Origin of the sequence: Rhizobium sp. L9, from assembly GCF_002531885.1 — a bacterium.
GTDB lineage: Bacteria > Pseudomonadota > Alphaproteobacteria > Rhizobiales > Rhizobiaceae > Rhizobium.
This window is the reverse complement of the sequence record NZ_NWSZ01000018.1, coordinates 1-110,609: the sequence shown is the minus strand read 5'-3', so window position 1 is coordinate 110,609 and position 110,609 is coordinate 1. Positions and strand designations below refer to the sequence as shown.

Sequence of the window (110,609 nt, the reverse complement as noted above, 5' to 3'; positions counted from 1 at the left end):
CGGAGCTGATCCTCTCCGGGCCGAACAATGTCGACGTCTGGGCATCGGATTCCAACCTGGCGCCGGCGCGTGACGAGATGCAGTTCCTTGCGCGGCTCTATGCCGGCGATCCGCCCTTCGCGGCTGCACTTGCCGAGGCGACGCGGGCCGACAGCGCCGCGATGATGGTCGAGCCGGACGGTGAGCGCGGCGAGAAGATCGGCGACGTCGCGGCGCTCGCGGCCAACATGCTGAAGGGCGATTACCGCATCGCCAGCTTCTCAATCACCGGATGGGACACCCATATCGGCCAGGCCAGCCAGTTCAAGCGGCCGGCAGGGGATCTCGCCCAGGCGATCAACACGCTGAAGGCGGCGCTGGGCTCGGAGATCTGGGCAAAGACGGTGGTGCTCGCCGTGACGGAATTCGGCCGCACCGTCCGCCAGAACGGCTCCGCCGGCACCGACCACGGCACCGGCGGCTGCGCTGTCCTTGCCGGCGGCGCGATCAACGGCGGGCGCATCCTCGGCCGCTGGCCGGGGATCGGCGATGGTCAGCTGCTCGACAACCGCGACCTGATGCCGACGGCTGACGTGCGCGAGGTGGCGGCGGCGATGCTCTACCGGCAGTTCGATGTCGGCGTGGATGATCTGACAGGGAAGATATTTTCCGGGCTGGCGTTTGATAAGGGGTCGCAGTTTTTGAAGGTGTGAGGCGCTGCCCGGCCCTTCGCTTGGGCTCAGGGCGTTCGTCGCTGCAATCGATTCACTGGATCGATTGCTCGGGCTTCGCCCGACCGCTCCTCACCCCAACACATCATAAAGCCGGAAGATGAAACTGACCTGATAGACCAGGTTGACGATGACGAAGGTCGTGTGGAAGCGGCGGTTCGCGGTCCAGGCGGCGAGGGCGCAGAGGAGGATGTAGACGAGATTGCGGGCGGGATATTCCCAGCCGAGCGATAGGATGCGCTCCGGACCTTTGATCGCAGTATCGAGGATATCGACGGCATAGATCAGGCCGAGGACGCCGAAGAACCATTTGCGTCGCGAAATGAAATATTCCTCGTAGCCGCCATATTCGTCGAGGCTTGCCGGAAAGAGCAGGGCGCAGAGCAGGAAGAACAGGCTGCAGAAGCAGACGAGGAAGAGATAGATGCCGAAGCCGATGGCGGGCACGGCCTGCAGCCGGTATTCCCACCACCAGATATGGATGATGAAGAGGAACAGGGACAGGGCCCAGCCAAGGTGAACGGGATAAACCTTCGCCTTGGCCGGATGCTGGACGATGCCGGCGATGCCAGTGAGCAGCCTCGCGAGTGAAAGGCTGATGACCATGCCCATCACCACCTTGATGTGAAGGAAGACCTCCGGCGAGCTGACCGTTTCCATGCCTTATCCCCTCGGGTTCAAGCTTGTCACTCCGCGGGGACGGCCTTGGGTTTGCCCTCCTCGTCGAGCGCCACCATGATGAAGGTGCCGGCGGTTACCTTTTCCATCTTGGCGTAGCGCGAGCGATGCGCCCAGGCTTCGACGATCAGCGTGATCGAGGTACGCCCGACACGCTCGACATCGGTATAAACCGACAGCGTATCGCCGATCTTGACCGGCAGCTCAAAGGCCATTTCCTTAACCGCTGCGGTGACGACGCGGCCCTTGGCGCGCTCGGCGGCGCGGATGCCGGATGCAAGGTCCATCTGCGCCATGACCCAGCCGCCGAAGATATCGCCGGCCGGATTGGCATCGCCCGGCATGGCGAGCGTGCGCAGCGTCAGTTCGCCTCTGGGCTTGGCGGTGTCGGTCATGGAAAATCCCTCACTGTCTGGATCGATTCTGTCGTGACGTTAGGCGAACTCCGTGTCCGTACCAATGCCTTTCAGTGGGACGGCCGGCTGCGGGACTAATATTCGCAGCTCGCAGCGATTTAAATTCCCTTCAAATTCAGGTGGTTCAATTTTGCAACCGTCGCCTCACCTTACGTTATGTGAGAATCCACTAATCCAACTTTACCGTCCGGTAATTCAGCTGTTCCAGTATGTGACGAACTACAAATGTAAGAATCGCCGGGAACCCTCATGCGCAACGTCAAGATTTCCACCCGTCTTTACTGCCTCGTCGGCTTCACGCTTGCCGTGCTTGCGGCGACGATGGTCTTCTTTCTGAACTATTCCTATTCCGAGTTGCAAGCGGAGCGGAAAGCGGGGCTGGAGAAGATGGAGGCGACGGCGCTCGGCATTTTCGACAAATATTACAAGATGGAACAGGCGGGCACCATGACCCGCGAGCAGGCGCAGGCGGCGGCCAAGGACGTGATCGGCGCGATGCGCTACGGCGCCGACGGCTATTTCTGGATCAACGACATGCGCCCCGCCATGGTGATGCACCCGATCAAGCCGCAACTGAACGGCACCGATATCTCCCAGATGAAGGACCCGACCGGCAAGTTCCTGTTCGTCGAGTTCGTCAACAAGGTGAAGAAGGACGGCAAGGGCTTCGTCGATTATTACTGGCCGAAGCCGGGCGCCGATGAGCCGGTGCTGAAATATTCCTATGTCGCCGGCTTCGAGCCCTGGGGCTGGATCGTCGGCACTGGCGTCTACGCCGATGACCTGGCGGCGCTGTATCGTCAGAATGCGATCTGGGCGGCAGCGCTCTGCCTGCTCGGCGCAGCACTTACGATCGCGATCGCCTACGCCATCGTGCGCAGCGTTACGGCGCCGATCGCCCGGCTGAAGACGGCGATGAATGCGATCGCCGCCGAGGAAGCATCGGTGGAGATTGCCGGCAGTGCGTGCCGCGACGAGGTCGGCCAGATGGCCAAGGCGCTGCTGGTGCTGCGCGACTCCGTCGACGAACGCAGCGCGCTGCGCGGCCGTGAAGACGAAAGGCAGCGGCAGATCGAGGACGAACGCCGCGGCAACGAAGCGAGCCTGCGCTCGGCTTCCGAGCGGCAAAACCGCGCCATGCAGGCGCTCGGCGTCGGCCTGGAGAGGCTTGCAAGCGGCGACCTCACCGTTGCAATCGGCGATATCGGTGAGGACTACGCCAAGCTCAGGAATGATTTCAACGCCGCCGTCGATGCGCTGAACGGCGTCATCCACGCGATTGCTGAATCGAGCCGGGTGGTCAACGGCAGCGCATCCGACATCAGCGAGGCGACCGGCAATCTGTCAAAGCGCACCGAGCAGCAGGCGGCGGCACTCGAAGAGACGGCGGCCGCCCTCGATGAGATCACCGCCACGGTCAAGACTGCATCCGAGCGGGCGAACGAGGCGCGCGAGATGGTGGCCGAGACCAAGGCGAGCGCCGGCCGCTCCGGCGACATCGTTCGCAACGCGGTCACCGCGATGGGCCGGATCGAGGAATCGTCGAGCCGCATCAACCAGATCATCTCGGTGATCGACGAGATTGCCTTCCAGACGAACCTTTTGGCGCTCAATGCCGGCGTGGAAGCGGCGCGGGCCGGAGAGGCGGGCCGCGGCTTTGCCGTCGTTGCCCAGGAAGTGCGCGAACTCGCCCAGCGCTCGGCCAACGCGGCCAAGGAGATCAAGGAGCTGATCAGTCGGTCGGCAACCGAAGTCGAAGGCGGCGTTGCGCTGGTGCGCTCGACCGGCGATGCGCTTTTGGAAATCGAGGCGTTGGTCAACCAGGTCAATGATCACGTCGCCTCGATCGCGACTGCGGCGCGCGAGCAGTCGACCGGACTGAACGAGATCAACAGCTCCGTCAACCACATGGACCAGATGACGCAGCAGAATGCGGCGATGGTCGAGGAGACGACGGCGGCAAGTCGCACACTCGCTGACGAGAGCACCCAATTGAAGGCGCTGCTTGCGAACTTCCGCCTGCGCGGAGAGCAGCCCCCTCAGGCCCGCTACACACGGGCAGCGTGAGAAACGGGACAGATCAAAGGCCGGGCGACCGGCCTTTTTCATATCTGTCGCGTCCAGATTGTGCCGGTAAGTTTTCATTCACCGTTTTTAATTAAAATTGGACCGAGTTTTTTCGGTCACTCTGCGGCCGGCCTATGGAAGCGATAAGAGTATGGCGTTTGTTTCCTTTCCTCGGCGAGCCTTCCTGCCCGTGCTGCTGTCGGCGGCGCTGACGACCTGTTCGATCAGCGATGGGCTGGTGCCGCCGGCCAATGTCGACAACGGCACCAGGGTCAGTTCGATTTCGCCGTCGCGGGGTGCCGCGCGCATGGCGCCTGCCGTGCAAATGGCGCGTGCGGAGCGCCTTGCGCCCGCGGAAAGTCAGGCCTCCTATCCCGTTTCGAACGCGCCGGTCGATACCAGCCAGAGTTCGGTCGATTATCTCGACACGCCGAATCTCGCCGGCGCCGGTCACACGGCACAGGCGCCGCAGACACTGGCCGCGCCGGCAGGCCGAGGCCGCAAGCTGCCGATGATCGACAGCGATGAGGCGCTGGCGGCCGGCCAGCCGAACGGCAACTGGGGCGGGACGCAGAACCTCGTTGTCCCGTCCGGCGGCGTCAACATGGATGAAGAACTCGGGGCCGAACCGGTCGTCGGGCTGGCGCAGGAACAACAGCAGCAGATCGCCGAGGGCAATGCCAGCGAACCTGTCGTCGACGGCATCGGCACCGACAATCCGGCTCAGATCAACCAGCCGATGCGCCAGCCGGCGCCGCGGTCAATGCCGCAGCCGGCAGCACAGGCCGAGATGAGCCGGACACCCGCCTGGAACGACGGCAGCCCGGTCTTGGAGCCAACCCGCGTTCCCGAAGAGGACGAGAGCGAAGAAGTGGCGATGCTGCGGCCAAACAACCCGATGATGAGCGAGCCCGTCGCGCCGGTCGATCCGAGCGTCATGCCGGCCTCCGAGCTTGCCTGCCGGCGCGAGCTGAAGCGCATGGGCGTGCTCTTCGACGAGAAGCCGCCGATCTCGCAAGGGCCGGCCTGCCAGGTGCCCTATCCGGTATCGCTGAAGGGGCTTTCCGGCAATATCGGCGTCAAGCCGGCCGTGACGCTGAACTGCCAGGTGACGCTCGCCTTCGCCAAATGGGTGAAGAACGAGCTGGCGCCGTCCGCCCGCTTTCGCTACTGGAGCGGCATCAAGACGATCCAGCCGCTCGGCGGCTATTCCTGCCGGCGCATGAACAACAGCCGGCAGCGGTATAATCCGATGTCGGAACATGCGCGCGGCAATGCCATCGACGTCGGCAAGTTCGTGCTGAAGAACGGCCACGCGATCGACGTGCGCAAGAAGGGTCTGTTCTCCTATCGCGAGGGCCGGCTCCTGAAGGCGGTGCGCACCGACAGCTGCCGCTACTTCAATACCGTGCTCGGGCCGGGCAGCAACCCGGAACACTGGAACCACTTCCACTTCGATCTGCGCTCCCGCAAGAGCGGCAAGGTCTATTGCGATTAGGCGAAGGCGCGGCTGCCGCCGCGGCAATTGGGCCCTGGTTCAAGAAAAGAGTTCATCCCAGCCGCCGGACGCGCTATGGACCGGCGAGGCGGATTGCTATTGGAAAGTCTGATCCATGAGCTATGAATTCCATGTCGGCCAGAAGGTCGTCTGCATCAACGATACCTTCAAGCATGTCAGCATCGACCAGCTCATTCGCAAAGGCGAGATCTACACGATCCGCTGGGTCGGCGAATATACCCACTATGTCGACGGCACCTTCATCGGCGTCAAGCTCGCTGAAATCCACCGAGGCAATGATGACGGCCCGGAAGGTTATGGCGCTGCCGACATGCCCTACCGCGCGACGCGGTTCCGGCCGCTGGTGAAGGACAAGATCGCCTCCCTGCGCAAGCTGCTCGCCCCGACACCGGATGCGCCGGTGGAGCCGAAGGAAAAGGTTCGGAACAAAGAGAACGTCTGAGCGCCGGTCTCACCTCAACGGCTCCAATGCTGCGGCGACATGATTGTGCCCTCTGGTCGCCTATGCGACAGTCGGCAGCGTGACACGCCGAGGAGGGGCCGGTGCGGACGATTTCGATGATCCTGGGGCTTTGTGCCGCCATCGCCATCAGTGTTGCAACAGCAGGAGTGGCGGCCGCCGATCCGCTCGTTTTCAGCTATCATGGATGGCGGGTCGATCTCACCAATGCCAGAGGTGCGGACCCCGACAAGGAGATGGTCGCGGCCGTCAAAAGGCAGCTCGACATCGTCGAGCATGTCAATCTGAAGCCCGATGTCCTCGCCTTCATGCGGACGATTCCGATCTGGGCCAATCCCGCCGCCGCCGGTTTCGGTCCCGGCCATTACAGCAGCAAGACCGGCATCGACCTGCGTGTCAGGAGCCTCGATCCCGACAAACCGATCATCCTGCACGAGCTTCTGCACGCCTATAACGACCGGATGCTGCCCGGCGGATTCGGCAATGGCGATGTCGGGCAATTCTTCAACAACGGCCGCGGGCTTTGGCCCGGCGATTCCTACATGATGAGCAACGATCGGGAATTCTTCGCTGTCACGGCGAGCGTGTACCTGTTCGGCGATATCGAACGGCCGCCCTATTCGCGCAGCCAGTTGCGACAGAAGCAGCCGCGATATTATCAGTGGCTCGCCACCCTCTTCGACGACGGCCGGCCGCGGTCTTGAGACCCTAACGCCAATCAGGCCGTTTTCCAGCTCAGCAACAACGCGCTCTTCCACGAGGCAGCCTTCCACCTGCGGTCAAAATAAATAAATCGTATCCGATTAAATCGGAATGGTGTTGACATCGATTTCCAATAGGAATATTAAGGCGCATCCGAATAAAGCGGATGCGATATAAATCCATCGAAAGGACACCATCATGACCGAGAAGCTTCTTTTCACTGGCAAGACCCACATCGCCGGCGGCCGCGAGGGCTATGCACGCAGCAGCGACGGCACGCTCGACATCAAGCTGCCGCAGCCGCATCCGGCGGCCGAGAACCTGTTCGGCGCCGCCTGGTCGGCCTGCTATATCGGCGCCATCGAGCTTGCCGCCTCGCAGCGCAAGATCGCGCTGCCCGCCGGTCCCGAGGTCGACGCCGAGATCACTCTCAATACCGACAACGGCTCCTTCTTCCTGCGTGCGCGCCTCAATGTCAGCCTGTCCGGTATCGAACGCGACGTCGCCGAGGAACTGATTGAGGCAGCCCATGGCATCTGCCCTTATTCCAAGGCGACGCACGGCAATATCGACGTCGAAACCCGGCTTGTCTGACCGGAAGGGCCGGCGCATTTCGCCGTCATCTTCGAAGCGGGGGTCTGCCGATTTGCGGCAGACCCGAACCAGCCTCTATCAACCGATCCGGAGAATATGCCATGATCGACAGCCATGCAGAGCCACACCGGGCCTATGACGAGTTTTCGCTCGTGGTCGATCCCGATGTCTACGAGCCGCTGCCCGATGATTGGCTGATCGGCATCACCGACGTCGTCAGTTCGACGGCGGCGATCGGGGCAGGGCGCTATGAAGACGTCAATTATGCCGGCGCCTCGATCATCGCGGCACTCGGCAATGCCTGGGGCTCGTTCGATTTCCCCTTCGTGTTTCGCGGGGACGGAGCGGCCTTCGCGTTGCCGCCGCACGGGATCATGGCCGCGACATCGGCCTTGCGGCAGGTGGCGAGTTTCGCCACGACTGATCTTCACCTCGACCTTCGTGTCGGACTGCTGAGCGTGCGCGAGATCCGCGCCGCCGGTCGCGACGTGAAGATCGCGCGCTATGCCGCCTCCGAGACTGCGACTTATGCGATGTTTGCAGGCGGCGGCCTCAAATGGGCGGAGCAGCAGATCAAGAATGGCCGCTATCTGGTCAAGCCGGGGCGCTACGCAACGAGGCCGGACCTCACAGGCCTCAGCTGCGATTGGGCGCCGTTCCCGAGCCGGCAGGGAGAGATTCTGTCGCTGTTGGTCGAGCCTCGCGACCACACCAGCCCGGAGATTTTTGCGGCGCTGGCGAAGCGCGTGCTTGCTGTTTTCGATACTGCATCGCGCCGGTCTTATCCGATTTCGGCAGAGAGCGCGGTGCCGAGGGATGGCGCAAAGCAGGTCAGTGCGACAGCCTGGTCCGAAGTCGCCTCCAATTCGGATTTCCGCAAATTCGACGACGGTCTGCGTCTGACGCTGGATTGCGCGCCGGAAGAGATCGACAGCGTCGAAGCCATTCTCGTCGCGGCAAGGGCACGCGGCGAGATCGATTTCGGCCTGCACCGCCAATCGCATGCGCTGATGACCTGCCTGGTGCCGTCGGGCCGGCCGGATTCGCACCTGCATTTCCTCGACGGAATGGGCGGCGGCTATGCGAAAGCGGCCGAGATGATGGAGCAGGGCGCGCTTGCAGCAATGTCGTCGCGCCAGCCTGAAAAGCAGCCAGGGCAGCAGAGGCATAGCCTGAGGGGTGAATTGACCCCCGGAATGCCCGGGCGCATAGTCCCGGGCAGACGCGAATGACCTGCTGTTACAAACGAGGCCGGCCAGTCGATCCTCGTATCCCGTCCACGCAGATCGAACGATAGGAGAGCGTCATGTCCCCCACATTTTCATTATCGCCGACGCGGCGCGAGCTGCTTGCGGCCACGGCCGCCGCCGGAGCCATCAGCCTTATCGCCGGCGTGCCCGGCGCGTGGGCGAACGGCGAGGAGATCCGCCCGTTCAGCGTCAGCTTCCCTCAGGATCAGCTCGACGATCTCAGACGGCGCGTTGCGGCGACCCGCTGGCCCGACAAGGAAACGGTTGCAGGCGACGGGCAGGGCGTACAGCTTTCGACGATCCAGAAGCTCGCGAACCATTGGGCGACGGATTACGACTGGCGCAAGATGGAAGCGCGGTTCAATGCCTTCCCGCAATTCATCACCGAGATCGACGGGCTTGACATTCATTTCATTCACGTCCGCTCCAAACATAAAAAAGCCTTGCCGATCATCATGACGCATGGATGGCCTGGATCGATCATCGAGCAGTTGAAGATCATCGAACCGCTCACCGATCCGACAGCGCACGGCGGCAGCGAAGAAGACGCCTTTGATGTGGTGATCCCGTCTTTGCCGGGCTACGGCTTTTCCGCGAAGCCGACGGGATCGGGAAGCTGGAATCCGCCCCGCATCGCGCATGCCTGGACGACGCTGATGCAGCGCCTCGGCTACACGAAGTTCGCGGCGCAGGGCGGCGACTGGGGCAATGCGGTCACCGAACTGATGGCGGTGCAGCAACCGCCGGGATTGCTCGGCATCCACACCAATATGGCCGCTACGGTTCCCGCCGACATCGCCAAGGCTCTCGCTGCCGGCGGCCCGCCGCCCGCTGATCTCGCGCCGGACGAAAGACGCGCCTGGGATCAGCTCGACGATTTCTACAAGAATGGGCTCGGCTATGCCATCGAGATGAACAACCGGCCGCAGACGCTCTACGCGATCGTCGACTCGCCGGTTGGTCTCGCCGCGTGGATGCTCGATCACGACATCCGCAGCTACCGGATGATCGCGCGGGTATTCGACGGAGAGAGCGAGGGGCTGACGAAGGACGATATTCTCGACAATGTCACGCTCTACTGGCTGACGAACACGGCAATCTCGTCGGCACGCCTCTATTGGGAAAACGCGCATCATCCGACCGGAGGTTTCTTCGACCCCAGGGGCATCAAGATCCCGGTCGCCGTCAGTGCTTTTCCCGACGAGATCTACCAGGCGCCGCAGAGCTGGGCGGAGAAGGCCTATCCGAAGCTCATCCACTACAATAGGCTGGCGAAGGGTGGTCACTTCGCCGCATGGGAGCAGCCGATGGCCTTCACTGCCGAACTCAGGACGGCATTCCGGCCGCTGCGGCAGTAGATCACGAAGCGCGCCGCGCTTTCAGTCTTTGCCGCTTCCTCGTATTGCGAGGCTTGCGAGGATGTCACCGAGCTGGGATGGCGCCAGCTCGGTTTCCTGTTCGATCTCGGCGGCAGTGAACCATCTGAGTTCGGTATGTTCGTCGCCGACCAGTTGCGGCAATCCCTGCCATTGATCGACGTGATAGACGTGAAAGGTGGCCGCTGACTCAGGCGGAGCTTGCGATACGAACTTTGCCGCAAGCCGCCACCGCTCCGGCGTGATGCTTATTTCCTCCATCAATTCCCGGCGCATCGCCGTCTCGGCGTCTTCGCCATTCTCGATATGGCCGCCGGGGAGGCTCCAGCGACCCGGATAGATCCTGCGCTCCGAATTTCGCCTTGCGAGAAGCAGCATCCCGTTGCGGCTCAAGGCACCCATCGCGATCTCGGGCATGTGGTCTCCTCGCTGCGGAAGAAAATGCGTCGCCGCAAACATGTCACCAGCTTGTGACTGCTGTCGCCATCATGGCTTTTCCGGTTCGGCCTGCGCTCGCAACAGGTTGTCGCGCAACCTCGTCACCGATTGCCGTACGACGGGGAAATCATCGCCGAGGCCACTGGCGGCAATCAGCGTGCCGCCGGGGTCGACCTCAACGAGGAGATCGCGCCCAGCCGGCGTCAGGCTTACGCGGACCTGCCGTTCATCGGCGGGATCGCGATGGCGCGTGAGATAGCCTGCCGATTCCAGCTTCTTGAGGATCGGCGTCAGCGTATTGGATTCGAGGAAGAGCTTTTCCCCCAGCATGCTGACCGTCTGGCCGTCCTCCTCGGAAAGGGCGACCAGGGCGATATATTGCGTGTAGGTCAGGCCAAGCTCGTCCAGGATCGGCTTATAGGCGCGGCCGAACGCGAGATTGGCGGAATAGACGGCGAAGCACAGGAAGTTCGAAAGCTTCTTGCTGCTCTCGCCGGGTTGCGGGGAGGCGGGCATGTCGGGTGCTTTTGTGTTTTTGGATGCGGGCATGGCTCTATCCGTCCAGCTTGTTGAATGCCGATATCTATATATCGCATCCGATTAAATCGCAAGCTTCCCGTGCCGGATTCTGCGTGAAACAGTGCAACCGACGCTGCGCCAGACAGCCTCGCAAGAGCGCTGGCGGTTGGTATCTGCAACTTTCGACTGCGGCAGAAAAGATGACACTTTTAAAGCTAATTTCCGACACCTTTCCGATCAAAGCTTCGCGCTATTGCGAGCTTCGGGAGGGACTATGTCGGGCATTCTTATCGCCACCTTGCTGGCCACGGTTTCAGCAAAGATTCCCGTGGACTTTTCAAGCGGTGACCTGCTTTATTCTGATTGCAGCGGCTCCCGGCAGTTCGTCGTCGGATATGTTGCCGGTTGGTTGGACAAGTGGAACCGGGACGATTATCTCGCCCGCCGTATTTTCACCGAAGTCGTTCCTGTCCCGAAAGCAATGGTGAACTCGGCTTATTTTTTCAATTCCGTCGGAGCAAACTTCTGTGTGCCGGTTGGAACCACCGCGGAATCGATCGGCAATACGCTGTGCACATTCCTCGAACAGAATCCCGGCATACGCGACGCCAGTGGTGACGAACTGATGACGACCTTGATCGCCTACAAATACCGCTGCCCCGCGCCGTAGGAGCCGCGGACTCGCACCGCCTCGACGGGAATTTCGACCTCGCTCACAAAGTCCGGATCGCCCCGGCCGACAAGCATTCCGAGCACCTGCGGATGGGCATGCGGCGTTTCCGTCGTCGGCTGCACATCCGGATGTGCGTCGATCCACAAGACGCCGAGCGCTTTCATAGCGCTTGTTGAGATAGGCGATCGGCGCGAGATCGACGAGGCAATCGCCGCCGATGGTGAGAACCTTGGCGGGCTGGTGCTTCTCGATGGCCGGCGGGCCGAGCGCGCCTGTTCGAGAACCGCTGTCTTCGCGAGAATACCGTCTTCAATCGTGAGGTCACGGCCATCCGGCGGAGGGATCGGAACACTTTCCTCAAGAGCCTCGGCGGGCGGAAGAAGCCAGGAGAGATGCCAATGGCCGCTTCGGAGTAGGAGCGGCAAGGCTTGCGCGGCCGGGGCTTTCACGCGACAAAGCCCGGATGAGCATTCCCAAGACACATCCCTTCGCCTTCGACCCGACCTACGGCATGCGGCTCGAAGAGCTTCTGGCGATCGAACCGCCGGAAGAGCCTTCGGGCTTCGATGCGTTCTGGGAGGCGCGGTATCTGAAGGCGCTCGATGTCGATCCGCAGCCGGTGCTTTCCCGCAGCAAGCTCAGCCATCCCGACTGGCACGTGCTCGATCTCGTCTATCTCTCGACCGATGCGTTCAAGATCGGCGGCTGGCTGCTGTTGCCGCGCGAGGGACAAGTGAAGCGAGGTCTCGTCGTCGGGCATGGGTATGGCGGGCGGGATCAGCCTGACTTCAATCTGCCGGTCGAGGAAACGGCGGTGATCTTCCCCTGCTGCCGCGGACTGTCGCTGAGCCGGCGTCCGCCGATTTCAGAGAACCCGTCCTGGCATGTGCTGCACGATATCGACAAGCGGGACACCTATATCATCGGCGGCTGCGTAGAGGATATTTGGCTTGCCGTCTCGACGCTTGTTACGCTCTATCCCTGGCTCTCCGGCCATATCGGCTATAGCGGCATCAGCTTCGGCGCCGGCGTCGGGGCGATGGCGATCGCCTACGACGAGCGCATCGATCGCGGGCATCTGGCGCTTCCGAGCTTCGGCCACCAGCCGCTGCGACTGAAGCTGCCGAGTGTCGGCAGCGCGCAGTCGGTGCAGGAATATCAGGCCGACCACGGCAACGTGCTGGAGACGCTGCGCTTCTACGATGCAGCGACCGCGGCGCAACGGATCGACGTGCCGATGCTGACGGCGGTGGCGCTTTTCGATCCTGCCGTTGCGCCGCCCTGCCAGTTCGCTGTCGCAAATGCGATACGGAAATATAATGAAACCTTCATCCTGGACGCCGGTCATTTCGATTACCCTGGAGGCGCTGAACAAGAGGCGGCGCTTCGCGACAAGATCGGACAGTTCTTCAGGGTGACATGAACCGCGAATATCTCAGCTGGTACAGTCCGCGCCTGCATCGGGAGATGGAGATCTTGGTGTTCGGACATGCCGGCGCCAAGGTGTTGGTGTTTCCGACGCGGGAAGGGCGCTTCTTCGAATATGAGCAGCTCGGCCTGGTTGCGAGCCTCGCCGACAAGCTTTCGGCCGGTCATTTGCAGCTCTATTGCATCGAGGGACTGGCCGCCGACAGCCTCTATGGTTTCCACCATCATCCGGCCGAGCGCATTCGTCGGCATGCGGCGCTGGAAGATTACATCCTCCACGAGGTGCTGCCGCTGATGGCGGCGAAAAATCCGCACGATTGCACCATCGTGCATGGATGCAGCCTCGGCGCCTTCCAGGCGGCGAGCCTCGTCTTCCGTCACCCGCATCTCTTCCGCAAGCTCGTCGCGTTTTCCGGCCGCTACGACCTGACGATGAAGGTGGAATCCTTCGGCGACCTGTTCGATGGCTATTACGACGACAGCGTCTACTTCCACACGCCGACGCATTTCCTGCCCGGCCTCGGCTCCGACTGGCGGCTCGACAGGCTGCGCGAAATCGACATCGTGCTGACCATCGGCGATGCCGATCCCTTCCTCGACAACAACCGCTATCTCAGCCGGCTGCTCGGCGAAAAGAACATTCGCCACCAGCTGCATGTCTGGGACGGCCGCGCCCACCGCGCCGGCGCCTGGCGGAAGATGGCGCCGCTCTACATTTGATATGGGAAGGCGGTCACGGCCATCGCAAAGCAGCTGTCGCTACCGGCGCGTCCCAAAGCGCGATCTCCTCGTCGGTCAGTAAGGCGAGGGTGACGGACAGTCCCTGCATGTCGAGCGAGGTGACGTAGGTTCCGACAAGCGAGCGCTCGATCGAGATGGCTTTCTCCTCGATGAAACGGCGGGCGCCGGCGTAGGCGAGGTAGAGTTCGGCGGGCGGCGTGCCGCCGAGGCCGTTGACGAAGAGCAGCGCCCGGGCGCCCGGCGTTACTACGATGTCGGCGATAATGGTTTCGCAGAGATCGCCGATGATGGTATTGGCAGCAGCGAATGGTTGCCTGGCATGACCGGGCTCGCCGTGAATACCGACGCCCATTTCCATCTCGTCGGGTCCGAGCGAAAACGTCGTGCGCTCGGTCTGCGGCACCGTCACGCCGTTCAGCGCGACGCCCATCGACCGGATGCGGCTGTTCAGCCCCTCGCCAAGCTGCTTCAGTTCGGCGAGCGGCATGCCGCGTTCGGCCGCGGCACCCAGGATCTTTTCGACGATCAGCGTTCCCGCGACGCCGCGCCGGCCGCGGCCATCGCCCGTTCTCGATGTCTCGATATCGTCGCTGACGACGATCATGTCGAGGCCGTGGCGGTCACCGGCCATCTCGATGGCCATTTCGAAATTCATCAGGTCGCCGTCGTAATTCTTGACCACGAGCAGGCAGCCGGCGCCGGTATCGGCCTCTTCGATGGCGGCAATGATCTGGGCGGGCGTCGGCGAGGTGAAGATATGGCCGACGCAGGCGGCATCGAGCATGCCCTGGCCGACGAAGCCGATATGCATCGGCTCGTGGCCGGCGCCGCCGCCTGATATCAGCGCCACCTTGCCTGCTGTGAGATGGCGGCGGCGGATGCATTTGCGCTCGGCCCCGAACACCACGAAGGCCTCATGGGCGCGCACGAAGCCTTCGACGCTTTCGGCGACCATGGTTTCCGCGGTGTTCATGAACTTCTTCATCAAGCCCCTCCCAAGGCCAAAAACATTACGCTACGTCAGTCCGCTCACCATTCACTGCTCGCTCGCCCCTGAGATCGCGACGATCTTCTGCACCAGATCGGAGATCGCCTCTTCCAGCAGGCGGTTTTTCCTGTCGTCGCCGAAGTCGGGCACCATCAGCGACAGGTGCCGCAATTTCTCGGAATGGCCGAGATCCGGGAGCTTGCCGGGATGGGCGGCTTGATAGGCTTCGAGAAAGCGTTCTTCCTCAGTGGCGCTGAAGTGGCAGACGCGCACGATCGTCGCGAGATGGCGCGCCGGCAGTGGCGTCGCATAGGTCGGGCTGGTGATCTGGGTAACGAAGCTGCGGTGCTTGCCGAGCGCCGTCGCCAGGCGCTGGCGCGTGCCGGACGGCCTATTGTCGATGATCTGCGCCAGAATGGACTTGTAGGCGATTATGGCGTCTTCGGTGTCTTCGCGCGCCATCCTACTCTCCGGCTGCCCTTGTGCCATCGGCGTTGAGGCCGACGATTGCCGATCTTATCGCGGGACGGCGGGCCGGCGCCACGGAAAAATGCCGAAGGCCGGCAGCAAGCAGCCCCGGGAGACAGCGGGGATCGCCGGCCATGTCGCCGCAGATGCTGACGGGCCTGCCGCCGGCAAGCTTTACCGCATGCTCGATCAGCCGCAGCACGGCAGGTCCCGCCTTGCCGGCATCGGCCTCGTCGCCCTCACGGGCGGAGGCTGCGAGATACTGCGTGAGGTCGTTGGTGCCGAAGGAGAAGAAGGCCGCCGATCCGAAAGTGTCGAGCATCAATGCAGCAGATGGCACCTCCACCATCATGCCGATCGGCGGCATCCGGTGCAGCAGGGCGCGGCGGCCGAGCTTTTCTGCCTCTTCACGGAACAGTTCGCGCATCCTGTCGACCTCGTCGGGAAAGGTCACCATCGGCAGCATCACCGAGAGTTTGCCGAAGACGGCGGCGCGCAACAGGGCGCGGGCCTGGACGCGGGCGATTTCCGGCCGGGCAAGCAGCAGCCGGATGCCGCGCAGGCCCGGCTCGAGAGCCGGCAGGTCTTCGAGACCGGCAAGCGGCTTGTCTCCGCCTATATCCAGCATTCTGATGATCACCGGCTTTTCGCCCGCCTGCTCCAGCACGCGGCGATAGATCGCCAGTTGTCGCTCTTCATTGGCGGCATCGGCGATCGAGGTGACTGAAAATTCCGAACGCATCAGGCCGACGCCCGCCGTTGCCGGATCGAGCGCATCGATCTCGGCGGGATCGTTGATGTTGATGGAGATAAGGATCGGTACGCCGTCCGCCGTGAGCAGCTCGCCGCTTTCCGTCTTGATGTCACCGGCCGGCGCGAGCGGCGGGATCAGCATGCCGCCCGCCTTGAGGATGACGGCGCCGGTGTTGCCATCGACGCCGACAGGATCGCCCCCTGCTGCCGAGAAACGGCCTGTGCCGACCACCATCGGCACAGATTTCGCCCGGGCGAGCAAAGCGACATGGCCGGCGGTGCTGCCCGCAAACAAGGCGATACCGCCGCCCTTCGACCAGTCATGAGCGAGGAAGCGGCTCGGCTCCATGTCCTTGCCAACGAAGACCGAGCCGGGCGGGAAATCGGCGACGGGGGTGCCGGCGAGCGCCCCGAGCACACGGTTCTTGATGTCGAGAATGTCGATGGCGCGCGCCCGCATCTGTTCCTCGTCGGCCGCTTCGAGTTCGTCGATATAGGCGTCGAGCGTGGCGACCCAGGCGAAGACGACATTCTCGTCGGCGTGCATGCGGGCACTCGTTGCTTCCGCGATGCTGGGATCGCGGAGCACCTCGATCTGGAAATCGATGATATCGCGGCTTTCGGCATCGGCGCCCTCGGCGAGGCGCTCGAGTTCGCCGATCGAGATATCGATCGCCTTCTCAAGCGCGCCGTAGCCGCCGGCGGTTCCGGGCGCGGAAGCAGCTTTCGGCTCTTCGGCGAGGAAGGCCGGGCCGGACGCGATGCCGGGGGATGCGCTCTTTGCTTTCAGCCTAAGCGGTTCTGCCATGTTTCTTTTCCTCATCGAAATTGCGCTCGATGAGTTCCTTGAGCGCACGGATCGCCTCTTCGGCAAGAATGCCGTCTGCCCGTATTCTGAGGATAGACCCTTTGCGGATTCTGGCACCCATGATCTTGATGATGCTCTTGCCGTTCAGCCAGACGTCGCTGCCGTTGACGGCGACCTCGATCGAACAGGGGAAGGACTTGGCAAGCCGCGTGAAGGTGACGGAGGGGCGCGCATGCAGCCCGACGCCGTGCTTGACTTCCACCTCCGTCTGGCAATTCACGTGCAAAGGATCAGGCTCCTGTTTCTCAATACGCAGTCTGCTCGTCATCAGGGGGACAGTTCCTCGGCTGTGGCGACGACCTTGGCGAGCGACGCGCCCCCTGAGGCTTCGGCGGCGGCGATGACTGCGCCTTCGACGAGCGGGGCGTTGCAGATGGAGACGAGGGCCGACCGAGGAAGGCCCAGCATTTCGATCGCCATCTCGCTGTTGGTCTCGGCACCGCCGAGATCGACGAAGACGGCGACGCCGGCATCGGACCAGGCGGCCTCGATCGCCTTCAGGATACCGCCGGCATCGGTGCCGAGTTCGCCATGGACGTTACCACCAGACCAGGCAAGCGGCACGCAGTCGCCGACCATCTGCCGCACCATGTCGGCGATGCCCCTTGCCACCAGCGGTGAGTGGGAGACGATCACGATACCCACGTTTGCGGTCTTTCCATTCATGCCGGTCCTTTCATTCATTGGGGGCGGCGCTCCCCGAGATAGCGGCAAATCGCCGTGGTCAAGAGCGCGCAGCTCGACGCGCCGGGATCGACATGGCCGATCGAGCGGTCGCCGAGATAGGCGGCGCGTCCGCGCATCGCCTTCATCGCGGCGGTCCTGTCGGCGGAGCGTTCGGCCTTGCGGGCGACGTCACCGAGCGGAGACCGCTTCGCGAGCGCCGCATGGACGGGATAGAGCACGTCGAGCAGCGTCTTGTCGCCGACGTGCGACCGCCCGCGTTTTGCCACGGCGTCGATCGCCTGTTTCAGCACCAGGGAAAAATCGGCCTTGTCCTCACTTTTGCGAAGCTCGCGGCCGATCTCGATCAGCAGCGTGCCATAGAGCGGCCCCGCCGCCCCGCCGACATTCATCACCAGCGTCAGGCCGATCTTTTCCACGGCGTCGGGGAAGGGCAGGCTGGACAGGCTCTCGCCCTCGGCGCTCACCGCCTCGCAGCCACGCCGCATATTGGTTCCGTGATCGCCATCGCCGATGGCGCGATCGAGTGCGCAGAGGTGATCGGCGTTTTCCGCGATCGTCGCGCGGCACACCTCGATCAGTCCCGCCACAAGCACCGGTTCCGCCTGCACTGCCTTCCTCCCTGTCGCCCTCTCTCCCGGGGGGCTTTCGAACTTTACCCGGTCAGGCAAGACTTGCCGCTACGCCGAACGCGCCGGCAACCGCGACCGCGCCGGGATCGGCGACACCCGCCAGATCCCTTTCGCCGACATAGGAGGCGCGTCCGGCTCTCGCCTTCGTCATCGTCTTGGTCGACTCCGCACCTGATGCCGCTGCCCTTGCCGCGGCAGCGATATCGCCTGACGCGAGCGCCTGCAGGGCAGGTGACAGAGCGTCGACCATCGTCCGGTCGCCGACTCCAGCTCCTCCATAGAACGTCATCCTGTCGAGCCCGGCAAGAAGAGCCGCTGATATATCGGCTTTATCGGCCATCGCCTTGGCCGCGGCGGTGAAGAAGATCGACAGCAGCACGCCGCTCGATCCGCCCATGCTGGTGCCGAGGATGTCGCCGAGCGAGGCAAGCGTTGCCGCCGGCTTGTCGAGCGGCAGCGTGTCGAGGCGGGCGAGCACGCTGCGGGCGCCGGCGGCCACCGTCGAGCCGGTATCGCCGTCGCCGACGCGGCCGTCCAGCCGGTTGAGTTCGTTTTCCTGTTCGATCAGGTGCTCGCAGAGTGCCGTGATCAGGCGTCGGTTGCGGCTGTTCTCGCCTGGTGTGGCTGCGCCGTTCAAGTGGCTCGCCGTTCTCGGCGCGACGATGACCTTGATCTCGTGGCGTTCGACGGCCGGCTTCCAGGCATGCGGCTCGACCGCAGCCGTCACCGCCGCTTCGCGCGTCGCATCCAGCCGGATCAGCGACAGCGAGAAGCCGTTCATGTTGAGCGCGGTCATCATCGGCGCCGGGCCGACGATCAGCCTGATGTGGCGGCCAAGCGGCGAGGCCAGCACTGTCTTGGCGATGACGGTCATTTCGAGCGGCGGCACGGCGCCGAGATTGTTGATGAGGAGGGCGTGGTGTGCGCCTTCGCGCAAGGCCGGGCTCAGGCGCGCCGCCATGGTGCCGACGATATCAGCGACCGGCTGCAGCGCGATGCGCTCGGCGCCGGGTTCGCCATGGATGCCGAGGCCGAGTTCGCCTTCATCTGCGCCGAGGCGATCCTCATGCGCCTGTCCAGGCACGCTGCAGGTGGAGAGCGACATGCCGAGCGAGACGATATCGCCGGCGGCAGCCGCGGCATGGGCCGCGACCGTTTTCAGGTCCTCGCCCCTTTCGGCATGATAGCCCGCGATCTTGTGGACGAACAGCGTGCCAGCGACGCCGCGCGGCTGGTTGATGCCGGGGATGGCGATGTCATCGGCGACGATGACCATTTCGACATCGAAGCCCTCGGCGCGCGCCTTTTCGGCGGCAAGGCCGAAATTCAGTCGGTCGCCGGTATAGTTCTTGACGATCAGCAGGGCGCCTTTCGGGCCGGTCACGGCGCGGATCGCCGTCAGCACCGCATCGACGCTCGGCGAGGCGAAGATCTCGCCGGAGACGGCCGCCGTCAGCATGCCCTTACCGACGAAGCCGGCATGGGAGGGTTCATGGCCGGCGCCGCCGCCCGAGATGATTGCGACCCCGGACTTGTCCCAGTCCGCACGCAGGATCACCTTGATGTCGGGAAAGCTGTCGAGACGGGCGAGACGGCCGCTGCTCGTCGTCAGAAGCAGGCCGTCCAGAGCTTCGGTGACGATGGTTTCCCTGCGGTTGAAGAAGTGTTTCATCGATTGAGACCCGTCCGTTTGTTTTCATGCCATCATCATTTTGTTTGCCGGTCACGACAGGCGCTGTCCAGCCGCATCGAAATAAAGCGGATCGCGCAGCGTCAGGCTGATGCGGTCGCCCGGCGCGATCGCCAGATATGGATCCGCGAGTGTGACGAGTTTGTGATTGCCCGCCCGGATATGCAGATGGTTCTGGTCGCCGAGATGCTCGATCCAGTCGACCTCGGCATTGGCATCCTTGCCAACGACGATATCGAGATGTTCGGTGCGGGCGCCGACGGTTTTTGTGCCGGAGGGCGGACGGCCGCCCGGCAGCAGGTCCGCCGGCAGAAGGTTGATGTGCGGCTGGCCGAGGCGGGCGGCGACATGCAGGTTGGCGGGATTGCCGTAGATTTCCCGAGGCGTTCCCACCTGCAGCAGCCGGCCCTCGGCGACGATGCCGATGCGATCGGCCATGGTCATGGCTTCCACCTGGTCGTGGGTGACATAGAGCAGCGTCGAACCGAGCTCCTTCTGGATGCGCTTCAGCTCCAGGCGCAGTTCGGCGCGCAGCTTGGCGTCGAGCGAGGACAGCGGTTCGTCCATTAGATAGATCGCCGGTCGGCGCACCAGCGCCCGGCCAATCGCGACGCGCTGCATCTCGCCGCCGGAGAGCCTGGTCGAGCGGTTTTCGAGCTTGTGGTCGATGCGGACCATGCGCGCGACCTCGCGCACGCGCCGGTCGATCTCCTCCGCACTCAGCTTGCGCACCGGCGCCTTCAGCGGGAAGGCGAGGTTCTCGTAAACCGTCATGTGCGGATAGAGCGAATATTGCTGGAAGACGAAGGCGACGTCGCGCCCGGCCGGCGCTTCGGCCGCAACGTTGCGGCCGCCGATCTCGATGCGGCCGCTGTCGGGTCTTTCAAGGCCGGCGATCAGCCTGAGCGTCGTGGTCTTGCCGGCGCCTGTGGGACCGAGCAGCACGACGAATTCGCCGTCGCGGATAAAGAGATCGAGCTCATCAAGAGCCAGGGTGTCGCCGAAGCGCTTGCTGAGATTTCTGAGGACGACATCAGCCATGCCGGGTCTCCTGATAGAGCTGGGATGGCACCGCGCGGCCCGAGACGCAGTCGAAGAGCGCGAGGTTCGCCGGGTTAAATTCAAGGCCGACGGTCTCGCCGATCCGGAAGCTGCGGTTGGCGGGAACGCGGGCCTTGATCAGGCCGCCCGGGGTTTCCACTGCTACAACCTGATTGGTGCCGAGATATTCGCTGCCGTAGACGGCGCCGCGAAGGGGCGAGGCGTCGCTGAAGCGGATATGCTCCGGCCTGACACCGAGCGCCAGTTCACTTTCGGCCATGTCCTGATGGATCTCGGGAACGGCAACATTGACACCGTCGAGCAGGATGGATCTGTCGCCGCTCTTCAGTCCGGAGGTGAAGCGCATGAAGTTCATCGGCGGTGAGCCGATGAAGTCGGCGACATACATGGTCGCCGGCTTGGCATAGATCTCCTGCGGCGTGCCGAACTGCTCGATGACGCCGTGGTTCATCACGGCGATCTTGTCGGCCATCGCCATCGCCTCGTGCTGGTCGTGGGTCACATAGACGGTGGTGGCATGGATGCGGTTGTGAAGCTCGCGGAGCTCGTGGACCATGATCTCGCGGAACTCGGCATCAAGCGTGCCGAGCGGCTCGTCCATCAGGAAACATTTCGGGCGGCGGACGATGGCGCGGCCGAGCGCCACGCGCTGCCGATCGCCGCCGGCAAGGCCCGAGACCGAGCGGTCGAGAATATGGTCGATCTGCAGCAGGCGGGCGGTCTCTTCGACGCGCTGACGGATCTCGGCCTTCGGCATGCCCTGCGACAGCAGCGGGAAGCCGATGTTTTTGCGCACATTCATATGCGGGTAGAGCGCAAAGAGCTGGAAGACGAAGGCGATGTCCCGGGCGCTGGCGCGGTTGAAGGTGACGTCCTCGCCGTCGAGATGAATCTTGCCGCTCGAGGGCAACTCGAGGCCGGCGATCATGCGAAGCGTCGTCGTCTTGCCGCAGCCGGAAGGCCCGAGCAGCGCCAGGAACTCGCCGTCATGGACGCTGAAGGTCGAATTCTCAACGGCGACGAAGTTGCCGAATTCTTTGCGGAGATTTTCGATCCGGATGTCCGCCATGGTTTACTCCGGGAATTTCGAGACGATGATGAACATGACGGTGCCGATCAGCAGGGTCACCAGCGAATAGGTGTAGAGCACCAGCAGGAAGGGCTGGAACAGCATCAGGAAGCCGAGCCCGATCAGCACGGTGGCGATATTCTCCATCGGACCGCGGCGCAGCAAGAATGGCCGTTTCGGGCGGGCAGGGGTGCGGGTGCGTGTCTCGATCAGGTGGCTCATTTGCGGACGGCTCCGAAGGTGATGCCGCGCAGCAGCTGCTTGCGCAGGAGAATAGTGAAGACGAGGATCGGGATCAGGAAGATCGTCGTGCCGGCGGCGACCGCCGGCCAGTCCTGCCCGCCTTCGCCGATGATCGTCGGGATGAAAGGCGGCGCGGTCTGGGCCTCGCCCGAGGTGAGAAGGGCGGCGAAGGCATATTCGTTCCAGGCGAAGATCAGGCAGAAGATCGCAGTCGCGGCAATGCCAGTGGTCGCCTGCGGCAGCACGACCTTGCGGAAGGCTTGCAGCCTCGTATAGCCGTCGATCATCGCCGCCTCCTCGTATTCGCGCGGGATCTCGTCGATGAAGCCCTTGAGCAGCCAGACGGCGAGCGAGACGTTGACGGCGGTATAGAGCAGGATCATGCCGAGCGCCGTGTCCGACAGGCCGAGCTCGCGATACATCAGGTAGATCGGGATGGCGACGGCGATCGGCGGCATCATGCGCGTCGACAGGATGAAGAACAGCAGGTCGTCGGCGAGCGGCACCCTGAAGCGGGAGAAGCCGTAGGCGGCGAGCGTCCCGAGGAAGACCGCCAGGAAGGTGGAGCCGAAGGCGATGACAAGCGAGTTGACGAAGCGCGGCAGGAAGTTTGACGGGCCTGCGATCACCATGTTGCGCTTGCGCGTCACCTCATCGCAGGTGCCGACCGGCGCCGGCAGCGAGGCGATGTAATCAGGTGTCTGCCGCGTGCGCGTGGTGAAGAGATTGCAATAGCCTTCGAGCGACGGCGTGAAAACGATCTTCGGGGGATAGCTGATCGAATCCGGCGGCGATTTGACGCTGGTCAGGAAGATCCAGACGAGCGGGATGAGGGTGATCAGCGCATAGAGGACGACGATCGTGCCGGCGATGCGCTTGCTGCTGAGGCTCGGCTCGACGACCGAATGGGCGGAGTTGGCGGCGCTCATCTTTGCTTCACCTTGTTCAATGCCTTGACGTAGATGTTGGCGAGGCCGAACACCGCGACGAAGAGGACGATGGCGAAGGCCGAGGCCCGGCCGGTCGCCCAGCTTTCGAAGGCGGCGCGTTTCAGCGTTATCGAGGCGACCTCGGTGACCGAGCCCGGTCCGCCGCCGGTCAGCAGCGTCACCATGTCGAACATCTTGAAATTCTCGATGCCGCGGAAAAGCACCGCGAGCATGATGAAGGGCAGGGCCATGGGCACGGTGATCGACCAGAACTGACGCCAGGGCGATGCACGATCGACCTCGGCCGCCTCGTAGATATAGTCGGGGATCGAGCGCAGTCCGGCGAGGCAGATCAGCATCACGTAAGGCGTCCACATCCAGGTATCGACGATGATGATCGCCCAGGGCGCCAGAGAGACATTGCCGAGCATCTGGATATCGGATGTCGGAATGCCCGACACCAGCGAGACGGCATAGGCGAAGAGGCCGATCTGCGGCTCGTAGAGAAAGCGCCAGAAGTTGCCGACCACGGCGGGCGACAGCATCATCGGAATCAGGATAATCGTCGTCCAGAAGGCATGGCCGCGAAACTTGCGGTCGATCAGGTAGGCGAGCGAAAAACCGATCACCGTCTGCAGCAGGATCGTCCAGAAGACGAAATGGGCGGTGGTCTGCATCGCCTGCCATATATCGGGATCGTTGAGAACGCGTTCGTAATTTCCAAGGCCGACGCCCAGGACCGGCGCATTCGGCCGGTTGGCGCGGTAATTGGTAAAGGAGAGATAGACCGCCCAGATGAGCGGGAAGATGTTGATCGCCAGGAGCAGGGTGATGGCAGGCGCGATGAACAGCCAGACGATCGCCCTGTCGGAGAGGCCGCGGACGCGCCGGGCAAACGAGGCGGGCGTTGCCCTTGCTGTCGCGTCGGCGGCTTTCTCGACGATGGAGGGATGGGAAATGGTCAAGTTTTCACCCGGTCTTTTCGGATATGAAAGATCCGGCGGCCCGGCTCGTCTGCCGATCCGGGCCGCCATCCTGGTGAGGATGGCGCGCAGAGGGATGCCACCAGTCCCGTCAGGCACTAGATTTTGCCGTCGTCCTTGAAGACGTCGCTCCAGTCTTTCACCAGGCCGTCGAGCGCTTCCTTGGCAGTGCCGTTGCCGGCGACGACGTAGTTATGGACGCGCTTCTGCATGGCCTGCAGCAGCGAGGCGTAGCTTGGCTCGGCCCAGAAGTCCTTGACGATCGCCATCGAGTCCAGGAAAGCCTGGGCATAGGGCTGGCTCTTGGCGAACTCAGGCGCGTTGACGACGGAATTCAGGCACGAGAAGCCGCCGAGTTCCCACCATTTGGCCTGCACCTCAGGCTGTGCGAACCATTTGATGTATTGCAGGGCGGCGTCGCGCTTGTCGGAATAGGAAACCACCGAGATCCCCTGACCGCCGAGCTGGGCGAAATGCGCCTTCTCCGCCGGATTGGGGAAGAAGCCGATCCTGTCGCCGCCGACCTTCTCGTCCTTGTAGAGGCCGGGCCAGGTGAAGGCGAAGTTCATCTGCATGGCGACCTGGCCGGATTTGAAGGCGTCGGCGGATTCGACCATATAGACGTTGGAGCTGCCGGGCGGCGTGCAGCAGTCATAGAGCGACTTGTAGAATTCGAGGCCCTTGACCGCATCGTCCGAGTTGACGAAGCCTTCCATCTCGTAGGGCTTCTTCGGGTTGTCGTATTGGAAACCCCAGTCGTAAAGGACGTTGGTGACGCCCATGGTGATGCCTTCGGACCCGCGTTCGGTATAGATCGAGGCTCCATAGACGGTCTTGCCGTCGATCTCGCGCTTCTGGAAGAACTCGGCGATCTGCTTCAGCTCATCATAGGTCTTCGGAGCTGCGAGATCGTGGCCGTATTTCGCCTTGAATTCCTTCTGGAGTTCCGGCTTTTCGAACCAGTCCTTGCGGTAGGTCCAGCCGACGACGTCGCCCATGGCGGGCAACGCCCAATAGTTCGGCGTGTTCTTCGGCCATTCCGAGTAGCCGACGACCGTCGCCGGCACGAAGTCATCCATCTTGATGCCTTCCTTGTCGAAGAAGTCGTTCAGCTTGACGTAATGGCCGTTCTCGGCCGAGCCGCCGATCCACTGGCTGTCGCCGATGATGAGGTCACAGAGTTTGCCGTGAGAATTCAGCTCGTTAAGGAAGCGATCGGCGTAGCTCGTCCAGGGAACGAACTCGAACTTCATCTGCGTGCCTGTCTTGGCGGTGAAGTCCTTCGAGAGCTCAACGAGTGCATTGGCAGGGTCCCAAGCGGCCCAGCACAGCGTAAGTTCATCGGCTTTGGCGAGATTGGGCAATGCCGACGACATTACGAGCGCCGTGGCCAGCCCCAAAAGGGCTTTCGATGTTTTCTGCATAAGTTCCTCCCAGAACCAAGACCGGCTCCCCACCGGCGTCGCATGTTCACCCGTTTCAGAGAATGCTCACATGAACTCCTCAATCATCATGTTTAGCAATGTGTTTAGTGATATCGCATTTTATAAACATTGCAAGTGATATTAGTTACTGCGGCGCACAGGTGCTGCCGGCCGGGTTTCGACCGATCTCCTGGCAACTCGTGAAAATTTCCCGTGCAGGCGTACCGATACGACGAAATCCGGCCTCGCCGGCGGATGGACCGCAGGGTATGGACCTCGACGCCGCTCCTGTTTCCCGGGAGCGGTTCAAACTTGGCCTCGCCTCCAGGTGAGGCCTTCTTCTTTTGTCCATGCCGGCCGTCTCGGGAAATTCCGGTGCAGTGCGAGATTTAGCCTTTCGGGCCTGATGCAACAGGCGTATTCAGCCAGTGCGTGGTTCAACCGCGCTCCCCTCGCGGCAGATCTCCGATCGGCTTCCTCCCGCTTCCCTGCCGCGTCATCCGGAATTTTCATTGGCGGATCCATGACCACGGCAGAGACGAGCGAGCAGGGACAAGAGGCGGCAAACGGCCGCCAGGCGAAGATCGTGGCTCTGGTCGTTGCCGTTTCCTTCTTCATGCAGATCCTTGACGGCACGATCGTCGCCACCTCGCTGCCGCAGATGGCGGCAAGCTTCGGCGTGCAGCCGGTGTCGATGAGCATCGGCATCACCGTCTACATGCTGACGATGGCGGCCTTCATTCCGCTGTCGGGCTGGCTCGGCGATCGTTTCGGCGCGCGCCGCGTCTTCCTGGTGTCGATCGGCGTCTTCACCGGCGCCTCGCTGTTCTGCGGGCTCTCCGGCAGCCTCACAGAATTCGTGCTGTGGCGGGCGCTGCAGGGGGCAGGGAGCGCGCTGATGACGCCGGTCGGGCGCATCATCGTGCTGAAGAATGCCCGCAAATCCGAACTCGTCCAGGCGATTGCGCTCATCACTTGGCCGGCGCTGACGGCGCCCGTGGTCGGCCCTGTGCTCGGGGGCTTCATCACCACCTATGCCAGCTGGCACTGGAACTTCCTGATCAATATTCCGATCGGCATCGTCGGCATGGGACTGGTGCTGCGCTTCGTGCCCGAACAGCGGGAGGCCGATCCCGGCCGGCTGGATATTCTCGGCTTTGTCCTGAGCGCTGCCGGATTGACCCTGCTGCTCGCGGCCTTGGAGCTTTCGGTCAAATGGGAAGGCGGGATTTGGCCGGTCATCTCCATGCTGGCGGCCGGCGTCGTATTATCGGTTATGGCGACGCGGCATTTCCTTGCCGTCGACAATCCGCTGCTCGATCTTTCGGCTTTCCGCGTCCAGACCTTTTCCATGTCGACGCTCTCGGCGGGCACGGCTTGCCGAACGGCCATCAATGCGACGCCTTTCCTGCTGCCTCTCTTGTTCCAGCTCGGCTTCGGACTGAGCTCGATTGCCGCCGGCGCCTATCTGCTCGTGTATTTTCTCGGCAATTTCAGCATGAAGGCGGTGACGACACCGCTCTTGCGCTTCTTTGGCTTCCGCACCGTTCTCGGGCTCAATGGACTGATTGCCGCGCTTTCGATCGTTGCTTGCGGTTTCCTGACGCCGGAGACGCCGCCGTTTTTCATCCATGCGCTGCTCTTTCTCGCCGGCCTGTCGCGGTCGATGGAATTCACGGCGCTGAACACGCTCGCCTTTGCCGATATCGGCCCGGCGCAGCGAAGCTCGGCCTCGACGCTGTCGAGCATGCTGCAGCAGATGTCGATGCTGCTCGGCGTTGCGGTGGCAGCCGCCGTGCTCAATATTTCCTCTGCTCTCAGAGGTGCTGACAATCCCGTCATGGCCGATTTCCGATGGGCCTTCGTCGTGGTCGGCGCAATCGGCATCGTCTCGTCGCTGCGCTTTCTGCAATTGCCGAAGGAGGCGGGCGCCGAAGTTTCCGGCCATCGGAAATTCCAGAAGCGCTAACGTCGCCTGCGACAAGAGCGAGCGATGAGCGATGTTTACCTCAGGCGGTCAATGCAATACGACAGTGCTCATGCCGACGACTCGGACGCTTGCGGGCGGTCGTTGCTTAGAGAGAACGCCGGGAGACGGAATGAGCAATTCTAGCGGCGATGCGGATGCCCTGATCCTCATCCTCTATATCGACGACGACGAGGGGCTCGCGCTCCTGATGCAGAAAAACCTTGCGCGCTGCGGCTTTTCGGTCGAGTGGGCGCAGAGTGGTGCTGCCGGCCTGGCGCGGATCGCCGAAGGCGGCATCGATGCGGTCGTGCTCGATCATCTCCTGAGCGGCGAGACCGGACTCGACATTCTGCCCTGCATCACGTCCGTGCCGGATCATCCGCCGGTCATCTATGCAACGGGGTCGGACGACACCAGCATTGCGGTCGCGGCGCTGAAGGCGGGTGCCGATGACTACATGCTGAAGGGGATTTCGGCCGATTATTTCGACCTGCTCGCCGCCGCCCTCGAACAGGCGCTGGAGCGGGCCCGCTTCCGCCGCGAGACGGCGCAGGCGCAGGAGGTGATCCGCCAGCAGCGCGACCACGCCGAAATGCTGCTTGCCGAAGTCAACCACCGCATCGCCAACAGCCTCGGCCTCGTCGGCGCGCTGATCCGCATGCAATCCTCGATGACCCAGGACCAGGTGGCGATCGATGCGCTGCACGAGACGCAGATGCGCATCAACGCGATCGCGAGCGTCCACCGCCGGCTCTACACCAACCGGCAGGTCGGCTCGGTGCAGGTCGATGAATATCTGGACAGCCTGCTGACCGAGCTTGAAGCTTCGATGCGCGACGACAAGCGGCCGCACCGTATCGTGCTGACCGCAAAACCGGTCAACCTGGCGACCGACAAGGTGATCACGCTCGGGTTGATCGTCAGTGAACTCGTCACCAATGCTTTCAAATATGCCTATCCCGACGGCGTCTCAGGCGAGATCCGCGTTGTTGTCGATCAGATCGACGGCGAATTGCGCCTGATCGTCGAAGATGACGGAGCGGGGTTTGCTCCAGAGAACTCGGCGAGGGGAACGGGCCTCGGCACACGGATTTTGACGGCGATGGCCGCGAGCTTGAAATCGGATTTCGCTTACGATCCCGGGCATGATGGGACGAGGGCGATGCTGGTGTTTTCGTTGCATGAGGAGAAGTAGGTAGAGGTGGAAGGTCACGATGAAGGGTGTGTGCCTGCGGCCCTCTCATCTGGCTGCCGGCACCGACGACCGGGGTCGAGCCAAGGGTCTCGACCCGTCCTTCGGCCCCCCTCTGGGGAGAAGAGATTGGCGGCAACGTCTCGACTCCCTCTTCTCCCCAACGGGGAAGGTGCCTGTAGGGCGGATGAGGGTGCCGCAGGCACACCTTGTCCTATTTTTACTAGAGCTTGCCGGCATAACGTCATCGAACCTAACGCGGCGGGAGGAAAGCATGACAACGATCCGCACACCTCGCGAAGTCTACGATTTCTGGTTCGTTCGATGTGGCCGCGACCTATGGTTTCGCCCCCCGCGGGAACTCGATGTCGAGATCCGGGATGTTTTCCGCGATACGCATCTGGCGCTTGCCGCGGGCGTCGGCGATGAATGGCGGGCCGATCCGGTGAGCCGGCTGGCGGCCGTCATCGTGCTCGATCAGTTTCCCCGCAACATCTATCGCGGCACGGGGCTTGCCGTTGCTACCGACGGGCTCGCCCTTCGGGAAGCCAAGCTTGCGCTTGCGGCCGGTGCCGACCAAGCGGTTGAACATGCTTGCCGGACCTTCTTCTACCTGCCCTTCGAACACGCCGAGAACCTCGACGAGCAGGACCGTTCGGTGGCCCTGTTCACCGCGCTCGGTGACGAGGAATATCTCGATTATGCGATCCGTCACCGCGAGGTAATCGCCGCCTACGGGCGCTTTCCTCACCGCAATGCCATGCTCGGGCGGGAATCGACGGCAGCAGAACTCGACTATCTCTCCAAGCCCGATTCAGGGTTCTGAGCTGTTTGGACGAATGAGCGCGGCATGGACAAGCTCGGTGGGCAGGGCGCTTTAGGCATCTCCCGCCTTTCTGTCGCCTTTCTTTGCGATGAAAAGCGAGCATTCAATTTCGATGACAACCTTTTCGGAGGCTTTTTTGCGGCTGAGATCCATCCTGCTTCGCACCATTCTTCTCGTGACGCTGGCGCCCGCCGGTGCGCATTTCGAGAGCGCAGCAGCCTTCGCGCAGGAACCGCAGCCGCAGGCGGCAGCAGCAGAGGCGCCGCTTGTCGATACACCTTCCGCCCAGGCGGCGAAGGAGATCGAAAAGGCGAAGGTCCAGCTTGGCTCACTTCAGGACAGCGTCAAGGCGAACGCCGATAATGACGATGCGCTGGTCGGTCTTGCGACCAAGGCCGACGAGCTCAGCCGCGCCGTCATCACCATATCGGTCAACCTGAGGCCGCGTTTCGACCAGATCAAGAACCGGCTGGCCGAGATCGGCGAGCCCCCGAAGGATGGGCAGCCTCCCGAGGCGCAGATCGTCACGGACGAGCGGAATGCGCTCGCCGCCGAACGTGCGCAGATCAACGCGGTGACGGGCGATGCGGAAAACCTGTCGATCGCGGTGACGAAGCTCATGAACGAGATCATCGAGATGCGGCGGCAGCTGTTTGCCGATACGCTCTTCAAGCGCACCGAAATCTCGGTCTCCGTCCTCGACGATGCGGCGACTGCCTTCGTGCGGGAGACTGGCGAATTTGCCACGGCGCTGTCGAGCTGGGCCACCTTCGTCTGGAAGTTCAAGCGCTTCCCGCTTTTTGCGGCGATCTTCCTGTCGCTCGCTTCGGCACTCATTCTGCTTTCCGGCAGCTACCGGCTGTTCGGCTCATATCTGCGCCGGGACGAGGCTGTCGAGAACCCGTCCTATATCGGCCGGCTGTCGATCGCCTTCTGGTCGACGCTGATCCGCACCCTGGCGCTCTCGGTGCTGCTCGTCACGTCCTTCTTCTTCCTGAACAGTTTCAACGTGCTGCGGCCGGATATCGCGCCCGTCATCGGCGCACTGTTCGGGACGATCGGGCTGGTCTATTTCGTCGGCCGCTTCGTCAATGCTATCTTCGCGCCGCACGAACCGCGCTGGCGGTTAGTCAAGCTTTCCAACCTAGGCGCGCGCTCAATCGGTTATTGCCTCCTGGCGATGGCAGTCATCAACGGACTCGACTATCTCTTCAGCAGCATCGGCGAAGCGATGGGCTCGCCGCTGGTGCTGACCGTGGTCAGAAGCCTGGTCGCCGCGCTCATCATCGGCATCATCCTGATCGTAGCCTCCTTCGGCAAGCCGATGCTGGCGAGGAACGGTGATCCCGACGCGCCGGGCCGACATTGGCCGCGCGGCATGGCAATCATCCTGCGCGTCGTCGGCACTGCCCTGATCGTTTCAGCGCTCGCAGGTTATGTGGGGCTGGCGCGTTTCGTCGCCACACAGCTCATCATCACCGGCGCAGTCGTTGCCACCATGTATGTCGGTCTGCTCTCCGGCAAGGCGATATCTCGGCAGGAGAGCTTCGGCGATACTTTCTTCGCGCGCTTCCTGACACGTCGTTTCAACCTCGGACCCGTGGCGATTGATCAGGTTGGCCTGCTCGTCGGCCTTGCCATCTATGCGGTGGCGCTGCTCGTCGGCATTCCGCTTATCCTGCTGCTTTGGGGCTTCCATGTGCAGGACCTGCAGCTGATCGCCTACCGGCTGTTCACCGAGGTCAAGCTCGGCGGCATCAGCATTTCGCTGCTCGGCATCTGCACCGGCATCTTGCTGTTTGCCGGCGTCTACCTGCTAACTCGCTGGCTGCAGCGCTGGCTCGACGGCAATGTGATGGCTCGAAGCCATGTCGATCTTGGCGTACGCAATTCGGTGAAGACAGGTATCGGCTATCTCGGCGTCGGCATTGCGGCGATCATCGGCGTCTCCGCCGCCGGCATCGATCTGTCGAGCTTCGCGCTCGTCGCCTCGGCGCTTTCGGTCGGTATCGGCTTCGGCCTGCAGAACATCGTCTCCAACTTCGTGTCAGGCCTGATCCTGCTGGTCGAGCGGCCGTTCAAGGTCGGCGATCACGTCGTCTCCGGCACGGCCGAAGGGATCGTCAAGCGCATTTCGGTGCGCGCTACCGAGATCGAGACTTTCCGCAAGCAGGCGATCATCGTGCCGAATTCGGAACTGATCAACGGCCTCGTCGGCAACTGGACGCACCGCAACAAGATCGGTCGGTCGGAAATCCCGGTTTCCGTCAGCTACGACGCCGATCCGCAAAAGGTCATGGATATTCTCTTAGAGTTGACGGCGAAGATACCGCTCGTCATGCGCAATCCCGAGCCGCATGTCGAATTCCTGCGCTTCGGCCCCTATTCGCTCGATTTCGAGCTTCGCTTCTTCCTCGCCGACATGGGCGACGGCCTGACGGTGCGCAACAATCTCAGGATCGATATCCTCAAGCGCTTCAAGGCGGAAGGCATAGAAATCCCGCTGCCACAGAGCGACCTTACCATCCATCGGGAGGCTGCCTCCGTCCTTCCCCATGCGGTTAAGGAACATGCGGACGGCCATGAGAATTCCGAGAATAGACCAGTGGAGGAAGAAGTGCGGCCGGTGCGCCAGCTGCGCGGGCGCGCAGCGGAGAGCTGAACAGCTTATTCAGCCATCATTCACAGGTCTATGTGCATGATCCCTTCCATCGGGATCGCTGCCGAGGGCAGCACCGATCTTTTGAGGGGAGGGCGCGTTGGCGCCGCCGCACATGATGGCAAGATTTGCCGCCGTTCTGCTTGTCCCGCTGCTTGCCGCGCCCGCGGTCAATGCCGCATCCATCACGAATACCGATCCTGCCGCCGTGGTGCTCGTCATCACCGAGGGTGGACAGCGCGTCGAAGTCGTGGTCGATGCCGGCGCTTCCGAAAGTCTCTGTTCCTCCGGCTGCTTCATGACCACACCCGACGGCGACCGGATCGGGCTCGACGGCGGCGAGATGATCGACATCGTCAAAGGCTCGGCGGTCATCAAGTAGGATTGCGGACCTGTCAGGCTGGACGGCTCAGACGCGCTTGCCGTCCGCATCCAGGACCTTCTCGCCGTCTTCGTTGGTGAAGGCACCCATGTGCGTCTCCGGCAGGATTTCCAGGACCACCTCGGACGGTCGCGATAGGCGCGTGCCGAGCGGCGTGATGACGAAGGGCCGGTTGATCAGGATCGGCTGCGCCAGCATGACGTCGAGAAGCTGGTCATCTGTCAGATCAGGATTGTCGAGGCCGAGTTCCTTATAAGGCGTATCTTTCTCGCGAAGGGCCTGGCGCACGGTGAGACCGGCATCGGCGATCATTCTCGCCAGATCCTCACGCGATGGCGGGTTGTTCACATAGTCGATGATATCAGGCTCGACGCCGGCATTGCGGATCATTGCCAGCGTGTTGCGCGAGGTGCCGCAGCCGGGATTATGGTAGATGGTGACGTTCATAGCTTCGCCTCTGATGGCAGGCTCGATGAGGATGTCTCGGCTGACTGCAGCAGCCAGGTGAACAGAAAAAGAGCGACGGCCGCGCCCAGGATTTCAGCGATCCAGAAACCCGGAAGATCGACCGGGCGAATGCCGGAGAATGTGTCGGTCAGTGAGCGGGCGAACGCAACGGCCGGATTGGCGAATGACGTCGAGGCGGTGAACCAGTAGGCGGCGGTGATGTAAAGACCGACCAGCCATGGCACCGCCTTCTGCTCGAACTTGATGCCGGCGAGAATGACCGCGACCAGGCCGAAGGTCGCCAGACCTTCGGAAAACCACTGCGCGCCGCCGGTCCGGACCTTGCTCGATATTTCCAGAAGGGGGAGCGCAAACATCAGATGAGCGGCGATCGTCCCTGCGATGCCGCCGGCGATCTGCGCGAGCACATAGCCGCCCAGATCACTTCTCGGCAGCGAACGCGACATGGCCAAGACCAGCGAGACGGCCGGATTGAAATGTGCGCCGGAGATCGGTCCAAGGGTGGTAATCAGAACCACCAGGATCGCGCCGGTCGCAAGCGTGTTGCCGAGGAGAGCGAGGCCGATATCGTCAGTCAGCGATGTCGCCATGATGCCGGAGCCGACGACGGTCGCGACAAGCATTGCAGTGCCGAGCGCCTCTGCGACCAGCCGGCGTGATAGATCGAACGGCGCCATCAGCCGTCCCTCGCCGGTTTCGCGGTCGTGCCTTCCATACCGCCGATCTGGCGCAGGTGCTGCTCCAGTGCCAACTTGTCGATCGACGACAGCGGCAGGCTGAGGAAGGCAATGATCCGGTTCTTGAGGAAGCGGGCGGCCTGTGCGAAGGCGCGGGCTTTCTCGACCTCGCTGCCCTCGACGGCGGCCGGATCCTCGACGCCCCAGTGAGCGGTCATCGGATGGCCGATCCAGACAGGGCAGGCTTCGCCGTGGGCGGTGTCGCAGACGGTGAAGATGAAATCCATCTCCGGTGCGTCGGGCTTGGCGAACTCGTCCCAGCTCTTCGAGCGGAAGCAGGTCGAGGGATAACCCAGTGCCGCAAGCTCCTTCAACGCCAGGGGATTGACCTCGCCCTTCGGCTGGCTGCCGGCGGAATAGGCCCTGAATCGGCCCTTGCCTTCGGTCTCGAGGATGGATTCGGCCAGGATTGAGCGGGACGAATTGGCGGTGCAAAGAAAGAGCACGTTGTAAACACGGTCAGCGGTCATTGCAGTTCCTCCTTTATTGCAGACGCACAGCATGTGGCGATGGCGACGGCGGGCGCGCAGATTTGCGTGTTTCCGCCGCAACAGTCCTCCATCAGGAAACGGATCAGGCCGCCGAGCGCTTCGTAGTTGGCGGTGTAGATGATGGAGCGGGATTCCCGCTGCTGGGTTATCAGGCCAGCTCGCTCCAGCTCCTTCAGGTGGAAGGAGACGTTGGACGGCGAAACATCCGCTCTTTCGGCGATGATGCCCGCTGCCAATCCCTCCGGACCCGATACGACAAGCATGCGAATAATATGAAGGCGCGTCTCCTGCGAAAGCGCGCCGAAGGCGGCGAGGGCTTGACGTTGGTCCATATTTTAATAATCCTAGAATAATTGAAACGAGGATTAGCGCAAATGAACGCGATCGACAACTCGAAAGTTCGTGCTGAGGACATCAATCTCGGCCTGTTGCTCACTGCGCTCGCCGGCGACAAGGACGCGCCACTGGTTTTCTATTACGACGGCCGGCCGATGAGGCCGGGCTATCATATCACCGAGGTCAAGGCGGGCCAATTCTCGGGCCTCGATTGCGGCGCCAATCCCGAGGCATGGACTGAGATATTCATCCAGCTGTTAGATATCGAGGAAGGCGACCGCACTCACCTGCCGGCCGGCAAGTTTTACTCCATCATCCGCAAGGTGACGGAGCATGTTCAACTCGACTGTTCAGCCAAATTGACCCTCGAGGTCAGCGACGGCGTGGGGCCGATTCAGCTTTATTGCGCGGCGATGCCGGTATCGCGGGCCGGCGCAGTGCATGTCGAGTTGTCGCCGCGGCCGGCAAGCTGTAAGCCCCGCGACCGCTGGCTGGCGGAAGAAAACAAGAGAGCGGCGGCTTGCTGCGGACCGGCAGCGGCAGGGAGCGGCTGCTGTGCATAGAATGCATGAGACTTCGCGCGGGCGATGTGAAGATTTCATGACTGAGCGCCGGTATGTAGATGGAACTCGCCGATTTAATGTCGGCGTCGTCCGCTTCACCGTGTGATACGTTGGGAATTGCTGCAGATCGAGGCGCTTCCTGCGTTCGCTGGGTTTGCCGTCAGTGTCTGACTGATGCCTGCCTATCCCACCATCTGAGCACCCGCATCGCCCGCAGTGTGATCCAGCGCGACGGCTGACCTTGAGCCTCGTTGACATGGAACCAGACGCGCCCGGGCAGGGTCCAGTCCAGCAGCCATCGGCCGTCGTTCGAGCGCCTTGAGCGAAGGTGGCCGATCGCCTCGCCGAGACGCGGATCAGGATCGGCGCCGGTCAACATGGCGCTTGAGCGGAAATAATAGAGCGCACGCAGGATGTCGTAGCGCCAGCGATTGGGGTGGAGGAAGCGCAGGAAGCGTTCGTCCGCCGGTTCGCCGGTGCCGAGGCGGCGGAAGAGATTGCGTTCGAGCAGGAACTTCTCGCCGGTGCTGCGCGCCTCGCGAGACTGGGGCGTGCCGCCCGTCGATCTTTCGAATTCGAGCAAGCCTTCCAGCACGTTGATCGTGCTGGCGAAAGAGGAGCGAAGGGAACCGCGGACTCGTTCGCAGTTCCAGCCGCTGTCGTCGAGGCGCTCGCCGGTGAGCCTCTCCACGATGCGGGAGACGTCGATGCCGAAATAGGCGCCGTCTGCGACGGTCCGGCCGTTGATGCATTCCTCGACTTCACCCTCCCAGTAAGGCTGGCCGCCTTCTTCCCAGTGGGCGCTGGCACCGAGCAATGCGACTGTGCGTCTGGCCCGTTCCGATGACGGGTCGAAGCCGAACTCTCGCAGTTGCGACAGCGAAAATGTCGTGGCCGTCCAGGGCTGGCCGTGCTCGCGCCACTCACGAGGATCGAAATCGGCCGGTAGAAAGGCGCCGCCTGCCCATTGTCCATCGTCGTCCTGAAAGGAGAGGAGCTTTGCGCCCCAGCCTTCGGTCTCCACTTTGGCTCGCTCTGCCATCCATTCCGGCTGCGGGGCGTCAAGCAAGTCGCACATCACCTGCCAGCGGATCGAGGGGTCGGAATCGAGAAGCCATTCGATCACCGGGTCGGGTTTGGTCATGGGCGGACCTCTTCGGCGGAACGGTCGGTAACCTGTTATAATCGCTTTGACCGCGTGCTGCCAGCGCGACGGGGCGGGGTGGGCCTTTCACGCGCACGACCAGTACCCATATCCCGCGCTGCCGCATTGATCCTCAATCATATCTGCAAGAAATTGGATGCGGCTCATCGGCGGTCAAGGCTGGTGACGCGCAGAACCCAGGGCGTCATCCTCGGTCCTCTCGAGGATCTGTCTCACATCCATTAAGTGTCTGAGAGTAAATGTTTTCCGTCAAGCAATCGCTGTGGCCAGATGCTCGGGACTAGGCCGAGCATGACCGGAGGAGACTTTGTCAACAAAGGGGTGACCTCACCGGGCCGCTTCTTCGTTTTATATCGCGCCGTGCCGATTAATAATTAGTCAAATCAATTGATGTATCAGTTCGGGCTGGGGACAGTTCTTAATTTAGAGGTTTACCATGGCGTTTTTGGGTATTTCGGGGATGCAATATTCCGGAGAGATGTTTGCCGACGCGCGTATTATCGTCGCGGAAGATTCAAACGTATTCACCTCGATGATCAGCAAGCGCCTCAAGGAGTTGTTCGACATTGATGTGGAGATCTGCCGTAACTTCGAGGATCTGCAGTTTTCCTACGACAAATCGTCCGATCCCATCACGCTGGCGATTTCGAACATCAACCTGCCCGGTGCCGAAAACGGCGAAGCGCTTGAATATCTGGTCGATCTTTCCATCCCGACCATCGTCTTTACCGGCACCTTCCATGAGGGCATGCGCGACAAGCTGATCGCCAAGGATATTGTCGACTACATCCTCAAGGACAATATTTTCGCCGTCGACCTTCTGGCGGAGTCGATCTGCCGGTTCCTGACCAATCATCGCCATCACGTGCTGATCGTCGACGACAGCGCGACGGCGCGCGCCCTGCTGTCGAGCCGGCTGAAGCGCTATAGTTTCCGAGTGAGCACCGCCGAAAATGGCGCCAAGGCGCTGGAGATCCTGAAGTCCAATCGCGACATCGGCCTGATGATCACCGATTACAATATGCCCGATATCGACGGCTTCGAACTGACGCGGCGCATCCGGGCCCATATCGGCTCGCACGAATTGCGCATCATCGGTGTTTCCTCGTCCTCGAACCGGCTGCTTTCGGCGCGGTTTCTGAAGGCCGGCGGCAACGATTTCATGCTGCGTCCCTTCATCGACGAGGAGTTCTACTGCCGCGTCAACCAAAATCTCGACACGCTGCTGCAGATCCAGTCCATGCGCAAGGAGCGGGCAGTTGCCTGATGGCTCTTCCAGGATCAGGGTTGAGATGAAGCCCGTGGCGATGGCCGCTGCAGGGCGCCGGATTTTTGCAATTACAGGTAACCCTAGTATTTGTCCCCTTCACGTGGACGAGGGGCTCGGTTATCGTTCGCCGCGCCGTAGGCAGGGCCGAGTCGAGCTCGTCAGGCGCATGGGGGAGTAGCGGCTGTGGCTTTTCAGGCGGATTTTCAGCGGGATGGTCTTGGGCTGCGTTCCGGCGGGCTCAAGATACTTCTGGTTGAAGATTCCCGGATGTTTTCCGCCGTGCTTTGTCATCGGTTCCAGACGGAACTTGGCCTTGCCGTCAAATCCTGCTCGTCGCTGAAAGCGCTTCGCAGGGAACTTGCCGAAGATGGTCACGGCTACACCATGGCCGTCGTTGATCTCAACCTGCCGGATTCGCCCTATGGCGAGGCGCTCGACTGTACGATCGAGCACGATATTCCAGCAATCGTCTTCACCGCCACGTTCGATCTCAACACGCGCAACAAGATCATGGAGCGCAATGTCATCGATTACGTGCTGAAAGACAATGAGTTCGCGCTCGACAATCTGGTCGCCACCGTCCGCCGCGCGATCTCCAACCGCAAAACCCGGGTGCTCGTCGTCGACGATGTGGTCTCGGTACGCCAGGTTCTCGTTGATCTCCTGAAGGCACAGCAATATCTGGTCGTCGAGGCAAGCTCGGGGCTCGAGGCGCTGGCGGCGCTCGAAGCCTATAGCGATATTGAACTCGTCGTCACCGATCATCACATGCCCGACATGAGCGGTTACGAGCTGACGCGGCGCATCCGCCATCGCTTCGGTTCAGACCGGTTACGCGTCATCGGCGTCTCCTCCTCCAACGATCGTATGCTGTCCGCGAGTTTCCTGAAAGCCGGCGCCAGCGATTTCGTCTATCGGCCCTTCGTGGCCGAGGAGCTTCAATGCCGCATCGCCAACAATGCGGAAACACTGGCGCAGATGCGCCAGTTGAGGGCCGCTGCAGCCTGCGACTATCTCACCGGCCTTTATAACCGCCGCTATTTCTACGACAATGGTCCGAAGCTGGTGAACGAATGCCTGCGGTTGAAAGTGCCAAGCTCGGTCGCCATTCTTGATATCGACCATTTCAAACGGCTGAACGACACATACGGCCACGAGATCGGTGACAAGGTGCTGAAGGCGGTTGCAAACAGGCTGTTCACGATCTTCGATGGCAGCGACAACCTGCTCTCGCGCCTCGGCGGCGAGGAGTTCGCCATCCTGTTCCCGCAGATGGATTCGGCCGCCGCCACCAAGCTCTGCGACGAGATCCGCTCGGATATTTCGCGGCTGAAGGTAACGGCCGACGACGAGGAACTCGGCGTCACCATCTCGATCGGGATTGCCGAAATTGGCAGTTACGAAACCTTCGAAAATTACCTCAACGCCGCCGACCAGTTCCTCTACATGGCCAAGCATCGCGGCCGCAACCAGGTCTATTCCGACGCCAAGATGACGGAGGAGGCGGCGCAGTAGGTTGCTTGCGCTTACTCGGCGTCATCAGCCTCACGCCGCAACGGCCTGCCTTGCCGTTGCCATGGTCATCTTGCGCTCGGCGCGTTCCTGCTGCGGCGAGCGGTGGTAGAGTTCGCGATAACACTTGGAGAAATGCGAGGCCGAGACGAAGCCGCAGGCGACGGCGACCTCGACAACCGGCATCGAGGACTGAACCAGCAGGTGGCGCGCACGGTCAAGTCGGATTTCGAGATAATAGCGGGCCGGCGAACGGCCCATCTCCTGGCGGAACAGCCGTTCGATCTGGCGTCGGGAGAGGCCGGCGCCATCGGCGATCTCGATCAGCGACAGCGGCTCGGCGAGATTGCCTTCCATCAGCTCGATGATCGACAGGACCTTGGCGTTCTGCACACCGAGGCGGGCGCGCAGCGGCAGGCGCTGGCGGTCGTGCGGGTTGCGCACGCGGTCGGTCAGGTGCTGTTCGCAGATGCGATTGACCAGGCTTTCGCCGAAATCCTCACCGATCAGGTTCAGCATCATATCGAGCGAGGCGGTGCCGCCGGCGCAGGTATAGAGATTGCCGTCGACCTCGTAGAGATCGGCATAGACCTCCGCCTGCGGAAAGGCTTCGGAAAAGCCGGGCAAGTTCTCCCAGTGGATGGCGCAGCGCTTGCCGTTCAGAAGACCGGCCTGCGCAAGCACATGCGCGCCCGTACAGAGGCTGCCGACGGCGACGCCGCGATTGTAGCATTCGCGTAGCCAGGCATTGACGGATTTGTTGTTGAATTCCTCGATATCGATGCCGGAACAGACGAGCACCATGCCGGGACGGTTTTCGCCGCCGAGATGCCGGCGTTCCTCGGCGAGCGAGGAATTCGCCTCGATGCCGATGCCGCAGGAGGAATAGACCTTTTCTCCGTCGACCGAGGCAAGCCGCCAGGTATAGGCCTGATAGCCGAGCATGCGGTTGGCGATGCGCAAGGTGTCCACCGCTGCCGAAAAGGGCAGCATGGTGAATTGCGGTACCATAAAGAAGACCAGTGAGCGCTTCTTGATCTGCATCCTGTTCATAGCGAAATCCATGCTCGAGGGGCGATGACATATTCGTTGCGCGGAATGCGTCGCGCCGATGTCCTAAAAGCGACAGTGGCATGGAAAAATGCGGCCGAGAAGAGCAAATATGCGACATTGACCGGAATTTGATCGGTCACATCGCCGGTCGGGGCAGAAAGAAGGCTCACAGACGGCTGAAATTCGAGACTGAAGACGGCGGGGCACTGCACAGCGGGCACGAAAAAGGCGGCGTTGCGCGAGGCAGACGCCGCCCTCATCTCAGGAGGAATGTCGCATTCATTACATGGTCCGGTGTTTGCTGTCGTCGGTGCTCGGCCAGCCGATATCCTTGCGGACGTCAAACGGCATGGCTTCAATTTCACGGGCGGTCCGCCAGCGCGTCCAGGCAAGCACGAGCTTATGGGCGTAGTGGCCCAGATCGAAGCGGCCTTCGCCGGAGGGGAGGGTCTTGCCACCACCCCGATAGGTGAGCGTGGTCATTATTCAGTTCCTTTCCTAAGTCAGCGGCATGGTCGTCGATGGGAGGATCGTCCATGTCCACGCAGTTAATATGGGCGTCGGGAACTCATCATTCAAACGAATAGAGCTTATGGATAGCATCAAGGAGATTGAACGATCTCAGCGCCTTCCAACAATGGCCCATGGCTCGCACTGTTGGGAAAGAGGACAGCTGGCGACCTTGCGAAGCGGCATGCGCTACACTCTAGGTTCATAATCGAATATCTCGCTGCGTGTCGGCGGCGAGGCCAGCGTCACGGATTTATGAACTTGTCATAGGTCTTAGCGACGAACGGCGCCTAATCTTCTTAAAGAGATGCACAACGGCATAGCACGGCGCTGAGCGTTCGGGCCTTGCCCCTCATTCCCGATAACCCCAACGGAGCGGACATGCCGAGCCACAGCCAACTGGCGGCGATCGGACTGGTGTTCGTCAATCTCTTCAGCGGCGTGCTGGCCCCGTTGCATATGCCGCGCTATCGCTGCGCCTAAGCCTTCTCTCCATTTTCCTACTTCTGCTGGTCGTCGCCCTGCTCGTCGGAGGGCGCGCTGCCGCTCCCTCGAAGGACGCTCGCGTGTTCGCGGGCGTCCTGGATATTCCTTATCCTGTTCGGTATGAGGGTATCTCCGCTGCCGGGCAGCGCCGCGAACTCCCTGGCGAGCCGTATTGCCTATGTCGCGGCAGCCTTGATCGATGCGCTGCTCCTATCGACGACTCTGTGGCCGCCGGCAGAGGGAAGCAAACCGGCTGCATCAGGCCGCTCTTAAGTCGAATGTCGATCGCCCATAGAAAGCCGTGCTCATGTCGGTGAGCGTGCTGCAAAAAGCTTTGGAACCATGTCCCTCCCACGTCGTTGCCGCTTGGTAACTGCCAATGATGCAAGGAGGAAACGATGATTTCCGCAGATCAGATCCGTGAACACATGGAAGTGCGGGCTGCCGACGGCACTCACGTCGGAACGGTGGATGAGCTTGACGGTCCGACCCGCATCAAGTTGACGAAAACCGACTCGGAGGACGGCAAACATCATCTGATTCCGCTCGATTGGGTCGATCACGTCGACGCCCATGTTCACCTGTCGAAGAATGCCCGGGACGTCCGCAGCCAGTGGGCCACCATCAATTGAGGAGTGAGAGGCAGCGGCTTAGACTGCGGCCTCCTCCTGCAAGGGGCCTCATTCCTCGTCCGGACGAGAGGAGATCGAAATGCCAGCCAAATCCAAGGCCCAGCAGAAAGCGGCAGGTGCCGCACTTTCAGCCAAACGCGGAGAGACGCCGAAGAAGGAACTCAGGGGCGCTTCGAAGCAGATGGAAAAATCCATGAGTGAAAAACAGCTCGAGGAATTCGCGTCGACCAAGACCAAGGGCAAACCCGAGCATGTCTCCAGATGATCGTTCAAGACCCCGCGAGACCTATGTCGTGGTCGAAAGCATCGAAAATCCTGCGACGTCATAGGCCTCTGAAAGTGCATCGAAAATCGCGCGGGCGGAGCCGTCACGGTCTTTGGCCATCCATCGCAGCTCGAACGTGACGCCAGGGCGGCCCTCGCTGGTCTTCCCAAAAGAAACGAATTGGGCAGCGCAACCGAACGGTCCAAGCACCTCCGACAGTTCCGGCAACTCGGCTTCGGAGCTGTGAATGACGAGTGTTGCTTTCTGTTCGCAACGCAGCCACATGTCCAGCTGCTTCATCGGCGACAAGATAATGAAGGCGACCGCGGTCGCTGCCGTTCCGGTCAGAATCTGGCCGCCGCCGAAACAGAGACCGACGACGGTCATGAACCACATGGTCGCGGCCGTGGTGACGCCGGTCATCGTGTCTCCACGCCTCAGGATGGCGCCGCCGCCGATGAAGCCGACGCCCGTCAGCACGCCGAGGGGAAAGCGCAGCACGTCCATCTGAGTGAAATAACTAAGGGTTTTTCCGTACGTCGATAGAAGGAGGTTTGCCTGGATCATCGCCAGGCAGGCGGCAAGAGCCACCAGGATCGTAGTCCTGAAGCCCGCCGCGTGACCGCCGCGCTCGCGATCGAGGCCAATCAGTCCGCCTGCGATCACCGTTAATATGATCCGTAAGGCGATCTCCCACCAGCTTGGCGTGAGCGGCATCGCTTCCGTCAGGAATGAAGGCATGGCCCGATCCCGACTGTGTTGCCGCTCTTTCGCTGCCGGCCGAGCATTCGTTCCTCCTGGGCTACAGTGCATCGGTTGAGATAAACGCAATGTCGGCCAGGACGTTCCCGGAACGCCAGGAGCGTTGACGTTTGCAACAGGGCAAGATTGGCGGTTTGTCGGTCATCGGTGTATGGTTCCGGCGGGGCAATTCCCCCACCAATCATAAGAGTGCGTTGCGTCTAAAACGGAGACATCGATTGGCTGTTGCCTTCACCAAGGAAGAGAGTTTCGAAACCGCTTCGGAAACCCTGTTGCCGGACCGGCCAATTTCGCCGCATCCCGACCTCGTCACGGAAGCGGGATTGAGGGCTCTCGAATTGCAGTTTCAGCAGGCGCGCGCGGCCTATGATGCGACGAGCGCCATCGAAGACGTAAATGAGCGGCGGCGGCAGGCTGCCAATCCTGTACGTGATCTCCGATACTTATCGGCCAGACTTCGCACCGCCCAGCTGATGCCTAACCCTACGTCAGCCGACGTGGTTGCCTTTGGCAATACGGTCACTTTCAGCCGCGACGATGGACGCGTGCAGACTTATCGGCTCGTTGGAGAAGACGAAGCAGATCCCAAGGCGGGATCGATTTCCTACGTCTCTCCGGTGGCGCAGCTGCTGATGGGCAAGGCTGTCGGCGATGTGGTGGAGACAGGCGGCCAGGAGCTGGAGATTGTCGCCATCTCCTAGAGAAGATCGGCAAAGTTTGCGGAGTTCGGAGACGCCGCCGAATTCTCCGGCGAGAGCGAGCGGATCGGTACGAAGGACCAGCGAGTTCGGCAGCCGCACGGCCTACGTGTGATCGTTCCGACCGACTAAATCCCTCTGCCGGGGTGGAGCCTGGAGAAGAGGTATCTTGACGGTCATTAAAGCCGACGCTTCGCCACGGCGACGACCTCGCGCGTCAACTCCGCCAGGCGGTCGGCGGCGAGGCGGTTTATCTGCCAGTAGAGTGGGACGTCCAGCGGCGTGTCGGCAACAAGTTCGACGAGCCGCCCCGATGCGAGATGATCGCGGGTGAGCTGGGTCGGGTTCATTCCCCATCCCATTCCGGAAAGAGTGGCTTCGACGAAGCTTTGCGGCGAGGGCAGCCAATGTGTGGGGTAGTCCAGATCTTGGCTGAAGGTTTGCCTTACCCAGCTGCTCTGAAGCCTGTCCTTTTGATTGAAGGTCAGGGCCGGAGCGTTGCGGATCGCCTCCGATGTCACGCCGTCCGGGAAGTGGCGGGCGACAAAATCGGGTGTCGCGGTGGCGTTGTAACGGAGAGTTCCAAGGGCGAAGCGCCGGCATCCCCGGATCGGCTTCTCCAGACTGGTGACGGCTGCGATCACCCGTCCCCGCTGCAGCCATTCGGCGGTGTGATCCTGATCGTCGACGGCGACATTCAACAGATAGGACGAGGTCTTGGAGAAATTCGACATGGCCTCCACAAACCATGTTCCGAGGCTGTCGGCGTTAGTCGCGATCTGTAGCGTGACCCTTTGGCGTGGCTCGTCGGGATCGACGAGAGCCGGCAGCTCCCCGAAAAGCTCAACCTCCAGCATGCCGACATTCTCCACGTGACGACAGAGCCATTCCCCTTTTTCGGTCGCCGTACAGGGGGTGCCCCTGGCGATCAGGATGACTCCGAGGCGTTCTTCGAGCTGCTTCACCCGCTGCGACACCGCCGACGGCGTCACATTCAACACGGTCGCCGCCCTTTCGAAGCTGCCGGTCTGGACGACGGTTGCAACGGCGCGAAGAGCGGGATAGTCGAGCATGGATTAGTTTCGCTTAACTAAGGTAAGAGGGATTAATTAGACTAAGCCAACTTCACGCGATACCGCAACTCTGTCGAAGCTGAGAGCGGTTGGCGAAACGATGAATTTTTCAATTTATATCACGGGTCTAATGATGGGCCTCAGCTTGATCGTCGCGATCGGCGCGCAGAACGCCTTCATTCTTCGACAGGGCCTGCGTAGTGAACATATCTTCGCCGTCTGCCTTACCTGCGCCTTGTCCGACGCGGCGCTGATCATGCTCGGCGTGACCAGCCTCCGGCAGATCGCCCGATTGCTGCCTTGGCTCGATCCGGTCATGCGCTACGGGGGAGCCGCGTTTCTGGCCTGGTACGGAGCCAAGAGCTTCTATTCCGCCTTACGGTCGTCCGCTGTGCTCACAGTTACGGAAGCCGACACGGCAAGCTTTTCCCGGACGCTTGCGACTTGTCTCGCGCTGACCTGGCTTAATCCGCATGTCTATCTCGACACGGTCGTGCTGCTCGGCACGATATCGACGCGCTATCCGGGGCAGCAGGCTTCCTTTGCCGCAGGCGCCGTAACCGGCTCCTTCCTATTTTTCTTTGCGCTCGGATATGGCGCGACGTGGCTGCGGCCGATCTTTTCCAAGCCGGCATCCTGGCGGATGCTCGAGACGCTCGTCGCTGCGACGATGTGGATTATCGCCTTCAAGCTGATAGGCGGGATGTGAGTCGATCGCCGTGTGAGGCGATCGGCCCGGCGCCTGTCGGAACCGAGCCAGAGATCCGCATTATGCGCGCGTTTCCACGAGTCTCAGACCCCGCTTTGGTCGGGCAGCGACGTTAAGGAGCGGCGACTCCATTTCACGCTGGCAGTCGGCCAAGAGGTGCGACGGAAATCGCTTCAATTCCCGGAGCGCATGTTCGTGATTCGCATCCCTACGCCGGCGCGTCTTGAATGCGGAAACGGCCTGTAGGATATTCCAGGTGCTTGATTGCGCCATGTCTAGCCTCCTTTGCTGCATCAGTTCCGATGCGTAGACTATGGGGAGCGATTGACATTCAATCAAACAAAATGATATGCGGTTAAAGATCAGAAAAATTGAAAGATGCGACGATGAGCCTTCCCTTTCGCCGTCCCATTCCTTTGCTTGACAACGATGTGTTGCGCACCTTCGTCGCCATCGCCGAGACGGGCAATTTTTCCACCGCCGCCGAAGCGGTCTTCCGGACGCCGTCGGCGGTCTCCATGCAGATCAAGAAGCTCGAGGAGCAGCTCGGAGCGACGCTGTTTTTACGCGATGCCCGCTCGGTGTCGCTGACGCGCCATGGCGAAATGCTGCTCTCTTACGCCCGCAACATCCTGGCGCTGTCGAACGAGGCGGTGTCGCGCTTCATCATGCCGGAACTGACCGGGGTCGTCCGGCTCGGCGCGCCGGAGGATATCGGCGAGCGGCTGCTGCCCAGAATCCTAAAGAGCTTCGCCGAGAGCTATCCCGGCATCATGGTCGATGTGACGATCGACATGAGCGTCGGACTGAAGAAGCGCATGGAAGAGCAGAGGCTCGACCTGGCGCTGATCAACTGCGCGACTCGGCCGTTTCCGACCGGTGGCGAAGTGGTGTTTCGCGAGCGGCTGGTCTGGGCCGGCGCAAGGTGCGGCTCGGCGCATCGGCGCGATCCGCTGCCGATTTCGATCTGGGAGGATGGCTGCATCTGGCGGCAGGAGGCACTTGCCCAGCTCGAACGCAACAAGCGGCCTTATCGCGTCGCCTATCTCAGCGGTCACACGATGGCGCAGCGCGCCGCCGTGCTTTCCGATCTCGCCATCGCGCCGCTGCCGCTCTCCTATGTCAGCGAGGACATGTCGATCCTCGGCCTGCAGGAAGGGCTGCCGGAGCTCGGCTCCTTCGATATCCGGCTGCTGACCGCCTCGCAGATGTCGGGACCGATCGAGACGGTGGCCGACAGCATCCGGAGCGCGTTTGCCGAGAGAGCGAAGGCTGTCGCCGCCTGAGGATGTCTTTCAACCGTGAACTTTTTCGCCACTTGTGCGTTAGGGGCGCGGATGGCATGAGTGCCGTTCGGGGTTGATTTCAAACAAGGATATTCGAAATGACGACAACGGCCAAAATTGCCGCAGCCTTCATGGTTCTTCTTGCTCTTTCCTCCTGCGGCAATACGATCCGCGGTATGGGAAAAGATACGGCGAACGCCGTCAACGCCACCCAGGATGCAGGCCGCTCGGTCGACCGGGCTGCGAGGAAGTAATCGGCCGGCAGCTTTGCCGGACTGAAAGGCCATCCGAGGCCGGATCAAGGCGCCGGAGGATATGCCTTTTCGAGGCCGCCGGATCGGCTAAGACCGGTCCGGAAGGCTTGGTAGGCGGGATGCTGGCTTGAGCGAGCGGTTTCCATCAGCCGAATCTGCAGGCGATGCGGCGCCTTGGTCCCGAGCCACAATCCGAGATTTTCAAGCTTCAGCGAGTTCAGGAAATGCGACTTCGCGGCAAGGTCGAGATGGCGTCGCAGGCCGTCGAGCAGGTTGTCGTCCTGGGCGGCATTTTCCATGAGCAGGGCCAGATATGATTTACCGGCTTCCGACAGCGCGGCGAGCTTTTCCGCAACGGTATCGCGGTCGGGAAAGGGAAGGTTGCCTGTCATTCGAATCGTCCGGTCGTTGGCGCCATCTGCCGTTATAGGCTCGCTTTGACTTTTTCGGCTACATCGGCCGGCACCCATTTCATCCACAGGTTCTCGTAATTGCGCAGGAAATAGATCGCGGCATCCTCGTTGCTTTCGCGATTTTCATCCTGCCAGGCGAGCACTTGGTTGATCGTCTCATTGTCCCATTTGCGGGTCTTGAGATAGGTCGTGACAGGTCCGGCGCGGCTGGCGAAAGACCTAGTCATCAGCGTGAAGGCGCGCGAGACCGGATAGGAATTGAGCTCAGGCCTGATACAGCCGGCAACCGCGGTGCAGCGGTCCCATTCGGCCTTGTTGTGACTGACGCCGAAGCTCAGCCGCGTCATGTCGTATTTGCCGAGGATGGCGGTCGGCGCCCAGTAATAACCGAGCCAGCCGATCTTCTTGTCGAAAGCCCGAGCGATCGAGGCGTCGAGCCGCTGAGGACTGCCGGTTTCGACAAGTTCGAAGCCTTTCTTGTCGGCGGCAAGGGCCTTGAAGAGGTTGGTGGTCGATATCTGGCAACTCCAGTCGGCGGGACAGTTGTAAACCGCGCCTTTCGACGGATCGTCCTCGGCAGGGAAAAGCTCGGGGTGCTTCAGCGCGTCCTCGACCGAGCGAATATCGGGATTGGCGTCGGCAATGAATTTCGGGATAAACCAGCCCTCGACCGCGCCATCGGCGAGTATCTCGGCGCCCTGCACCAGCCGACCGGTGTTGACGGCCTGATCGAGCAGGGCCCTGACGGAATTGATCCAGTATTCCGAAGCGATATCGGGGGTGCCTTTTTCGTTCATCGAGGTGAAGGTCGGAAGGGTGTCGCCGTCGACGATGGTGACGGAGCAGCCGTAGCCCTTTTCCAGGATGATCTTGTCGAAGTTTGCGGCAATGCCGGCCGAGGCCCATTTCATTTCGGCGATCGAAACGTTGCCGCACTCGGCGGCTTCGGCCGGCGCGGTCGCGCTAAAAAGAGCCGCGGCAAAGACGGCCGAAATCAAAAGCGTCTTCATCGTCTTCCCCGAATTGTTCTTGGGCAACGTGCTGCCGGGATTATCCAGGCGGCGATGCCGCAACAGGCGTTTCCCATTCACGGGCGCCGTCCGACCGGCTCCGGCAACGCGTCGCAGACCATATTTCAATGGCGTATTTTGTCGAAGCCTACGCGTTCGTTCGCAGAAATCAACCGTCTTCTGCTCGTGGTTACGGTACTAAATTATTGAATTCGAATAATATAGTTCGCTGCTGAAATTTCCTCGGATCGAAGAGAGACGCTGTCTGCGAACGCCGGCTCAACGGTGATGGAAACCGCCGAGCAGATCAAAAAAAGTCAAAATTAACTTTTGCGTAAGCCTTCAATAACTCTCCGGTAAGAATGTGCCGTTATCAGTTGGGGCGTGGCGGCAACGACCGCTGCTTCTCCGGTTCAGGTAGTGCGTACCGGAGAAAGCGAGCTTCGCCGTGTAGGGGCGAAGACGCCTGAGTTTTCGGCAAACCGCGCAGAGCCAAGGCCATGCGCGGTTTTCGCGCTTTTGCGAGAATAGTCGAAGTCTTGACCCGGGATCGGCGGCCATTGTAGGCCTCGGGCTCGTGCATCGGCCTGAAAATCTGAACCGATTTTCGGAAGCGCGATGCCCCAGGGAAAGGCGGCCGCCATGGCAAGAGCGATCATGCTGCAGGGAACCGGCTCGGATGTCGGCAAGACGGTGCTGGTGGCGGGTCTCTGCCGGCTTGCGGCCAATGCCGGGCTCACCGTGCGGCCGTTCAAGCCGCAGAATATGTCGAACAACGCGGCGGTCGCCGATGACGGCGGTGAGATCGGCCGGGCGCAGTGGCTGCAGTCGATGGCTGCACGCACGCCCTCTTCGGTGCACATGAACCCGGTGCTGCTCAAGCCGCAATCGGAAAACGGCAGCCAGATCATCGTGCAGGGCAGGGTGTTCGGGCAGGCGAAGGGGCGGGATTACCAGCGGCTGAAGCCGCAACTGCTCGGCGCCGTGCTCGAAAGCTTCGAAAATGTGTCTGCCGGCGCCGACCTCGTCGTCGTCGAGGGTGCCGGCTCGCCGGCGGAAATCAATCTTAGGACCGGCGATATCGCCAATATGGGGTTTGCGACCAAGGCGGGCGTGCCCGTCGTGCTCGTCGGCGATATTAATCGCGGCGGCGTCATCGCCTCGCTGGTCGGCACGCAGGCGATTCTCGATGAGGGCGATCGAGCGATGATCGCAGGTTATCTCATCAACAAGTTCCGAGGCGACGTCTCGCTCTTCGATGACGGGATTCGCGCGATCGAAGGCTTCACCGGCTGGCCCTGCTTCGGCGTCGTGCCGTGGCTGCAGGCTGCCACGCGCCTGCCGGCCGAAGATTCGGTCGTGCTCGAACGGCTTGCGAGGAGCGGGGCCGGGGCGCTGAAGATCGCCGTGCCGATGCTGCCGCGCATTGCCAATTTCGACGATCTCGATCCGCTGAGGGCGGAGGCGGATGTCGAGCTGGTCTTCGTCCGAGGGGGCGAACGGTTGCCTGCCGATGCCGGTCTCGTCATTCTTCCAGGGTCGAAATCGACGATAGCAGACCTCGCCGATTTCAGAGTTCAAGGCTGGGACCGCGATCTTGCGGCGCATGTCCGGCGCGGCGGGCGGGTGATCGGCATTTGCGGTGGCTACCAGATGCTCGGTCGTATGGTGCATGACCCGCGCGGCATCGAGGGCGGCACGAGCGAGACGCCGGGGTTGGCGCTGCTCGACGTCGAGACCGAGATGGCGCCGGAGAAGACCGTGCGCAACAGCCATGCCCGCTCGACCGAATATGACGCGCCGCTTGCCGGCTACCAGATCCATCTCGGCATCACCCGTGGCCCGGATTGTGTCAGGCCTTCCGCGATCATCGACGGCGCCCCTGATGGAGCGGTTTCGGCGGACGGCCGGATCATGGGCACCTATCTGCACGGGCTGTTCGGCAGTGACGCTTACCGCGCCCGGCTGCTGGAGAGCTTCGGGCTTTCTGGCGGACAGGGGAACTACCGTGAGAGCGTGGAGCGGGCGCTTGACGAGGTTGCAGGGGAACTGGAGCGCTGCCTGGATGCGCGGTGGTTGGGTGAGTTGCTGGAGGTCGGGAGAATTTGCTGAGCGCAAGGGTAGTGAAGAGTGTGCCTTGTGGCTCCCTCATCCGACCCTTCGGGCCACCTCTTCCCGCTGGGGAGAAGAGGGAGCAAGTCGCCGACCATCGTTTTCCTACAGTAATGGTCTCAAATTGGAGTGAGGCGCTGCCACGAGACCCTTCTCCCCCGCGGGGAGAAGATGCCGGCAAGCAGATGAGGGGGCCACAGGCACATACCTATACTGTGTATCCAATTCTCTATCACATCATTCTCGCGGGAGTAGTATCGTAATGCGAAGCAGGCTAAAAAGTCGTGTGTGCGATAGACCTTTCGGCGCCTGTCCTGTTGTTCCCGGCGCCGGCCTCGATGGTGACGCAATTCCTGGTTCCCCACCTCATGCGGAGGTTTTCAAAATTAAAGATCATATTCAGTGGGTTATAGAGCAGGGAATCACCAGCGAGCATATCGGCGATCTCGTCGCCGGCCTGTGTGAACGGCTGATCGCGGACGGGTTTCCGATCTGGCGGGCAAGCATCCGCATGCCGTCCCTACATCCTATGTATCGCGGCATCGCGGCCAATTTCATGCGGGGCGGTGAGACCGTTCTCGAGAATGCGGAGCACGGCAGCGAGACCGAGCGCAACTTCGAGAAGACGCCGATATTCTTTCTTCTGAACCGCGGTGAGAAGACGGGGCGGTGGAACCTGGCGAAAGGCGAGGGTCTCCACTATGGCGAGCTCCACCAATTTGCGCTTGCCGGCGGCACGGACCATGTGGTCAATCTTTTCGAGTTCCCGAAGGAAGTCGCGCTGCGCGGGCTCGGTTTCTCTCTGACGAGTGACGCTCGGGGCGGATTTTCAGATGATCAGCTGGCGATCATCGATGAACTGTTCCCAGCGCTGGGGCTTGCCGCTTACCGTGTCGCGGTTTCCAAGACCGCGACCGATATCCTCGCCGTCTATACCGGCGCCAGGACGAGCGCGCGCATCCTTGCCGGTGAAACCCGCAGGGGAATGGGCGGCTCCATCGACGCCGCCATCCTGCTTGCCGACCTCCGCAACTTCACGGCGCTGACCGAGGCCTATCAGCCGGGGGAGATCGTTGGCTTTCTCAACGAGCACTTCGAGCTGATCGACCGGCACGTCGAGGAAAATTCCGGCGAGATCCTCAAGTTCATGGGCGATAGCGTGCTGGCGATCTTTCCGACGGACGCCGAAGATCCGCAAATGTCTTGCAAGGCCGCATTGGCTTCGGCACAGAACCTGTTGAGGGCAAACGAGGAGCTCAATCGCGAACGGACGTTTTATGGTGGCCCCGATATCGGGATTGATGTCGTCTTGCATCTCGGCGAGGTTTTCTACGGAAATGTCGGCGCCCAAGGCCGGCTGGACTTCACCGTGATCGGCAGGGCGGTCAACGAGGCGTCGCGGCTCGAGAAGCTGTGCGGAACGCTTGAGCAGCCCCTGCTGCTGTCGGAAAGCTTCGCAGCGACCTGCGCTGTGCCCTGCGACTATCTCGGCGCTTTCGAGCTGCGCGGCGTCTCGAAGAGAGCCGACGTTTACAGGCTTGCCGGCGCCGCTTCTTAGGCTCGCTCAGATCTCGCCCGACACCTCGCGGCGGCGCCGGTCGAGTTCTTCGCTGTAGCGGCGCAGCGTGTGGCTTTCGCTGAGCTGTCCCACGACCTTGCGCTCGATCAGATTGTTGACGACGGCGAGCGCTTCGCTTTCGTTCTTGTCGAAGATCGCCGCCGCCTGTTTGGCATTCATCTGCGGCTGCAGGAAATCATTGCGATAGCGGATGAAATCGGCAAGCGTCTGGCCCTCGTCCTGAGCGTCGGTCGGGTTAGCGTAGATCTCCGGGACCAGTACGAGGCCAGCATATTTGTCGTTCTCGTCGACGAGAATGACGCGCTGGGTCGAGCCGATCGGGAAGGCCCTCTTGAAGTCTTCCAGCGAGATATCGGCTCTTGCCGTCTTCACGTCGGCGCGCATCAGCTTGTTCACGGTGAGATTGCGGATCCAGCCGACGTCGTGGGCGCTGCGGATGCTCTCGCCGCGCAGATGGAAACGCCATGTGGCGAAGGAGTAGCCGAAGGTCGAGCGCACGACGAGCGAGGAGGTGATGACGGCCGCAAGAACAAGTGCCGTGATCGGGAAATCGCCGGTGATTTCGAGCGCCAGAAAGGTCATCGTCAGCGGCCCGCCAATGACGGCGACCGCCAGGGAACTCATCCCGACCACAGCATAAATGACCGGCGTTAATGTCGCATCAGCAAAATAGGGGCCGCAATAAGCAAAGAGCTTGCCCAGCAGGGCGCCCATGAACAGCGAGGCGAAGAACAGACCACCCCTGAAGCCAGAACCGATCGAGATTGCCGAAGCCAGCGATTTCAGGAGAAAGAGACCGATCAGCGCCGGGATCGCCACGTCGCGGGACAAGTTGAGATGCAGCGCCCCGTGGCCGGCCGAAAGCACCTGCGGCGAGATCATCGCGAGAAGCCCGACGATGATGCCGCCGAGCGCCGGCCGAAAGGGCGGAGCGATCGAGCTTTTGCGCGCCACCTCCTCGATGAAGGCCACGCCCTGCATGAGGAGAATGCCAACGCCGGCGCAGAAGACGCCGAGCAGCAGCGCCGGGATATAATCGGCCGGCACGACCGAGCCGAAGCTGCCGATATCGATGGTGAAATCGCCCTCGGCAAGCAACCTTGCGATGAGGGTCGAAACGAGGGCGGAGACCACTACCGGGGTTAGCGATACGATGGTGTAGGTGCCGATGATCAGCTCGAAGGCGTAGAAGGCGCCCGTCAGCGGCGCGTTGAAGGCGGCGGCAATGGCGCCGGCCGCGCCGCAACCGACGAGGATGCGCAGGTCCGAGCGGCGCAGCTGCAGCTTCAGGCCGAATTTGGAGGCAATGCCGGCGGCGAGCTGGGTATAGCCGGCCTCCAGGCCGACGGAGGCGCCGAAGCCGTTGGAGATCAGGTTCTGTACGGCAACGATGATGCTATCGGTCAGGGAGAGGCGGCCGCCATGCAGAGCATTCGCCTCGATCGGGTCGACCATGGGTTTCTTGCGCCGTTTGGCGAGCACCAGGAACAGCAGGCCGAGCAGGGCGCCGCCGATGACGGGGGCGGTGAGCAGCAGCATCTTGTCATGGATTACCGACGCGCTCAGCCTTTCGCTGTCGGCGATGCCGAAAACAAGCTGGTGCAGCTGGTTGGAGACATAGCTCATGCCGGTCACGGCAAGCCCCGAGGCGATGCCGACGATGGCACCGGCCAGCGAGAGGCCGACTTCGCTGCGGCGCGTCAGGGCGCGCAGTCGCCCCGGATCGAAGAAAACACGCAGCGCGCGCAGGCGGCGCCGATCCAATTTCATAAGCATGGCTAGACAACTAGGCGAGGAGAGGCCGGGTCAAGGGCGGAGGTGCAGTCGCCTTGCAACGCAATTGCGGCGAAAGGCCGACGGACACGTCGAATATTCATGACGTAAGCCGCTGATAAAAGACGATATTTCCGGTAGGGTCAGTGGTCTTGGCCGGCCTTTCGCGCAGTCCAGCGGGAAGGTGGTGGCGAAGGTCGGTTGACTTCACCCGCCAGCTTGCCTAACCATCTGAGGAATAACGGATGGTTCCGGATCGGCATTTCGCCTTCCGGATGAAAAGGGAATGTGACGGGGCGGACCCACATCGGGCGCCTTCATCGCAGCCGACCCCGCGACTGTAGAGCGGTCAGGGTCTTCCATCCGGCATCGAACCTTCCGGCCTAACCGCAATCGTGCAGGCGGGCGGGATGGGCGACATGCCGGAAAAGCCACTGGAAATGCATGGTGATCAACCGGGGTCGGACGCCTCTATCTCTACGAATCGTCCACCTTTTCACCGAGGCAGCCGGGAAGGCGAGGCAGATCCGCTGGCACGATCAGGGGCGACCGGGCTTCCGGTTCGCCCCCGATCGCCGCCGATAACCGCGAGCCAGGAGACCTGCCTTCCGTGCCGGGCGAACAGCCCAAACCTGGGCAAGAGACCCGCTGCCAGCACGGAGGTTGTTTTGGCTGAAAGAACGAATTCAACGCCGCCTCTGGTGGTGCGTATGAGAGGTGCCGGTTCGTCGCCTTCAGGTTATGTCTGCGTATTACGCGCCTTCCTTTCCTCCCTCATTCCTGTGCTTGTCACAGGAACCCGGCCACGGCGCGTCCGCGCCGTGATTAATTATGCTTTCTCAAGCAAAGTTTTGGCTACCGTGGCTCATAGAGTTAAAACTAGAACAAGCTGCAGCGGCACGCCTCCTCAGAGGAATATTCGGGCATGACCACCACGCTCATCCTCGGCGGGGCACGCTCCGGCAAATCCCGTTTCGCCGAAAATCTCGTTAGGGCAAGCGGCCTCGAGCGCCACTATCTCGCCACCGGCCGTGCCTGGGACGAGGAGATGCAGACGCGTATTGCCCAGCACAGGACCGATCGCGGCCCTTCCTGGATGACGCATGAGGAGCCGCTCGATCTTTTCGGCGTGCTTGCCGCCATCGATGGCGAGGGACGCATTGTGCTTGTCGATTGCCTGACGCTCTGGGTGACCAACCTGATGATGGCGGAGCGCGAGATGGCTGTGGAATTTGCCGCGCTCGCCGATTTCCTCCCCGGCGCCAAGGCGCAACTCGTCTTCGTTTCCAACGAGGTTGGTCTCGGGATCGTGCCTGACAATCGCATGGCGCGCGATTTTCGCGATCATGCCGGACGGCTGCACCAAATAATCGCGGCGAAGGCCGACGAGGTCTATTTCATCGCGGCCGGTCTGCCGCTGAAAATGAAGGGTTGAAGTTCCATGAACCAGCAGAAAATCCCCGCAACCGTCATCACCGGCTTCCTCGGCGCCGGCAAGACGACGATGATCCGCAACCTGCTCACCAATGCCGGCGGCAAAAAGATTGCGCTTATCATCAACGAGTTCGGCGATCTCGGTGTCGATGGCGAGGTCCTGAAGGGCTGCGGCGCGGAGAATTGCAGCGAGGACGACATTATCGAGCTCACCAATGGCTGCATCTGCTGCACCGTCGCCGACGATTTCATTCCAACGATGACGAAGCTCCTGGAGCGCGAACAGCGGCCCGACCATATCGTCATCGAAACCTCCGGCCTCGCCCTGCCGCAGCCGCTGGTCGCCGCCTTCAAGTGGCCCGATATTCGCACCCAGGTGACCGTCGACGGCGTCATTACGGTCGTCGACAGTGCGGCCGTTGCCGCCGGCCGTTTCGCCGACGACCATGATGCAGTCGAGGCGGCGCGCAGCGAGGACGACTCGCTCGATCATGAGAGCCCGATCGAGGAGCTGTTCGAAGACCAGCTCACATGCGCCGATCTCATCGTGCTCAACAAGACCGACCTGATCGATGGCGATGGCCTTGACCGCGTGAAGAGCGAAGTCGCCTCCCGCATTGCCCGCAAGCCGGTCATGATCGAAGCCAGGAATGGCGAGGTGCCGGCAGGCGTGCTGCTCGGCCTCGGCATCGGCACGGAAGACGATATCGCCAACCGCAAGTCCCATCACGAGCTGGAGCACGAGGAGGGGGCGCCACACGACCACGACGAATTCGAAAGCTTCGTTGTCGAACTCGGCGCTGTTTCCGATCCGACGGGCTTTGTCGAGAAGCTGAAGGGCATCATCGCCGAGCATGATGTGCTGCGCCTCAAAGGCTTCATCGACGTCTTGGGCAAGCCCATGCGCCTGCAACTGCAGGCCGTCGGCAGCCGCATCGACCAGTATTTCGACCGCGCCTGGGCAGCGGGCGAGGCGCGCCGCACGCGCCTCGTCGTCATCGGCTTGCATGAAATGAACGAGGACGCGGTACGCAAGGCGATCGAAGCGCTCGTTCAAGGATAATCGATGCATCTGCTTCTTGCCCAGAAGGGAACGATCAGCGACGGCGAGGAGGCGATCGACCTCGGCCAGTCGCCCGGCGATATCCTGTTTCTTTCGGCTGCCGACACCGAACTCGCCGCGATTGCTGCCGCCTATCACGAGTGTGAAGGGATGCCGCATTCGCTGAGGCTCGCGAATCTGATGAGCCTCAAGCATCCAATGTCGGTCGATACCTATGTCGAGCGAACGGCCCGGCACGCCAAGTTGATCGTCGTGCGTGCGCTCGGCGGCGCCAGCTATTTCCATTATGCGCTGGAGGCGCTGCACGCCGTTGCTGCCCGCAATGGCGTGAAAATTGCGGTATTGCCTGGCGATGCCAAGCCGGATGCCGGGCTGGTTCCTTTCTCCAATGTTGACCTCGACGATCTCAACGGGCTGTGGGCCTACCTGATCGAAGGCGGCGACACCAATGCGCGGGATTTTCTCGCCTATGCTTCGGCGATGCTGTCAGGGGCGGAGAAGCCGGCGCCGGCAGTGCCGCTGATGAAGGCGGGCATCTGGTGGCCGGGGCGAGGGGCGATCGGGGTCGAGGAGTGGCGGCGGGTCGTCGGTTCGCATGTCGCGCCAACGTCGTCCGTCAAGCGTGGGACACCAAGCTCGACAGAAGAGGTGGAATTCGAACCCACGTCCCCCATCGTCGCCATCAGCTTCTACCGTGCCCTGGTCCAGAGCGGCGAGACCGGGCCGGTCGAGGCGCTGATCGAGGCCCTGGCCGCGCTTGGCCTGCGGCCGCTGCCGGTCTTTGCCTACAGCCTAAAGGATCCCGTTTCGACAGGCGTTCTCGAGAGCGTGTTTTCGGCGTTGAAACCGGATGTCGTCATCAACACAACGGGCTTTGCGGTCTCCGCACCGGGCGCGGACCGGCAACCGACGGTGCTGGAGGCGGATGGCGCCATCGTGCTGCAGGCAATCCTGTCGGCTTCGTCGAGGGAGGCCTGGGTGGCTTCGTCGCAGGGTCTGTCGGCGCGCGACCTCGGCATGAATGTGGCGCTGCCTGAAGTCGATGGGCGAATATTGGCGCGGGCGGTGTCCTTCAAGACGGCGGCGCGTTACGACGCTGTTGTCGAGGCGAACATCGTCGCCAGCATGCCCGATGCCGGTCGGGTGCGCTACACGGCGGAACTGGCCGCCAACTGGGCGCGGCTGCGCGGGACGCCAGCCAATAGGAGGCGCATCGCTCTCGTGATGGCCAATTATCCAAACCGCGACGGCCGGCTCGGCAACGGCGTCGGGCTCGACACGCCGGCCGGCAGCATCGAGGTGCTTCGGGCAATGGCGGCCGCGGGTTATCCAGTCGCCGATCTTCCGGCCGATGGTGACGCGCTGATCCAGCATCTGATGGAGGGGCCGACCAATTCGGGACATGACGGCCGGCTTATCCGCGAGGCCCTTTCGCTCAGTCGCTACAAAGATTTCCTGGAATCGCTTCCCAAAAAGATTCAAGAGGAGGTGACGGCCCGCTGGGGCGAGCCAGAGAACGATCCCTATTTTCGCGATGGCGTCTTCGCCCTGCCTTTCGCCCGCTTCGGCGGTGTCCTGATCGGCATCCAGCCGGCGCGCGGCTACAATATCGATCCAAAGGACAGCTACCATTCGCCGGATCTCGTACCGCCGCATGGCTATATCGCGTTCTATGCTTTCCTGCGGCGCGAATATGGCGTCGATGCCGTCATTCACATGGGCAAGCATGGCAATCTTGAATGGCTGCCGGGTAAGGCGCTGGCGCTGTCGGAGACGTGCTACCCGGAAGCGATCCTTGGACCGCTGCCGCATCTTTATCCCTTTATCGTCAATGATCCGGGCGAGGGCACCCAGGCCAAGCGCCGCACCGCCGCAGTCGTCATCGATCACCTGACGCCGCCTTTGACGCGGGCCGAGAGCTATGGGCCGCTCAAGGATCTGGAGGCGCTGGTCGATGAATATTACGAAGCTTCGGGCGGCGATCCCCGCCGCATTCGGCTGCTCAGCCGCCAGATCCTCGATCTCGTCACCGATATCGGGCTGGATCGGGATGCGGGGATTGCGAAAGGCGAGAGCGAAGGTGAGGCGCTTAAGAAGCTCGACGCCTATCTTTGCGATCTGAAGGAGATGCAGATCCGTGATGGGCTGCATGTCTTCGGCGTGTCGCCGGAGGGGCGGTTGCTGACGGATCTCACCGTAGCGCTGGCGCGGGTACCGCGCGGGCTGGGAGAGGGTGGCGATGCGAGTTTGCAGCGGGCGATTGCGGGGGATGCTGGGTTGAGTTTCCCCCTTCTCCCCAGCGGGGAGAAGATGTCCGTCAGGACAGATGAGGGGGCGAGCGACGGTAGGAGCGAGCGGCTGAGCGCAAGCGAGGCGGAGTCTGCGGTCCCCTCATCCGACCCTTCGGGCCACCTTCTCCCCGCCGGGGAGAAGGGGAGTCGCGCGCTTCAGCGTCCGTTCGACCCACTCGATTGCGATATGGCGGCTCTTTGGGCTGGCCCGCGTCCGGCTGTCCTCGCAGATATCCTCGACGCCCCCTGGCGCAGTAACGGTGACACCGTCGAGCGCATTGAACTGCTCGCCGCCAAGCTCGTTTCCGGTGAAATGGCGTGCCCAACCCTCTGGGTCCAAACCAGAGCCGTGCTGGACGAAATCGAAGCGCGTCTCAAGCCATCCATCCTTGCCTGTGGTCCGGCCGAGATCGCCAGCCTGCTCCGGGGCCTCGACGGCCGTTTCGTGCCGCCCGGCCCATCCGGTGCGCCGACGCGCGGACGGCCGGATGTTTTGCCAACCGGGCGGAATTTCTACTCTGTCGACAGCCGGGCGGTGCCGACACCGGCTGCTTACGAACTCGGCAAGAAATCCGCGGAACTGCTGATCCGCCGATACGTGCAGGATCACGGCGAATGGCCTGTCTCCTTCGGGCTGACAGCCTGGGGCACGTCCAACATGCGCACCGGCGGCGATGATATTGCTCAGGCCTTAGCGCTGATCGGCGTCAAGCCGGTCTGGGACATGGCCTCACGGCGCGTCACCGGCTACGAAATCATTCCGCCGGCTCTGCTGCGGCGACCGCGGGTTGACGTGACGCTGCGCATATCCGGTTTCTTCCGCGACGCCTTCCCCGAGCAGATCGCGCTGTTCGACAAGGCGATCCGCGCTGTCGGCGCGCTCGAAGAGGACGCGGCGGATAATCCGATTGCCGGGCGAATGCGCGGCGAGACCGCGCGGCTCGCTGCGGCTGGGCTCGATGAGAAGACGGCGGCGAAGCGGGCGGGCTATCGCATCTTCGGCTCGAAACCGGGCGCCTATGGCGCGGGATTGCAGGCACTGATCGATGAAAAGGGCTGGGAGCGGCGTGCCGATCTTGCCGAGGCCTATCTCGTGTGGGGAAGTTATGCCTATGGCGCCGGCGAGGAAGGCAGGGCCGAACGCGGCCTTTTCGAGGAGCGGTTGCGCTCTGTGCAAGCCGTCATTCAGAACCAGGACAATCGCGAGCATGACCTGCTCGACAGTGACGACTACTATCAGTTCGAAGGCGGCATGGCGGCGGCGGCCGAGGAACTCGCCGGTAAACGCCCCGCAATCTATCATAACGATCATTCCAGGCCCGAACGACCGGTGATCCGCGCGCTCGAAGAGGAAATCGGCCGCGTCGTGCGCGGGCGCGTGGTCAATCCGAAATGGATAACGGGCGTCATGCGCCATGGCTACAAGGGAGCGGCCGAGATCGCCGCCACCGTCGATTATCTCTTCGCCTTCGCGGCGACGACGGGCGCGGTCGGCGCGCATCATTTCGAGGCGGTCTTTCGGGCCTTCGTCGCCGATCCAGGCGTACGTGGCTTCATGATCGAGAAGAACCCGGCGGCATTCGACGAGATGCGAGAGCGGCTGCGCGAAGCGATCGATCGCGGGCTCTGGACGCCGCGCAGCAATTCGGCCCGGTTCGACCTGGCAGCCACGCAACTGAATGAGGTGCACTGATGAGCGACGAGATCCTGGAAAACGAAGCGGCCAAGGATGATGCGCGCCACGCCGAGAAGATGGCGAAGAAGAAGGCTGCGCGCGACAAGATCATGGCGACCAAGACGGACGGCAAGGGCTTGATCATCGTCCATACCGGCAAGGGCAAGGGCAAGTCGTCAGCCGCCTTCGGCATGATCTTCCGCCACATCGCCCACGGCAAGCCGTCGGCCGTCGTGCAGTTCATCAAGGGCGCGATGTGGACCGGCGAGCGCGACCTGATCGAGAAGCATTTTTCCGATCTCTGCCAGTTCCACACGATGGGCGAGGGCTTCACCTGGGAAACGCAGGACCGGGCCCGCGACATTGCCGCCGCCTCGGCGGCCTGGGAAAAGGCCAAGGAGCTGATCCGCGACGAACGCAATTGCATGGTGCTGCTCGACGAGGTCAACATCGCGCTGCGCTACGATTATCTCGACATCAACGATGTCGTCGCCTTCCTGAAGAATGAGAAACCCGCCATGACGCATGTCGTGCTGACAGGGCGCAACGCCAAGGAAGAGCTGATCGAGATCGCCGATCTGGTGACGGAGATGGAACTCGTCAAACACCCCTTCCGCTCCGGCATCAAAGGACAGCCGGGGGTGGAGTTCTGAGAGCGCTTTAGAGGCCGAGCCAGACCCGCAGCGGATTTGCCGGATCGGCGAGCAGCTTAACCGCCAAAGCGACGCAGACGATCACGAGCAGCGGCTTGATCAGCTTTGCGCCGATGCGCATGGCAAGCCGTGAGCCCACTTGTGCGCCGAGGAATTGGCAGACGCCCATCAGCAGGCCGATCTTCCAGAGGATCGCGCCGAAGCTTGCGAAGACGATCAGCGCACCGAAATTCGAGCCGAAGTTCAAAAGTTTGGTGTGGGCCGTCGCCTTCAGCACGCCGAAGCCGGCGAGGGTGACGAAGGCGAGCATGAAGAAAGAGCCGGTGCCGGGGCCGAAGACGCCGTCGTAGAAGCCGATGGCCGGCACCAGCGTCAGGCCGAAGGCGAAGGGCGTGATGAGGCGGTGTCTGTCGAGATCGTTGAGGTTCGGTTTGACGGCAAAGAAGATCGCGATTGCCAGCAGCAGCACAGGCATGATCGCTTGAAGCAACTGGCCTGGTACGATCGTGGCAAGAGCGGCGCCGAGTGCCCCGCCCATGAGGGCCATCAGCGCCATCGGCAGCTGTTCGGAAAGCTCCACATGGCCCTTGCGGGCATAGGCGAGCGTCGCGGAAGCTGCGCCGAAGATCGATTGCACCTTGTTGGTTCCGAGCGTCTGCAGCGGCGGGATGCCGGCGATCAACATGGCGGGAACGGTGATGAGACCGCCGCCGCCGGCAATTGCATCGACGAAACCGGCAAAGAAGGCAGCCGCGCAGAGCAGCAGAGGCAGATGGAGGGCAATGTCAGGCAAGATGCTATTCCAGAAGGGTTTTCAGCCGGTCTTGTTGCATTTCCCTCTCCAAGCTGCAATGGCTGCAAGGACACAGCAACGGCACATTCGGCTGCTTCCATGAGCGACATATCTTTCAATCCGTCACGGCGTCATGTGCTCGGTCTTGGCTGCGAGCGCGGGACGCCGGCTGCGGAGGTGTTGGCGCTCGCCGTCGCGGCGCTTGAGGCGGTCGGGATCAGCGCGGATGAGCTCGCCGCCATTGCTTCCATCGACAGCCGCCGGCAGGAGGCGGCAATCTTGGCAGTCGCCAGGCAGTTTGCCGTGCCGGCTCTATTCTTCGACGCTCCGCGACTGGAGCGGGAAACGCCGCGGCTCAGAAATCCATCGGCCGTCGTCTTTGCTCGCGTCGGCTGCCATGGTGTTGCGGAATCGGCGGCGCTTGCTGCGATCGGCGACGATGCCGAACTGGTGCTTGGCAAAATCAAGTCGGCGCAGGCGACGGCGGCAGTCGCCCGAGGCGGGTTGCAGAAAGCCTGACGGTCGCTATGGTGGCGGCAATTCGCGGCGCCAACCGGCAGGCTCGCGATTCACAGTTAGAGGATATATTATGCACAAGGTCATTTATGACACTGACCCGGGCGTTGACGACGCCATGGCGCTTCTCTTCCTGCATCGCCATCCCGAAATCGATCTGATCGGCATCACCACGGTCTTTGGCAATGCATCGGTGGAGACGACGACGCGCAATGCGCTCTTCCTCAAGCGTGAGTGGAATATTCCCGCGCCGGTCGCCAAAGGCGCCAGCGTCACCATCGATGCCTCGCGCGCCGAGCGGGAATGGCCCTCCATGGTGCATGGCGACAACGGCCTCGGCGATATCGAGGTGCCCGCAGCGATCGACCTGCCGCTCGATCCGCGCCCGGCTCACCGCTTCATCATCGACACTGTGCGTGCCAATCCTGGCGAGGTGTGTCTGGTCGCGGTCGGACGGATGACCAATCTGGCGATGGCGCTGAAGGAGGATCCCGAGATTGCGACCCTGGTCAAGGACGTCGTCATCATGGGTGGCAACTTCTATGTTCCCGGCAATGTCTCGCCGGTCGCCGAGGCCAATATTCACGGCGATCCCGAGGCCGCTGATATTGTCATGACAGCGCCGTGGAAGGTCGCAGTCATCGGCCTCGACGTCACCTCGATCACCACCATGAGCCGCAGCTATCTCGGCAGGATGGCGGCCGAGGGAGATGGTGCCGTGAAACTGCTCGATGCACTCTCGCAGTCCTATATCGACTTCTACAAGCATGCGGTCGAGGACGGCATGATGGTGCATGACAGCTGCGCCGCAGTCTACGTCGTGGCGCCGGAACTGTTCTCGTCGATATCGGGCGCGGTGCGCGTCGTCTGCGGCGGCATTGCCGACGGCCAGACGATCGTCAAGCCGGATGGCCGCCGCTTCCCGCCCGGCGATTGGGATGATCGGCCGAGCCAAATCGTCACCACAGGGATCGAGTCGGAAAAGGTCCTAAAGCTGATCCGCGATACGCTGCTTCGTGGCTGAGGGCCTTGAAGGCTGATTGCAGCAGGCGCCAACTTTCGACTTGCTTTTTTGGCGTCACCCTCGGTCTTGTGTCGAGGGTCTGCTGCGGCCGCCACAGATACTCGGGGCAAGGCCGACCATGACGAAGAGGAGTTGGACGACTTTGTCAGCAGTCGGTGCAGCGGGCGGTCTCGTTGGGGTATATTATAATATATCCACACTGTTGTGTCGCTTTCTTGCGATATTGAATCAGCTTGTTTGCAAAGTGAGTCATCGTCATCTCAGCAACTTCCAGTGAGGTGGCGCGGGCGGCGTTGACCTTGGCCCTCGCTGGGCCTAGATCAACAAAATGTCGAATAGCGCTTTCTCCCATTTGCCGGCGTTGGAGCCGGGCAGCGTCTGGCTCGTCGGGGCCGGTCCGGGTGATCCGGGTCTGCTGACGCTCCTGGCCGCCAAGGGGCTCGCCGAGGCCGATGTGATCGTCCATGATGCGTTGGTCAATGAGGACTGTCTGAGGCTCGCGCACCCCGGCGCAGAACTCGAATATGCCGGCAAACGCGGCGGCAAACCCTCGGCCAAGCAGCGGGATATTTCGTTGCGCCTGGTGGAACTGGCGCACACCGGCAAGCGTGTGCTGCGGCTGAAGGGTGGCGATCCCTTCGTCTTCGGGCGCGGCGGGGAGGAGGCGCTGACGCTGGTCGAGCACAATATCCCTTTCCGCATTGTGCCGGGGATCACCGCCGGTATCGGCGGGCTTGCCTATGCCGGCATTCCGGTGACCCATCGCGAGATCAATCATGCGGTGACGTTTCTCACCGGCCATGATTCCTCCGGCATCGTGCCCGACAGAATCGACTGGGAAGCGATCGGCAAGGGTTCGCCCGTGATCGTCATGTATATGGCGATGAAGCATATCGCCCAGATCAGCGCCAATCTCATTGCGTCGGGCCGCTCGCCGTCCGAGGCTGTAGCTTTCGTCTGCAATGCGGCGACCGGCGCGCAGCAGGTACTGGAGACGACGCTCGGGCAGGCGACCGAGGCTGTGACCGCCTCCGGTCTCGAGCCGCCGGCGGTGGTCGTCGTCGGCGAGGTGGTGCGGCTGCGGGCCTCGCTCGACTGGGTCGGCGCTCTCGCCGGACGACGCTTGCAGCCTGATCCGTTCCGCCAGTCCGGCCAGGTGCGGGCATGAGCGGCCTCCTGATCGCAGCTCCTTCCTCCGGTGCCGGCAAGACGACGGTGACGCTTGGGCTCCTGAGGGCGCTTCGCCGGCGCGGCATCGCGGTCGCGCCGGGCAAGGCCGGCCCCGACTATATCGATCCCGCCTTCCATGCGGCGGCAAGCGGCACGCCTTGCCTGAACTTCGACCCTTGGGCGATGCGGCCAGAGCTGATCTCGGCCAATGCGACGCTGCATCGCTCCGGCGACCGCATTCTCGTCGTCGAAGCGATGATGGGACTGTTCGATGGGGCGGCCGACGGCAAAGGGACGGCAGCGGATCTGGCCGCCCAGCTCGGCCTCTCCGTGGTGCTGGTCGTCGACGCTTCGCGCATGTCGCAATCGATAGCGCCGCTGGTGGCGGGTTTTGCCGGTTTCCGCGCCGATGTCCGCGTTGCCGGCGTCATCCTCAACAAGGTCGGCAGCGAACGGCACGAGGCGATGCTGCGTCAGGCGCTCGAGGCGATCCGGATGCCCGTGATCGCCGTGATCGGCGGCGACAAGGCGCTTGCCTTGCCGGATCGCCATCTCGGCCTTGTTCAGGCCTGTGAACATCCGAGCCTCGAAGGTTTCATCGAGCATGCGGCGGATGCCGTCTCCGAGGAATGCAATTTCGAGTTTCTGCTGCGCATCGCGAGGCAGGGCCTCAACCGACCGTCGGCTGCCAATATCGATCGTCTGCCGCCGCTCGGCAGTCGCATTGCAGTGGCCCGCGATATCGCTTTCGCCTTTTCCTATGAACATATGCTGCTTGGCTGGCGGCGGCGGGGGGCTTCGATTTCCTTCTTCTCGCCGCTTGCCGACGAGGCGCCTGCTGCCGACGCCGATGCGATCTATCTGCCCGGGGGTTATCCCGAGCTGCATGCCGGAACGCTCTCCCAAGCGCCCAATTTCCGCGTCGCCCTCCTCGATGCGGCGGCGCGCGGCATCCGGATCTATGGCGAGTGCGGCGGCTACATGGTGCTCGGCGAAGGGCTGATTGACGCAGAGGGCAAGCGTCACGAGATGCTCGGCCTGCTGCCCGTCGTCACCAGCTATGCCGCGCGCAAACGCCATCTCGGTTATCGTCACGTCATGCCGCTCGACGGTGCAATCTTTCAGCGGGCGATGACGGCGCATGAGTTCCACTATTCCAGCCTCATTTCCGAAGGCGAGGGCGAGCGGCTGTTTCAGGTCCGGGATGCGATCGGAACCGATCTCGGCCGGGCGGGGCTCCGGCGCGGGCAGGTTGCGGGTTCCTACATGCATCTGATCGATCTCGCCGGGATTGCCGCGTGAGCGCGCCGATCGTCCATGGTGGCGGAGTTACTGCCGCTGCTGCCGCATTTGGCGGCAGGCCGGAGGACTGGCTCGACCTTTCCACCGGGATCAACCCGTGCCCGGCTGCCCTGCCAGATATCCCGACAAGGGCCTGGCACCGCCTGCCGGACAGTTATCTGGTCGATGAGGCAAGGCGGGCGGCGCGCGATTACTACGGGAGCGGCCAGATCCTGCCGCTGCCGGTGCCCGGAACGCAATCGGTGATCCAGCTTCTGCCGCGGTTGCTGACAAAGGGGGAGGGCGCCAGGGTCGCCGTCGTGGCGCCGACCTACGGCGAGTATGCGCGCGCCTTTATTTCGGCCGGTTTTGCGGTCGACACCGTCGATGATGTCGCTGCGATCGGAACGGAGCATCGGCTTGCCGTCGTCGTCAATCCGAACAATCCCGATGGGCTGACATGGCCGAACGAGACGCTGATCGGACTGCACGAGAGGATGAAGGCGGTCAATGGGCTTCTCGTTGTTGACGAGGCGTTCGGCGATACCGATCCAGCGCTGAGTCTTGCGGGCGTCGCGCAGAGGCTCTCAAACCTGGTGATCTTTCGCTCCTTCGGCAAGTTTTTTGGGCTCGCTGGCCTGCGGCTCGGTTTTGTGATTGCACGTGACGACATTCTCAAGCGTTTCGAGGAGTGGCTCGGACCCTGGGCGGTTTCGGGGCCGGCGCTTTCGATAGCAGGCTCGCTGCTGCGTTCGGACGTTTCTTTCATCCGCCGGCTTATCGATGAACGCAGCGCCGGGCTTCGTGCGGTGCTGGGCGGGGTCGGGCTCCGGATTGCAGGGGGAACAGGGTTGTTTGCCCTTGTCGACGATGCCAGGGCGAGCGACATTTACACGCATCTCTGCCGGCATCATATTCTCGTCCGCAAGTTCGACTATGCGCCCGGATGGCTGCGTTTCGGGCTGGCGCCCGATCCGGCGGCGGACCGGCGGCTTGGCGAAGTCCTTCAGAGATTTGAGTGATGACGATCGACCTAAACCTTCTCGTGCTGCTTCTGGCGCTGCTGCTCGACCGGATCGTCGGCGATCCGCAATGGCTCTGGTCGCGCGTGCCGCATCCTGTCGCGATGTTCGGAGCGGTGATCTCCTATGCCGACCAGCAGCTCAATCCTTCAAGCCTTACGGGGCATCAACGGCGGATGAACGGCGTTGCCGCCATCCTGGCGTTGCTGCTGCTCGCCGTGGCGGCCGGCTTCGTGTTCAACCGGTTTTTCGCGCTGTTCGGCCTCGGCGGCATCCTGCTGGAGACCGGACTGGTGGCGATCTTTCTGGCGCAGAAGAGCCTTGCCGACCATGTCACTGCCGTTGCCGTCGCCCTGCGCGAGGAGGGGCTTGCCGGTGGGCGGGCCGCCGTCTCCCGCATTGTCGGGCGCGATCCAGAGACGCTGGATGAGCCGGCCGTTTGCCGTGCTGCGATCGAAAGCCTTGCCGAGAACTTCTCCGATGGCGTCGTCGCGCCGGCGATTTGGTATGCTATCTTCGGCCTGCCAGGGCTTTTCGCTTACAAGATGCTGAACACGGCGGACTCGATGATCGGCCATAGATCGGAAAAATATATCGATTTCGGCTGGGCGGCCGCTCGGCTCGACGATCTCGCCAACTGGCCGGCCGCGCGCCTTTCGATCCTGCTGATTGCTGCAGGCGCCTGGATCCGGCGCGGCACCAGCGCCTGCCGCGAGGCGATCCGGGTGGCTATGCGCGACGGCGGCTTGCACCGTTCGCCGAATTCCGGCCGGCCGGAAGCGGCAATGGCTGGTGCGCTGAATGTCCAGCTCGCAGGACCGCGCATCTATGGCGGTGTGCTCGTTACCGAGCCGATGATCAACAATCCCGGACGCGATGTCGCGACATCCGGCGACATCGAAGACGGGGTCTCAGTGTATCAGGCGAGCTGCATGGTGCTTGCCAGCGTGACGTTCGGATTGTTTTTGTGCTTTCTGTGAGGGGCTTGCGGTAGAGCTCACGCCCCAGTGGACAGTCCCGTCCCAAACGGTTATGCGAAACGCCTCATATCCATCAGACCGGAAGCAGAGCGATGACAGTTCAGATTGAACTACCGTGCCCGAAGTGCAAAAGCACCAAGATGAAATTCGAGCGTCCGGAGATCCGGGAGACGGATATCATAAGCTGCGCGGCTTGCGGCCATAATCTCGGCACCATGGCCTCCATCCGCGAAAGGATGAACAAGGCCTATCAGCAGCTCAAGCAGAGGCCGGCGGCGCGCAAGCTTCAGTGAGGCGGAGCGGCCGTCCTGCGGCGCTCAAATCCATCATTGCCCTGTTAGAATTGTGATTACCATTCGGGTTAAAGCTATATAATCAGGTATCGTCGTAGTCTCTCTGGCGTGAGGGCGCAATCAAATGCGCGGGTGCGAAGAGGGATTATCATGAAGACGATTTTTGCCGCCGCGGCGGTAAGCTTATTGCTGCAGTTTTCTCCGGTTGCCGCTGAAGCAGCAACGCTGGTTGCCAATATCAGCATCGGCAAACAGACCATGACCGTCACCGAGGACGGCTTTGTCAAATATCGCTGGAAGGTTTCGACCGCGCGCAATGGTTATGTCACGCCCACCGGCTCCTGGAGCGCCAAATGGCTATCGCGCGATCACCGTTCGCGCAAATACGACAATGCGCCGATGCCGTATGCTGTATTTTTCAACGGCGGTTACGCCGTTCATGCCACCTTCGATCTGAAGCGTCTCGGCACACCGGCCTCGCATGGCTGCGTTCGCTTGCATCCCGACAATGCGGCCGAGTTCTTCTCACTGGCGCGGCAGGCAGGTCTTGCCAATACCCGCGTCGTCATCACGCGTTGATCCCGGATCAGCGCGTGAACCTGAATTCGGCGTCGGACCGCAGACGACGCCGTGCCGCGCCTGGCGGGAAGGACTGCAACGGTCGTGCCTGTTTCAAAAATCTCAATGCTGGCAACGTCGATCGTCGCGATCCTTCAAATAGCCGGACATGCTGGAACGCGATCGCAATTCCTTCCAGCCCAGCTTGATGATTATCAAATGCCGGCGCGCATAATTTGATTCAGATCAAAGACCGGTGCGGATGTTGGACAGCCGCATCCTGTTTTCGGCGCCAGCACTCGCCGGCGTTCCATTGCTGTTTAGGCAACACCTTATTGTCAAATTGCCGCGACGCCCGGACGAAAGCATTGGCTTTTGAAAGAGATTTGCCTATGAGGGGGTTTAAATCGTCATTTCATGAGGTACAGCGCGTGACCGCTACATTCGATAAAGTTGCCGACATTATTGCAGAAACCAGCGAGATCGATCGCGCCACGATCACGCCGGAGAGCCATACGATCGACGACCTCGGTATCGACAGCCTCGATTTCCTCGATATCGTCTTTGCGATCGACAAGGAATTCGGCATCAAGATTCCGCTCGAAAAGTGGACGCAGGAGGTCAACGAAGGCAAGGTTTCCACCGAAGAATATTTCGTGCTGAAGAACCTCTGTGCCAAGATCGACGAGCTCAAAGCGGCCAAGGCCTGAGCGACACATCAGTCTTTTTCGAACGCCCTGCCGCCCTGACTATGGCGGCCGGGCGGTTTCGTTCCTAATTAGGCGTCACCGGCGGGCGGATTTGGCCTTCCGGGCCGGAGGATCCGAATGCTGCTGGAATACTTCCAGATGATTGACCGCGTCGAAGCGGTGGACCTGAAGAAGGCTACGCTGACGGCGCGATCCGTCGTGCCGGCCAAGAGCCCCGTCTTCGAAGGCCATTTTCCCGGTATGCCGCTCGTTCCCGGCGTGCTCCTGATCGAAACCATGGCGCAGGCCTCCGGCATGCTGGTGCTTGCCGCCACCGACTTTGCCGCAATGCCCTTCCTGATGTCGGTCGACGGCGCCAAGATGCGCACCTTCGTCGAGCCGGAAGCCGTGCTCGATATCGAGGCGGTGTTGGAGCATGACGGGTCGGGTTTTGCGGTCACCAAAGCCAAGATCACCAGCGGCGGCAAGAAGGTCTGCGATGCGCAGCTGAAACTGCGCACCATGCCCTTCAGCGAAGTTCCGCTCGGCGATATCGTGAAAAAACGCGCCGGCGAGGTCGGGCTTCTCGAAGCGATCGCAGCGCAGGGAGTGGTTGGATGAGCAAGGCCGCAAACGACGTCGTCATTTCAGGCGTCGGTATCGTTACCTGTCAGGGCGTCGGCAAGGAGGCGCATGTCGCGCTGCTTTCGGCCGACAGCACGCCGAGGGCGATCGTCGAGACAGAGAAATTCAAACCCTATCCGGTGCATCCGCTGCCTGAGATCGACTGGTCGCAGCAGATTGCCAAGCGCGGAGACCAGCGCCAGATGGAAAACTGGCAGCGCATCGGCGTCTTCGCCGCGGGTCTTGCGCTCGACGATGCTGGATTCAAGGACAATATCGAGGCCTGCGGCACGATGGACATGATCGTAGCGGCCGGCGGCGGCGAGCGCGACATCAACGTCGACACGCTGATCGTCGACGAGGGCTTGAAGCGCAACGACCGCGAACTGCTGCTCAATGAGAAGCTGACAACGGAGCTGAGGCCGACGCTGTTCCTGGCGCAGCTTTCCAATCTGCTTGCCGGCAATATCTCCATCGTTCACAAGGTCACCGGCTCCTCGCGGACCTTCATGGGCGAAGAAGCGTCGGGTGTTTCCGCCGTCGAGACGGCGTTCTGGCGCATTCGCTCCGGCGAATCCACCCATGCGCTGGTCGGCGGCGCCTTTGCTGCCGAGCGTCCGGACATGATCCTGCTCACTGAAGCGATCGGCGCGCATACGCGCGGCGAATGGGCGCCGCTCTGGTCGCGCTCGGACCTCGAGGGCGGCGGCATGATCACCGGTTCGGCCGGCGCTTTCCTGGTGCTGGAATCGCGCAAGCACGCGGAAGAGCGCGGCGCGCACATCTATGCGACGATCAGCGCCGTTGAAGGCGATCGCGGCAACCGCGCTGCCGGCAATTTCGAAGTGCGGATGGAACGCCTGCTGAAGCCTGCCGCCGAGCTGCCGGCAGAGAGCATGGCGATCTTCTCCGGTTCGACCGGCATGCACGAGATCGCCGCCCGCGAAAAGGCGGTGCTGGAACATCAGCTTCCGGGTGCGGCGATCCGCGGCTTCGGCGGCGTTTCCGGTCACACGATCGAAGCGCAATTCCCGCTAGGGCTGGCGCTCGCAGCCCTTGCAATCGATGCCGAGGCCAAGGTTCCGCCCTTCGACGCCGCCCATGAAGCGCCGATGAAGGCGGGAACGAAGGCGGCCGTCGTAACTACGGTCGGACATCAGCGCGGCGAGGGCGTCGCCGTTCTTTCCGCAGAGGCGTGAGGAGAGAGATATGACAGCTTCCGCTTACAGAGATCATCTCGGCCGACCGATCGTCGCAGTGACCGGCATGGGCATCATCACCTCGCTCGGCCAGGGCCTGAAGGACAACTGGGCGGCCCTTTCCTCGGGCACCTCTGGTATCCACGCAATCAACCGCTTTCCGACCGAAGGCCTGTCGACACGCATCGCCGGCACAGTCGATTTCATCGAAATTCCGGTGCCGAACGCCGTCGAGCGTTCCTATGCCTTTGCCCGCGAGACCACCATCGAAGCATTTGCCGACGCGGGTCTTTCAGGCGATTTCAACGGTCCGCTGTTCCTTGCCGCGCCGCCGATCGAGCCGGAATGGAGCGCCCGCTTCGAACTTGCAGACCGTTCGCCGGCCGCCGACCATCCAGGCGACGCCTATGAGCGCTTCCTGACGGCGCTGCGCCAGCGGCCCGACCCGGCCTTCCACGAGGCGGCGCTGTTCGGTGCGATTTCCGAGCGTCTGGCCGACCGGTTCGGCACGCGCGGCCTTCCCGTGACGCTGTCGACGGCCTGCGCTTCCGGCGTCACCGCGATCCAGCTCGGCATCGAGGCGATTCGTCAGGGGCGCACCGATCGCGCTTTGACGGTTGCGACCGATGGGTCGCTCAGCGCCGAAGCGCTGATCCGCTTCTCGCTTCTGTCGGCTCTTTCGACGCAGAACGATCCGCCGACCAAGGCCTCCAAGCCGTTCAGCAAGGACCGCGACGGCTTCGTCATCGCCGAGGGTGCGGCGACGCTGGTCCTGGAATCGCTGGAAGCGGCGGTCGCCCGCGGTGCCAGGGTGCTCGGAATCATGAAGGGCGCCGGCGACAAGGCCGATAGCTTCCACCGCACTCGCTCCTCGCCCGATGGCGGACCGGCTATCTCAACGATCCGCGCGGCCCTTGCCGACGCCGGCATCGACGAGAGCGGCATCGGCTACATCAATGCGCACGGCACCTCGACGCCCGAAAACGACAAGATGGAATATGGCGCGATGTCGGCTGTCTTCGGCGAACGACTCGTCGGCATTCCCGTCTCGTCGAACAAATCGATGATCGGCCATACGCTGACGGCAGCGGGTGCGGTCGAAGCGGTGTTCTCGCTGCAGACGATGCTGACGGGCACGTTGCCGCCGACGATCAACTACACCAATCCCGATCCGTCGATCGTGCTTGATGTCGTGCCGAACAAGAAGCGGGAAGCCCAGGTTTCGGCCGTTCTTTCCAACTCCTTCGGCTTCGGCGGGCAGAATGCCAGCCTTGTCATGGCGCTCGAACCGGCTTAAGCGGTTCCCGACAAATTTAAGACGAGACGAACGCCTTCGAGGCGAGGGATTTTGCCATGCGCGCTTTGCAACTGATCGATGACCGCAAGCTTGAGATCACCGACCTGCCGGAACCGGACGCACCCGCTGCAGGCGAGGTGACGCTGCGCGTCAAGGCGGTGGCCCTCAACCATATCGACGTCTGGGGCTGGCGCGGCATGGCTTTCGCCAAGCGCAAGATGCCGCTCGTCATCGGCGCGGAAGCCTCCGGTGTCGTCGAGGCGATCGGTCCCGGTGTCGCCAACGTCCTGCCGGGCCAGCTGGTTTCGATCTACGGCGCGCGTACCTGCGGCCTCTGCCGTCCCTGCCGCGAAAGCCGCGACAATCTCTGCGAACATGTCTCCGGCGTGCACGGCTTCCATCTCGACGGCTTCGCGCAGGAAAAGGTGAACCTGCCGGCGCGTCTGCTGGTTCCGGCCCCTCCCGGTGTCGATGCGATCGGCGCAGCATTGGCACCCGTCACCTTCGGCACGGTCGAGCATATGCTGTTCGACAATGCCAAGCTCGAGCCCGGCGAAACGATCCTCGTTCATGCCGGCGGCTCCGGCATCGGTACTGCGGCGATCCAGCTTGCCAAGAAGATCGGCTGCACCGTGATTACCACGGTCGGTTCCGATGACAAGATCGAGAGGGCCAAGGCTCTCGGCGCCGATCACGTCATCAACTACCGCACCGACCGTTTCGAAGGCGTGGTGCGCAAGCTGACCAAGAAGAAGGGCGTCGACGTCGTCTTCGAACATGTCGGCAAGGACACCTGGGCAGGCTCGATGCTCTGCATGAAGCGCGGCGGGCGCCTCGTCACCTGCGGCTCGACCTCGGGCGTCTCGACAGAGATGAACCTGATGATGCTGTTCCAGCAGCAATTGAAGCTGCTTGGCTCCTTCGGCTGCCGCATGGAGAACATGGCCGATGCGATGCAGAAGATGGGCCGCGGGCTCGTCCATCCCGTCATCGATACGGAAGTCGGATTCGACGATATCGACCGGGCGCTGGAGCGGATGGAAAGCCGCCAGATCTTCGGCAAGATCATTCTGAAGATGGACTGACCTCACGTGAAGCTGTTCATTACCCGGGTCGTTCTGGCGCTCAGAAATTTCCAGCAATGGCTGGTGGCGCAGGTGATGTTCGGCTTCCTGAATGTGCTGAAGCTGTTTCCGGCCGATGGCGCGATTCGCTTCGCCGACCGGATGATGCGCCGCCTCGGCCGGCGGACGCGCCGTCATAGACTGATGCTTGTCAATCTGCGCAACGCTTTCCCTGAGAAGAGCGAGGCCGAGATCGAAGAGATCGCGCTCGGCAGCTGGGGAAATATGGGCCGGCTTGCGGCCGAATACGTCTTCCTCGACGAATTGTTCGACTACGACCCCGAACGGCCGGAGCCGGGCAGGGTGGAGGTGTCGGGCATCCCCATCTTCCTCGACCTGCGCGACAATCCGCGCCCCTTCATCGTCTTTACCGGCCATACCGCCAATTTCGAGCTGCTGCCGGTGGCGGGCGCGGCCTTCGGGCTCACCGTCACCGTACTTTTCCGGCCGCCGAACAATCCCTATGTCGCCAAGAAGGTGTTCGACTTCCGCAGTGCGCGCATGGGCAAGCTGGTGCCCTCGCATGCCGGCTCCTCCTTCGCGCTCGCACGCCAGTTGGAGGCGGGCCAGGGGGTGGGCGTGCTCGTCGACCAGAAATTCGGCAAGGGGCTGAAAGGCACCTTCTTCGGGCGAGAGGTGAAGACCAATCCGCTGTTGCCGAAGCTGGTGCGCCAGTTCGATTGCGAGGTCTATCCGGCGCGCTGCATCCGCCTTCCGGAGAATCGCTACCGGCTGGAAATTGAGCCGCGGCTGGAGATGCCGCGCGACGCCAAAGGCAATCTCGACCTGCCTGCCGCCGCCCAGCTACTCAATGACAAGGTGGAAAGTTGGGTGCGGGAATATCCGGAACAGTGGCTTTGGTATCACGACCGCTGGCAGATCAAGAAGACGCTCGCGCCTTGAAAATCAAACCCTGATTTATCAGCGGTGAAAAGCGGCAGGTGCTCTCGGATTGAAAACGAGTAAACTTCATGTTAGCCGTCACTACCAAGGCGAGAATAATATCCACCTCAGGGCGCATTTGGGAAATGCAGCCACACAATTTGGACACGCCACTTGGGACAATGGGAGTGGGAGGCGTCTTGCTGGAGCTTTTTCGAGCCTTTTCCTTGCGCTGCGCGCAAATAGAGGAAGCCATACGCCAAGGCGACGATCAGCGCGTCATGTTGCTCGACCGTCATGTCGAGCCGCTGGTCGAGGCCATCCTGGCCTGCCGGGCGGCCAATCTGCTCGAAGTCTACATGCAATTGCAGTTCGTCAGCCATCTTGTCGCCCGGGACGCGGACGACAGCGCCAGTGTCAGAGAACATGCGGCGGTGCTTTCCTATCTGCTCGACTGTTATTTCGGCACGCATGCGCCGGACTGGCGGGTGCCTTCGCCGCAGGATGTGCGTATCGAGCCGCCGGCAGCCTATGTGCCCGACACCGACAACGGCCAATTCCTCAACGCCGCGATCCTCGAAAGCCTGCCGGATCGGGTGGCGGTGCTGACCAGGGACTACCGCTACCTCTATTCCAACGCGGCCTACAGTGCCCATCTGGACAGGAAGCCGATGGAACTGATCGGGCGTCACCTTTCCGAATTCATCGGCGAGGAGCGATTCGCCGAATGCGCCAAGCATAAGCTGGACGTCTGTTTTGCCGGCGGGGAGGTCGACTACACTTATGAGCGCCGGACCGGCGGCGGCGTATCCCGCCAGGTGCGCTGTCGCATGTCGCCGCTGCGCGATGCGGGCGGCATTGTCATCGGCGCTCTGATCGTGATGGATCGGTAGTCTACAGCAATTCCGTTTTTCTTCGAACCACGGAATTGTTCTATCTCTTTGTTTTAACGCAACTCCGGACGCAAAACCGCTGCACACTTTTGCTGGAATTGCTCTAATTTACGCCGTCGCCCAGACGGCGAGCTCGTAGCCGTCGCGGTCGAGGAAATGGAAGCGGCGGCCGCCGGGAAAATCGGTGATCGGCCGGCAGATCGTGCCGCCGGCCCTTTCGACCGAAGTCAGCACTTCTTCCAGATCCCTGGCGTAGACGACGACGAGGGGGCCGCCCGGCCGGACGGGGCCGAAATCGGTGAAGCCGCCTTTCAGCCGGCCGTCGTCAAATTCGCAGTAATTCGGGCCGTAATCGGTGAAACGCCAGCCGAAGGCCGAGCCGTAAAAGGCTTTGGCGGCGGCGATGTCGGAGACGTTGAATTCAACATAGTCGATGCGGCGGTCGTTGTGTTCGGAGTTTTCAGACATCTATCTCTCCATCAGGGCTTTCAGCATGACGAGATCCTTCTCGATATGCGCGGCATCAGCGGCAAATTGCGCATCTGTCATGCCGGGCAGACGCAGCAGCGTGAACATGACCTCGCAGCCATCGCCGTTCGGTACGATGCGCAGGGCATTATAAACCCGGAGCCCGGATTCGATCGTCACCGTATGATCGATCACGCCGAATTCATTGGCGGGAACGAAGCTCACTTTGATGGTGCCGAGGGGACCGTGGGCGATCCAGTCGGCGCCGTCGGGCTCGAAACCGGTGGCAAGGCCGGAGGCCCAGAGCGGCATGTTCTCCGGCTTGCGGGCGAAGTCGTAGACATCCCGCCAGTCGCGCTCGATCGACTGGTGGATGACTTTTGCAGGCATTGTCGCCATGGTGCAGGTCCTTGTATTTGGGTTTCCCTGAATAATAAGGCCGGCCGGCGGTGTCTTGAACAAAACGGTCAGCCGGATCCTTCCCGCGTGCCGAGTTGGTCAAGAATGATGGCAGGGGTGAGAGTCGAGAGTTCTGCGACCTCGCGTGTCATGTGGGCCTGGTCGGCAAAGCCCGCTTCGAGCGCGATGCGGGCGAGTGGCATCGTGTCCACCCTGCGGCAGAGGTCGAGGAAACGCTGGAACCGGCGGATGCGTTCCAGTGTCTTTGCGCCATAGCCGAAATGATGGTGGCAGCGGCGGCGCAGTTGCCTTTCGCTCATGCCGAGCTGGTCGGGCAGGCCGGAGGTTGGGCGGCCGCTGTCGGCGGCGGCGAAGATCACGGCGGCGTCTTGGGCGGGCTCCTCCTCATCGCGCGCGGCCCCTTCAAGCAGACGGCCGAACAGCGTCGCGGCGGCCGCGGGGTCCGGGCAATCCCGCAGCCGCGCCTCGAATTCGCTCGTATCCTTCCGTCCGATATCGGCAAGCGGCACCGACAGGCCGACCAGCGCCGAGAGCGGCGTCTTCAGCCAGGATGCTGCGGCGCCCGGCGCAAAGCGCGCGCCGATGACGGTCGCGCCCGGCCTTATGATCGGGAAGGCCGCGATCCGGTCAGGACCGGCGACGACAAGCCGTCCGTCCATCCAGAGGAGATCACAATAGCCATCCGGCACGATCGCCACCGTCGCCGCCGCCCCGTCCCTAAGTGTATGCGACCAGAGGCAGCTGAAATGGCGCCGCAGCGCTGGCGGCGGCGCATATTCGCGGTAGCGGCCGGCGCGGGCCGCAAGCATCGCCATGTCTTTTCGTCTTTTCGAAACCAAACGATATCTCCCGAGGTCCGCATGATAACATGAGATAGGGCAGTACGGGCGATCGCGAATATTTTGCGGCTTCCGGATCGGGCTGCAGATGAAAAGTTGTCGGACAAGTCAGACGATCAAAGCTCCATTTCAATGGCTTTTGCGAACCGATTAGACCCTCGCGAGACTTGCCGTTTGAGCGAGACAGTGCCACAACACCGGTCCAAATGACACATCGGAGGTTTGTCGTGGAAAAGGCAGAAATCGGACTGATCGGCCTTGCGGTCATGGGCTCCAACCTGGCGCTCAACATCGCGGAGAAAGGCAATAAAATCGCGGTCTTCAACCGCACGCCTGAGAAAACCGACGAATTCTACGAAAGCGCCGGCGATCTGAAGAAGCAGATCATTCCCTGCAAGACCATCGAGGAGTTCGTCGATGCAATCCGGCCGCCGCGTCCGATCATCATCATGATCAAGGCCGGTGACGCTGTCGACCAGCAGATGGAGGCGTTGCGCCCGCATCTTGCCAAGGGCGACATCATGATCGATGCCGGCAACGCCAATTTCCGCGACACCGTCGCCCGCTTCGGCCGTCTCAAGGATACGGAACTGACATTCATCGGCATGGGGGTTTCCGGCGGCGAAGAGGGTGCGCGCCACGGCCCGTCGATCATGGTCGGCGGTACCGAAGAGTCCTGGAAACGCGTCGAGAAGGTGCTGACGTCGATTGCCGCCCGCTACAATGACGAGCCCTGCGTCGCCTGGCTCGGCAATGACGGCGCCGGCCATTTCGTCAAGACCATCCATAACGGCATCGAATATGCCGACATGCAGATGATCGCCGAGATCTACGGCATCCTGCGAGACGGTCTCGGCAAGAGCGCCTCCGAAATCTCCGGCATCTTCGGCGAGTGGAACAAGGGCCGGCTGAACTCCTATCTGATCGAGATCTCCGAGAAGGTGCTTGCGGCGAGCGATCCCGTCTCCGGGGGGCCGATGGTTGACATGATCCTCGACAAGGCAGGCCAGAAGGGCACCGGCAAGTGGTCGGCGATCGAGGCGCAGAACATGGGCATTCCGGCAACGGCGATCGAAGCCGCGGTTGCCGCCCGCAGCCTCTCCTCAATGAAGTCTGAGCGCGAAGCCGCCGAAAAGATCTTCGGTAATCTCGGCAGCGTCTTCCCGACCGCCTACGGGCCCGAGCTCAATAAGGATCTGGAACTGGCACTGTTTGCCGGCAAGATCGGCGCCTATGCGCAGGGCTTCGCTGTGATGGCGGAAGCTTCCAAGGAGTTCAACTGGTCGCTGCCGATGCCTGTTATCGCGAAGATCTGGCGTGCCGGCTGCATCATCCGCTCGCAGTTCCTCGATGAGATCACCAAGGCTTTCACCGATGCGCCCGATGCGGCGAACCTCATCGTCACGCCGGCCTTCTCATCCATGGTCAAGGAATCGATCCCGGCGCTTCGCCGCGTCGTGACCGCCGCTCTCGCCGCCGGCCTCCCGGTGCCGGCGCTGACCTCGGCGCTCAGCTATTTCGACGCCTACCGCCAAGGCAGGGGGACGGCCAACCTCATCCAGGCCCAGCGCGACTTCTTCGGCGCTCACGGCTTCGACCGCCTCGATGGCAAGGATTTCCACCACGGCCCCTGGGGCAGCGGTGCGGCGACCTTCTGAGGTTTGCGGAGAAAGACATCGAGGAAGCCCGGCCGTTGCGCCGGGCTTTCTTGTGAGATCGCTGCCTGACCCGACAACTGTGTTGTTTCTGCCTGTGCAAACTGGCTTGTTGATTTCCGACTTTCCCTTCATAGCATTTGCGGAAGACCGTTCCGGAGAACTAAAGGAATGCTCATCCGATACGAGACGCCGGCAGATATCGAAGCGATTCAGAATTTGACCTCGGCCGCCTTCAAGCCGATGCCCTATAGCGAGGGTACGGAAGCGGAGATCATCCGGAGGCTTCGCTTGAGCGGCGATCTTGCGATATCGCTGATTGCCGAGGAGGATGGCGAGATCCTGGGGCACGTCGCGTTCTCGCCGGTGACGGTCAACGGAGTACATGACGGGTGGTTCGGGCTGGGGCCGATAGCGGTCACGCCGGAGAGACAGCGGCAGGGCATCGGAAGGGCGCTTACGGCGAAGGGGCTCGAATTGCTGAAGGAGATGGGCGCGAGGGGGTGCGCGCTGATCGGCAATCCCGAGGTCTATAGCGGGGCGGGCTTCAGCAGCGACGGCCAATTAACATATCATGATCTCGATACGCGGCTCGTGCAGCGGATTGTTTTTCACGGACCGGCGCCAAGCGGGGTGCTTCGGTTCGCTCCGGCGTTCGAAAACTAGCGGAAGGGCGAGACATGTCAGAGGCGGGCGCTATTAGCCTCCGAACCAAGCGTCTGAAGCTTCGTATGTCTGACATCGACGACTTCGATGCCTACGCCCCGATAATGGCCTCGCCACGGTCCGCCGGGATGGGCGGCCCTTTGATCTGCGGGCGGCGTGGGGGATGTTCTGTCACGACGTCGCTCTCTGGCAGCTTTTCGGGCACGGCGCGATGATGATCGACTTCAGCGAAACCGGCCAATGCATCGGCCAGGTGGGGATCAACCATGGGCCGCTCTTTCCGGAAAAGGAGCTGGGCTGGTTCGTTTATGACGGGTTCGAGGGCCGCGGCTATGCGACCGAGGCGGCTTCGGCGCTGCGGGACTGGGCCTTCCAGACGCCCAAACTGTCGTCGCGCGTCAGTTATATCGCGCCTGACAATTCTGCATCCGTTGCCGTTGCCGAACGGCTGGGGGCGCGTCTTGATCCGGCAGCGCCTCGAACTGATCCTGCCGATCTCGTCTATCGTCACCTAGCTTCCTAAGACCGGGCGGTAAGCGATCGAGGCATGCCTCAATCCTTACATCTTGATAGGTCAGGATCGGTGCTGCAAGAAATGGGAATAGCGGATGACGGCCGCAAAACAGGAACATTGGGACGAGGTTTACCGCACGAAAGCGGCTGACAACGTCAGCTGGTATCAGCCGACGCCCGCGCCTTCGCTCAGGGCGCTTGACGAGCTGCATGTGCCGGTTACGGCCGCGCTGATCGATGTCGGCGGCGGCGCGTCGAGCCTTGTCGACCGTCTCCTCGAGCGCGGCTGGTCCGACCTCACGGTTCTCGATATCGCTGCGCCGGCGTTGGATGTCGCCAAGGCACGGCTGCATGGTGACGCCGCCCGGGTCGCCTGGCTCATGGCCGATGTCACCGAATGGCGACCAGGGCGGTGCTACGACATATGGCACGACCGCGCCGTCTTTCATTTCCTCACCGAGCCGGAGCAGCGGATCGCCTATCGCCGCGCCCTGGAAACCGGCACGGCGCCGGGCAGCGTCGTGATCATCGCCACCTTCGCACCTGACGGGCCGGAGCGGTGCAGCGGTCTGCCGGTTCAGCGTTACGATGCGGCGGCGCTCGCGTCGGAATTCTCCTCCGCATTCGTCCTGGAAAGCGAGTGGCGTGAGGAGCATAGGACGCCTGCCGGGGGCCGGCAGTCGTTTCAGTGGTGCGTCTTTCGTCGGCGTTAAGGCGACTAGAGCCTTTCCGGGCTAGATTGAAGCATTCTGCCGGAGCAGGTTTTCGTCAGGGTAAAGGCGATTGGCGACGGGCATACCCCAAGGTACGTCCGAGCCGATCGCCTTTGATCCTGGCTAGAGATGCCCGGTCCACCGGCCGCACCGCTTCGCCGTGGCGAAGCGATAGGTGCTTCCGGCGGTTCTAAAGTCTTGCAGATTTGCCGGGTAAATCTGCGGGAGGGTTGGCTGAAACGGGCCCGCTGATCGACCGGCCGGCTTGGCCGTAGAACTGGGCTACGACACGCGCTGGCCGGTCGACCATCCGACTCCGTTTGAGCTAACAGAATGCTTCAATCTAACCCGGAAAAGCTCTAATTCGCCCCAAGGCAATCGAGGATGAAATCGGCCCGTTTGGCAACCCCGATTTTTGGCAGTATGACGACGTCGTAACCGAGTGTCGGATAGGTTGCGGCGAGCCGATCATATTCTGCGACGGCCTCTTCGAAGCCATGGCGGCGCTCAGGGTCGGTCGTGTAGATCTCGGGCCGTGGCGGCGTCAGAAAAACGCTTCTGCTGTATCGATGGGCGGCGGTCATTCGTTCCAGGACCGGTTCGCCGGTCATGTGCTCCAGCGCCGAGGCGGCATCGATCAGCCCGCGGTCGAGAAACGTCCAGCCCGTCCATTCGTGCGTTGCCGTGTAGTCGGCCATCGCCATCTCGATCGCGCGGCGGGCAAAGGCAATCGCGTCGATCCAGGGCAGGGCTGTTCCACTACTCTCGAGCTCCTGCTTGACGATCCGCGGGCCAGTGCTCTTCGACGATCCTATGACCGCGACGGCCAAGCTCAGCAAGCAGCGTCGATTTTCCGCCGCCGGAACATCCGGAAATCAGAACCGACCTGTTCATGAACTAGCCTGCCCCTGTGGGCGCGTGCCATTCCGTGGTCCACCAGCCGGTCGATGATCTCGGCATAGCCGACGCCACTTGCCGCCATTGCCTTGGAATACATGCTGATATCGGTGAAACCGGGAATGGTGTTGAGCTCGTTGATGACGAAGCGCATGTCCGATGTCAGGAAGAAATCGACGCGTGCCATGCCGTCGCAGCCGACGGCCCGGAAAGCCCGTGCGGCCACGTCGCGCATGGCGGCCTCGATCTCCGCCGGCAGGTCGGCCGGCACTTTCAAGGCGGCGCCGTTCTCATCGATATATTTGGCATTGTAATTGTAGAAGCCGTGGCTTTCGGCCGGCACGATCTCGCCCGGGCGGGAGACGAAGAGCTTGCCGTCGGTATCCTCGAGCACGCTGAATTCGATCTCGCGGCCGGCGACGAATTCCTCGGCGAGCAGAGTGCGGTCGTGGCGGAAGGCCTGCTCGAGCGCTGCGGCGAATTCCTGGCTGGCATGGACCTTGGCGACGCCGACCGACGATCCCTGCCGTGCCGGCTTGATGAAGAGCGGCAGGCCGAGTTCGCCTTCGAGCGCGGAGAGTGAAGGGGCGGCGCCTTCATGGATCGTCACGGCGCGCGCCACCGGCAGGCCTGCCGCCCGCAGCAGGCGCTTGGCGATATCCTTGTCAAGGGCCGTGGCCGAACCGAGGATGCCGCAGCCGGCGAGCGGCACGCGCGCCACTTCAGCTGCGCCCTGCACCGATCCGTCCTCACCATGCGGGCCGTGCAGCACGGGAAACAGGATATCGATTTTTGGCAATTCATGCGGCGCGCCATGAGAGGGGGTGGCCAGCATGCGCCCGCGGCCGCCCGGCACGAGGCAGATTTCCGTGCCTGACGAGGGCGTGGTGAGCCTACCGTCCTTGAAACTGCTCAGCAGCCATTGTCCCTCGCGGGTGACGAAGACGGGAAAGGCATCGTATTTCTCAGGCTCCAGGGCGGCCATCACGTTGGTCGCCGAGAGGATGGAAACTTCGTGCTCGGCCGAACGCCCGCCGAAGAGCACGGCGATGCGCAGCCTGTTGGGAGAAGGGGTCATGAAAGCCTCCGAAGCGGTGGGATGTCTGAGAGATCAGGCCTCGATCGATATGCCGCGCTTGGCAAAGAAACGATCGAAGACGGCAAGCGGCAGCGTGACATCGGCCTGGCTCGTCGCGTCATGGCCGGACGGATTGTGGAATCGGATCGTCTCCTGCGAGGCTGATGTCACCAGCACGAGATGACCGCCCTTTGCCGGCGGCTCGTGCTCCGGCCAGCGGATGGCCGAATGCACCGAGGCGATGAAGAAGCGGCGTTTCGACAAGAGTTCCGGGATGGCTGACGTCTCGACATTGGTCATCGTCTCGGCGCCGAGGCCGAAACGTTCGCTCACGAAGCGGACGAAGGGGGCGTAGATCAGTCCCTTGATCGAGCCTTCGATCTCGTTGACGACATAGCCGCCGTAAACCGTGCAGGCGCGGGCAAGCTCGAGAGTAGGATGGATCTCACCGCGCGCAGCAAGGATCATCTTCAGGCAGGCCATGCCGCAGATATTCACCGCCCAGCACGCATATTCCTCGATTGTCACGGCTCCCGAATGGCGCCAGAGCGGGTCGCTGAGCAGCGCTTGCGATCCCTCGGCCAGCAAAGGCAGCGTCATGCCGGGCGTTTCCCATTGGCTGAAATAAGGCACGCTGCTTTCATGCATTCTGTCGATTTCCCCGTGGCTCACCTGCGGGATGGCTGGCAATCAAGGCTTTTTTCGCGCTTGTCGAAGCCGGCCGCTCGATTTTGGTGGTGCCGGGCCTGGCGCTTCGCGATTTCCGCGGCAGGGTGATCGTCAAACCGCTTGCCCCACCTGCTTTTCGCGGCATCCACTCGATCACGCGACGCCGCGGCGAGGGCTGCAATCCGAAGATCAAGGCTGTGCAGGAGCAATTGGCGAGGAGCGGATCGAGGGATGCAGGCGAGGTTGATACAGGGTTTCCAGGTCGGCCTTGACGTCGATGAAAGCCGATCATTGCGATCTGGCGATGGTCCGTTTGCGCCAGTAGCGGACAATGTGGTCTCGTGTATCGATACAGGGATGAAAATAACAGGTAGAAAGCCATGGGTGGCAAATGGATTTCAGAAGAAGTTTGGCGTGACGCACTCTGGGTCGCCCGTGAGCAGCTACGTCACCTGAAAAGGGATGGTGGTGACCCGCGCCAAATTGCTCGGAAGCACAGACAGATTGACCGTTTCCGATCTGCTGGTCTTCCGGACTGGCAGGAACGGGTTGAATGGGCAGGGTTTAAATTTCCGTCTCATTCGGACTGAGCAGTCCGCCTCTGGCCGAGAGTAGCCACGGGCGGGTTTTACCACTAACGGCCGGTGAACTACACCGCAGCCGCCAGTCAGCCGCGCCGCGGCTTTTCTCCGCTCGTATTCCGCCATCGCCCTATCTGGTGTTTTCCGGCCAGATCGGTTGGCTGATACTCTGCAGCAGTTCGGGTTCGACGCCGTCGATGCGGGCGATGACGGCTTTGGCCATTTCGCGGCCGGCCTGACGCACGTCCTCCTGAGCGGTGATGATTTCGGGGCGGATCCAGTTGAGGATCGGCACCGACTCCTTGGAGACCATGTCGAGATCGCGCCCGAGCGCCTTGCCGGCGGCTTCTATGCCGGCATTGACAGCGATCGCAGCGCTGCCGGCCGAGCAGACGATGCCATCAGGCGCATTGGCCGAGCGCATCATCACCTCGACGATGTCGCGGATATCGGCAAGCGGTGCGTCGGTGTTGACGCGCAACGGCACCTCCTCAGCGCCGTAGTCGTGCAGGCCGGTCTGAAAGCCGATGCGGATATGGGCGTAATAGGTGAGCTTACTCGGTGGCTGCAGCAGGGCGATGCGGCGCCGGCCTCGTTTGACAAGGCGTTCCACCGCCTGATGGGCGAAGGCCTCGTTGTCGAAATCGTGGAAGGGGTGGATGAGACCTGCATCGGTGCGCCCGTGCGTGGCAAAGGGCATGCCGCGCTCGGACAAGAGCCGCACGCGCGGATCGTCCGGTTCGATGCGGGAGATGATGACGCCGTCGGCCGAGCCGGTCTCGAGGATATAGCGCACCGGCAGCATCGGGTCCTTGCTGTGCGAATGCGGTGTCACGACGATATGATAGGGCGTGCCGGACAGTACTTCCGATATGCCGAAGACCATCTGGCTCGAAAAGCCCATGATCTCCTCGTCGATGCTGAGGACAAGGGCGATGACGTTGGTCTTGCCGGTGCGCAGGCGCACGCCCGCCCGGTTCGGCTGGTAGCCGAGCTGGCGGGCGACCATGCGCACCCGCTCCTTGGTTTCGGCGCCGATATCCGGCGCGTCCTTCAGCGCACGCGATACCGTTGTCACGCCGAGGCCGGTCATGAAGGCAATCGTCTTCAATGTCGGACGCTCGCGCGTCACCGCCGTCGATGTCGCCTGTCCGAAATTTCCCTTGTTTTCCATCCCTGTAGGCCGCCTTGCGCGAATTGGTCTCGCTTATAGAGGCTTTTTCAGGCGCGGTAAGCCCGCCGCCTGCCAAAATCGCGCCTCCCTGAGGAATTCAATCTGTAACGATACAGTAGAAATGTCGAGCGGTTTTTCTTGTGTGCGTCGCAATATCATTCTCATAGGTTGAATCGGTCATACTCGCAGATTTTTTCGGCAGCTGCGAAAAAGGCAGCGCGGGGATCGACGCCAAATTATCCAACTTTCCATTCAATTTCAGATAAATAATCGGATGAAGCAAGTGCGGAAAAGTCTGCCCGATTGCCGATTTGCCGGGTGTGGAGAGTTCGTCTGAAACAGCCAGAAGTCGCAATATGGATCTTTAAAGAAAAATTTACGGGCGGGCAGTTGCGTGGGGAAATCGATTGATCTAAGTTTTTCCGGCAACGTTTCAGTGAGGGAGGAGAACTCATGAAAATCCGTATGATGGCGGCTATGCTCGCCGCTTCAGCAGCACTTCCGATCAGCGCCAGCGCCACCGACCTCGAAGTCACCCATTGGTGGACGTCCGGCGGCGAGTCCGCTGCTGTCGCCGAGCTGGCAAAGGCATTCGACGCTACCGGCAACCACTGGGTCGACGGCGCTATCGCCGGTTCCGGCGGAACTGCGCGCCCGATCATGATCAGCCGCATCACCGGCGGCGACCCGATGGGCGCCACCCAGTTCAACCATGGCCGCCAGGCGGAAGAGCTTGTCCAGGCGGGCCTGATGCGCGACCTGACCGATGTCGCGACCGCGGAGCACTGGAAGGACATTATTCGTCCGTCTAGCCTGCTCGATTCCTGCACGATCGACGGCAAGATCTACTGCGCTCCGGTCAACATCCACTCCTGGCAGTGGCTGTGGCTTTCGAACGCTGCCTTCAAGAAGGCCGGTGTCGAGGTTCCGAAGAACTGGGACGAATTCGTCGCTGCCGCTCCGGCTCTCGAAAAGGCCGGTATCATTCCGCTCGCTGTCGGCGGTCAGCCATGGCAGGCGACAGGCGCCTTCGACGTGCTTATGGTAGCGGTCGCCGGCAAGGACGTGTTCAACAAGGTCTTCAAGGACAAGGATGCAGAGGTCGCCGCCGGACCCGAGATCGCCAAGGTCTTCAAGGCTGCCGACGACGCCCGCCGCATGTCCAAGGGCAGCAATGTCCAGGATTGGAACCAGGCGACCAATCTCGTCATCACGGGCAAGGCCGGCGGCCAGATCATGGGTGACTGGGCGCAGGGCGAATTCGCACTCGCCGGTCAGAAGGCCGGCACCGACTATACCTGCCTTCCGGGCCTCGGCGTCAACGAGATCATCTCGACCGGCGGCGACGCCTTCTATTTCCCGCTGCTGAAGGATGAGGAAAAGTCCAAGGCACAGGCCGTGCTCGCCAAAACCCTGCTCGATCCCAAGACCCAGGTTGCCTTCAACCTGAAGAAGGGTTCGCTGCCGGTTCGTGGCGACGTCGATCTTGCCGCCGCCAACGATTGCATGAAGAAGGGTCTCGACATCCTGGCGAAGGGCAATGTGATCCAGGGCACCGACCAGCTGCTTTCGGCCGACAGCCAGAAGCAGAAGGAGGACCTCTTCTCCGAATTCTTCGCCAACCCGTCGATGACGCCGGAGGCCGCGCAGAAGCGTTTCGCCGAAATCATCGCCTCGGCTGACTGATCGGCAGATTCACTGCCCTTGCGATCCGGCTCCGCGGAGCCGGATCCTCCCGCAAGTTTCGATGGTCTTGCCGGCCCATCCGGCCGATCCAGCGGGCAGGGGTGAGAGACGGCCGTCACCGGCCGCAGCTGCGATTTGAGGAGAAGTGTTCATGACGGGTCAAGCGCAAGCAGGCCGGCCAAACAAGTTACTGCGCAATCTGAACGCCAAGATTGCGTCCATCCCAATGATCCTGACAGCGCTGGTGATCTTTGTCGGCGGCACGTTCTGGACGGTCTTTTATTCTTTCACCAATTCCAAGCTCCTCCCGCGGTTGAGCTTCGTCGGCTTTGACCAGTATCACCGTCTCTGGGCGGCACCCCGCTGGGTTACTGCGATCGAAAATCTGGCGCTCTACGGCGTCCTCTCGCTGATCTTCAGCCTGGTCATCGGATTTGTGCTCGCCGCACTCATGGATCAGAAGATCCGTTTCGAAAACACTTTTCGCACCATCTTTCTCTACCCCTTCGCGCTGTCCTTCATCGTGACCGGTCTCGTCTGGCAATGGGTTCTGAACCCAGATTTCGGCGTCCAGTCGGTGGTGCGTTCGCTCGGCTGGACAAGCTTCACCTTCAATCCGCTCTATACGCCCGAAATCGTCATCTACGGGATTCTGATCGCGGCGCTTTGGCAGGGAACGGGCCTCGTCATGTGCCTGATGCTTGCCGGTCTGCGGGGCATCGACGAGGATATCTGGAAAGCGGCCCGCGTCGACGGCATCCCGATGTGGAAGACCTACCTGCTCGTCGTCATTCCGATGATGCGGCCCGTGTTCATCACGACGATCGTCATCATCGCCTCCGGCATCGTCAAGGTCTACGACCTCGTGGTGGCGCAGACTTCGGGCGGTCCCGGCATATCATCGGAAGTGCCGGCCAAATACGTCTACGATTACATGTTCCAGGCGCAGAATCTCGGTCAGGGCTTCGCCGCATCGACGATGATGCTGGTCACAGTCGCGATCATCATCGTTCCGTGGGCCTATCTGGAGTTCGGAGGAGGGCGCAAGCGTGGCTGATATCGAAACTCTCAACACCACGGCTGTCGGCTTCGACGCCGTCTCACGGAGGCTCGGCGACGGGCCGAGCGGTCCGAAGCCGCGCCCGACGCTGTCAGCGCGCAACATCATGCTCTACGGAACGTTGACGGTTGCAGCGCTCTATTATCTGCTGCCGCTCTATGTGATGGTCGTGACTTCACTGAAGGGCATGCCGGAGATCCGTCTCGGCAACATTTTCTCGCCGCCGGTGGAGATCACCTTCCAACCTTGGGTCAAGGCCTGGGCGGAGGCCTGCACTGGCCTCAACTGCGACGGCCTTTCGCGCGGTTTCTGGAACTCGGTGCGCATCACGGTGCCGTCTGTCATCATCTCGATCGCCATCGCTTCGGTGAACGGCTATGCGCTGGCAAACTGGCGATTCAAGGGTTCGGAGCTCTTCTTCTCGATCCTGATCATCGGAGCGTTCATTCCCTATCAGGTGATGATCTATCCGATCGTCATCATCCTGCGTGAAATCGGCATCTACGGCACGCTTACCGGCCTCGTCATAGTGCATTCGATCTTCGGGATGCCGATCCTGACGCTGCTCTTCCGCAACTACTTCGTGTCGCTGCCGGAGGAACTGTTCAAGGCGGCGCGCGTCGACGGGGCGGGCTTCTGGCAGATATTCCTGAAGATCATGCTGCCGATGTCGCTGCCGATCTTCGTTGTCGCCATGATCCTGCAGGTCACCGGCATCTGGAACGACTTCCTGTTCGGCGTGGTTTTCACCCGGCCAGATACCTATCCGATGACCGTGCAGCTCAACAACATCGTCAATTCCGTCCAGGGTGTGAAGGAATACAACGTCAACATGGCAGCGACGATCCTCACCGGTCTGGTGCCGCTGATCGTCTATTTCGTCTCCGGGCGGCTTTTCGTTCGCGGCATCGCCGCTGGCGCAGTGAAGGGGTGATCACATGAACATGAATTCAACTGTCTCCAATTCCAGCGTCTCGATCAAAGATCTGTCGCTGAATTTCGGATCAGTCAGCGTGCTCAAGGATCTCAACCTTGAGATCAACGACGGCGAATTCTTGGTGCTGCTCGGATCGTCCGGCTGCGGCAAGTCGACCTTGCTCAACTGCATCGCCGGCCTGCTCGACGCTTCGGAAGGGCAGATCTTCATCAAGGGCAAGAATGTCACCTGGGAAGAGCCGAAGGATCGCGGCATCGGCATGGTCTTCCAGTCCTATGCGCTCTATCCGCAGATGACCGTCGAGAAGAACCTCTCCTTCGGCCTTCGCGTCGCCAAGGTGCCGCAGGCCGAGATCGACAAACGCGTGGCGCGTGCGGCCGAGATCCTGCAGATCCAGCCGCTCCTGAAGCGCAAGCCCGCCGAACTATCCGGCGGCCAGCGCCAGCGCGTGGCAATCGGCCGGGCGCTGGTGCGCGATGTCGACGTCTTCCTGTTCGACGAGCCGCTGTCCAACCTCGACGCCAAGCTGCGTTCAGAACTGCGTGTCGAAATCAAGCGCCTGCATCAGTCGCTACAGAACACGATGATCTACGTGACGCACGACCAGATCGAGGCGCTGACGCTGGCCGACCGCATCGCCATCATGAAGAGCGGCATCATACAGCAGCTCGACGACCCGACGACGATCTACAACCGGCCGCGCAACCTCTTCGTCGCCGGCTTCATCGGCTCGCCGTCGATGAATTTTCTGCGCGGCGAACTGGTCAAAACAGGTGACGGCATCGCTTTTACCGCAAACGGCGTCAACTTCTCGCTCGCCGCCTATGGCGCCAACGAGACGCTGCGGCCCGGCCGCAGGGTGGTACTCGGCGTCCGCCCCGAACACATCAAGGTCAACGAGAATGCCGGCGGCGAAGAACATGACGCTACCGTCGATATCGAGGAACCGATGGGGGCGGACAATCTTCTGTGGCTGAAACATGCGGGCCACACGATGTCGGTCCGCGTCAACGGCGCACGCCGCTTTGACGTCGGCGCCAAGGTGAAGCTGAGCTTCGACATGGCGTTAGCTTCGGTGTTCGATGCCGAGAGTGAGCTGCGTCTCTAACGAGTCTGCGGATGGGGCCGGAGATACTCCGTCATCCTCGGGCTCGACCCGAGGATCTATGCCCGCTGCTGCTGATGGATGCGGTTTGGATCCTCGGGTTAAGCCCGAGGATGGCGGAGAGTGCGGTGGACTGAAGGAGACCAAGGCGCTGCTTACACCTCTCTTCTCCCCAGCGGAGAGAAAAGGGCGCCAAGTCGGCCCCTAACGAACGACAGCTACCGGATGGCGATCATGCGCCGTCCTCTTCAAAAACTGCAATTCGGAAATGAAATCGTGACGCAACAATCGACCCCTTCCAGCATCGACCTTTCCGGTTCGTGGCAGCTCACCTCCGTTGATGGCGAGATCAAAAGCGTCATCACCCTACCAGGCGACGTGCACACGGCGCTGCATCGGGCCGGCCTGATCCCTAATCCCTATTTCGGTCGCAACGAGGAGAAGGTGCAGTGGGTTGCCCAGCGTGAATGGGCGGTCGAGCGCAGCTTCACGCTGCAGGAGGTCGAAGGCGACTGGTATCTCGATATCGACTATCTCGACACGGTCGCCAGCGTCCACGTCAACGGCTTTCTGGTGCTCGAAGCTGACAATAGCTTCCGCCGCTACCGGCCGGATGTCTCGAGCATGCTGAAAGCGGGCGACAACTCCATCCGCATCGTCTTTGCCTCCAACCCCGGCGTCGGCGCCGAACGGCAGAAAAAGCAGCCCTTCTACATTCCCTACAGCACCGGCAATTCGCCGATCCCCGATGGCAACATGCTGCGCAAGCCGCAATGCCATTTCGGCTGGGACTGGAACATCGCCATTGCGCCGCTCGGCCTCTACGGCACGGTTGCTCTGAAGAAGCTCGAAACGGCGCGCATCGAACATGTCGTCACCCGCCAGGTCCACAATAATGACGGCTCGGTCGACCTGACGGTCACCGCGAGCCTCTATTCCAAGCATGCCGGCGTCACCCAGATCTATTTCGAGTTCGACGGCGAACGGGTGCGCCTCGACGTCGGCGTCAAGGGCGAGACTGATGTCAATTATCTCTTCCATATCGACGAGCCGCGGCTCTGGTGGCCTTCCGGCAGCGGCGAGCAGGCGCTCTACACGCTGTCGGTGGAAGTGTCCGACGAGGTGGTGACCAGGCAAATCGGCCTTCGCACCATCGAGCTGGTCACTACGCCGGATGCAGCAGGCGCCCGCTTCGCCTTCAGGATCAACGGCCGCGAGATCTTTTGCCGCGGCGCCAACTGGATTCCGGCCGATGCGCTCTATTCGCTGTCTTCGCCCGAGAAGACTGAAGATCTGCTGCAATCGGCGAAAGCCGCCAACATGAACATGATCCGTGTCTGGGGTGGCGGTTTCTACGAGCAGGATCATTTCTACGATCTCTGCGACCGGCTCGGCCTCCTGGTCTGGCAGGACTTTATGTTCGCCTGCAATCTCTATCCCTCGACCGACGACTTCCTCGACAATGTGGCGGTCGAGGTGGATTACCAGGTTCGCCGGCTTTCGTCGCATCCCTCCATCGCGCTATGGTGCGGCGATAACGAGCTTGTCGGCGCGTTGACCTGGTTCGAGGAATCACGGAAAGACCGCGACCGCTACCTCGTCTCCTACGACCGCCTCAATCGGACGATCGAGCAGGCGGTGAAGAAGGCGCTGCCCGGTGCGCTGTGGTGGCCTTCGAGCCCGGCTTCCGGCTATCTCGATTTCGGCGATGCCTGGCATGCGGACGGGTCCGGCGACATGCACTACTGGTCGGTCTGGCACGAGAACAAGTCATTCGATAATTACCGGTCGGTACGGCCGCGCTTCTGCTCGGAATTCGGCTTCCAGTCCTATACCTCGCTGCCTGTCATCAGGACATATGCCGAGGAGAAGGATATGAATATCGCTTCTCCCGTCATGGAGCTGCACCAGAAGAATGCTGGCGGCAACGAGCGCATCGCCGGCACGATGTTCCGCTATTTCCGCTTTCCCAAAGATTTCCCGAATTTCGTCTACCTCTCCCAGATCCAGCAGGGGTTGGCGATCAAGACGGCGGTGGAATATTGGCGATCGCTGAAGCCCCATTGCATGGGCACGATCTATTGGCAGCTCAACGACACCTGGCCGGTCGCCTCCTGGTCGAGCCTCGATTATGGCGGGCGCTGGAAGGCGATGCATTATCTCGTCAAACGTTTCTTCCAGCCGGTCGCGGTCGCCGCCATTCCCGCCGAGGACTGCAAGACGATCCGCTTCTCGCTCGTTAACGACACGCTTTCAGATGTCAGCATCGATCTGTCGATATCGCTTCTGACGATGAAGGGCGAGCGGAAGCATCTGAAAGACGTGCAGGCCATGTGTTCGCCGGATGCGGCGGTGACGGCTGCGACAATCGATGTGTCCGAGATTGCCGAGGGAACATTGCTTGCCTGGCATTTCACCGCGTCGAACGGCATGGGCGGCGAGGGGCACTATGTCAACGGCACGTATAAGGCGCTGGAGCTGGAGCCGTCGGGCCTGACCGTTACCCATGAATATGTCGAGAAGAGCGGCGCCGTCGACATCAACGTCACCGCTAAGGGACTTGCGCTCTTCGTGATGATCGAGAGCGAGACGGACGGCAAATATTCCGACAATGCGTTCGATCTGGCGGCAGGCGAGAGCCGCCGCATCACCTTCACCCCGGCACGTCAACTCGAACGCGGCAAGCTGCCGGAATTCCGCTTCTACGACCTGCATTCCTGCCAATCGGCAGATTGATCCTTCCAAGAAACGGGTACGAGGCCCAAGGAGAATAAGATGACGAAACTCAGCTACCAGCTCTACAGCGCGCGCAACTTCCAGCCCTATTCTGTGATTTTCGAAAAGCTCGGCAAATCAGGCTATGCCGAAGTCGAAGGCTTCGGCGGCATCTACGCCGATCTCGACGATGCGGGACTGAAGAGCCTTCGCGCCGATCTCGACAAGAACGGCCTCGTGATGGCGAGCGGCCATTTCAGCCCCGACTTCCTGGATAAGGAAGTTCAGAAGTCGCTCAACATCGCCAGAATACTTGGCATGGATTCGATCTATGCCCCGCATCTGGCGGCAGACCAGCGCCCCTCGGACGGAGCCGGTTGGCTGGCTTTCGGCAAGCGTCTGCAGGAAATGAGCAAGCCCTATAAAGATGCCGGCTACGAGTTCGGCTGGCACAATCACGATTTCGAATTCGTCAAGCTGGCTGACGGCTCGCTGCCGATCGAGCGCATCTTCGAAGGCGCGCCCGATATCTCCTGGGAAGCCGACATCGCCTGGGTCATCCGCGGCGGCGCCGATCCCTTCGCCTGGATCGACAAGCTCGGCTCGCGCATCACCGCAGTTCACGTCAAGGACATCGCGCCGGCCGGCGAGGCGACAGATGAAGATGGCTGGGCCGATGTCGGCCATGGCAGGGTCGAGTGGGCTAAGCTGATTGCCGCACTTCGTGGCACCAAGGCGAAGCACTTCGTCGTCGAACATGACAATCCGAAAGACATCGACCGCAACATCAGCCGTTCGATTGCATCCTTCCAGACTTATTGAGGTACATCATGACCAGGGAACTTGGCGTCGGCATCATCGGATGCGGCAACATCTCCACCACCTACTTCTCGCTGGCACCGCTCTTCAAGGGGCTGAAGGTGCTGGCCTGCGCCGATATCAATATTCAGGCTGCCGACGCGCGCGCCAAGGAATACGGCGTCAAAGCGCAGACGATCGACGAACTGCTCGCCAGTGACGAGATTGACGTCGTCGTCAACCTGACGATTCCGGATGCGCATTTTCCGGTATCGAAGGCGATCCTCGAGGCCGGCAAACACGTCTATTCGGAAAAGCCGCTGGTGCTTTCGCTCGAGCAGGGCGAAGAGCTTCGCCGCATCGCCAAGGCGAAGAATCTTGCCGTCGGCTGCGCGCCGGACACTTTCCTCGGCGGCGCCCATCAGCTTGCCCGCAAGTTCATCGATGACGGGGGCATCGGCCGGGTTACTTCGGGCGCCTGCTATGTCATGAGCCCCGGCATGGAGATGTGGCACCCGAACCCTGATTTCTTCTTCCTGCCGGGCGGCGGTCCGATCCTCGATCTCGGGCCCTATTACATTGCCAATCTGATCAACCTGATCGGCCCTGTGAAGCGCGTCGGCGCGATGACCTCGATGGCATCGGAAACCCGCACGATCACCAGCCAGCCGCGCTATGGTGAGATCATCCCGGTGAAGACGCCGACAACGATCCAGGCGCTGCTTGAATTCGTCAGCGGCGCCACCGTGACGCTGTCGGCGAGCTGGGATGTGTGGTCGCACCGCCATGCCAATATGGAGCTCTACGGCACCGACGGCTCGCTTTACGTGCCGGACCCGAACTTTTTCGGCGGCACCGTCGAAGCCAGCGGCCGCGACAAGGACATCAAACCGCTGGAAGACTGGGATCATCCCTTTGGCAAGATCAACCAGGAAAACCCGAACGGGGCGCGCGCCAACTATCGCACGGCCGGCCTTGCCGATATGGCGATGGCGCTGATCGAGGGACGCGACGCGCGCTGCTCGCTCGACCGCACGCTGCACGGGGTCGACGTCATGACTTCGATCCTGAAATCGGGCGAGGAGGGCCGCTTCATCGAGCTCACGACGACCTGCACGCAGCCGGCCGCGCTTGGTATCGAAGAGGCGCAGGCGCTGTTGAGGTAGAGCGCGTGCGCCTTGGCGCTTGCCGGATCGGCGCGTTTGATCCAATAGTTTCGTTACGTTCGGGCATGTCCCACGGCTGTCCGGCTCGCTCCGATGGCTGCCCCTCACCCTAGCCCTCTCCCCGTTGGGACGGGGAGAGGGGACGTGCCAAAACGCAGTTTTGAGTTTGGAGGAAGCCGGTGCGGCATCTCCCTTCGCGCCGTTTACGGGGAGAAGGTGCCGGCAGGCGGATGAGGGGCTGCCGTCGGCGATCTCTTGGGTCGAGGTGTGGAATGACGACGATATTAGAAATTTATCAGGAGTTATTCAGATGAGCTGGCAACCGGCCGCAGACCGCTATTCGAAGATGAAATATAACCGCACGGGCCGCTCCGGTCTGAAGCTGCCGGCCGTCTCCCTCGGCCTTTGGCATAATTTCGGCGATGACACGTCGCATGACCGCAAGATCGACATGTGCCGCACGGCCTTCGACCTCGGCATCACTCATTTTGACCTCGCCAACAATTACGGGCCGCCTCCTGGAAGCGCGGAGACCGCTTTCGGCGAGATACTGCGCACCGAATTTTCCGGGCTTCGCGACGAACTGATTATCTCCTCGAAGGCCGGCTACGATATGTGGCCGGGTCCCTACGGCGAGTGGGGCAGCCGCAAGTACCTGATTGCTTCCTGCGACCAGAGCCTGAAGCGCATGGGCCTTGATTATGTCGATATCTTCTATTCGCATCGCTTCGATCCGGAGACGCCGCTCGAGGAAACCTGCGGCGCGCTCGATCATATCGTCCGCTCCGGCCGGGCGCTCTATGTCGGCATCTCCTCCTACAATTCGCAGCGCACCCGCGAAGCCGCCGCGATCCTCAAGAGCCTCGGCACGCCCTGCCTGATCCACCAGCCGAGCTATTCGATGCTCAACCGCTGGGTCGAGGATGACAAGCTGCTCGATACGCTCGATGACGTCGGCATGGGTTCGATCGTATTCTCGCCGCTCGCCCAGGGCATGCTGACGACCAAGTATCTCGCCGGCATTCCCGACGACAGCCGAGCGGCGCAGAATCATTTCCTCAAGCGCGATTTCATCCGTCCCTCGATCATCGACAATATCAGGAAGCTGAACGAGATCGCCGAACGGCGCGGCCAGACGCTGGCGCAAATGGCGATTTCCTGGGTGCTGCGCGGCGGACGCGTGACTTCGGCGCTAATTGGCGCCAGCCGCTCCTCGCACATCGTCGATTGCGTCAAGGCATTGGATAATATCGAGTTCTCGGCTGAGGAACTGAAGGAGATTGATGTCTATGCCAAGGAGGCAGATATCAATCTCTGGGCGAAGTCGGCGGAGCGGGACTAAGAGAGAGATGGGAGTGCTGCTTGCCCCTTCTCCCCGCTGGGGAGAAGGGGAAGGCGAGATAGCCACGCTAATCTGACGTACGTACCACATTTTATTTCGGAGGAGCCGCCATGATCCGCAATCCCATCCTGCCCGGGTTCAATCCCGATCCGTCGATCTGCCGCGTCGGCGACGATTATTACATCGCCACCTCGACTTTCGAATGGTATCCGGGTGTGCAGATTCATCATTCGCGAGACCTGGTGAACTGGACTCTGGTGCGCCGGCCGCTGGAGCGCGCCTCGCAGCTCGACATGCGCGGCAATCCCGATAGCTGCGGCATCTGGGCCCCGTGCCTTTCCTATGCCGACGGGCAGTTCTGGCTGGTCTATACCGACGTTAAGCGTTTCGACGGCAATTTCAAGGATGCGCATAATTACATCGTGACCTCTCCCTCGATCGAGGGAGAATGGTCCGAGCCGGTCTATGTAAATTCTTCCGGCTTCGATCCCTCGCTCTTCCACGACGATGACGGCCGCAAATGGTTCGTCAACATGCAGTGGAACCACCGTACCGAAAGCTTCGGTGGCTCTCCGAAATCGCCGGCCTTCGACGGCATCCTGCTGCAGGAATGGGATCCGGAGGCGAAGGTGCTGAAAGGCCCGATCCGCAACATCTTCGCCGGGAGCCCGCTCGGCCTCGTCGAAGGCCCGCATCTCTTCAAAAAGAACGGCTGGTATTACCTGACGACCGCCGAGGGCGGCACAGGCTATGACCACGCCGTCACCATGGCGCGTTCGCGCCGCATCGACGGGCCCTATGAGATGCATCCAAACATGCATCTGATCACCTCGAAGGATCATCCGGGTGCGGTGCTGCAGCGGGCAGGGCACGGCCAATATGTCGAGACGCCCAATGGTCAGGCCTATCACACTCATCTCAGCGGCCGGCCGCTGCCGCCGAAACGGCGATGCACGCTGGGGCGCGAAACGTCCCTGCAGAAATGCGTCTGGCGCGACGACGATTGGCTCTATTTGGAAAACGGCACCTCAGTGCCCGATGTCGATGTGCCGGCTCCCTTGGGTGCTGTGCCGGTGGAGAAGCCGATGCGCAGCGAGTACAGTTTCGATGGAGGCAAGCTGCCGGCTGATTTCCAGTGGCTGCGCACGCCCGAGCCCGGGCGCATCTTCAGCCTGACGGATCGACCCGGCCATCTCAGGCTGATCGGACGCGAGAGCATCGGCTCCTGGTTCGAGCAGTCGCTGGTCGCGCGCCGGCAGGAGCATCATAGTTTCCGCGCTGAGACTGTGATCGAATTTTCGCCCGACACCTATCAGCAGGTTGCGGGGCTGACGCAGTACTACAATCGCCATAAGTTCCACGCGATTGCCGTGACGCTGCACGAAACGCTCGGCCGCTGCGTGACGATCCTCTCCTGCAATGGCGACTATCCGAACAGTCGCCTGAGCTTTCCCGCTGAAAGCGGTGTAGCGATCCCGGCCGCGGGCCGTGTCCAGCTTGCGATGGAAATCCGCGAGAATGACCTGCAATTCTTCTGGCAGACGGAAGGCAAGGGCGCCTGGCAGCCGATCGGCCCTGTCCTCGACGCCGGCGTGATTTCCGACGAGGGCGGACGCGGCGAGCACGGCTCCTTCACAGGCGCCTTTGCCGGCGTGTTCGCCTTCGATACGTCGGGGCGAGGGAAGACGGCGGATTTCGATTGGTTCAATTATGATGAATTGTGAGGGTTAGCATCTACTGCCTCCCAACCGCACTCGTCCTTCGAGGCTTCGGGTTATGGCCGACGCCTCGAAGGACGAGGGCGGCCACCTGCTGCAACGACGCATCAAAAAGAAAAGCCGGCGCAGAGGCCGGCTGAGACGAACGCGGCTGCACAAGGATACTGGCCGGTTCCAAACGCTTGGTGACTGAACAATAACTTTCATTACACGCCGAGGCAGCGGAAAAGGGCGCAACGAGAACGCCGGTAAGACGGCTCCGCAAAGGAATGGGCGGCGGGGCGGATGCCGGTGCTTGCCTCGGCTCTCTTATCAAGCATGAATATCACCGGATGATGACATCCGGAGCCGACCGCTGCCTTTCTTTCAGGGAGAATTGCCGGCGGGCGATGGCAATCGGAAGCCGGCTATCGCCGGCTTGTCGCCGATGGGTGATCGGCTTCACGAAGGCGAGGGTGTTGGCGAGGCGTGAATGCAGTGTTCATGTTCCCGAAGGATGTCAAAGCGTCACAGAGTGACTATATAGCGGGCCGAAATACTTCGAGCATCTGCAAGAGTCCTGCATGACCCCCATTATTTCCGTTCAGAACCTGACGAAGACTTATGCCAACGGGTTCGAGGCCCTGAAGGGCATCAACCTCGATGTCGAGAAGGGCGAGATCCTGGCTCTGCTCGGGCCGAACGGCGCCGGCAAGACGACCCTGATCTCGATCATCTGCGGCATCGCCAATCCGAGCGGCGGTCGCGTGCTGGTGGCCGGCCAAGATGTCGTAAAGGATTTCCGCGCGACCCGCTCGATGATCGGACTGGTGCCGCAGGAGTTGACGACCGACCAGTTCGAGACGGTGTTCAACACGGTGAGCTTTTCGCGCGGGCTGCATGGCAAGAAGGCCAATCCAGCGCATATTGAGAAGGTGCTGCGGGCGCTCTCGCTTTGGGACAAGAAGGACAATACGCTGCGTCAGCTCTCCGGCGGCATGAAACGACGGGTGCTGATCGCCAAGGCGCTTTCCCACGAGCCGGATATTCTTTTCCTTGACGAGCCGACCGCTGGCGTCGACGTGACTCTGCGCAAGGACATGTGGCATGTCGTCGAAGAACTCCGGGCTTCGGGCGTCACCATCATACTGACGACCCATTATATCGAAGAGGCCGAGGAAATCGCCGACCGTGTCGGCGTCATCAATGGCGGCGAGCTGCTGCTCGTCGAGGAAAAGGCGGCGTTGATGGCCAAGCTCGGCCGCAAGCAGCTCATCCTCGATTTGGCGGAACCGCTAAGCCGGCTGCCAGACTGCTTTGCAGGCAATGGCCTCACTCTCGAAGCCGACGGAAGCCGCCTGACTTATGATTTCGACGCCGATAACGAGCAGGATAGCATCGCGACGCTGCTGACCCGGCTCGGCGAGAACAATATCCATTTCAAGGATCTCTCGACGCGGCAGAGTTCGCTCGAAGATATCTTCGTAGCGCTGGTGGGAGCGGGCAAATGAACTTCGAAGCGGTCAAATCGATCTACTTCTTCGAGATGGCGCGCACGCGCCGCACGCTGCTGCAGAGCGTCATCTCGCCGGTCATCTCGACCTCACTTTATTTCATCGTCTTCGGAGCGGCAGTCGGTTCGCGTATTCAGGAAGTGGAGGGCGTATCCTACGGTGCTTTCATCACACCGGGCCTCATCATGCTAACGCTGCTCGGGCAGTGTATCAGCAACGGCTCCTTCGGGATCTACTTCCCGAAGTTCACCGGCACGATCTATGAGGTGCTGTCGGCGCCGGTGGCGATGACGGAGATACTGCTCGGTTATGTCGGGGCGGCGGCCACCAAGGGCCTGATTATCGGCGTCATCATTCTCTTGACCGCCAATCTCTTCGTCGATGTCAGGATCGAACATCCCTTCATGATGATCCTGTTCTTCCTGCTGACCGCGATCACTTTCAGCCTGTTCGGCTTTATGATCGGCATCTGGGCCGGGAATTTCGAGCAGCTGAACCTCATTCCCATGCTTGTGGTGCCGCCGCTGACCTTTCTCGGCGGCAGTTTCTATTCCGTCAGCATGCTGCCGCCATTCTGGCAGGCGGTCAGCCACTTTAACCCGGTGCTCTACCTCGTCAGCGGCTTCCGCTGGAGTTTTTACGGGATCGCCGATGTCAACCCGGCGATCAGCTTGGCGATGATCACCATGTTCCTGGCAATCTGCCTGGGAACGCTCGGCTGGATCTTCAAGACGGGGTATCGGCTGCGCAACTGACCGCTTGAACGTCGATGATCGGAGAAGCCGATAGTGCTATCGGCTTCTTCCGTTTTTCTTTCGCGTCCGGCGGAGGCATCTGCTGTCTCATTCCAATGGAGAGGCGAGACAGCTGTTATGAGCATCGAAGGTCAGAAGGTGATAATTGTCGGCGGCAGTTCGGGCATGGGGCTGGCACTTGCCGGGCGTCTGCTCGAGGAGGGGGCGTGGGTGACGATTGCCGGGCGCGGTCAGGAGAAGCTTGCGACAGCTTGCCGTCATCTCGGCGACCACCCGGAACTCCGAACCCACGTCGTCGATATAGGCCGGGAGGAGGAGGTCGCGGCGCTGTTCCGGGAGTGCGGACCGGTCGATCATATCGTCAGCACGGCGGCGGAAATCGAGGGAGCCTATCAGCTGCTGTCGTCGCTCGAGCTGGCGGCGGCAGAAAAGGTGGTCCAGAGCAAGTTATACGGGCCGCTGCTGCTGGCGAAATATGGCGCCTCCCGACTGCCGTCGTCAGGTTCGATCACTTACACCTCAGGTATTGCGGCCTATCGGCCGCTCGCGCGCGGATCGATGGTCGCGGCCGTCAATGCGGCACTCGAAGGCCTGGTCAGGGCGCTTGCCGTTGAACTGGCGCCCATCCGCGTCAACGCGGTCTCGCCGGGCTGGGTTGACACGCCGATCTGGAGCTTCGTTGCCGGTGATGCCAAGCAGGCGAGGCTGGATGCGATGGCGCAGCTCCTGCCGGTTGGGCGGGTTGGGCAGCCCGAGGATATAGCCGATGCGATCCGTTTCCTGATCGGCAACGGTTTCACCACGGGCACTACCCTGCATGTCGAAGGCGGGCATCGGCTGGTCTGACTGGCGAAAGATTTTCGCTGGCCGATTGCAGAAGCAAAGCGATGTGCGGCGGTTGGACGCGCCGACGTCGCCACATCATCACCAGCGAGGTAGCAAGCGGTCGGCCGGGCCATGGCAGTTCGACGAGATCGCCGCGCGCAATGGACGGGCCCACCGCAAGACTTGGGACCAGGCCGTAGCCGGCGCCTGATGCCACGAGACGGATGATTGTTGCGATGCTGTCGGCCTCCGTGGCGACGGTCGGCGGAGCTAAACCCGCTTCGGCAAAGGCGGTATCGAGCAGGTGGCGATAGACGCAGCCGGCCGCGGTTGCGATGAACGGGGCGGTGTGCAGGGCTGTGAGGCTTTCCGGCGGCGGGATTTGCGAGCTGCCGGCGGCAATCAGCACCAGCGGCTCGCTGGCGACGCGGCGTGTCACAAAGCGCTCGTCCTGCTGGCCGCGATCGAACGTGAAGACGACATCAACCGAGCCATGCTGCAATTTCGCATGCAACTCGCCACTGCCACCGACCTTGAGTTTGAGACCGAGATCGGGATTTTGCCTGCGGAGGAGGGAGAGCCAGGGCGCCAGCCTTTCAGCGGCAATGGTTTCGAGCGTGCCCAGGGTGATAGAGGATCCGGAAATGCCGGCGGCAACACGGACGGCGGTCTGCGCCTCATCGCTCAGCGCCAGTATCTCTTCCGCATGGGTCTTCAGTGTCATGCCTGCCGGTGTGGGAGCGACGCCCTGCCGGGAGCGGAGGAAGAGTTCAACGCCCATCTCCTCTTCGAGTGCCTGGATTTGATCACTGAGGCTCGACTGAGCGAGATTGACCTCGGCAGCGGCGCGCGTGAGGTTTCCGTGCCGGATGACGGCCAGGAAAGTCTTCAGTTGTCGTGGGGTCATGTCGGGCTCCGCCATTTGCGCGAATGCAGGATATCAACAAAGGCGATCCAGCCGCAATGCGGGGGCTGTCAGGCACTTCTGACGAGCAGGGCGCCCAACAGGATGAAAAGGGTGCCGGCTGCGAGCCGCGCCATGTTGAGCTCGGAGGCTTCGCCGAGAAAGACTGCGCCTATCGCCAGGGTCACCAGCACGTTGCAGTGCTCAGATCGGGGCGAGTTTCGAGACCGGCATTTTCTGCGAGCATTGAAACCGCACGTTGACGAGATGGAAATTCTGTCTAGCTGTACGGTCATGAAGATCGCAATGGTTATTGTCGTGGTGATAGGGCGCATGGGCAGGATGGTGTAACCATCCGGCGATCAGCCCCATGCGCGGTAAATCAAGCTCCTGACGGGGCTTTTTTTGTGCCCTGAATTCGCGCTGCGCCTCGTCAGATTCCCACAATTTCCCTGACACCATGGACAAGACCATGTCACGAGACAATTCTGCGCAGACTTCCGGTCGCCGCCTGACCGAGGAAGCGGCTGCGATTTCGACTGCGACACCCCGGCGTACGATCCTTCTCCTGCTGACGGCGCTTTCGGTATTGCCGATCAATATATATCTGCCGGCGTTGCCAAATATCGCCGCCACGTTCCAGGCCGATTATGCGATCGTCAATCTTTCGGTCGCGGGTTATGCGATCATCAACGCCCTGACGGAAATTGTCGCCGGCGCGGTGTCGGATCGTTATGGGCGCCGGCCAGTGGCGCTGATCGCCGTTTCGATTTTCATCGTCGCGTCGATCGGCTGCGCGCTGGCTCCCAATATCGGCATCTTCCTGTTGTTTCGCGTGATGCAGGCGTCGATCGCCGCCTGCTTCTTCGTCGCTCTCGTTGCCATCAAGGAGACGGCGGGCGAGCGCGGGGCCGCCAACAGGATCGGCTACGCCGCCATGGGATGGGCTATCGCGCCGATGCTCGGCCCGAGCGTCGGCGGCATTCTGGACGAAGCGTTCGGATGGCGGGCGATCTTCATCGCTCTTGCCCTGATAGGCGCAGCCATCCTCGCAATTTCCATGCGCGAGCTGAAGGAAACAACCGGACTCGGGTCGAGACCAAAAGGCAATTACTTTGCTTCCTACCGGCAGCTTCTCGGTTCGGCGCGGTTCTGGGCCTATACGCTGTGCATGGCCTGCTCCACCGGCACCCTCTATATCTTCCTCGGAGGCGCATCCCTGGCAGTCAGTTCCTCGCTCGGCGGATCGAGCGCGAAACTGGGCTTCTTCATGGGAATGGTTCCCGCGGGATTCATGCTGGGCAGTTATTTCGCTGCCCGATGGACGAGGAAATCGCTCAGCACCACGCTCGTCATTGCGCGTTTATCGACGTGCATGGGTCTGCTCTTGGGGCTGATCCTGTCGATCTCGGGCGTCACGCATGTCCTGGCATTTTTCGGCCCCTGTATGTTCATCGGCATCGGCAATGGCTTGACCTTTCCGGCCGCCAATCTGGGCGTGATGTCGGTTCGCGCCCATCTCGCCGGCACCGCTGCAGGCCTTGCCGCAGCCATGTCGATCGCCGGCGCCGCGCTGATCGCTTCGATCGCCGGGCTGTTTCTCCGAGAGGCCGGCGCAGTGTCGACACTGTTCGCGATGTTGCTGACATCGGCGTCGCTTGCCTTGTCGGCAGCGTTTTTTGCAGCTTTTATCGACCGGCGACTTGCGGTCCGTATGCGCAATGGAGAGCCGGCCGAGAGCGGATCGGCGGCATGATTTGTTCTGTCGGATCAATCCCGCATGCGCAACTCGTCCGTCTGCATCTGCAAGGAGCCCAGCGTCTCCAGGAAGCTCATGCCGAGCAAGCTCTGGTCAAGCCGGCCGTCCTCGGCGACGCTGGCTGCAACATTGTTGCGGACGATCGGACCGATCGCCACCTGCTCGAGCGTAATGGGGGCCGCGCGGCTGCGGCCGTTGGCGGTCATGACCGTCATCGAGTAGGTGAGGCCCGTGAGATCGATGCCGATGCGTTCAGCATCCTCGTGTGAGAGCGCGACCATGCTGGAGCCGGTGTCGACGAGCATCTCGACAGTCCGGCCATTCACATTGACGTCCGCTTCGAAATGGCCATTCAACAGCTTGTGCAGGATGATTTCCGCGCCACCTTCGCTGGTCGCGACGACGACGGCGCGACCAGGAATGAGACCGGCGAGCACCCGGTTGCCGACGCCGATCGCTTCCTGACGATAGAGATAGACGGTCACGAGCGCCAGGATGATGACCAACCAGATCATCATCTGGCGCATGGTTTCACCGACGCTGCGCGCCCAGATCCCGGCCGACAACATCAGTGCGATCGGCAGCAGGTAAACGAAGCGGCCGAACTCGTCACTTTGCAAGCCGAGAATGCGGCCGCTGTCGCCGTTGAGGATCAGCACGGCAAGGCCGATACCGATCACGACGAGAATGACGGTGAATCGGATCATGAAGGCCGCCCCGGCCGCTCGGCGAGGCTTGTTTTCATCCGGCCCATCGTCGCGGCGGTTGCGAGCCTCGCCGGCAGTTGCGCCATGATCCCGCGCCTTTCGGCATCGGTATAGTTCATCCAGCCACCGATTTCCTGAAGAGTGCGGCCGCAACCGGCGCAAAAACCGGTGGTTGAAACCATGGAGCAGACGTGAATGCAGGGTGTTTGCATGGCTGATATATCGGAGTTTCAAAGAGTGGTGGCAAGGGCGCAAAGGGTGGCGATTTCGCAAATCTGCTGCGTCGCGCCCAGTGTGTCGCCGGTGTGGCCGGCAAGCTTGCGGCGGATGACGGCGGTGAAGGCGAATCCTGCGACACCGGTGGCGAGCAGGCTGGCGACGAGCGGCCGCAGGCCGAATGCCGGCCAGATCAGAAGTGCTGCGAGCAGACCGGCCGAGACGAGCGCAAAATGCATCGCCGCCTCATTCGGCTGGCCGGTCGAGGCGGCCACGCCATCGGCCTTTGCGGCCGGCAGCCGTTGCCAATGCCAGGCGATAGCGCCACGGCTGAGTGCTGCGACGGCGGCAACGGCAAGCGCTGCGGCGAGCGGTGAGGACTGGCGGACAATGGCGGCGAGTGCGGCCGCACGGATCGCGAAGGAGAGGATTAGCGCTATCGCGCCATAGGTGCCGATCCGGCTGTCCTTCATGATGATGAGGCTTTGTTCGCGGTTCTTGCCGCCGCCGATGCCGTCGGCCGTATCGGCCAAGCCATCTTCGTGCAGCGCGCCGGTGGCAAGAGCCTGGATGGAGAGCGCAAGCAGGGCCGCCATCAGGGGATCGGCGCGCAGGCCTGAAAGAAGCAGGAGGGCGAGCGCCGGGACGAAGCCGATGACAAGACCGGCGAGGGGAAAGGCGCGCACCAGGCGGCCGAGCCTGCCGTCATAGCCTTCGAACAGCGCTGGCGGCATCGGAAGGCGGCTCAGAAAGGCAACGGCGCGGGCGGTGTCGACCGCATAGTCCTTGATCTTCATTCTGTTTCGTTCTGCCGGAGGGCTACGGCGCTTTAGGTGTTGTTCGCTTCGCCCGCCGGCTTTAAGAGAGAGCCACCGCAAAGAAGCTGATTTGCGGCAAAAAAACAAGAATAGCCGATTCATAGGAATACGCACCGATGAGCGTTTCAGGCCTGCCTTTCGACGATTTCCGTACCCTGCTCCGGGACCTGCCGGGGCCGGATGCCCGCGCGCTGGTGGCCGCACGCGAACGCGACGCGCAGCTGACCAAGCCGCCGGGCGCGCTCGGACGGCTCGAGGAGATTGCTTTCTGGCTTGCCGCCTGGACGGGCCGTCAACCGGCCGTCAACCGGCCGCTGGTGGCGATCTTCGCCGGCAATCACGGTGTCACCAGACAGGGCATCACACCCTTTCCGCCCGCGGTGACGCAGCAGATGGTCGAGAATTTTGCAGCCGGTGGAGCTGCGATCAACCAGATCTGTGTCGCTTATGATCTCGGGCTTAAAGTCTTCGATCTGGCGCTCGATTACCCCACGGGCGACATCACCGAGGAAGCCGCGCTTTCCGAACGCGACTGCGCCGCAACCATGGCCTTCGGCATGGAGGCGATCGCCGGCGGCACCGACCTGCTCTGCATTGGCGAGATGGGCATCGGCAACACAACTATTGCAGCAGCGATCAACTATGCGCTCTACGGCGGGTCGGCGCGCGACTGGGTAGGCCCCGGCACCGGCTCGGAAGGCGAGATGCTGGAGCGCAAGATTGCGGCGGTGGAAAAAGCGGTAGAGCTGCATAGCGACCATCTTGACGATCCCCTGGAGATCATGCGCCGGCTCGGCGGACGCGAGATTGCCGCAATGGCAGGCGCCATCCTGGCCGCCCGGATGGAGCACATACCGGTGCTGATCGACGGCTATGTCGCGACTGCCGCGGCGGCGATCCTGAAAGCCGCCAATCCCTCCGCGCTCGATCATTGCCTGATCGGCCATGTCTCCAGCGAACCCGGCCATCTGCGCGCCGTCGAGATGCTTGGCAAGACGCCGCTTCTGGCGCTCGGCATGCGGCTCGGTGAGGGCACTGGTGCGGCGCTTGCCGCGGGCATCGTCAAGGCCGCTGCTGCCTGCCATTCCGGCATGGCGACCTTCGCCCAGGCGGGTGTGAGCAACAAGCATTAAGGCCGCGGCCGGCGTAGCCGACCCACCGGGCTTTGCTTGCGCCGCCCGGGTGGATTCGCTATTGGCTGGTCAACAATGGGGAGATGGTACAGCTTTTCCCCGCTCCGTGGTGCAACGGGAAGAGGAGGGGGGCGTCTTGACGAAGCCTGCGGTGACGAAAGAGACCGGGTTTCGGCATTTCATCGCCGCCGCCAGCTATTCCTGGGCCGGCTTTCTGCGCGTGCTGAAAGAGGCGGCCTTCCGCCAGGAGCTCGGCTTCTTCGTCATTTCAATGGCAGCGCTGGCGCTGGTAGGGGCGAGCATCGGCGAGATTGTCGTCGCGGTGCTGTTGTTTCTCGGGCTTTTTTCGATGGAAGCCATGAATACCGCCGTCGAAGAGGTGATCGACAGGATTTCGCCGGAGATTTCGATTGTCGGCAAACATGCCAAAGATCTCGGCTCTTTTGCGGTGACCTGCATGATCGCCGCCTGCTCTCTTTATCTCGGCCTCGTCATCGCCAAGCACCTCTTCTTCAGCGCCGCGTGACATGCCCGCGCTGAATCAGGCAAAACTCTTGCGCTTGCGCGCGACGGCCTGAGCCTCTTCGACGGCGGGCAGGCTCTGGAGCACGCGCTTGGCCGGCAGGATGGCGATAACCTCCGTGCCTTCACGCAGCTTCGATTTCAGCAGGAACTGTCCGTCATGCTTGGCGAGGATCGCCTGGACGATCGGCAGGCCGAGGCCGGTGCCCTGTTCGGCGCTCTTGATGGCGATCGAACCCTGGCCGAACGCCGAGAGGACGACGGGAATCTCTTCTTCCGGAATGCCGGGGCCGTTGTCCTTGATCGAGATGTATTGTCCGCCGCCGGCCGTCCAGCCGACCTTGACGTGGATTTCACCTCCCTGCGGCGTGAATTTGACGGCATTGGAGAGGAGGTTGAGCACCACCTGGCGCATCGACTTCTCGTCCGCCCAGATCGCCGGCAACTGCCGTTCGAATTGATCCGAAATGGCAATGTTCTTGGCGCGGGCGCGCAGCTGCACCATGCCGATGCAATCCTCGGTGATATCGAGCAGCGAGATCGCTTCCTCGCTTAGTTCGTATTTGCCGGCCTCGATACGGGACAGGTCGAGGATTTCGTTGATGAGATCGAGCAGATGCTGGCCGGAGCGGTGGATATCGCCCGCATATTCCTTGTAGGTCGGATTGGCGAGTGGTCCCATGACTTCGGCCGACATCACTTCGGAGAAGCCGAGAATGGCGTTGAGCGGCGTCCTGAGTTCGTGCGACATCGAGGCAAGGAAGCGGGACTTGGCGAGGTTTGCCTCTTCGGCGCGGCGGCGCGCCTCATCAGACATCGATTTCGCCACTTCCAGCTCGGCGATCAGGTCGTCCTTCTCCGACTGGTAGGAGAGGATCCTGAGGTTCGATTTGAAGAGCCGGTCGCTGATATAGTTGAAGAAGACGAGCGTGGTGGTGAAGAGCCCGGTCAGGCTGATTTCGAGGAGGTCGCGTGACAGGCCGCTCTTGGCGCCAAGCGCCAGGACCGTCGGCGCGAAGGCGACCAGCACGGCTGGCGTCAACATGAAGTTCGACATCGCCGTGACAGAGAGCGCAATCAACAACGTTGCGCCCTTGTAGAGAATGAAGCTCGACGGCTCGCAGGTGTCGCACCCCTGCAGCGCGAAGACGGCCCAGCAGCAACCGACCAGGAATTGGCCGAGCAGCAGCAGGCGGCGCCATTTGCGGGCGCTCTCGGAGGTGATCTCCTGTCGGCGCGCGCGCCGGGCGAGCAGGATGTTGCCAGTGTGACAGGTGAGCGTCAGCAGCGCCCAGAAGAGCAATTGGGTATCTTGAGTGAAATAGACGCCGAGGGCGGTGATGATGACGACGAAGAGCGGCATGATCGTCGCGCCCTGCATCATCGACGCTATATACATCTTGAGTACGTCACGGTCGAAGGCGGAATTAGACGCATGACCGGACTGCAGGCGTTCGCGCGTCTGCCGCACAGCCTTGGAAACGGCCTTGTTGCGGTGGCTGCGCGACCTGTCGACGATAATCTTGTCGGTCGATGTGCTTACGCCGGTACTCATGTGCACGTTGAAACTTCACCCCTGGGTGGATAAGAGCTTAACCGGCAATTCTTAAGAAGATGTTTGCCATCTTTGCCAAGGATTTGTTTTTTAAGGAGGCGAAAGCGTGACACGTGGCCTGCGCCTGATTCGTGACGGCGTGACCGCTATTGCCCTGCTGGTGCTCCTGGCGCTGATTGCCGCCAAGATCAACGATCGAGCAACAATCAAGCGTGCAGGCGCCTTTCATGCTGCCGATGGCGACAGTCTGACCTTGCGCGGGGAGCGCTTCCGCCTCGAAGGCATTGACGCGCCGGAGCTCAACCAAAGCTGTGAACGGGCGGGAAAGGCCTGGGCTTGCGGGCGCGTGGCGCGGGAGGTGTTGCAGGAGATGGTTCTGGCATCGGAAACGCTTTGCCAGGGCGATCGGCGCGACCGCTACGACAGGCTGCTTGTCGTCTGCCGAAGCGGGACGGGCGGCGACATCAATGCCAGCATGGTGCGCCGAGGCATGGCCGTTTCCTATGGTGGCTACGGCAAGGAGGAGGCAGAGGCGAGGGGAGCGAAGGCGGGGCTGTGGGCCGGGACTTTCGAGCGGCCGCGCGATGTGCGCGATCATGTCCGTCACGAATCCGGTTACGGCGACGCGCTGCGCTTCATCAGGCGGATCGTCGGATGGGAGTAAGGTGATGACCGATGAAGCCAAGCTGGAAACTCTGCGGCGGGAAATTGCCGCCTGTCGCGTCTGTCGCGACGCCCCGGCAAGCGGACCTCAGCACCGACTGCCGCACGAGCCGCGGCCGGTGGCGGTGATCTCTTCGCGTGCACGCATCCTGATCGCGGGGCAGGCGCCCGGCCTTCGGGTGCATGAGAGCGGTCTGCCGTTTGACGATGCATCGGGCGACCGGCTGCGGTCATGGCTCGGCGTCGACAGAGCAAGCTTTTACGACCGCAGCCGATTCGCCATCGTGCCGATGGGCTTCTGCTTTCCTGGCTACGACGACAAGGGCGCGGACCTGCCGCCCCGCCGCGAATGCGCTCCGGTCTGGCGGCAAAGGGCGATCGCGGCAATGCCGCAGATCGAGCTGGTGCTGGCCGTCGGCCAATATGCGCAGGCTTGGCATATGGCTGACGAGAGACGAGGCAATATGACGGAGACCGTGCGGGCTTGGAGTGACAGCCTCGTGTCCGGCCGGTCGCCGGCGGTGCTGCCGCTGCCGCATCCGAGCTGGCGCAACAGCGGCTGGCTGAAACGCAATTCCTGGTTCGAGCAAGAATTGCTTCCTGCGTTGCAGGAGCGGGTGAAGATGCTGCTTTCCTGAAACAAAATTCTTTTCCTCACGCGGAATCGGGTTATACAAAGAAAATAATTCGAAAGGACTGACGTGCGCATGGACCGCCTCGACCGAAAAATACTGCGTCTGCTGCAAGAAGATTCGACCCTTGCCGTTGCTGACCTCGCCAAGAAGGTGGGGCTTTCGACGACGCCCTGCTGGCGACGCATTCAGAAAATGGAGGAAGATGGCGTCATCAGGCGTCGGGTCGCCATCCTTGATCCGGAGAAGGTCAACACCAAGGTCACGGTTTTCGTATCGATTCGCACGGCCACCCATTCGATCGAGTGGTTGCGCCGCTTTTCCGAGGTAGTCGCCGAATTCCCCGAAGTGGTCGAATTCTACCGGATGAGCGGTGATGTCGACTATCTCCTGCGAGTCGTCGTGCCCGATATCGCCGCCTACGACGCCTTTTATAAGCGGATGATCGCCAAGATCGAGATTCGCGACGTCTCCTCCGCCTTTGCGATGGAGCAAATCAAGTATTCGACGCAGCTGCCGCTCGACTACATGATTCTTGAGAACGCCAAATCCAACGAAGATTGAAGTCGCCAATAGGTTGCGACGGACCGCTGGCCGGCAGTGGCATATACCGCGTGGGATTCGCCCCGGAATCCGGGTCTCTGAGGCGATTCGCCCGCACGCAGGAATGCGGCGCCTGGAAGCGGCTTTCGAAGAATGTGGCTCTAGCTGCAAAAGTAAGCCGGAAAAATCGCGAAAAAACGCTTCAGTTTCACCAAAATGCTAGAAAAATATATAGCCTGGTAACGATTGCACGGCTATGATGTGTGGCATCAATGAGCATCCTGTCATCATTTTGACTCATTGGTGTCGAAATCAGAACACCATGCTCTACACCGCTACCTTGTATAGGTTCATTAGTTGGCGGTAGAGTTTATGTGCTTCACCATTGTGTTCGGCGGGGTCGAACGATGGAGATTTGAGAATGCGGCATAGCGTTTGCGGCTTGCGATGGAGGTTTCCATTGCGGGGTCGTTTTGTGCGTTTGTCGTCTAATTATTTGAATTGTTGTATAAAAATCACGTTGCTGGCGAAAGTTGCTCCAGCGAACCCCTCTCAGATATATCGAGAATTGCTTGAATGCGCCTTCTGTGTGATGACGGTTCGGCGGTTCGATCGATCCGCACGCCGAGATGGCTGTTCAAACTGGGCCGGCTTCAAATTGACTACCCGATGAGACGTCAGCCCCGATCGACAAAGGAATGGATTGGTAAATGAACATCAGAATGGTTTTGCTCGCATCAGCAGCAGCATTTGCTGCATCGACGCCGGTTCTTGCTGCTGACGCTATTGTTGCTGCTGAGCCGGAACCGGTTGAATATGTTCGCGTCTGCGACGCTTACGGCACCGGCTACTTCTACATCCCGGGCACCGAAAC

General features: G+C 61.8%; 113 protein-coding genes, 3 pseudogenes and 1 riboswitch (1 of these 117 running past the window's edge). Of the genes and pseudogenes, 70 read left to right on the top strand and 46 right to left on the bottom strand.

Translation table 11 applies throughout. The annotated features are described in order from the left end of the window. Positions 1-692 carry the 3' portion of a DUF1501 domain-containing protein gene (locus CO660_RS18980; RefSeq protein ID WP_097600028.1) on the top strand. 481 nt of this gene lie to the left of the window's left edge, so the window shows 692 of its 1,173 coding nt (coding positions 482-1,173); its start codon lies off the left edge, out of view; the stop codon is at positions 690-692. A 90-nt stretch (positions 693-782) separates the two neighbouring features. Here the strand turns inward: CO660_RS18980 and CO660_RS18975 are convergent, their stop codons facing one another. Both CO660_RS18975 and CO660_RS18970 read right to left on the bottom strand, forming a co-directional pair. Continuing rightward, the gene (locus CO660_RS18975; RefSeq protein WP_097600027.1) at positions 783-1,370 is read right to left on the bottom strand and encodes a hypothetical protein; all 588 of its coding nucleotides are present in this window, start codon (positions 1,368-1,370) and stop codon (positions 783-785) included. Positions 1,371-1,396: 26 nt separating this feature from the next. After that, positions 1,397-1,783 carry an acyl-CoA thioesterase gene (locus tag CO660_RS18970; RefSeq protein WP_085778525.1) on the bottom strand — a complete coding sequence of 129 codons (387 nt, stop codon included), beginning with the start codon at positions 1,781-1,783 and terminating at the stop codon, positions 1,397-1,399. Between the two features lie 270 nt (positions 1,784-2,053). Between CO660_RS18970 and CO660_RS18965 the strand changes: the two genes are divergently transcribed. The 7 genes from CO660_RS18965 to CO660_RS18935 all read left to right on the top strand — a co-directional run bounded on the left by CO660_RS18965 (position 2,054) and on the right by CO660_RS18935 (position 9,754). Next, positions 2,054-3,871 (top strand): methyl-accepting chemotaxis protein, encoded by a 1,818-nt coding sequence (locus CO660_RS18965; RefSeq protein ID WP_097600026.1) that lies wholly within the window; start codon positions 2,054-2,056, stop codon positions 3,869-3,871. Positions 3,872-4,022: 151 nt separating this feature from the next. Beyond that, a complete protein-coding gene (locus CO660_RS18960; RefSeq protein WP_097600025.1) occupies positions 4,023-5,369 on the top strand; it encodes an extensin family protein in 1,347 nt (448 codons plus the stop codon). A 115-nt stretch (positions 5,370-5,484) separates the two neighbouring features. Then, complete coding sequence (locus CO660_RS18955; protein WP_097600024.1) at positions 5,485-5,832, top strand: CAP-Gly domain protein; 348 nt, start codon at positions 5,485-5,487, stop codon at positions 5,830-5,832. A gap of 101 nt (positions 5,833-5,933) precedes the next feature. Further along, complete coding sequence (locus CO660_RS18950) at positions 5,934-6,554, top strand: hypothetical protein (protein WP_097600023.1); 621 nt, start codon at positions 5,934-5,936, stop codon at positions 6,552-6,554. A gap of 196 nt (positions 6,555-6,750) precedes the next feature. Continuing rightward, complete coding sequence (locus tag CO660_RS18945; protein ID WP_097600022.1) at positions 6,751-7,146, top strand: Ohr family peroxiredoxin; 396 nt, start codon at positions 6,751-6,753, stop codon at positions 7,144-7,146. Positions 7,147-7,247: 101 nt separating this feature from the next. Further along, entirely contained in the window at positions 7,248-8,378 is a 1,131-nt protein-coding gene (locus CO660_RS18940) for a DUF3095 family protein (RefSeq protein WP_097600021.1), read from the top strand. Positions 8,379-8,452: 74 nt separating this feature from the next. Then, complete coding sequence (locus CO660_RS18935; RefSeq protein WP_097600020.1) at positions 8,453-9,754, top strand: epoxide hydrolase; 1,302 nt, start codon at positions 8,453-8,455, stop codon at positions 9,752-9,754. A 21-nt stretch (positions 9,755-9,775) separates the two neighbouring features. Here CO660_RS18935 and CO660_RS18930 read toward each other — a convergent pair whose 3' ends face one another. Both CO660_RS18930 and CO660_RS18925 read right to left on the bottom strand, forming a co-directional pair. Next, positions 9,776-10,189 (bottom strand): NUDIX domain-containing protein, encoded by a 414-nt coding sequence (locus CO660_RS18930; RefSeq protein ID WP_097600093.1) that lies wholly within the window; start codon positions 10,187-10,189, stop codon positions 9,776-9,778. A 69-nt stretch (positions 10,190-10,258) separates the two neighbouring features. Next, entirely contained in the window at positions 10,259-10,759 is a 501-nt protein-coding gene (locus tag CO660_RS18925) for a MarR family transcriptional regulator (RefSeq protein ID WP_097600019.1), read from the bottom strand. Positions 10,760-11,003: 244 nt separating this feature from the next. Between CO660_RS18925 and CO660_RS18920 the strand changes: the two genes are divergently transcribed. Beyond that, a complete protein-coding gene (locus tag CO660_RS18920) occupies positions 11,004-11,399 on the top strand; it encodes a Rap1a/Tai family immunity protein (protein WP_097600018.1) in 396 nt (131 codons plus the stop codon). Here CO660_RS18920 and CO660_RS32840 read toward each other — a convergent pair. Next, a complete protein-coding gene (locus tag CO660_RS32840; RefSeq protein WP_141504878.1) occupies positions 11,372-11,566 on the bottom strand; it encodes a hypothetical protein in 195 nt (64 codons plus the stop codon). The genes CO660_RS18920 and CO660_RS32840 overlap by 28 nt on opposite strands. Before the next feature lie 299 nt (positions 11,567-11,865). On the opposite strand from CO660_RS32840, the gene CO660_RS18910 reads away from it, so the two are divergent. Both CO660_RS18910 and CO660_RS18905 read left to right on the top strand, forming a co-directional pair. Continuing rightward, complete coding sequence (locus CO660_RS18910; protein WP_097600016.1) at positions 11,866-12,825, top strand: acetylxylan esterase; 960 nt, start codon at positions 11,866-11,868, stop codon at positions 12,823-12,825. Next, positions 12,822-13,550: an alpha/beta hydrolase-fold protein gene (locus CO660_RS18905; RefSeq protein WP_097600015.1), complete on the top strand. Its 729-nt coding sequence runs from the start codon at positions 12,822-12,824 to the stop codon at positions 13,548-13,550. Before CO660_RS18910 ends, CO660_RS18905 begins: the two co-directional genes overlap by 4 nt. 13 nt (positions 13,551-13,563) lie before the next feature. Here CO660_RS18905 and CO660_RS18900 read toward each other — a convergent pair whose 3' ends face one another. The 13 genes from CO660_RS18900 to CO660_RS18840 form a co-directional block, all read right to left on the bottom strand. After that, the gene (locus CO660_RS18900) at positions 13,564-14,556 is read right to left on the bottom strand and encodes a dihydroxyacetone kinase subunit DhaK (RefSeq protein ID WP_097600014.1); all 993 of its coding nucleotides are present in this window, start codon (positions 14,554-14,556) and stop codon (positions 13,564-13,566) included. Between the two features lie 51 nt (positions 14,557-14,607). Beyond that, entirely contained in the window at positions 14,608-15,021 is a 414-nt protein-coding gene (locus tag CO660_RS18895) for a hypothetical protein (RefSeq protein WP_097600013.1), read from the bottom strand. Position 15,022: 1 nt separating this feature from the next. Further along, positions 15,023-16,588, bottom strand: a complete 1,566-nt coding sequence (locus CO660_RS18890) for a putative PEP-binding protein (protein ID WP_097600012.1) — start codon at positions 16,586-16,588, stop codon at positions 15,023-15,025. Continuing rightward, positions 16,572-16,916: an HPr family phosphocarrier protein gene (locus tag CO660_RS18885; protein WP_097600011.1), complete on the bottom strand. Its 345-nt coding sequence runs from the start codon at positions 16,914-16,916 to the stop codon at positions 16,572-16,574. The genes CO660_RS18890 and CO660_RS18885 overlap by 17 nt, the downstream gene beginning before the upstream one ends. Further along, a complete protein-coding gene (dhaM, locus tag CO660_RS18880) occupies positions 16,916-17,314 on the bottom strand; it encodes a dihydroxyacetone kinase phosphoryl donor subunit DhaM (protein WP_037175071.1) in 399 nt (132 codons plus the stop codon). The genes CO660_RS18885 and dhaM overlap by 1 nt, the downstream gene beginning before the upstream one ends. Positions 17,315-17,328: 14 nt before the next feature. After that, positions 17,329-17,943, bottom strand: a complete 615-nt coding sequence (gene dhaL / locus CO660_RS18875) for a dihydroxyacetone kinase subunit DhaL (protein WP_097600010.1) — start codon at positions 17,941-17,943, stop codon at positions 17,329-17,331. A gap of 52 nt (positions 17,944-17,995) precedes the next feature. Next, positions 17,996-19,636 carry a dihydroxyacetone kinase subunit DhaK gene (locus CO660_RS18870; RefSeq protein WP_097600009.1) on the bottom strand — a complete coding sequence of 547 codons (1,641 nt, stop codon included), beginning with the start codon at positions 19,634-19,636 and terminating at the stop codon, positions 17,996-17,998. A 51-nt stretch (positions 19,637-19,687) separates the two neighbouring features. After that, a complete protein-coding gene (locus tag CO660_RS18865) occupies positions 19,688-20,695 on the bottom strand; it encodes an ABC transporter ATP-binding protein (RefSeq protein WP_097600008.1) in 1,008 nt (335 codons plus the stop codon). Then, positions 20,688-21,785 (bottom strand): ABC transporter ATP-binding protein, encoded by a 1,098-nt coding sequence (locus CO660_RS18860; RefSeq protein WP_097600007.1) that lies wholly within the window; start codon positions 21,783-21,785, stop codon positions 20,688-20,690. The genes CO660_RS18865 and CO660_RS18860 overlap by 8 nt, the downstream gene beginning before the upstream one ends. Positions 21,786-21,788: 3 nt before the next feature. After that, complete coding sequence (locus CO660_RS18855; RefSeq protein ID WP_085778512.1) at positions 21,789-22,007, bottom strand: hypothetical protein; 219 nt, start codon at positions 22,005-22,007, stop codon at positions 21,789-21,791. Then, complete coding sequence (locus CO660_RS18850) at positions 22,004-22,957, bottom strand: carbohydrate ABC transporter permease (protein ID WP_097600006.1); 954 nt, start codon at positions 22,955-22,957, stop codon at positions 22,004-22,006. The genes CO660_RS18855 and CO660_RS18850 overlap by 4 nt, the downstream gene beginning before the upstream one ends. Then, a complete protein-coding gene (locus tag CO660_RS18845) occupies positions 22,954-23,922 on the bottom strand; it encodes a sugar ABC transporter permease (protein WP_097600092.1) in 969 nt (322 codons plus the stop codon). The genes CO660_RS18850 and CO660_RS18845 overlap by 4 nt, the downstream gene beginning before the upstream one ends. Before the next feature lie 116 nt (positions 23,923-24,038). Continuing rightward, positions 24,039-25,364: an ABC transporter substrate-binding protein gene (locus tag CO660_RS18840; protein ID WP_097600005.1), complete on the bottom strand. Its 1,326-nt coding sequence runs from the start codon at positions 25,362-25,364 to the stop codon at positions 24,039-24,041. Between the two features lie 523 nt (positions 25,365-25,887). Here CO660_RS18840 and CO660_RS18835 point away from each other — a divergent pair. The 5 genes from CO660_RS18835 to CO660_RS18815 all read left to right on the top strand — a co-directional run bounded on the left by CO660_RS18835 (position 25,888) and on the right by CO660_RS18815 (position 32,392). Then, entirely contained in the window at positions 25,888-27,333 is a 1,446-nt protein-coding gene (locus CO660_RS18835) for an MFS transporter (RefSeq protein ID WP_097600004.1), read from the top strand. Between the two features lie 130 nt (positions 27,334-27,463). Next, positions 27,464-28,528, top strand: a complete 1,065-nt coding sequence (locus tag CO660_RS18830; RefSeq protein WP_097600003.1) for a histidine kinase dimerization/phosphoacceptor domain -containing protein — start codon at positions 27,464-27,466, stop codon at positions 28,526-28,528. 271 nt (positions 28,529-28,799) lie between these two features. After that, positions 28,800-29,351: a DUF924 family protein gene (locus tag CO660_RS18825; protein WP_097600002.1), complete on the top strand. Its 552-nt coding sequence runs from the start codon at positions 28,800-28,802 to the stop codon at positions 29,349-29,351. 136 nt (positions 29,352-29,487) lie between these two features. Continuing rightward, entirely contained in the window at positions 29,488-32,013 is a 2,526-nt protein-coding gene (locus tag CO660_RS18820) for a mechanosensitive ion channel family protein (protein ID WP_097600091.1), read from the top strand. 112 nt (positions 32,014-32,125) lie between these two features. Continuing rightward, positions 32,126-32,392 carry a hypothetical protein gene (locus tag CO660_RS18815; RefSeq protein ID WP_097600090.1) on the top strand — a complete coding sequence of 89 codons (267 nt, stop codon included), beginning with the start codon at positions 32,126-32,128 and terminating at the stop codon, positions 32,390-32,392. Between the two features lie 27 nt (positions 32,393-32,419). Here CO660_RS18815 and arsC read toward each other — a convergent pair whose 3' ends face one another. Genes arsC through CO660_RS18795 form a run of 4 tightly spaced genes read right to left on the bottom strand, consistent with a single transcriptional unit; the run spans position 32,420 to position 34,420 of the window. Beyond that, positions 32,420-32,839, bottom strand: a complete 420-nt coding sequence (gene arsC, locus CO660_RS18810) for an arsenate reductase (glutaredoxin) (protein ID WP_097600001.1) — start codon at positions 32,837-32,839, stop codon at positions 32,420-32,422. Next, on the bottom strand, positions 32,836-33,537 hold the full coding sequence (locus CO660_RS18805; RefSeq protein ID WP_097600000.1) for an MIP/aquaporin family protein: 702 nt from the start codon (positions 33,535-33,537) through the stop codon (positions 32,836-32,838). Before CO660_RS18805 ends, arsC begins: the two co-directional genes overlap by 4 nt. Further along, positions 33,537-34,067, bottom strand: a complete 531-nt coding sequence (locus CO660_RS18800) for an arsenate reductase ArsC (RefSeq protein WP_097599999.1) — start codon at positions 34,065-34,067, stop codon at positions 33,537-33,539. Before CO660_RS18800 ends, CO660_RS18805 begins: the two co-directional genes overlap by 1 nt. Next, positions 34,064-34,420 (bottom strand): metalloregulator ArsR/SmtB family transcription factor, encoded by a 357-nt coding sequence (locus CO660_RS18795; RefSeq protein ID WP_085778501.1) that lies wholly within the window; start codon positions 34,418-34,420, stop codon positions 34,064-34,066. The genes CO660_RS18800 and CO660_RS18795 overlap by 4 nt, the downstream gene beginning before the upstream one ends. A 42-nt stretch (positions 34,421-34,462) precedes the next feature. On the opposite strand from CO660_RS18795, the gene CO660_RS18790 reads away from it, so the two are divergent. Then, positions 34,463-34,987 (top strand): DUF6428 family protein, encoded by a 525-nt coding sequence (locus CO660_RS18790; protein ID WP_097599998.1) that lies wholly within the window; start codon positions 34,463-34,465, stop codon positions 34,985-34,987. A 160-nt stretch (positions 34,988-35,147) separates the two neighbouring features. On the opposite strand, the gene CO660_RS18785 is transcribed toward CO660_RS18790, so the two are convergent. Continuing rightward, the gene (locus tag CO660_RS18785; protein WP_097599997.1) at positions 35,148-36,131 is read right to left on the bottom strand and encodes a squalene cyclase; all 984 of its coding nucleotides are present in this window, start codon (positions 36,129-36,131) and stop codon (positions 35,148-35,150) included. A 457-nt stretch (positions 36,132-36,588) separates the two neighbouring features. On the opposite strand from CO660_RS18785, the gene CO660_RS18780 reads away from it, so the two are divergent. Further along, the gene (locus tag CO660_RS18780; RefSeq protein WP_097599996.1) at positions 36,589-37,419 is read left to right on the top strand and encodes a response regulator; all 831 of its coding nucleotides are present in this window, start codon (positions 36,589-36,591) and stop codon (positions 37,417-37,419) included. 186 nt (positions 37,420-37,605) lie between these two features. Then, positions 37,606-38,937 carry a diguanylate cyclase gene (locus CO660_RS18775; protein WP_097599995.1) on the top strand — a complete coding sequence of 444 codons (1,332 nt, stop codon included), beginning with the start codon at positions 37,606-37,608 and terminating at the stop codon, positions 38,935-38,937. A 30-nt stretch (positions 38,938-38,967) separates the two neighbouring features. On the opposite strand, the gene CO660_RS18770 is transcribed toward CO660_RS18775, so the two are convergent. Both CO660_RS18770 and CO660_RS18765 read right to left on the bottom strand, forming a co-directional pair. Then, positions 38,968-39,987: a GlxA family transcriptional regulator gene (locus CO660_RS18770; RefSeq protein WP_041678677.1), complete on the bottom strand. Its 1,020-nt coding sequence runs from the start codon at positions 39,985-39,987 to the stop codon at positions 38,968-38,970. A gap of 282 nt (positions 39,988-40,269) precedes the next feature. Further along, positions 40,270-40,470 (bottom strand): hypothetical protein, encoded by a 201-nt coding sequence (locus tag CO660_RS18765; RefSeq protein WP_085778497.1) that lies wholly within the window; start codon positions 40,468-40,470, stop codon positions 40,270-40,272. A gap of 432 nt (positions 40,471-40,902) precedes the next feature. On the opposite strand from CO660_RS18765, the pseudogene CO660_RS34485 reads away from it, so the two are divergent. The 3 genes and pseudogenes from CO660_RS34485 to CO660_RS18750 form a co-directional block, all read left to right on the top strand. After that, positions 40,903-41,256 (top strand): annotated as a pseudogene (locus tag CO660_RS34485) (hypothetical protein); the annotation flags it as partial. Positions 41,257-41,381: 125 nt separating this feature from the next. Then, positions 41,382-41,615 (top strand): DUF2171 domain-containing protein, encoded by a 234-nt coding sequence (locus CO660_RS18755; RefSeq protein ID WP_097599994.1) that lies wholly within the window; start codon positions 41,382-41,384, stop codon positions 41,613-41,615. A gap of 79 nt (positions 41,616-41,694) precedes the next feature. Continuing rightward, positions 41,695-41,880: a DUF3008 family protein gene (locus tag CO660_RS18750; RefSeq protein ID WP_097599993.1), complete on the top strand. Its 186-nt coding sequence runs from the start codon at positions 41,695-41,697 to the stop codon at positions 41,878-41,880. Positions 41,881-41,901: 21 nt separating this feature from the next. Here the strand turns inward: CO660_RS18750 and CO660_RS18745 are convergent, their stop codons facing one another. Next, the gene (locus tag CO660_RS18745; protein WP_097599992.1) at positions 41,902-42,621 is read right to left on the bottom strand and encodes an MgtC/SapB family protein; all 720 of its coding nucleotides are present in this window, start codon (positions 42,619-42,621) and stop codon (positions 41,902-41,904) included. Between the two features lie 239 nt (positions 42,622-42,860). Between CO660_RS18745 and greA the strand changes: the two genes are divergently transcribed. After that, positions 42,861-43,343 carry a transcription elongation factor GreA gene (gene greA / locus CO660_RS18740; RefSeq protein ID WP_097599991.1) on the top strand — a complete coding sequence of 161 codons (483 nt, stop codon included), beginning with the start codon at positions 42,861-42,863 and terminating at the stop codon, positions 43,341-43,343. Positions 43,344-43,519: 176 nt separating this feature from the next. Here the strand turns inward: greA and CO660_RS18735 are convergent, their stop codons facing one another. Continuing rightward, positions 43,520-44,413, bottom strand: a complete 894-nt coding sequence (locus CO660_RS18735; protein ID WP_097599990.1) for a LysR family transcriptional regulator ArgP — start codon at positions 44,411-44,413, stop codon at positions 43,520-43,522. Positions 44,414-44,513: 100 nt separating this feature from the next. On the opposite strand from CO660_RS18735, the gene CO660_RS18730 reads away from it, so the two are divergent. Next, positions 44,514-45,122, top strand: coding sequence for a LysE/ArgO family amino acid transporter (locus CO660_RS18730; protein ID WP_097599989.1), 609 nt, complete (start codon positions 44,514-44,516; stop codon positions 45,120-45,122). A 60-nt stretch (positions 45,123-45,182) separates the two neighbouring features. Here CO660_RS18730 and CO660_RS33875 read toward each other — a convergent pair whose 3' ends face one another. After that, entirely contained in the window at positions 45,183-45,395 is a 213-nt protein-coding gene (locus CO660_RS33875) for a hypothetical protein (protein WP_097599988.1), read from the bottom strand. A 113-nt stretch (positions 45,396-45,508) separates the two neighbouring features. Here CO660_RS33875 and CO660_RS18720 point away from each other — a divergent pair, with 113 nt between their 5' ends. Together CO660_RS18720 and CO660_RS18715 are read left to right on the top strand one after the other, a co-directional pair. After that, on the top strand, positions 45,509-46,408 hold the full coding sequence (locus CO660_RS18720; RefSeq protein WP_085778489.1) for a LysR family transcriptional regulator: 900 nt from the start codon (positions 45,509-45,511) through the stop codon (positions 46,406-46,408). A gap of 98 nt (positions 46,409-46,506) precedes the next feature. Continuing rightward, positions 46,507-46,662: an entericidin A/B family lipoprotein gene (locus CO660_RS18715; RefSeq protein ID WP_011425752.1), complete on the top strand. Its 156-nt coding sequence runs from the start codon at positions 46,507-46,509 to the stop codon at positions 46,660-46,662. A 44-nt stretch (positions 46,663-46,706) separates the two neighbouring features. On the opposite strand, the gene CO660_RS18710 is transcribed toward CO660_RS18715, so the two are convergent. Beyond that, positions 46,707-47,054 (bottom strand): hypothetical protein, encoded by a 348-nt coding sequence (locus CO660_RS18710; RefSeq protein ID WP_097599987.1) that lies wholly within the window; start codon positions 47,052-47,054, stop codon positions 46,707-46,709. Between the two features lie 32 nt (positions 47,055-47,086). After that, positions 47,087-48,085, bottom strand: a complete 999-nt coding sequence (locus CO660_RS18705) for a glycine betaine ABC transporter substrate-binding protein (RefSeq protein ID WP_097600089.1) — start codon at positions 48,083-48,085, stop codon at positions 47,087-47,089. Between the two features lie 642 nt (positions 48,086-48,727). Here CO660_RS18705 and CO660_RS18700 point away from each other — a divergent pair. After that, positions 48,728-50,197, top strand: coding sequence for a cobyric acid synthase (locus CO660_RS18700; protein ID WP_097600088.1), 1,470 nt, complete (start codon positions 48,728-48,730; stop codon positions 50,195-50,197). Positions 50,198-50,546: 349 nt separating this feature from the next. Continuing rightward, on the top strand, positions 50,547-51,755 hold the full coding sequence (locus CO660_RS18695) for an adenylate/guanylate cyclase domain-containing protein (RefSeq protein ID WP_348627646.1): 1,209 nt from the start codon (positions 50,547-50,549) through the stop codon (positions 51,753-51,755). Between the two features lie 6 nt (positions 51,756-51,761). Here CO660_RS18695 and CO660_RS18690 read toward each other — a convergent pair whose 3' ends face one another. After that, on the bottom strand, positions 51,762-53,552 hold the full coding sequence (locus CO660_RS18690; RefSeq protein WP_097599986.1) for a chloride channel protein: 1,791 nt from the start codon (positions 53,550-53,552) through the stop codon (positions 51,762-51,764). Positions 53,553-53,778: 226 nt separating this feature from the next. Then, positions 53,779-54,173, top strand: a riboswitch (cobalamin riboswitch). A 301-nt stretch (positions 54,174-54,474) separates the two neighbouring features. Between CO660_RS18690 and cobU the strand changes: the two genes are divergently transcribed. The 4 genes from cobU to cobO are packed head-to-tail and all read left to right on the top strand — an operon-like array spanning position 54,475 to position 60,665. Beyond that, a complete protein-coding gene (gene cobU / locus CO660_RS18685) occupies positions 54,475-54,984 on the top strand; it encodes a bifunctional adenosylcobinamide kinase/adenosylcobinamide-phosphate guanylyltransferase (RefSeq protein WP_097599985.1) in 510 nt (169 codons plus the stop codon). Positions 54,985-54,990: 6 nt separating this feature from the next. Beyond that, entirely contained in the window at positions 54,991-56,046 is a 1,056-nt protein-coding gene (cobW, locus tag CO660_RS18680; RefSeq protein WP_097599984.1) for a cobalamin biosynthesis protein CobW, read from the top strand. 3 nt (positions 56,047-56,049) lie between these two features. Beyond that, entirely contained in the window at positions 56,050-60,030 is a 3,981-nt protein-coding gene (gene cobN, locus CO660_RS18675; RefSeq protein WP_097599983.1) for a cobaltochelatase subunit CobN, read from the top strand. Beyond that, a complete protein-coding gene (cobO, locus tag CO660_RS18670) occupies positions 60,030-60,665 on the top strand; it encodes a cob(I)yrinic acid a,c-diamide adenosyltransferase (RefSeq protein ID WP_097599982.1) in 636 nt (211 codons plus the stop codon). The genes cobN and cobO overlap by 1 nt, the downstream gene beginning before the upstream one ends. A 7-nt stretch (positions 60,666-60,672) precedes the next feature. On the opposite strand, the gene CO660_RS18665 is transcribed toward cobO, so the two are convergent. Next, positions 60,673-61,458, bottom strand: a complete 786-nt coding sequence (locus CO660_RS18665; RefSeq protein WP_097599981.1) for a TSUP family transporter — start codon at positions 61,456-61,458, stop codon at positions 60,673-60,675. A 99-nt stretch (positions 61,459-61,557) separates the two neighbouring features. Between CO660_RS18665 and CO660_RS18660 the strand changes: the two genes are divergently transcribed. The 15 genes from CO660_RS18660 to CO660_RS18590 all read left to right on the top strand — a co-directional run bounded on the left by CO660_RS18660 (position 61,558) and on the right by CO660_RS18590 (position 75,010). Continuing rightward, on the top strand, positions 61,558-61,977 hold the full coding sequence (locus CO660_RS18660; protein ID WP_097599980.1) for a cobalamin biosynthesis protein: 420 nt from the start codon (positions 61,558-61,560) through the stop codon (positions 61,975-61,977). Positions 61,978-62,047: 70 nt separating this feature from the next. Next, a complete protein-coding gene (locus CO660_RS18655; protein WP_097599979.1) occupies positions 62,048-62,998 on the top strand; it encodes a nucleoside hydrolase in 951 nt (316 codons plus the stop codon). A 328-nt stretch (positions 62,999-63,326) separates the two neighbouring features. After that, positions 63,327-64,166 (top strand): uroporphyrinogen-III C-methyltransferase, encoded by an 840-nt coding sequence (gene cobA, locus CO660_RS18650; protein ID WP_097599978.1) that lies wholly within the window; start codon positions 63,327-63,329, stop codon positions 64,164-64,166. Beyond that, positions 64,163-65,470 (top strand): cobyrinate a,c-diamide synthase, encoded by a 1,308-nt coding sequence (locus CO660_RS18645; RefSeq protein WP_097599977.1) that lies wholly within the window; start codon positions 64,163-64,165, stop codon positions 65,468-65,470. Before cobA ends, CO660_RS18645 begins: the two co-directional genes overlap by 4 nt. Then, the gene (gene cobD / locus CO660_RS18640) at positions 65,467-66,471 is read left to right on the top strand and encodes a threonine-phosphate decarboxylase CobD (RefSeq protein ID WP_097599976.1); all 1,005 of its coding nucleotides are present in this window, start codon (positions 65,467-65,469) and stop codon (positions 66,469-66,471) included. Before CO660_RS18645 ends, cobD begins: the two co-directional genes overlap by 4 nt. After that, a complete protein-coding gene (gene cbiB, locus CO660_RS18635; protein WP_097599975.1) occupies positions 66,471-67,451 on the top strand; it encodes an adenosylcobinamide-phosphate synthase CbiB in 981 nt (326 codons plus the stop codon). Before cobD ends, cbiB begins: the two co-directional genes overlap by 1 nt. 92 nt (positions 67,452-67,543) lie before the next feature. Then, a complete protein-coding gene (locus CO660_RS18630; protein ID WP_085778473.1) occupies positions 67,544-67,744 on the top strand; it encodes a hypothetical protein in 201 nt (66 codons plus the stop codon). Positions 67,745-67,894: 150 nt separating this feature from the next. Further along, positions 67,895-68,323, top strand: a complete 429-nt coding sequence (locus CO660_RS18625) for a L,D-transpeptidase (protein ID WP_085778472.1) — start codon at positions 67,895-67,897, stop codon at positions 68,321-68,323. Positions 68,324-68,733: 410 nt separating this feature from the next. Continuing rightward, complete coding sequence (locus CO660_RS18620; protein ID WP_003540486.1) at positions 68,734-69,012, top strand: acyl carrier protein; 279 nt, start codon at positions 68,734-68,736, stop codon at positions 69,010-69,012. A 117-nt stretch (positions 69,013-69,129) separates the two neighbouring features. Continuing rightward, positions 69,130-69,612 (top strand): 3-hydroxyacyl-ACP dehydratase FabZ family protein, encoded by a 483-nt coding sequence (locus tag CO660_RS18615; RefSeq protein WP_097599974.1) that lies wholly within the window; start codon positions 69,130-69,132, stop codon positions 69,610-69,612. Further along, the gene (locus tag CO660_RS18610) at positions 69,609-70,814 is read left to right on the top strand and encodes a beta-ketoacyl-ACP synthase (RefSeq protein ID WP_097599973.1); all 1,206 of its coding nucleotides are present in this window, start codon (positions 69,609-69,611) and stop codon (positions 70,812-70,814) included. The genes CO660_RS18615 and CO660_RS18610 overlap by 4 nt, the downstream gene beginning before the upstream one ends. Positions 70,815-70,824: 10 nt before the next feature. Continuing rightward, on the top strand, positions 70,825-72,111 hold the full coding sequence (locus tag CO660_RS18605) for a beta-ketoacyl-ACP synthase (protein ID WP_097599972.1): 1,287 nt from the start codon (positions 70,825-70,827) through the stop codon (positions 72,109-72,111). A 56-nt stretch (positions 72,112-72,167) separates the two neighbouring features. Then, positions 72,168-73,196, top strand: coding sequence for a zinc-binding dehydrogenase (locus tag CO660_RS18600; protein WP_097599971.1), 1,029 nt, complete (start codon positions 72,168-72,170; stop codon positions 73,194-73,196). 6 nt (positions 73,197-73,202) lie between these two features. Continuing rightward, positions 73,203-74,138 carry a lipid A biosynthesis lauroyl acyltransferase gene (locus CO660_RS18595; RefSeq protein ID WP_085778467.1) on the top strand — a complete coding sequence of 312 codons (936 nt, stop codon included), beginning with the start codon at positions 73,203-73,205 and terminating at the stop codon, positions 74,136-74,138. Positions 74,139-74,317: 179 nt separating this feature from the next. Beyond that, positions 74,318-75,010, top strand: coding sequence for a PAS domain-containing protein (locus CO660_RS18590; protein WP_176536317.1), 693 nt, complete (start codon positions 74,318-74,320; stop codon positions 75,008-75,010). 108 nt (positions 75,011-75,118) lie between these two features. Here CO660_RS18590 and CO660_RS18585 read toward each other — a convergent pair whose 3' ends face one another. From CO660_RS18585 to CO660_RS18575, 3 genes are all read right to left on the bottom strand, one after another. Beyond that, entirely contained in the window at positions 75,119-75,478 is a 360-nt protein-coding gene (locus tag CO660_RS18585; protein WP_085778464.1) for a VOC family protein, read from the bottom strand. After that, on the bottom strand, positions 75,479-75,877 hold the full coding sequence (locus tag CO660_RS18580; RefSeq protein ID WP_097599969.1) for a polyketide cyclase: 399 nt from the start codon (positions 75,875-75,877) through the stop codon (positions 75,479-75,481). A gap of 68 nt (positions 75,878-75,945) precedes the next feature. Continuing rightward, positions 75,946-76,737 carry a helix-turn-helix domain-containing protein gene (locus CO660_RS18575; RefSeq protein WP_097599968.1) on the bottom strand — a complete coding sequence of 264 codons (792 nt, stop codon included), beginning with the start codon at positions 76,735-76,737 and terminating at the stop codon, positions 75,946-75,948. A 206-nt stretch (positions 76,738-76,943) separates the two neighbouring features. Here CO660_RS18575 and gndA point away from each other — a divergent pair, with 206 nt between their 5' ends. The 4 genes and pseudogenes from gndA (at position 76,944) to CO660_RS18555 (ending at position 80,284) form a co-directional block, all read left to right on the top strand. After that, positions 76,944-78,395: an NADP-dependent phosphogluconate dehydrogenase gene (gene gndA / locus CO660_RS18570; RefSeq protein WP_176536316.1), complete on the top strand. Its 1,452-nt coding sequence runs from the start codon at positions 76,944-76,946 to the stop codon at positions 78,393-78,395. A gap of 168 nt (positions 78,396-78,563) precedes the next feature. Next, a complete protein-coding gene (locus CO660_RS18565) occupies positions 78,564-79,058 on the top strand; it encodes an N-acetyltransferase (RefSeq protein ID WP_097599966.1) in 495 nt (164 codons plus the stop codon). 14 nt (positions 79,059-79,072) lie between these two features. Next, positions 79,073-79,581: pseudogene (locus CO660_RS18560) on the top strand (GNAT family N-acetyltransferase). An 85-nt stretch (positions 79,582-79,666) separates the two neighbouring features. Then, positions 79,667-80,284 carry a class I SAM-dependent methyltransferase gene (locus tag CO660_RS18555; RefSeq protein ID WP_097599965.1) on the top strand — a complete coding sequence of 206 codons (618 nt, stop codon included), beginning with the start codon at positions 79,667-79,669 and terminating at the stop codon, positions 80,282-80,284. 359 nt (positions 80,285-80,643) lie between these two features. Here the strand turns inward: CO660_RS18555 and CO660_RS18550 are convergent. The 4 genes and pseudogenes from CO660_RS18550 to CO660_RS18535 all read right to left on the bottom strand — a co-directional run bounded on the left by CO660_RS18550 (position 80,644) and on the right by CO660_RS18535 (position 84,683). Continuing rightward, positions 80,644-81,178: pseudogene (locus CO660_RS18550) on the bottom strand (AAA family ATPase). Continuing rightward, the gene (locus CO660_RS18545; RefSeq protein ID WP_245421343.1) at positions 81,117-82,259 is read right to left on the bottom strand and encodes a D-alanine--D-alanine ligase family protein; all 1,143 of its coding nucleotides are present in this window, start codon (positions 82,257-82,259) and stop codon (positions 81,117-81,119) included. Before CO660_RS18545 ends, CO660_RS18550 begins: the two are co-directional and overlap by 62 nt. Before the next feature lie 33 nt (positions 82,260-82,292). Further along, a complete protein-coding gene (locus CO660_RS18540) occupies positions 82,293-82,907 on the bottom strand; it encodes a C39 family peptidase (protein WP_097599964.1) in 615 nt (204 codons plus the stop codon). A 732-nt stretch (positions 82,908-83,639) separates the two neighbouring features. After that, positions 83,640-84,683, bottom strand: coding sequence for a LacI family transcriptional regulator (locus CO660_RS18535; protein WP_097599963.1), 1,044 nt, complete (start codon positions 84,681-84,683; stop codon positions 83,640-83,642). A gap of 453 nt (positions 84,684-85,136) precedes the next feature. Between CO660_RS18535 and CO660_RS18530 the strand changes: the two genes are divergently transcribed. From CO660_RS18530 to CO660_RS18475, 12 genes are all read left to right on the top strand, one after another. After that, the gene (locus tag CO660_RS18530) at positions 85,137-86,369 is read left to right on the top strand and encodes an ABC transporter substrate-binding protein (protein WP_085778455.1); all 1,233 of its coding nucleotides are present in this window, start codon (positions 85,137-85,139) and stop codon (positions 86,367-86,369) included. A 151-nt stretch (positions 86,370-86,520) separates the two neighbouring features. Then, positions 86,521-87,426: a sugar ABC transporter permease gene (locus CO660_RS18525; RefSeq protein WP_097599962.1), complete on the top strand. Its 906-nt coding sequence runs from the start codon at positions 86,521-86,523 to the stop codon at positions 87,424-87,426. Continuing rightward, entirely contained in the window at positions 87,419-88,363 is a 945-nt protein-coding gene (locus CO660_RS18520; RefSeq protein WP_097599961.1) for a carbohydrate ABC transporter permease, read from the top strand. The genes CO660_RS18525 and CO660_RS18520 overlap by 8 nt, the downstream gene beginning before the upstream one ends. A 4-nt stretch (positions 88,364-88,367) precedes the next feature. After that, a complete protein-coding gene (locus CO660_RS18515; RefSeq protein ID WP_097599960.1) occupies positions 88,368-89,474 on the top strand; it encodes an ABC transporter ATP-binding protein in 1,107 nt (368 codons plus the stop codon). Between the two features lie 273 nt (positions 89,475-89,747). Next, positions 89,748-92,207, top strand: a complete 2,460-nt coding sequence (locus CO660_RS18510; protein ID WP_097600086.1) for a glycoside hydrolase family 2 protein — start codon at positions 89,748-89,750, stop codon at positions 92,205-92,207. Positions 92,208-92,246: 39 nt separating this feature from the next. Continuing rightward, entirely contained in the window at positions 92,247-93,008 is a 762-nt protein-coding gene (locus tag CO660_RS18505) for a sugar phosphate isomerase/epimerase (RefSeq protein ID WP_085778451.1), read from the top strand. 8 nt (positions 93,009-93,016) lie between these two features. Next, positions 93,017-94,150, top strand: a complete 1,134-nt coding sequence (locus CO660_RS18500) for a Gfo/Idh/MocA family oxidoreductase (protein ID WP_097599959.1) — start codon at positions 93,017-93,019, stop codon at positions 94,148-94,150. A 310-nt stretch (positions 94,151-94,460) separates the two neighbouring features. Beyond that, on the top strand, positions 94,461-95,492 hold the full coding sequence (gene mgrA / locus CO660_RS18495) for an L-glyceraldehyde 3-phosphate reductase (RefSeq protein WP_097599958.1): 1,032 nt from the start codon (positions 94,461-94,463) through the stop codon (positions 95,490-95,492). 110 nt (positions 95,493-95,602) lie between these two features. Beyond that, complete coding sequence (locus CO660_RS18490; RefSeq protein ID WP_097599957.1) at positions 95,603-97,216, top strand: glycoside hydrolase family 43 protein; 1,614 nt, start codon at positions 95,603-95,605, stop codon at positions 97,214-97,216. Between the two features lie 557 nt (positions 97,217-97,773). Beyond that, positions 97,774-98,700 carry an ABC transporter ATP-binding protein gene (locus CO660_RS18485; RefSeq protein WP_085778446.1) on the top strand — a complete coding sequence of 309 codons (927 nt, stop codon included), beginning with the start codon at positions 97,774-97,776 and terminating at the stop codon, positions 98,698-98,700. Further along, complete coding sequence (locus CO660_RS18480; protein WP_097599956.1) at positions 98,697-99,458, top strand: ABC transporter permease; 762 nt, start codon at positions 98,697-98,699, stop codon at positions 99,456-99,458. Before CO660_RS18485 ends, CO660_RS18480 begins: the two co-directional genes overlap by 4 nt. A 117-nt stretch (positions 99,459-99,575) precedes the next feature. Then, positions 99,576-100,304, top strand: a complete 729-nt coding sequence (locus CO660_RS18475; RefSeq protein ID WP_097599955.1) for an SDR family oxidoreductase — start codon at positions 99,576-99,578, stop codon at positions 100,302-100,304. On the opposite strand, the gene CO660_RS18470 is transcribed toward CO660_RS18475, so the two are convergent. The 3 genes from CO660_RS18470 to CO660_RS33355 all read right to left on the bottom strand — a co-directional run bounded on the left by CO660_RS18470 (position 100,267) and on the right by CO660_RS33355 (position 101,661). Continuing rightward, on the bottom strand, positions 100,267-101,190 hold the full coding sequence (locus CO660_RS18470; protein ID WP_097599954.1) for a LysR family transcriptional regulator: 924 nt from the start codon (positions 101,188-101,190) through the stop codon (positions 100,267-100,269). The genes CO660_RS18475 and CO660_RS18470 overlap by 38 nt on opposite strands. A gap of 68 nt (positions 101,191-101,258) precedes the next feature. Further along, positions 101,259-101,381, bottom strand: coding sequence for a hypothetical protein (locus tag CO660_RS34320; RefSeq protein WP_259668339.1), 123 nt, complete (start codon positions 101,379-101,381; stop codon positions 101,259-101,261). Between the two features lie 10 nt (positions 101,382-101,391). Further along, complete coding sequence (locus CO660_RS33355) at positions 101,392-101,661, bottom strand: hypothetical protein (RefSeq protein ID WP_176536314.1); 270 nt, start codon at positions 101,659-101,661, stop codon at positions 101,392-101,394. Here CO660_RS33355 and CO660_RS18465 point away from each other — a divergent pair. Beyond that, the gene (locus CO660_RS18465) at positions 101,660-102,943 is read left to right on the top strand and encodes an MFS transporter (protein ID WP_097600085.1); all 1,284 of its coding nucleotides are present in this window, start codon (positions 101,660-101,662) and stop codon (positions 102,941-102,943) included. The two genes, CO660_RS33355 and CO660_RS18465, sit on opposite strands and share 2 nt — an antisense overlap. A 14-nt stretch (positions 102,944-102,957) precedes the next feature. On the opposite strand, the gene CO660_RS18460 is transcribed toward CO660_RS18465, so the two are convergent. Genes CO660_RS18460 through CO660_RS18450 form a run of 3 tightly spaced genes read right to left on the bottom strand, consistent with a single transcriptional unit; the run spans position 102,958 to position 104,666 of the window. After that, positions 102,958-103,653, bottom strand: a complete 696-nt coding sequence (locus CO660_RS18460; protein WP_097599953.1) for a TIGR02281 family clan AA aspartic protease — start codon at positions 103,651-103,653, stop codon at positions 102,958-102,960. Continuing rightward, positions 103,650-103,865: a DUF1289 domain-containing protein gene (locus CO660_RS18455; RefSeq protein ID WP_097599952.1), complete on the bottom strand. Its 216-nt coding sequence runs from the start codon at positions 103,863-103,865 to the stop codon at positions 103,650-103,652. Before CO660_RS18455 ends, CO660_RS18460 begins: the two co-directional genes overlap by 4 nt. Positions 103,866-103,883: 18 nt before the next feature. Beyond that, on the bottom strand, positions 103,884-104,666 hold the full coding sequence (locus tag CO660_RS18450; protein WP_097599951.1) for an adenosylcobinamide-GDP ribazoletransferase: 783 nt from the start codon (positions 104,664-104,666) through the stop codon (positions 103,884-103,886). Positions 104,667-104,803: 137 nt separating this feature from the next. Between CO660_RS18450 and cobT the strand changes: the two genes are divergently transcribed. Both cobT and CO660_RS18440 read left to right on the top strand, forming a co-directional pair. Continuing rightward, the gene (gene cobT / locus CO660_RS18445; RefSeq protein WP_097599950.1) at positions 104,804-105,820 is read left to right on the top strand and encodes a nicotinate-nucleotide--dimethylbenzimidazole phosphoribosyltransferase; all 1,017 of its coding nucleotides are present in this window, start codon (positions 104,804-104,806) and stop codon (positions 105,818-105,820) included. A gap of 136 nt (positions 105,821-105,956) precedes the next feature. Next, complete coding sequence (locus CO660_RS18440) at positions 105,957-106,346, top strand: diacylglycerol kinase (RefSeq protein WP_097599949.1); 390 nt, start codon at positions 105,957-105,959, stop codon at positions 106,344-106,346. 15 nt (positions 106,347-106,361) lie between these two features. Here CO660_RS18440 and CO660_RS18435 read toward each other — a convergent pair whose 3' ends face one another. Further along, complete coding sequence (locus CO660_RS18435; RefSeq protein ID WP_097599948.1) at positions 106,362-107,897, bottom strand: HAMP domain-containing sensor histidine kinase; 1,536 nt, start codon at positions 107,895-107,897, stop codon at positions 106,362-106,364. A gap of 106 nt (positions 107,898-108,003) precedes the next feature. On the opposite strand from CO660_RS18435, the gene CO660_RS18430 reads away from it, so the two are divergent. The 4 genes from CO660_RS18430 to CO660_RS18410 form a co-directional block, all read left to right on the top strand. Further along, the gene (locus CO660_RS18430; RefSeq protein ID WP_097599947.1) at positions 108,004-108,561 is read left to right on the top strand and encodes a thermonuclease family protein; all 558 of its coding nucleotides are present in this window, start codon (positions 108,004-108,006) and stop codon (positions 108,559-108,561) included. A 4-nt stretch (positions 108,562-108,565) separates the two neighbouring features. Further along, positions 108,566-109,198, top strand: a complete 633-nt coding sequence (locus tag CO660_RS18425) for a uracil-DNA glycosylase family protein (protein ID WP_097599946.1) — start codon at positions 108,566-108,568, stop codon at positions 109,196-109,198. Positions 109,199-109,267: 69 nt separating this feature from the next. Further along, positions 109,268-109,756 (top strand): Lrp/AsnC family transcriptional regulator, encoded by a 489-nt coding sequence (locus tag CO660_RS18420; protein ID WP_097599945.1) that lies wholly within the window; start codon positions 109,268-109,270, stop codon positions 109,754-109,756. Positions 109,757-110,445: 689 nt separating this feature from the next. Beyond that, on the top strand, positions 110,446-110,609 hold a 164-nt coding region (locus tag CO660_RS18410; protein WP_176536315.1), incomplete at its 3' end, for a porin.

What these genes read in the sequence shown, in the direction of transcription:
- CO660_RS18975 (WP_097600027.1), bottom strand. Translation starts at nt 1,370, where the DNA reads ATGGAAACGGTCAGCTCGCCGGAGGTCTTCCTTCACATCAAGGTGGTG.
- CO660_RS18970 (WP_085778525.1), bottom strand. Translation starts at nt 1,783, where the DNA reads ATGACCGACACCGCCAAGCCCAGAGGCGAACTGACGCTGCGCACGCTC.
- CO660_RS18965 (WP_097600026.1), top strand. Translation starts at nt 2,054, where the DNA reads ATGCGCAACGTCAAGATTTCCACCCGTCTTTACTGCCTCGTCGGCTTC.
- CO660_RS18960 (WP_097600025.1), top strand. Translation starts at nt 4,023, where the DNA reads ATGGCGTTTGTTTCCTTTCCTCGGCGAGCCTTCCTGCCCGTGCTGCTG.
- CO660_RS18955 (WP_097600024.1), top strand. Translation starts at nt 5,485, where the DNA reads ATGAGCTATGAATTCCATGTCGGCCAGAAGGTCGTCTGCATCAACGAT.
- CO660_RS18945 (WP_097600022.1), top strand. Translation starts at nt 6,751, where the DNA reads ATGACCGAGAAGCTTCTTTTCACTGGCAAGACCCACATCGCCGGCGGC.
- CO660_RS18940 (WP_097600021.1), top strand. Translation starts at nt 7,248, where the DNA reads ATGATCGACAGCCATGCAGAGCCACACCGGGCCTATGACGAGTTTTCG.
- CO660_RS18935 (WP_097600020.1), top strand. Translation starts at nt 8,453, where the DNA reads ATGTCCCCCACATTTTCATTATCGCCGACGCGGCGCGAGCTGCTTGCG.
- CO660_RS18930 (WP_097600093.1), bottom strand. Translation starts at nt 10,189, where the DNA reads ATGCCCGAGATCGCGATGGGTGCCTTGAGCCGCAACGGGATGCTGCTT.
- CO660_RS18925 (WP_097600019.1), bottom strand. Translation starts at nt 10,759, where the DNA reads ATGCCCGCATCCAAAAACACAAAAGCACCCGACATGCCCGCCTCCCCG.
- CO660_RS18920 (WP_097600018.1), top strand. Translation starts at nt 11,004, where the DNA reads ATGTCGGGCATTCTTATCGCCACCTTGCTGGCCACGGTTTCAGCAAAG.
- CO660_RS32840 (WP_141504878.1), bottom strand. Translation starts at nt 11,566, where the DNA reads ATGAAAGCGCTCGGCGTCTTGTGGATCGACGCACATCCGGATGTGCAG.
- CO660_RS18910 (WP_097600016.1), top strand. Translation starts at nt 11,866, where the DNA reads ATGAGCATTCCCAAGACACATCCCTTCGCCTTCGACCCGACCTACGGC.
- CO660_RS18905 (WP_097600015.1), top strand. Translation starts at nt 12,822, where the DNA reads ATGAACCGCGAATATCTCAGCTGGTACAGTCCGCGCCTGCATCGGGAG.
- CO660_RS18900 (WP_097600014.1), bottom strand. Translation starts at nt 14,556, where the DNA reads ATGAAGAAGTTCATGAACACCGCGGAAACCATGGTCGCCGAAAGCGTC.
- CO660_RS18895 (WP_097600013.1), bottom strand. Translation starts at nt 15,021, where the DNA reads ATGGCGCGCGAAGACACCGAAGACGCCATAATCGCCTACAAGTCCATT.
- CO660_RS18890 (WP_097600012.1), bottom strand. Translation starts at nt 16,588, where the DNA reads ATGGCAGAACCGCTTAGGCTGAAAGCAAAGAGCGCATCCCCCGGCATC.
- CO660_RS18885 (WP_097600011.1), bottom strand. Translation starts at nt 16,916, where the DNA reads ATGACGAGCAGACTGCGTATTGAGAAACAGGAGCCTGATCCTTTGCAC.
- dhaM (WP_037175071.1), bottom strand. Translation starts at nt 17,314, where the DNA reads ATGAATGGAAAGACCGCAAACGTGGGTATCGTGATCGTCTCCCACTCA.
- CO660_RS18870 (WP_097600009.1), bottom strand. Translation starts at nt 19,636, where the DNA reads ATGAAACACTTCTTCAACCGCAGGGAAACCATCGTCACCGAAGCTCTG.
- CO660_RS18865 (WP_097600008.1), bottom strand. Translation starts at nt 20,695, where the DNA reads ATGGCTGATGTCGTCCTCAGAAATCTCAGCAAGCGCTTCGGCGACACC.
- CO660_RS18860 (WP_097600007.1), bottom strand. Translation starts at nt 21,785, where the DNA reads ATGGCGGACATCCGGATCGAAAATCTCCGCAAAGAATTCGGCAACTTC.
- CO660_RS18855 (WP_085778512.1), bottom strand. Translation starts at nt 22,007, where the DNA reads ATGAGCCACCTGATCGAGACACGCACCCGCACCCCTGCCCGCCCGAAA.
- CO660_RS18850 (WP_097600006.1), bottom strand. Translation starts at nt 22,957, where the DNA reads ATGAGCGCCGCCAACTCCGCCCATTCGGTCGTCGAGCCGAGCCTCAGC.
- CO660_RS18840 (WP_097600005.1), bottom strand. Translation starts at nt 25,364, where the DNA reads ATGCAGAAAACATCGAAAGCCCTTTTGGGGCTGGCCACGGCGCTCGTA.
- CO660_RS18835 (WP_097600004.1), top strand. Translation starts at nt 25,888, where the DNA reads ATGACCACGGCAGAGACGAGCGAGCAGGGACAAGAGGCGGCAAACGGC.
- CO660_RS18830 (WP_097600003.1), top strand. Translation starts at nt 27,464, where the DNA reads ATGAGCAATTCTAGCGGCGATGCGGATGCCCTGATCCTCATCCTCTAT.
- CO660_RS18825 (WP_097600002.1), top strand. Translation starts at nt 28,800, where the DNA reads ATGACAACGATCCGCACACCTCGCGAAGTCTACGATTTCTGGTTCGTT.
- CO660_RS18815 (WP_097600090.1), top strand. Translation starts at nt 32,126, where the DNA reads ATGATGGCAAGATTTGCCGCCGTTCTGCTTGTCCCGCTGCTTGCCGCG.
- arsC (WP_097600001.1), bottom strand. Translation starts at nt 32,839, where the DNA reads ATGAACGTCACCATCTACCATAATCCCGGCTGCGGCACCTCGCGCAAC.
- CO660_RS18805 (WP_097600000.1), bottom strand. Translation starts at nt 33,537, where the DNA reads ATGGCGCCGTTCGATCTATCACGCCGGCTGGTCGCAGAGGCGCTCGGC.
- CO660_RS18800 (WP_097599999.1), bottom strand. Translation starts at nt 34,067, where the DNA reads ATGACCGCTGACCGTGTTTACAACGTGCTCTTTCTTTGCACCGCCAAT.
- CO660_RS18795 (WP_085778501.1), bottom strand. Translation starts at nt 34,420, where the DNA reads ATGGACCAACGTCAAGCCCTCGCCGCCTTCGGCGCGCTTTCGCAGGAG.
- CO660_RS18790 (WP_097599998.1), top strand. Translation starts at nt 34,463, where the DNA reads ATGAACGCGATCGACAACTCGAAAGTTCGTGCTGAGGACATCAATCTC.
- CO660_RS18785 (WP_097599997.1), bottom strand. Translation starts at nt 36,131, where the DNA reads ATGACCAAACCCGACCCGGTGATCGAATGGCTTCTCGATTCCGACCCC.
- CO660_RS18780 (WP_097599996.1), top strand. Translation starts at nt 36,589, where the DNA reads ATGGCGTTTTTGGGTATTTCGGGGATGCAATATTCCGGAGAGATGTTT.
- CO660_RS18770 (WP_041678677.1), bottom strand. Translation starts at nt 39,987, where the DNA reads ATGAACAGGATGCAGATCAAGAAGCGCTCACTGGTCTTCTTTATGGTA.
- CO660_RS18765 (WP_085778497.1), bottom strand. Translation starts at nt 40,470, where the DNA reads ATGACCACGCTCACCTATCGGGGTGGTGGCAAGACCCTCCCCTCCGGC.
- CO660_RS18755 (WP_097599994.1), top strand. Translation starts at nt 41,382, where the DNA reads ATGATTTCCGCAGATCAGATCCGTGAACACATGGAAGTGCGGGCTGCC.
- CO660_RS18750 (WP_097599993.1), top strand. Translation starts at nt 41,695, where the DNA reads ATGCCAGCCAAATCCAAGGCCCAGCAGAAAGCGGCAGGTGCCGCACTT.
- CO660_RS18745 (WP_097599992.1), bottom strand. Translation starts at nt 42,621, where the DNA reads ATGCCTTCATTCCTGACGGAAGCGATGCCGCTCACGCCAAGCTGGTGG.
- CO660_RS18735 (WP_097599990.1), bottom strand. Translation starts at nt 44,413, where the DNA reads ATGCTCGACTATCCCGCTCTTCGCGCCGTTGCAACCGTCGTCCAGACC.
- CO660_RS18730 (WP_097599989.1), top strand. Translation starts at nt 44,514, where the DNA reads ATGAATTTTTCAATTTATATCACGGGTCTAATGATGGGCCTCAGCTTG.
- CO660_RS33875 (WP_097599988.1), bottom strand. Translation starts at nt 45,395, where the DNA reads ATGGCGCAATCAAGCACCTGGAATATCCTACAGGCCGTTTCCGCATTC.
- CO660_RS18720 (WP_085778489.1), top strand. Translation starts at nt 45,509, where the DNA reads ATGAGCCTTCCCTTTCGCCGTCCCATTCCTTTGCTTGACAACGATGTG.
- CO660_RS18715 (WP_011425752.1), top strand. Translation starts at nt 46,507, where the DNA reads ATGACGACAACGGCCAAAATTGCCGCAGCCTTCATGGTTCTTCTTGCT.
- CO660_RS18710 (WP_097599987.1), bottom strand. Translation starts at nt 47,054, where the DNA reads ATGACAGGCAACCTTCCCTTTCCCGACCGCGATACCGTTGCGGAAAAG.
- CO660_RS18705 (WP_097600089.1), bottom strand. Translation starts at nt 48,085, where the DNA reads ATGAAGACGCTTTTGATTTCGGCCGTCTTTGCCGCGGCTCTTTTTAGC.
- CO660_RS18700 (WP_097600088.1), top strand. Translation starts at nt 48,728, where the DNA reads ATGGCAAGAGCGATCATGCTGCAGGGAACCGGCTCGGATGTCGGCAAG.
- CO660_RS18690 (WP_097599986.1), bottom strand. Translation starts at nt 53,552, where the DNA reads ATGCTTATGAAATTGGATCGGCGCCGCCTGCGCGCGCTGCGTGTTTTC.
- cobU (WP_097599985.1), top strand. Translation starts at nt 54,475, where the DNA reads ATGACCACCACGCTCATCCTCGGCGGGGCACGCTCCGGCAAATCCCGT.
- cobW (WP_097599984.1), top strand. Translation starts at nt 54,991, where the DNA reads ATGAACCAGCAGAAAATCCCCGCAACCGTCATCACCGGCTTCCTCGGC.
- cobN (WP_097599983.1), top strand. Translation starts at nt 56,050, where the DNA reads ATGCATCTGCTTCTTGCCCAGAAGGGAACGATCAGCGACGGCGAGGAG.
- cobO (WP_097599982.1), top strand. Translation starts at nt 60,030, where the DNA reads ATGAGCGACGAGATCCTGGAAAACGAAGCGGCCAAGGATGATGCGCGC.
- CO660_RS18660 (WP_097599980.1), top strand. Translation starts at nt 61,558, where the DNA reads ATGAGCGACATATCTTTCAATCCGTCACGGCGTCATGTGCTCGGTCTT.
- CO660_RS18655 (WP_097599979.1), top strand. Translation starts at nt 62,048, where the DNA reads ATGCACAAGGTCATTTATGACACTGACCCGGGCGTTGACGACGCCATG.
- cobA (WP_097599978.1), top strand. Translation starts at nt 63,327, where the DNA reads ATGTCGAATAGCGCTTTCTCCCATTTGCCGGCGTTGGAGCCGGGCAGC.
- CO660_RS18645 (WP_097599977.1), top strand. Translation starts at nt 64,163, where the DNA reads ATGAGCGGCCTCCTGATCGCAGCTCCTTCCTCCGGTGCCGGCAAGACG.
- cbiB (WP_097599975.1), top strand. Translation starts at nt 66,471, where the DNA reads ATGACGATCGACCTAAACCTTCTCGTGCTGCTTCTGGCGCTGCTGCTC.
- CO660_RS18630 (WP_085778473.1), top strand. Translation starts at nt 67,544, where the DNA reads ATGACAGTTCAGATTGAACTACCGTGCCCGAAGTGCAAAAGCACCAAG.
- CO660_RS18625 (WP_085778472.1), top strand. Translation starts at nt 67,895, where the DNA reads ATGAAGACGATTTTTGCCGCCGCGGCGGTAAGCTTATTGCTGCAGTTT.
- CO660_RS18615 (WP_097599974.1), top strand. Translation starts at nt 69,130, where the DNA reads ATGCTGCTGGAATACTTCCAGATGATTGACCGCGTCGAAGCGGTGGAC.
- CO660_RS18610 (WP_097599973.1), top strand. Translation starts at nt 69,609, where the DNA reads ATGAGCAAGGCCGCAAACGACGTCGTCATTTCAGGCGTCGGTATCGTT.
- CO660_RS18605 (WP_097599972.1), top strand. Translation starts at nt 70,825, where the DNA reads ATGACAGCTTCCGCTTACAGAGATCATCTCGGCCGACCGATCGTCGCA.
- CO660_RS18600 (WP_097599971.1), top strand. Translation starts at nt 72,168, where the DNA reads ATGCGCGCTTTGCAACTGATCGATGACCGCAAGCTTGAGATCACCGAC.
- CO660_RS18585 (WP_085778464.1), bottom strand. Translation starts at nt 75,478, where the DNA reads ATGTCTGAAAACTCCGAACACAACGACCGCCGCATCGACTATGTTGAA.
- CO660_RS18580 (WP_097599969.1), bottom strand. Translation starts at nt 75,877, where the DNA reads ATGGCGACAATGCCTGCAAAAGTCATCCACCAGTCGATCGAGCGCGAC.
- gndA (WP_176536316.1), top strand. Translation starts at nt 76,944, where the DNA reads ATGACACATCGGAGGTTTGTCGTGGAAAAGGCAGAAATCGGACTGATC.
- CO660_RS18565 (WP_097599966.1), top strand. Translation starts at nt 78,564, where the DNA reads ATGCTCATCCGATACGAGACGCCGGCAGATATCGAAGCGATTCAGAAT.
- CO660_RS18555 (WP_097599965.1), top strand. Translation starts at nt 79,667, where the DNA reads ATGACGGCCGCAAAACAGGAACATTGGGACGAGGTTTACCGCACGAAA.
- CO660_RS18545 (WP_245421343.1), bottom strand. Translation starts at nt 82,259, where the DNA reads ATGACCCCTTCTCCCAACAGGCTGCGCATCGCCGTGCTCTTCGGCGGG.
- CO660_RS18540 (WP_097599964.1), bottom strand. Translation starts at nt 82,907, where the DNA reads ATGCATGAAAGCAGCGTGCCTTATTTCAGCCAATGGGAAACGCCCGGC.
- CO660_RS18535 (WP_097599963.1), bottom strand. Translation starts at nt 84,683, where the DNA reads ATGGAAAACAAGGGAAATTTCGGACAGGCGACATCGACGGCGGTGACG.
- CO660_RS18530 (WP_085778455.1), top strand. Translation starts at nt 85,137, where the DNA reads ATGAAAATCCGTATGATGGCGGCTATGCTCGCCGCTTCAGCAGCACTT.
- CO660_RS18525 (WP_097599962.1), top strand. Translation starts at nt 86,521, where the DNA reads ATGACGGGTCAAGCGCAAGCAGGCCGGCCAAACAAGTTACTGCGCAAT.
- CO660_RS18515 (WP_097599960.1), top strand. Translation starts at nt 88,368, where the DNA reads ATGAACATGAATTCAACTGTCTCCAATTCCAGCGTCTCGATCAAAGAT.
- CO660_RS18505 (WP_085778451.1), top strand. Translation starts at nt 92,247, where the DNA reads ATGACGAAACTCAGCTACCAGCTCTACAGCGCGCGCAACTTCCAGCCC.
- CO660_RS18500 (WP_097599959.1), top strand. Translation starts at nt 93,017, where the DNA reads ATGACCAGGGAACTTGGCGTCGGCATCATCGGATGCGGCAACATCTCC.
- mgrA (WP_097599958.1), top strand. Translation starts at nt 94,461, where the DNA reads ATGAGCTGGCAACCGGCCGCAGACCGCTATTCGAAGATGAAATATAAC.
- CO660_RS18490 (WP_097599957.1), top strand. Translation starts at nt 95,603, where the DNA reads ATGATCCGCAATCCCATCCTGCCCGGGTTCAATCCCGATCCGTCGATC.
- CO660_RS18485 (WP_085778446.1), top strand. Translation starts at nt 97,774, where the DNA reads ATGACCCCCATTATTTCCGTTCAGAACCTGACGAAGACTTATGCCAAC.
- CO660_RS18480 (WP_097599956.1), top strand. Translation starts at nt 98,697, where the DNA reads ATGAACTTCGAAGCGGTCAAATCGATCTACTTCTTCGAGATGGCGCGC.
- CO660_RS18475 (WP_097599955.1), top strand. Translation starts at nt 99,576, where the DNA reads ATGAGCATCGAAGGTCAGAAGGTGATAATTGTCGGCGGCAGTTCGGGC.
- CO660_RS18470 (WP_097599954.1), bottom strand. Translation starts at nt 101,190, where the DNA reads ATGACCCCACGACAACTGAAGACTTTCCTGGCCGTCATCCGGCACGGA.
- CO660_RS18465 (WP_097600085.1), top strand. Translation starts at nt 101,660, where the DNA reads ATGTCACGAGACAATTCTGCGCAGACTTCCGGTCGCCGCCTGACCGAG.
- CO660_RS33355 (WP_176536314.1), bottom strand. Translation starts at nt 101,661, where the DNA reads ATGGTCTTGTCCATGGTGTCAGGGAAATTGTGGGAATCTGACGAGGCG.
- CO660_RS18460 (WP_097599953.1), bottom strand. Translation starts at nt 103,653, where the DNA reads ATGATCCGATTCACCGTCATTCTCGTCGTGATCGGTATCGGCCTTGCC.
- CO660_RS18455 (WP_097599952.1), bottom strand. Translation starts at nt 103,865, where the DNA reads ATGCAAACACCCTGCATTCACGTCTGCTCCATGGTTTCAACCACCGGT.
- CO660_RS18450 (WP_097599951.1), bottom strand. Translation starts at nt 104,666, where the DNA reads ATGAAGATCAAGGACTATGCGGTCGACACCGCCCGCGCCGTTGCCTTT.
- cobT (WP_097599950.1), top strand. Translation starts at nt 104,804, where the DNA reads ATGAGCGTTTCAGGCCTGCCTTTCGACGATTTCCGTACCCTGCTCCGG.
- CO660_RS18435 (WP_097599948.1), bottom strand. Translation starts at nt 107,897, where the DNA reads ATGAGTACCGGCGTAAGCACATCGACCGACAAGATTATCGTCGACAGG.
- CO660_RS18425 (WP_097599946.1), top strand. Translation starts at nt 108,566, where the DNA reads ATGACCGATGAAGCCAAGCTGGAAACTCTGCGGCGGGAAATTGCCGCC.
- CO660_RS18420 (WP_097599945.1), top strand. Translation starts at nt 109,268, where the DNA reads ATGGACCGCCTCGACCGAAAAATACTGCGTCTGCTGCAAGAAGATTCG.